The organism is Cupriavidus sp. DB3 (genome assembly GCF_020418465.1).
GTDB classification, from domain to species: domain Bacteria; phylum Pseudomonadota; class Gammaproteobacteria; order Burkholderiales; family Burkholderiaceae; genus Cupriavidus; species Cupriavidus cauae.
Genome location: NZ_JAIZPL010000002.1, coordinates 56,505 through 171,847, shown reverse-complemented (window position 1 = coordinate 171,847; position 115,343 = coordinate 56,505). Strand labels below are relative to the sequence as shown.

The window sequence follows — 115,343 nt, the reverse complement described above, 5'->3', positions numbered from 1 at the left end:
GCGCCGGCATTGCCGGTGTGTCCGCAAGCGGTGCCGACCGGCAGCAGGTCCGCGCTGACGTCGAGCTCACTGAAGCGTTCGGAGAACACGCGTGCCAGTTCGACGGTGCGGACCGGATGCGGGCTGATGTCGGCGGTGACCACGACGGGCTGCGGCGCGGGCGCCGGCTCGGCGGCGGACGCTTCGGGCTTGTCGTCCTTGTCGTTGGCCTGGGCCTTGGAGCCGTCGGCAGGTTCGGCCAGCAGGCCCAGCGTCTGCGCGATCGCTTGATCCAGCGCCGCGGTACGCGGCTGGCCCTTGTCGGGAGTCGGCGCGTCCAGCCGCGTGAGCGTGGCGCGGACGATCGATGCCGGCGGCGCGTCCTGCGCGAGCATCGCGGCCAGCGGTCCCTGCGGCGGATACAGCAGGATGCCCGCCGCCGCCTCGGAGGGCGCGACGCCGTGCTCGCATTGGGCGCTGAACAGCCGGTTGGTCGCGCGCAGCCGGTCGATCGCTTCGGCGCCGATATGCGAATCGGCGGCGATCACGCCGCGCAATTCGTGGGTCGGTTCGCGATGCAGCGCGAGGATCGCGCGATCGACCTGCACCATCGCATCGCCGTCGCCCTTGGCGGTCAACGTCTCCATCGAGATCCGCTCGATCGGCCACAGCCCGGTCAGGCGGCCGCGCACGTATTGGCCCGCGGCCGCCGCCATTGGCGCCAGCCAGCGCTCCGGCAGCAGCAGCGTCAGCACCAGCCGCGGCGGCTCCTCGGCCTGCGCCGCCGTGGGTGTCTCGTCGGTGGCAGGGAAGTACAGGCCGGGATATTGCTCCAGGACCTGGGACACCAGCCGCTCGGCCACGTCGCTGGCCAGCGCGACGGTCCGCACGGCCTCGTCATTCCACGGCAGATCGGCGAAGGCCTGCTCCAGCGCGTCGCGCGTGCCATCGACATCGATGTCCTCGGCGGGCGCGGCGAAGATCGGCATGCCATCGCGCAGCACGTCGACCACGTCGGGGCGCTGCTGCTCGGCGGTGGCCGCGGCGGTGGCGGCCGTGTCGCCGCCCTTGGCGGTATGCAGGGCGGCGCCCAACACCAGCGCGCGCCAGCGGCGGCTGGGGTCGTCGTCGGGCACGGCGCCGTCCGACGGGGCCACGCCGTCCTGCGCGGCGGCCGGCGTGCTGACCGCGGCCGCGACATTGCGGCGGATACCGTCCAGCGCGCGGCGAATGACCAGATAGCCCGCGATCATGCCGGCCGGCAGCAGGAACAGATGCGTGACGATATCGGTCGTGGTCGGCATCCGATGGATCGATTGCCACCACAGGATCGTCGCGGTCCAGACCAGCGCGAAGACGGCGAACAGGATCAGGCCGGAACGGAACAGGCGTGCAAGCATGGTGTCGGGGAGGGTCGGCACAGGGGGCGCAGCAGCGCGGCAGCGGAACGGCGCCCGCTTACGCGCTGCCGGTGACTCCCTGGCTGGACAGCAGCGTCGCGCCGCAGGCGGTCTTGTCGCCGTGGCGGGCCGCGGCGCGGCCGTCGATGATCACGGTCGGGTCGCCGGTGACGATGGTGGTTTCGCCATGGCCGGACTTCGGGCAGGTCACGCGATCGCCGACGCAGGCAATGCCCTTGCCGTTGGTCGACGTGGTGCCCGACGCGCTGATCACGACGCCGCCGTGGTCGGTCTTGTCACCCAATACGATAAATGGCCGTGTCATTGTTGTTCTCTCGACTGAGAAGGGCGATCCCGCCACCAGCTACCGATTCGCGCCCTGCTTTCGCCGGCCGCCGTTGCCTGCGCCGTGCCCCCGCACATCACACGCTAGCCGGGCTTCTTGCCGAGCACGCCGGGCCGGCGCAACTCGACGTGCCCAAGATCCATCATCTTCCAGCGCCCGCCCCAGGTCAGCCCTGCGGACTCGGCGATCTGCCCGTACAACTCGTATCCGCGCATCGCCCACGGGTCCTTCTCGCTGATCACCAGCTTGCCGTCGCGATAGAAGGCGCTGTCGGCGGCGAGGCCGAACTGATGGTAGCTGTGATAGGCGCCCGCCTTTGTGACATGCGTGCCCATCGCCGCAAGCCTGGCCTGGCGCTCGGGACTGCGGTAGCCCTCCAGCAGCGCCATTTCATAACCATGCTCGTCGCGCATGATCTTGTAGACCAGCAGCAGGCGCTGACGAAAATCGGCGTCGAGCAGATCCCAATTGCGGCTCGCTTCGCGAATGGTCGGGCGAATCCGTTCGACTTCCTGCGTGGTGAATACCTCGGGCGGCAATGGCGCCGGAGGAATCAGGCGTTCGCCATTCAATAAGGCGGAAATCTTCTGGTCCGGTTCGCGCAGCGCGTCATCGTACTCGAACAGCAGTTTCGGTCGCAAGGCGAGGGCGACGATCGGCGGGGTTGCGACGACGCCCGCCGCGCACAGCAGAAAGACCTTTCGGCGCGCAACGAAGGCGCGCAATGCTTCCATCGAATCGGCCGCATGGGAAGCCGACGTTCGTAGGGTTCCGGCCGAGCGCTGGCTCGCGGCGCTCGCATTGATACTGAGCCGCTGCCATTGCGCACGCGCGGCCAGCAGCACGCGCTCGCGCACGTCCGGCAGCAGCAGAATGGCCGCAAGCGCGACCATCAGCGCGAAATAGAAGAACAGCGTAATAAAGATCATCCGCTCAGTCCGCGTACCACGCGACGCCCAAACCGCGCATGACAGCCGCTTCAATAGTTACATTTTGTGACATTTATTTGGCTCGATTCCGGGATGTCATTCGGCTGCAAAAAATCGCCGTCTGCGAGTTGTCACGGCGTCGTTCACATATTTGCATTTTTGTTGCAGCCAGCTATAAAATCTGCGCGCTTCGTCCGCATCGGCAGCTGGCGCCACCTCGTCGAATTTCTGCTCGGGCCCTGTCTTCGAGTTATGTTGCCGATCGCTTGACTCAATTCCATCCCTGCGCTGCCCGACGCGCATTTTATTGCAATTCGAGAGCCAAAAGATGAGCCACAGCGACGACTTGAAAGGAAATGGACCGCCGTCGCTGTTCGGCTCGGGCAATGCCGACAGCCAGGGACCGGATACGCGCATTCTGGCCAGCCTCGAAGGGCGGGTCGCCAGTCACGCGCCCGTCAAGAAGACCCCCGACATCAAGCGCCACGGCGTGTTCGCCACGCTGGCGTTGCTGCTGGTCGGCGCGGGCGCCGTGGCCTTCTGGCTGGGCAAGGGCAGCGATGGCGACGCGCCGACCGTGGCCGCGGTCGTGCCGGCGGAGAGCGCCAATTCTGCCTCCAATCCCGCCACGGCGGCCGCTTCCAGCGTGATCCAGTCCCCTGAAATGCAGGCCGCCGCGGCCAGCGCAGCACTCGTCGAAGCTCCCATCGATGCGCCGGCCGGTTCGGCCACCATTGTCGATGTCAGCCCCCCGCGCGATGCCGACGACGATGCGCTCGACAGCCTCGGCAAGATGCCGGCGGGCGATCTTGCCGCGGCCGGGCTCGGTGCCGCGGCACTGGCGGGCGGCACCGCGGTGGCCGCCAACGCGGCGCAGAGTCCCGAAAAAACACCCGCGGCCAACAGGGCCAAAACCGCGACACTGGCTGCCAACGAGCCGAATAAAAAAATCCGAAATCAAGAAGTAAATAAGACGAAGATCACTGCGTCGAATCAGGCCGCTGCAAAACGGCAACATTCCAATACCGAGACCAAGGTCGCGTCGCGTTCGAATACCGGCCCTACGACCGTAGGGAAGACGAAAACCGAGCGCTCGCGTATTGCCTCCAACAATACGCGCCGAGTTTCAAAAAAGACGGGCGCCAATATGGGCAATGATCGCGACGCCGAATTGCTCGCGGCATTGCTGGCACCCACGCCCGACGAGAAAACCACGACTGCTTCGCGGACGCGCAAGAGCGGCACCGCCCAGCGTTCGCAGTAATGACGGCCGAGGGGCAAGGATGCTGACAGAGGGTATGGCCGCGGCGTCGACGCGGCCATTGACGTTGTCGGGCAGCTGATCGGCGTGTCTGTCCTTCGCTGTGACACCTTGCTGCGACACCCGCTGTAACACCGAACCGCCATGGACCACACCACCCTGATTCAGACCCTGTTTACCCCGGCGCGGCGGCTGTTCCAGCTCGAAGGCGAGGGGGCCATCGGCGAACTGGCTGTCGAGGCCTGGCTCGGCCGCGAGGCGCTGTCTGAACTGAGCGAATGGCGCATCGTCGCGGTCAGCGCCAATGCGCGATTGCCGCTCAAGGCGCTGCTCGGCGCGAAGGTGACGCTGTGGACCACGCTGGCCGATGGCGGACGCATTCGCCGCAGCGGCCTGGTGCGCAAGGCCGAGAAGCTTGGCGCCGATGGCAGCCTGGCGCGCTACCGGCTGACGGTGGTGCCGTGGCTGTGGCTGGCCACGCAGCAGCGGCACAGCCAGGTATTCCAGAATCGTACGCTGGCCGATATCGCCGAACAGATCCTGACGCCGTACGCACCCCATGCGGTGTGGCGCTACACCGCGGGCGCGCAGCAGCGCATCGATGCGCTCGGGCCGCGCGAGCACGTCAGCCAATACCGCGAGACCGATTACGCGTTCCTGTCGCGGCTGCTGGCCGAGGCGGGGTTGGGTTTTGCCTTCGTCGAGGACGAGCAGGCGCCGTCGGGCCATGCACTGACGATCTTCGCCGACAGTCCGCAATTGCCGGAAGGTCAGGTTTCAAGCGTTCGCTATCACCGCGCCCACAGCCAGGAAGAAGCCGATGCCGTGCAGCAGCTCGCTTGCCATAGCCGCGTGACGGTGCCCGGTGTCGCGGTGGTCGCGTGGGATGGCAATGGCAAGCGTACGCTGCGCGGCCATGCCCCGGCCAAGCTCGGCGGCGGCGCGCAATGTCCCGAGCCCTATCTGTCGGTCAGCCAGTCGGTGGTCGGCGATGCCGCCGGCGCGCAGCGGCTGGCCGAGCAATTGATGGAGAGCATCGAGGCACGCGCGCAGCTGTTCGCCGGGCAGGGTACGGTGCGCACCTTCGCCAGCGGCACGCGCGTGGCCGTTTCCGATTGCCCGCATCTGCCGAGGGAGGAAGACGCCGAGGCCGCGTATCCGTTGCTGCTCGATATCGTCGAGCATTGCGGCCTGAACAATCTGGCAGCGGAGACGCGTGCGGCGCTGGGTCAGCGGCTCGGGCCGCTCGATGCCGCACTGTGCTTCGATACGCCGCCCAGCGCGCCGGAGAATGGGCCGATGACGATGGGCTTCCTGGCGCAGGGTCATACGGTGGAACGCAGCGTGCCGACGGCCTCGCTGCGCCAGGCCGCCGAGCAATACGGCTACGCCAACCTGTTCCGTGCCTGCGACGCGCGGCGCCCGTGGCGCCCGCGCGTGGTCGATGCCGATGGTGCACGGTTGTTCTCCGCTCCTACCGCGCTCGGCGTGCAGACCGCCACCGTGGTCGGCCCGCAAGGCGAGACGCAGCCGAGCGGCGATGCCGAACACCATGTCAGCCCGCGCGGCGAGATCCGGGTCCGCTTCCCGTGGCAGAAGGGCGAGCGCGAGGACGACCGCAGCACGCGCTGGATCCGGGTGGCGCAGCGCCAGGCTGGTGCCGGCATGGGCTGGCAATGGCTGCCGCGGATCGGCCAGGAGGTGCTGGTCAAGTTCGCCGACGACGATATCGACCAGCCGATCGTGATCGGCGCGCTGTACAACGGGCAGGGCGAGGGCGGTATTGCACCGACGCCGGGCGGCAAGCAGGCCGCTGCTGCCGACGGCTCCGTCTATCAGCAAGGCAGCGACACCGTGCCCAGCGCGCAGGCCAATGTGGCCGGCGGCCATGCTCCCGCCTGGCACGGCATGAGCGCCGATAAGGAAGGCCATCGCAACGCCGCCGCCCTGAGCGGCTTCAAGAGCCGCGAACATGGCGGCGAGGGAGCGAACCAGCTGGTGTTCGACGACAGCGACGGTCAACTGCGCACGCAGTTCGCTACGACGGTCCAGCACACCCAGCTCAATCTCGGTCACCTGATCCACCAGCAGGACAACTACCGCGGCAGCTTCCGCGGCGAAGGCTTCGAACTGCGCACCGACGGCTACGGCGCGATTCGCGGCAAGGCCGGCGTGCTGATCAGCACCTATCGCGATGCGCAGAGCCAGCGGCCGGTGCCGACCGGCGACAACGCGGCGGGCATCGCGCTGATCCGCCAAGCGAAGTCGCTGACGCAAGCGCTGGGCGAGGGCGCGGTCAAGCACCAGACCGCTGCGCTGCTGACCGCCAAGGACGACGAGTCCCCGCTGGCCAAGCTGGAAACTGCCGCGTCCGGCATGGTCGACGGCAAGGACCTGGACGCGGCGATGCAGGACGTGGCCAGCGGCAATCAGCAGACGCAAGGCAAGGTGCCGCATCCGAGCGAAGCGATCGTCCAACTGGCCGGCCGCGCGGGCCTTGCCATGGTCGCCGGGCAGGAACTGCAGCTGGTCAACGGCAAATCGCTGGGCCTGGTGTCGGGGCAGGACACCAACCTGGCGATCGGCAAGCAGGGGCGCTTGCACAGTGGACAGGCCATCGGCATCGCCACGGCGCTGGAGAAAGCGGGCGAGGGCGACACCGGCCTGAAGCTGATCGCCGGCAGTGAGGACATCGACGTGCAGGCGCAGCACGATGCGATGAAGCTGCAGGCCAAGGACGAGCTGAAGGTCGTGTCGGCGAATATGCAGGTGGACTTTGCTGCGGCCAAGCGGATTCGGGTGGCGACGGCTGGTGGGGCGTCGATCACGATCGAGGGTGGGAATATTACGGTGGAGTGTCCGGGGGCGATTACTTACAAGAGTGCGCAGAGGAAGTTTGAGGGGCCGGTCCGTACGGATCGTGATCTGCCGCTATTCCCGCAGAACAGCATTTCCCTCGATAACGACTACCCGTTCTCTATCTGAACCTGAGTTCTCAGGCTAAGTCCCATGCTGATCAGTCCTCCCTTTCTCCCACCGCGCGGCGCCAACCAAACCGAAAGCGAGTGGATCGACGCCGCAATGCCTGGCGGTGAGCCGGGCGACGGGTCGTATCCGGTCAGTTACAACCTCGGTTGGCACGGAGGCCTGCACTTGACCGCGCCTGCGCGTGGTACCAATGGCACCGAGCCGGTGCGAGCCATTGCCGACGGCACTGTGGTTTATCGACGCGGGTCACACGAGCCGCCGCCTCCGCCTGCTGCTGACAGCCCGTTGAGTTTCGGTGGTAGGACTAGCGATGGCGTGGTCGTTATTCGGCATGAGACGGAGATTGGCGCCGCTCGTCAGGGCAATGCACCAACCCGTGTAGTGTTCTTCTCGATCTACATGCACTTGCATACGGTCCGGAACACGGTTCAGGTCGGCAGTCGAGTCAATCGAAAGGCGGAACTTGGACAGGCAGGATACGTGCGCGGGCAGGCGAATCGGATTCACTTCGAAATCATCTGTGACGACGACAACCTGCGCCAACTGATCGGCAGGACGAGCGGCGATGTCCCGCTAACCCAGAATGGCCGTGACGACGCGGTGTTCGGCGAGCTCTATTTCAGGCTGCCAGCCAACACACCGGTATACGCACAACGTCCGCCACTGAACCAACCCGCGCCCGCAGGCGGCACGCCACTCGGTGAAGAGGTCTTTGTTGGCCTACGCTATGCCGAAGGAGACGGCGCGCAAGACGCGCGCGGCAATGCGTACGTGACAACCTATCGTCCGGTCGGAACGGCATTGGGTGACCCGCTCACTGAACGCGACGCTGAATACAATCTGTATCGCGATGCCAATGCCATCAGCGAGGCCTATCCGGCCAACGCTCGCCCGGCACCGAGCGCGGTATATGAGCTGCTTCGCTTCGGGCGTGTTATAGGACCTGACGCCTTGGCGCCTGAGGACGTACCGCACTGGCGCCAAATTCGTACGCCTGCTGGTACGGGTTGGGTGAACCTCAACGCCGCCGGCGTAACGAAGTACAGCGATGCAGATTTTCCGCACTGGCGCGGTTGGTTTCTGATTGAAGACACTCAGGACGGCAACAGCCTTTGCAATGCACCAACCATCCTGCGCGCAGTCGATATGAATCGCGACGGCAGTGTCTCAGCAGACGAAGCGCATGAGCGCCTACGGTCGCCGCAGATTCAGGCGTTCTTGAAGCGGCTGATCTGCAAGTTTCCGACGGAGTGGGATGCCAGTACAGTGGAAGCGCGATGGGGATGGCTGAAGGTGCGGAGCCCGAACAACCCGACGCCGATGACGGAAGAGCAGTTTGGGCGGTTTCGGGCGCATGTTGAAGCGTTGGCGTTTTGGGGGCAGGCTGCGTTGCAGAGCCCACGTTACGATGACCAAGGACAGGAAAACGGCCAAACACCTCTACCTGGATCGCATTGGCATTTCCATCCTCGTGAGTTTGTCCTTCTTTTTAGAGCGTGTGGCTGGCTTGATCGAAACGAGTTTGCGCAAGTATATAAGAACGATTACCAGAGAAAAACGAGGAATTCACTTGAAACCGCCAGGAACGCCCTGAGTGATGCGGTTCGAGAGAGATACAGGGTCACAATTAATAGAGTCGCCCGCAAGTATCATGTAAATTCCTCCGGGTATCGCTTGGCCCACTTCTTCGGGCAAGGTGCTGAGGAGTCGAGGACGCTGACTCAGATGATCGAACGTAGGAGTGAGGCGAGTTGTAATCAACTGTACGGTGGCCGCATGGGCAATGATCTGCCGGGTGATGGATACCGCTACCGCGGTCGAGGCATGAAGCAACTCACCGGGAAATACAATTACACTGAATATTGGGTATATCGCGGATGGGTAAGCCGAGATTCTTTCGAGAGAAGCTGGTGGACTCCGCGTGGAAATGTGCGCCGTCCGCTCATTAATAATCCCGACATTCTCGATACGGATGAATACGCAATTATTGACGCCGGTGGATGGTATTGGGCTGCATCGCCACATCGTGGTGAGCCGCATGCCTTAAGTACGATAAACAGGACCATACCGAGTGTAGCCCCGACGCGAACAAATGTTCAAACGGTTACGCGGGCCATCAACGGCGGTGACAATGGGATAGACAATCGCGAGTACCACACTGTGCGTATATATTCTGCTGTGAGCGACGAGGTCCGTCCATGAAAGCTGCCATTTTAATGCTGCTTCTGTCATCGATATCGACTGGCTGTCTGGCAGGAGGTGATAAATTCCTTCGGTCCTTTGCGGGACAGTCGGTATCGATCGAGTACGATGTTCGAAATTATAAAAAAATAACTGAAACTGTATCTGCGGAGGGATCGGACGCAGCTAAGTCCGGCATCGTTTACGATCTTGCGATGGAAAGGCGTCGTCCTATGGGCGGCAGCTATTCAGACTCTGGAACGATCTGCTTCGGAGACTTGACAACGTGCACTGCGCAGGGCGGTATGCCGGTCCCGTATTGGGGCGACGGGCAAGGCCAATTGAGGATCGCGGATCCCACAGAGCCCGTACAAAAAGCAAAAGTTGGTGAGCGGGATGTCTTCGAGGCATTTCCGCTTTGTGGCTGGGAACAAAATGGTGCGTCCGCGCCAAGAGGGGGGCAATGCTACGCCGTTGTTCTCCCGCTCGTCGACAAGGTAGTCAGCTTTAATTTCTTGCTAGGGAAAAATACAGGTTGTCGTCAGTATGAAAAATGCTGGTCCGAGCAATTGAGGAAGGTACGAGACGTCGTTTCTAGTGCCCGTTAGGGGGCGTCGTTGTACTTCCGACGACCGTAGCGGCTCGGCAAAGTGCTCAACCAGCTTACCTATCAGGGCTGCGTGTCGCCGTTGACCATGTCTCGTGCTCCGCGCTTCAGTCAAGGGAGTCATGGATTAACACCGGTTTGAGTAGGCGCTCGCAGGTGGCAGCAGATGATCGCTCGGGCCAGTTTCTTCCGGCACACCCATACACGCACTTGCCCTCGAAATCCGAGAGCGGTCGCACGGGATCGCGGAAATACTGAACGGCCCATAGCAACTCCGGCGGCTCGCCGCTATTCACGTCCGCGGGGTAGGCCCACAGAGGCGTGCCCGATCGCCTCCATTGAACGGCCTGATCGCATTCTCCACTGTATATGGGCAACGGGATCTCCCAGCGAAGCCTATACGCTTCCGCGATAGGTTGGGCTGGGCATATCCTTCCGCGTTTTGTCAGGACGAATGTCCGTGCGCTGTCGACCTTGTCGTCGACGACTGTGTTGCCGCTGACCAGGTGAAACACATTGCCGTTCGACCAGGTCGGTTTGTTGCCTTGCTGCTCCTGCTTTATCGACACGGGCGTAGACGGTTGCTGTCGCATCCATGCGAATGACGTTGCCTTGCTTGTTGAATTCGTAGAGTCCGTGGCCAGAGATGAACAGCACACGCACAGGCCATGATTTTGGCGACACCCACTGAATTCCGTCTTGGGACGCTTTATCGTTTCGGCGCAGCGCATTGGGCGGAGGCGGCGACACGTCGACCCAGCTGCTGTCCTCTCCATCGAAGGCAAAGACCTTATCGATCGGACGTGCTTGCGCATAGCGTCGTTGTTGAACCAGGCTGATGTCTGTGTCGGTCAACTGTACGACCACGTGCTTGCGCTTGCCTTCCCGGATTTCGGTTTGCCAAGTCAGCGTGCGGGCGGCGGCCTTCCCGGGCGGCGGTGGTGCGGTCAGTTCTACCGTGAGAGTGAGCGAGGAGGGTAGCAGGTCGATCGTCTCGCCCGGTTGGATCGGGGTGACGAACGATCCGTCCACGGAGACATCGATGGGCGCTTTCGTCTCTCCCGGTTTGTAGAAGAGTGTCAAGCCGGAGTCAGCGTTTCCCTGTGTCGATCCTTGCGACACTGCGGAGGTTCCGGATGAAGAGGCGGCCACTATCCCGCTCGAGCAAAGAGTCAGGGCAAAAGCAATAGCGGAAACGGCAAGGGTTTTCATGTCTAGGGCCTGTCGTGCCCACAATGGCCTACGCTGCGCCTACGGGGACACGTCCCCAATGTCCCCTGACCGCCCGAGTTCGCCAGCTAGCCGGCGTTGCCTATGAGGGAACTTCAGGGCCGTATTGGCTTGCGCATCTGTTACTCGTGGACCTAGTATCGGCACGTGGGCACGGGCGGGCGGGGGTTCCACTGCATTGGCCGCTGCCGAGGAGTCAGATTGCTGCGGAGGGGTATGGGTTTTTTTCTTGCCAGCACAGGATATAACTACTCTTCTGCAAGGACCCAGCGAACCTTCTTTCCGTTGTGTAGCGGAAGGATGTCACCAGCCTGGATTGTCAAGCTCGAAAACAGATCGCCCTCTACTAACCAACGGCCCGCGTAAGTAGCGCGCTGCCCGCTTGCAAGCGAGATAAGTTTCGCGTTTTCCGCAGCAGGACTGCTTTGAGCTGGGCTGTTCTCTGCCTTTGGTGTCATGAATTCGTACTGCTGCTCTTCCTCGGGGATGGAGCCGTCTTGATAGCGCTCATCGCGCCATAGCAGGCGCCATACCACATCCATCTCAAAGCCATCATCTTCTGTTTCTTGGTATGCCTTCGGCGCCGCTGAGCCGCCATGGAGGTAATTCATGCAACCTACGACGGTGAAGGGGCCTTTCGGTGAGTCTTGCCTAAATAGACTGAATAGTGGTGGCTTGCGAGCGTCAATGGGCTCCCAAATTCCAGAGCATGGGATCGCTCTTCCGCTCGACACCAGGATGTTGTCCTGCGGGTCCGGCACCTCAGGGAGATCGCGGGGGAAGCGTATTTGGGACAGGCGTTCACGCAGCGCTTGGCCGTAACTCAATGGGGCTGGCTCATCGAGTCGACGGGCTTCAAGGATAAGACAGCATTCGCCCCAAGCGCTGGCTACAGCTTGAAATGCACTGAAATATTCGGTCCACCCTGGAGTATTGTTTTCGTCAAGGGGGGGATGCTCATGCCATTCGAACATCCGCAATATGTAAGTATCCCAGTGTCCTAACGGACGATCCGCCATGGCAAATTCGCCATTAGCATCGAATTTGAAGACTCGCTTATCGCCATTCCGGAGGCGCCGAAGTCCTTCTTCAAAATGCGCGAAGCCTTGTATCGCTCCGACGTAGTGGCTTTCTTTGATGCCGGCCAATTCGTCGATTCCTCGTTCGCTCGCGATCGCGACACATCGCCTTGTTGCCTCCACCCATTCCTGATAGAAAATGGAGATGCGATGCCAAGCGGTGTAGGAGCTGATCCGTTTTAGGTAAAAGAAGATCTGCTTCCGTTCCTGAGGAGTAGGCAGCAAGATCTCGGTTGGATTGAAGTAAGCGGAGTTCATGGTGCAATGGTGACTTCGCGGTTGTCCTTAGTCGCTTGCTCACGCGCTCCCAACCGGGCTGTCTGAACAGTACCTGCGTTTGGGGGCGTAAGGTAGCCCCATACGCCGTTGGTGTCCACCCAGCCAGTAGGTCGCACTTCAAAGGTGATGCCGCTGATGGGGTCTTCCCATGGTTTGCTAGGTTTGCCGGACGAAATGACTTCCTGGCCCATCTCCTTCAGCCGGTTTCCGGTTGAACTGTCCAAGAAGAATACCGCTTGCGTAGCGCCGCCAGGTAAGTATTGCCCGGGCAGTCGCTCGCCAGCTTGTTCTGCCACGGTTCCGACCACGGACTTTGGACCGGCTGTGTTCGTAACACGGCCAACTACCATATAGCCGTCTCGATTAAATTCATCGAGGACGGCAGCTAGCTCGCGCCACTCTTTCGCGTTATTTGGCGGTTTCCCGATACCCCACCAGATGCCGCCAGGAGCCGATTCGGCAATGTTCACTTTATGAGTTACTCCTGCCGGGCCGAACAACCGGAACACCTCTTCGCCTTCTTTTAACTGCCGGTTTACCATCCGCCCACTAAATGCTGCAATAGCAGTATGGATCCCCTCACGGTTCGGGCGCATGGTCAAGTTTGGGTAGCCATCTTCAGGTTGATAGTATTTCTTCCACTTCTTAGGAGTGCTTGCGGTTGCCGGGTTGGGCTTCCAACCTCGAGCAGAGCGCGCTGGCAATGTCCCGCCTTCTACGAGTCGCGTTTCGTCAGCACGCGTAACCCCGCGTTCTCCTGCCGCGACCTCATATAGGCTCTTGCGACTCGTCGTTTCACCGCCCGATCGGACAAATGCCTGCATCTCACGAAGCTGTTGGTCGAGTTCCTTAATTGCCTTCGGTATCATCTGATTGCCAAGGTCCGCAAGCTCTTTGATACCGTGGCGAATCCCCTCTACCCGTTGCAGGAGGGATGCCGGAGCGATTGCACCCGCTTGCTTCTTCATATCTCCAAGCACGGTGTGCATGCGGTTCATGAGGGCAGAAAATCGTTCGAGTATTTCCGCCTGATATTTCTTGAAACTGAGTTGGCCGAGCCACTGTTCAGCATTCTTCGTGCCAATCCGATTCAAAAATGCGATGGTGTCAGCGGCGGCTTCTGCGACGTGTCGCGATCGCGCGGCTCCCTCAAGCGCGCGACCTTCTTTCGCCAACTTGACGACGAGCCGTCCGACACCTTTGACTACGCCCCCGACTACGGGGATCAGTGCCACGATGAGGACGACAAGAAGCACCCACTCCCAGACATCCTCGCGTTTCTTGGGGTCGTCGACAAGGCCGATGGTGACAGCGATGATATCGCGGGCTGCAGTAACATCGCCGAGGAGCGGAATCATGCCGATTACCGCATCAACAATGATTTGAGAGAACGTGGCCTTTTCGTTGAAGGCGCCTTTGACGGTTCCCCAGGTCCAGGACCCAACGTCCGCGCAGATCGCTTGAAAGCGCCCCCAGGTTAGACCACCTGGCGCCGATTTATTTGCTGTATTCGACATTTCTCTACATCAGGAGCGGTTCATCGTATGGTCATGGCTGCTGAGGTACTTACTCACCAGTTCTGAGAGCTTGGTATCGGCCGGATTGGGGTCGTGGTCCGGATTTGGCGCCTTGTCTTTACGTTCGAACGTGCCGGGCATAGGGCCGAAGCTTACTGTCGCGGCTCCGTAGGGTACGTCCTCTAGTAGGGCTTTGCCTTGGCTATCAAGTACGCCACGACGCTCCGTGCCGTCAGAGAACTTAACAATGTATTCCGCTCCGGCAAGCCCTTCGTCATCGTGATAACGGTGATCGAGCAACAGCGTCCCAGGCGGTAGTGCGTCAATTGGCAAAGCGGGCAAAACCGCTGGTTTCCCAGCCCCACCACTAAACGGATGCCCAGCCCCCTTGACCTCAAACATCCCCGGCGTCTCGAAGGTAATCGCATTCCCTTCCAGCCGTATCGCCGAATCCGCCCCATGCAGCACGACGGTGTTCTTCGCCAGAATCTCGACCGCCTCGTTTGACGAAGTCACCACCACTTCCTTGTCCGCCAGAATCGACATCGCGCCGTCATGCGCCTGCACCGACAGCGGTCCGTTGGCGGCAACGGCCTTCAAGCCATTACGCTGCACGAACAGCGACACGCCTTGCGCTGCCGCCATCGCGATGGTCTTGCCGGCGGTCAGCTGCCAGTCCGATTGCACGGTCCCATGCAGATGCCGACCTGAATAGACGGCGGTGGTCTCTTGGCTCGACACCGCGATGGAAGTGGGGGCCTCCGCCACCAGCAGCGGCTCGGCAAAGCGCTCAACCGGCTTGCCGTCCGGCTGCTTGGCGTCCTGGCCGTTGACCGTGTCCGCGTAGTGCCCGTCCTGCTCGGGCTCGACTAGCGTCAGCAGCGGCTCGAAGACGGCGTTGGCGGCCAGGGGCAGGGCGGTCTGCGTCTGCGCCGCGGTCGACAAGCGGTCGGCGGTCCGTTGCGCGCCCTTGAGCAGCGCGATCGCCTCGGCCATGTTCATCACGGTGCCGGTGGCGCGAGGCCGGGCGGTGGTCGACAGCAGCAGGCCCTGGCCGGCGCGCACCGTCGCCCACGCGTCGCTGCGCAGTTCGGCACCCGTGCCGCGCCATGGGCCGCGCTGCGCGTCCTGCGGGCCTTGGGCGACCAGATAGCCAAGGTTCAGTTGGGTCTGTGCCGCGGAGCTGGCCAGGCGCATGCGCAGCCCGCCCTTGACGTCGTCGACGACCCACTGGTTGTAGCCGTCGCCGCCGAGGCCACGGGTATGCCAGCCGGACAGCATGGAAGCGAGCGGCTTGTCGTCGTTGGCCCAGGGCGGGGTGTCCTGCTCGTTGTGCAGCTGCATCGCGGCCAGCGGCCGGTCGATGTCGCCGTCGAGGAAGGTCAGCAGCAGTTCGGTGCCCACCCGCGGCAGGTGGTGGGTGCCCCAGTTGGGACCGGCCATGGCGCCGGCGACGCGGACCCAGGCGGTGACCTGCGTCAGATCGTCGGAGCCGGGATCGGTGAAGGCCGCGGCCCGGCCCCCGTGGCCACTCTGGTCTGCCGGTGCAGGCGCGCGCAGCCACGGAAAGCGAACGCGCACGCGATGATCGCGATCGGTGTGCAAGGGCGTCTCGCCCTCGGCGATCACGATGGCGGTCTGGCCTTCGGGCGCGGTCGGCTTGGCGCGGAAGCGCGGCACGATCGGGGCGTCGGCCCGCACCGCTTCGAGCGTATTGCGGTAGCCGCCGGCCTCGACCTCGGTGGTGCCGAGCAGCCTGGCGACATCGGTGCCGAGATTGTTGGCCGCTTCGTGACGCACCGACAGCGCGACGAATTCGTCGCCGTCAGCGGCAAAGTGTTCGGTCAGGGCAAAGCGCTGACCGGCGCCCAGCTGACGGACGGTACCGGCGCCATCGAAGCGCACGAACGAACCTTCTTCGGCTTGCATGCGCAGTTGCGCCGCGCGGTCGGCGGTCGCCGCATCGGGATAGCGATAGGGGCCCTGGGCATCGAACGATTCGAGGGTCGGCCATTCGCCCGGCACCGAAGTGGCATTGGCCTGCGCCGAGGCGGCGGTCAGCGTCTTGTAGTCCCAGGACGAGACGGTGACCGCGTTGGATCCGACACTGTGCCGCGTCGACCAGACCGTCATCGTGTCCGACTCCTCGGTCATGTCGGCCCGATGGAAGCGGATGTTGGCCTGAGGGCAGGGCGGCCGTTCGGCATCGTTGTCGAACACCACCAGACGATGTCGGGCCTGGCTGCCTTCTGGCTTGTCGTCCTCGCCCTGCAGGTGTTCGAAGCGATACGACAAGCCTTCCTCGGCCAGCAGCCGCTGCACGAAGTCGAAATCGCTCTCGCGATACTGGGCGCAGATCGAGCGGCGGCGCAGCGGTTGGGAGACGGTGAACTGGAAGTTGGCGGCCGGATAATCGCGGAAGACTTCCTCGACGATCTCCTGCGCGGTCTTGTCCTGGTAGACGTAGCAGTCGACGCGGCCGCGCAGGCGTTCAAGCCACGGCGCGACGGTGAGCCGGTAACGCGCCAGGCCGCCGTCTCCGCCCATTGCCGCGCAATCGACCACGAAGCCATGCCAGGCGCGGTAGCGGCCGTCGGCCAGCATCAGCCGCAGCGTGATCTCCTGCCGCGCCAGTTCGACCGTATCGAGATGCGCGGACGGCGACAGGCAGTCGATCTCGATGGCGAAGGGCCGCGAGACCGCTTCGATCGCGGTAAAGCGCTCGACGATCAGATTCGCATCGCGAAGCGGTGTGTCGAGCGCGATCTGCCTTGTGCCCTGGCCGAGCAGCGTGGCAAGTACGGCCGACGGCAGCGACGTGGTGGGCATCATGGCTACCTTGGCGAGTGGTGGTTGGCTTCCGGCGTCCGGCGTTGGGCTGGGTCAGCGCAGCGCTATCCGGCGATCGATGGACGTTGGCCTTACGGCAGGGAAATCGTCAGATGCGAGAAGCGCGGCCCAAGCTTGATCACCTGCGAGTACTCCTGCATCGCATCGTTGGTCTGCTTGTTCAGCACCGACGACAGGCCGAGGTATCCCAGCAGCGCGATCAGCGCGAACACGGCGCCGAAGATCCACAGCGGCGTCTCGCGCTTGAGCGTGTGCGCGATCTTGTCCGGCAGCGGCCAGTGCGGGGCGAACGGCGCGCGCTTGCCCTTGATCGCCGCGATCTCGTCGCCGAGCCGCGCGGTCAGGTAGGAGAGCTTCTCCGGCCCTTCGAGGATGTACTTGCCGCGGAATCCCAGCAGCAGGCACATGTGGAAGACTTCCAGCGCCTGTAGCCGCGGGGCGCCCTGCGCGCGCAGTGCCTCGAGCTTGGTGAAGAAGGTCTCGCCGGCAAGCTGCTCGCCGAACAGCACCAGTTGCAGCGGGCGGCGTTCCCAATCGGCGCGGATCGCGAAGTCCGATGCGAGGATGGTCTCGTCGATCGCCGCGCAGAACGCGTACTTGGCATCGAAGACATCGTCCGCCGACACGTGCAGGCGTTTGGCGCCGCGGTCGAATTCGTCGAGAAAGCCGCGCACCTTGGCGAGGAAATTCTCGGCGCTGTCCGGCGGCTGGCCATTGCGCAGCAGGAACAGCATGAAGAAGCCGTCGTACAGCAGGTCGAGCAGCGTGCGCGCGTGGCGCGAGGCGTCGCCGGCGTCGGCGAAGGTGCTGGCCGCGCCGGCCGGGGCATCGCCAAACAGCGAGGGCATCGAAGTGGAGCTCATGAGGTCACCGCGATCAGTTCAAGTTGAAGTTCCCGGATACCGGCCGGCGTATAGATGGTGATCGTGCCCGCCTGCAGCATGCGTTCGTACAGCGGCCCGCGCGCCTCGACGGCGAAGTAGCAAGCCCCCGGACGCACCGGAATGGCCGGCGGCACCTGCGGCGTATAGGTCAGCGGCACGCCCGGCATCGACGACAGCACCAGCTTGTCGACGTCGTCGGGCGCCCCGACCTTGAAGCGCGCGGGAATCGCGTCGACCAGTTCGACGGTCGGCATATCCGCCGAGACGGACAGGTAGAAGCGCGTCTTGTCGTCGATCTTGCCGGAGTCGAGCCGGCCCAGATGGAAGGATGGCCGCGATTCGTCGAGCGCGATGGCGAAATAGCGCGTGGAAATGACGGTATCGAGCAACTCGCGCACCATCGTGTCGAGTTGCGCGAAGACCTTGCCCGGATTGCCGTGGTCGTAGACCGGCAGGTCGGCCAGCGAGTACGACTTGGAGAAGGTCATCAACGCGCCGGCGAGCCGGAGCAATTCCTGGAACAGCCGTTCGGGATGGACCTCGGGATGGTGATACAGGTGCGACAGCGCGGCGAACGAGGCATTGGCCGTATGCAGCAGCCAGAACGACGCAATATCGCCGGAGCGGAATTCGATGATGTTCTTGGTCGGCTCGCGATGAAAGCCGTACAGCGCATTGACCTTGGCCTGCAGGGCATCGAGCAGCCGGCGCAGCCGCTGGTACAGCACCGCCGAGGCATTGATCGCCAGGCTTGGCGCCACGAAGTTCTCGTCGAGTTCGAAGCCGCCGGTGGCGGTGCGGCGCACGCGGACGATCGGCAGCGAAATATATTGGTCGCGCGGCTCGGAATCGGCGATCAGCTTGACCGCCTTTTTCAGATAGGTAATGGACGCCGGCTCGGCCTCGGTAAAGAGGTCGGCGGTATCGCGCTGCTGGCCGACGAAGCGGGAAGAGGGCGAGCCTTCGCTGGCCTCGCGGTAATTGCCGCCGAAATCGCGCAACGGATAGAGCGCGAGATGGAAGGTCGATTCGGAAACGCCGGCCGGCAGATTGGCCAGGGCTAGCGGGGCCGGCAATTCGTCCGATTGCGGCGCGCAATACCATTCGCCATCGGGAAAGAACAGCGACAGTTCGCTGATGCGCAGCATGCCGCTGGCGAGCGCGTCGGTATCGAAGCGGGCATGGCGCACCCCCCAGGCGTAGGGTTGGATCGCCTGCGCGGTGGCGTGCAGGCGCGCCTCGTGATAGGCGTCCTGCTGCTGGAAATGCTGCGGGCGAAGGAATAGCCCTTCGCCCCAGAGGATCTTGGCGGAATCACTCACAATAAGCCTTGTTGTCTTTCTTTTTCCGATCGGCCCGGCGGCCGGCAATGGGTCGCCATCATCGCTGCAATCTCACGCCCGGCAACTGGTCGGCGACAGCAGGTTCAACGAGGACCGCGGCACGCCATCGGTGGGCGTCAGCGGTTCGCCCGCCGTCAGCGTCATGGCGCAGGCATGCAGGCCGATCGTGATACCGGACTTCTCTCCCTTTGCTGCATCGAAAGCGAATTTCCAGCGCTGCGGCGCCGGGCTGCGGAACAAGGCGACCACCCCGATCGCACCCGCTTCGCGCGAGACTTTCTCCATCACGTCATAACGCTGTCCCGGAATGAGCGTGATTTCGCGAACATTGACCAATTCGGAGCCGAGCACCTGTTTTTCCCGCGCCGGATCGACAAAGGCGTCGAAGGGCGCCTGCATAAAGGCGGTCGATTCCTTTAAGGTGTAAACCCGCACTACCAATGCCGCCGCACGATTGTCATTGGCCGCATTCAGGTTATTGCCGGCATAAAGCCGCAATGGTACCTGCCGCGGCGGCTTTTGCGCATCCGGTACGTTGGTAGGCTTGATTCCCAGCGCCTCCAGCGCTCCACCGGCCGCGCCGGCCAGCACCTGGGTACCAACGGAGCATGACGCCAGCGTGACGACCGCCAGCCCGGCCAGCACTGTCCGTGGATTTATAAAGAATTGTAAAAAAGTCATACAAATCGGATTCTTCTTATTGGCCTGTGCTATGGGGCGCGCGACCCTGATGCCTGGCTGCGGCGTTATGAAATGGCTTGCACAACGGTGCATTGCCGCATGAAAACCAGGGTTCAGTTTCATTTAATTTACGGTTTGGAACCTACCCTCGGTATGGTTGTCAGCGGCGACGCGCAGAGTGTACTATTGCGCGCCGATTGGGCCAATATCGCTTACCAATCTATTACTCCGCTTTGTTTTATTCATTGCGGACGGCATCGAACAATACGTCAACAACAAAGCCACGCGACGGTCAGAGCCATGATCCCTTTTCGCTTTTCACGATCTTTTGCAATTGCCATTGGTGCCGCCGCATTGTTTTCCGGTTGCGCCTCCACGGGAAGCACCACGGGTCCGCAATCGGAGGAGGCATTCGCGCAAAGCATGGCGCAGGCCGAGGCGGCATTGAAGGGCGGCCAGCGTGAGCAGGCGGTGAGCCTGTACGAAGAGATCGCGAAGACGAATCCCGCGCGTCAGGAGCCGTGGTCCCAGATCGCGCAGATCCAGTACGCCGACGAGAAGTATCCGCAGGCGATCCTGGCCGCCGAAGAGGCGCTGCAGCGCGACGGCAACGATCGCAAGGCCAAGAGCATTCTCGCCGTCAGCGGCCTGCGCGTGGCGCGCCGCTCGGTGATGGAATTGCGCGACGACAGCGCGCTCGCCGGCGACGTTCGCACCGACGCGCAGGTCCTGGCCAAGATGCTGCGCGAAACGCTGGGCGAGCAGGTGCTGTTCCCCGAGGAAAAGGCGAAGCCGCCGGTGCGCAAGCGTCCGGTCGCCCGTCCGGCGCCGCGCGCCAAGGCAGCACCGGCCGAGCAGGCTGCTCCGGCCGCGCCGGCTGCCGCGCCGGCCGCCGCCAATGCCGGCGGCGGTTCCGCCGATCCGTTCGGCGCGCTGCGCTGAGCGACAGCTGAGCGACAGTCGGGCGACCCCGTCCCAAACGTCCCGACTTCCCGACAAACACACGACCGGAACAACCGGAGAATCCGCATGGCCAAGAAGGAAAGCGTGCAAAAGCGTCTGCAGAAGGTGCGTCCGCCCCGGGTGCAGCTCACCTATGACGTCGAGAAGGGCGACGCCATCGAGCAGAAGGAATTGCCCTTCGTCGTCGGCGTGGTGGCGGACCTGTCCGGCCAGTCCGAAGTCGCGCTGCCGAAGTTGCGCGACCGCAAGTTCGTCAATATCGATCGGGACAATTTCGACGACGTGATGTCGGCGGTTGAGCCGCGCGCGGCCTTCCAGGTGCCCAACAAGCTGTCCGAGGACGGCGGCAAGTTCGGCGTCGACCTGAAGTTCCGCTCGCTCGACGACTTCAGCCCGGAAGCGGTGGTCGACCAGATCGAGCCGCTGCGCAAGCTGCTCGAGGCCCGTTCGAAGCTGGCCGACCTGCGCAACAAGCTTGCCGGCAACGACAAGCTCGAAGATCTGCTTAGCGAAGTGCTGACCAATACCGAGAAGCTGCAGCAGCTCGGCCATGGCGGCAATGAACCGAAGGGTGGTCAGGATGCCTGAGACGCAAGCCGCAGTCGCCGCGCACGCGGCGCCCGTTGCCAATGCCAGCCTGCTCGACGAGATCGTCGAGCAGAGCCGTGTCGCCAAGTCGGACGCCGAACACGCGCGTGCCAAGGACATCATCGGCGAGCTGGTCAAGGAAGTGCTGGACGGCACCGTGGTGGTGTCGGACAACCTGTCGGCCACGCTCGATGCCCGCGTGGCGGAGCTGGACCGGCTGATCTCTGCGCAGTTGAGCGCCGTGATGCACGCCCCGGAATTCCAGAAGCTGGAAAGCACCTGGCGCGGCCTGTCGTACCTGGTCAAGGAAACGCAGACCGGCACGATGATCAAGATCAAGGCGCTGAACGCGACCAAGCGCGACCTGGTGCGCGACTTCAAGACCGCGATCGATTTCGACCAGAGCGCGCTGTTCAAGAAAGTCTACGAGGAAGAGTTCGGCACCTTCGGCGGCGCACCGTTCGGCGCGCTGATCGGCGACTATGAAATCACGCGCCAGCCGGAAGACATCTACTTCATCGAGCAGATGTCGCACGTCGCCTCGGCCGCGCACGCGCCGTTCATCGCCTCGGCGTCGCCCGAGCTGTTCGGCCTGGAGTCGTTCGCCGACCTGGGCAAGCCCCGCGACCTCGCCAAGGTGTTCGACACGGTCGAATACGCCAAGTGGAAGTCGTTCCGCGAATCCGAGGATTCGCGTTATGTCGGCCTGACGATGCCGCGCTTCCTGGGCCGCCTGCCGTACAACCCGAAGGACGGCACCACGGTCGAGGGCTTCAACTTCGTCGAGGACGTCGACGGCACCGACCACAGCAAGTACCTGTGGTGCAACGCCGCCTGGGCCTTCGGCGCGCGCCTGACCGCCGCGTTCGAGGACTTCGGCTGGTGCGCGGCGATCCGCGGCGTCGAGGGTGGCGGCCTGGTGGAAGACCTGCCGACCCACACCTTCAAGACCGACGACGGCGAGATCGCGCTCAAGTGCCCGACCGAGATCGCGATTACCGACCGCCGCGAGAAGGAGCTCAGCGACCTGGGCTTCATCCCGCTGGTCCATTGCAAGAATTCCGACTATGCGGCCTTCTTCGCCGCGCAATCGGTGCAGAAGCCGAAGAAGTACAACACCGACAGCGCCAATGCCAACGCTGTGCTGTCGGCGCAGCTGCAGTACATCTTCTCGGTCTCGCGCGTCGCCCATTACCTGAAGGCGATGATGCGCGACAAGATCGGCAGCTTCGCTTCGGCCCAGAACGTCGAAAGTTTCCTGAACCGCTGGATCTCGCAATACGTTCTGCTGGACGACAACGCCAGCCAGGAACAGAAGGCGCAGTTCCCGCTGCGCGAAGCGTCGATCCAGGTTTCCGAAATTCCGGGCAAGCCCGGCGCTTACCGTTCGGTAGCCTTCCTGCGCCCGCATTTCCAACTCGACGAGCTGTCGATTTCGCTGCGCCTGGTCGCCGACCTGCCGCAGGCCGCCAACTCGTAACCGGTTGCCGTCGGGCGCCGGCGTTCGTGCCGGCGTCCGGCGGTCGAGGCAGCAGTACTTACCAGGCGAAAACAAAGCCACTATCTCAACGAGGGTCTCATGAAGGATATCTACGTCAAGTTCGGTAATCCCGCCATCAAGGGTGAATCCCAGGACAAGGACCACAAGGACTGGATCGAAGTCCTCAGCTGGGAGCACAACATCAAGCAGCCGCGTTCGGCGACCGCTTCGACCGCGGGCGGTCACACGGCCGAGCGCTGCGAGCACGGCGAAATGATCTTTACCAAGGACATGGACGTGGTGAGCCCGCTGCTGTATCAGCACGCGTCTGGCGGCACGACCTTCGACGAGGTCACGATCGACTTCATGCGCGCCGACGGCGAAGGCAAGCGCGTCAAGTATCTGGAAATCAAGCTGAAGAACGCGATCCTGGGCGCGGTGGATGCGAAGGTCGCGGCCGAAGGGCTGCCGACCGACAAGTTCTCGCTGAAGTACGCCGCGGTGCAGTGGAAGTACACCCAGCAGAAGATCGGCGGCAATCAGGGCGGCAACTCGCAGGGCGCCTGGAGCCTGACCAAGAACGACAAGACCTACTCGGTCTGATGCCGTTCCTGGTCAGCCGATGATCGGTTGATGCGGATGCCGGCATCCTGGCGATTCGGCGCGACAACGCGCCCGTTGCCGGGGTGCCGGCGCTTGCCATGAAAGGTTTCGAACCGAGTCTGCTCGACAAGCTGTTCGACGACGAGCCCCACGCGCCGCTGCCCACCGCGATGCGGCAGCTGACGCTGGAGGAGCTGAAGTCGACGGTCGCGCGCGACATCGAGGCGCTGCTCAATACGCGCATCGTGATCGACGAAGCGCAGTTGGGCGGCCTGCCGGAGTGCAAGCGTTCGCTGCTGACGTACGGGCTCAACGATTTCGCCGGGCTCAGTCTGGCCAGCTACTACGACCGCAATTACATCTGCCAGTCGCTGACCAAGGCAATCGAGCGCCACGAACCGCGGCTGCGCAATGTCACCGTGTCGCTGGATGTCAGCGAGCGCAACACCAATGCGTTGTGCTTCGGCATTACCGCCATGCTGCTGGTGGGGCCGGCGCGGGAGCCGGTCAGCTTCGATGCGTTGCTGCAGCCGTCGACGCTGCAGTACTCGGTGACGCGCGGACGAACCTGACAGGGCGGGCATGCGCATGGCCGATGACCCAATGACAGGGTCCATGCCCGAGCCGATCCCATCCGCCACCGCCACGCACCGACCGCCGAGCAGCCATGGAAGAGCTACTGCCTTACTACGAGCGTGAACTGGCGTATCTGCGCCGGTATTCGCGCGACTTCGCCGAGCGATATCCCAAGATCGCCGGGCGGCTCGCCATGTCGGCCGACGGTTGCGACGATCCGCACGTCGAGCGGATGGTCGAGTCCTTCGCCTTCCTGACGGCGCGCATCAGCAAGAAGCTCGACGACGACTACCCGGAACTGACCGAAGCGCTGCTGGAGGTCATGTATCCGCATTACCTGCGGCCGTTTCCGTCCTGCTCGATCGCGCATTTCGATGTCCGTGGCGCGGCCGCGCAATTGTCCGCGCCGATGACGGTGCCGCGCGGCACGATGCTGAACACCCGCCCGGTCAACCGGGTCGAATGCCGCTTCCGTACCGCCTACGACGTGACGTTTGCCCCGGTCCGCATCGCCGAGGCCAGCTATCGGGGCGCGGCGGTGGCGCCGGCCGCCACCGTGCTGCCCAAGGGCGCGACCGGTGCGCTGACGATCTCGCTCGAATACCAGGGCGAGCGGGGCGGTTTCGACACGCTGGCGCTCGATACGCTGCGCGTCTATCTGGACGGCGAGCCGTCCTTCGTCGCCGCGCTCGGCGACGCGCTGTTTCTGCATACGGCGGCGGCGTATCTGGAGGGCGCGCGGCCCGGCGTCTGGCAGCGGCTGTCCGGCGTGCCGCTGCGCGAGGTGGGCTTTGCCGCCAACGAAGCGTTGATCGACACGCCGGCGCGCTCGCATCCGGCCTATCGCCTGCTCAGCGAGCATTTCGCCTTCGCCGAGAAATTCAATTTCGTCGACATCGACCTGGCGGCGCTGCGCCGTGCGCTGGGGGCGGCGGGCGGCAACACCCGACGCCTGCAGCTGCATCTGGTGATGACGGACATCCGCAGCGACTCGCACACCGCGCGCCTGCTGGAGAGCCTGCAGGCCGAGCATCTGCGGCTGCATTGCACGCCGGTGGTCAACCTGTTCGCGCAGAAGGCCGATCCGATCCGCATCGAACATACGGCCAGCGCCTATCCGGTGGTGGCCGACGGCCGCCGTGCGCACGGCTACGACATCTATTCGATCGACCGCGTCCATCTGGTGCGCGAGACCGCCAACGGCAACGACGTGATCGAGTTCCGGCCGTTCTATTCGCTGCATCACGCCGACGATCCGAACCGCGCGGGCCACTTCTGGCTGGCGCGCCGCGACGAGCTGGTGGCACGCCGCAGCCCGGGCTACGAGACCGAGATCTCGATCGTCGACCTGGATTTCGATCCGGCGCAGCCGCAGACCGATACGCTGAGCATCGACGTCACCTGCACCAATCGCGATCTGCCGGCCAGCCTGTCGTTCGGCCATGCCGACGGTGACCTGACCATGGAAGGCACGTCGATCGCGCGCCAGATCACGTTCCTGCGCAAGCCGACACCGTCGCTGCGGCTGCCCGGCGGCCGCGCGGCGCAATGGCGCCTGATCTCGCTGCTGGCGCTGAACCACCTGTCGCTGGTGCAGGACGGCCTGCCGGCGCTCAAGGAGATGCTGCGGCTGCACGACCTGGCCCGCAGCGGCATCTCGGCGCGCCAGATCGAGGGCATCGTCGGCCTGGACTATCAGCCCAGCACGCAATGGCTGGCGGGCAAGCCGTTTGCAACGTTCGTGCGCGGCCTGCAGGTCCGCCTGACGTTGGACGAGGAAGCTTTCGTCGGCACCGGCCTGCACCGCTTCATCCGCGTGATGGACCATTTCTTCGGCCTTTACGTCCATCTGAACAGCTTTGTGCAGCTCGTCGCCGTCTCGCGCCGCACCGGCAAGGAATTGATCCAATGCGCTCCCCGAAGCGGCGAATCGATCCTGGTGTGATACGCCGGCTGCTGCGGCAGCCGTATCGCTTCCAGTTCTTCCAGGCAGTGCGGCTGCTGCAGATCCAGTTCGCGCGTCAGGGCAGGGCGCAGGGCGGTGCCAATGGCGGCATGCATGGCGTGGCGACCGGCACAGCGAACGGCTCGGCGAACGGCTCGGCGAACGGCGTGGCGAATCGCGCAAACGGCGCGGCGTACGGCGCCGCGAACGGCAATGCCGTCGCCCGTGTCGCCGACACCCCCGAACACCAGCTCGCCACGCGCGTGCGCTTTCCGAATGCGCTGTCGCTGTCGTTTCCCGCCAGCGAGATCGTGCAGATCGAGGCCGGCGGCATCGCGCAGCAGGCGCTCGACAGCGACGCGGCCTTCGCCGAGGCGATCGCCGAGCGTCCGCTCGACGATGTCGCCGTGACGCCGGCCTTCTTCGGCATGCTGGGCGGGCAGGGCGCGCTGCCGCTGCATTACACCGAAGTGGTGGCCGAGCGCGAAACCCTGCGCCGCGACGGCGCCGCGCGCGCCTTCTTCGATATCTTCTCGAACCGCGCCGCCGCCCTGTTCTATCTGGCGTGGAAGAAGTACCGGCTGCCGTTCCAGCACGAGGTCGACCGCACGCGCCACTACCTGCCGCTGCTGCTGTCGCTGGCCGGCGTCGCCGATGGGGGCGTCCGCCGCGGCCTGCGCGAGACGCCGGGGACCATCCACGACGAGGCGGTCGCCGGCTATGCGACCGCGGTGCGCCATCGGCCGATGTCGGCGTCGTATCTGCAGCAGGTGCTGTCCGATTATTTCCGCGTGCCCGTCCGCGTCGAGCAGTTCGTCGGCGGTTGGTATCGGGTGCCGCCATCGCAGTGGTCGCGCCTGGGCGGCGTCAACAACGTGCTCGGCGCCACCGCGCTGGCCGGCCAGCGCGTCTGGCAGCGCGACCTGCGGGTGCGCGTGTGGATCGGTCCGCTGGCGCGCGAGCAGTACCGCGCCTTCCTGCCCGGCGCCGAGGGCGCGCTGGCGCTGCGCAAGATGCTGACCGTGCTGGGCGGCGCCACGCTCGAATATGAAGTCAAGCCGATCCTGCGCCGGCAGGACGTGACCGGGTCCCGGCTCGGCGCCGCGGGCAGCGGCCACGTCGGCTGGGACACCTTCCTCGTTTCGCGACCCGCCACGCAGGATCGCAGCGACGCGCATTACACGCTGTCGCCCATTCATTGATAGACCGGAGCCGAGCCATCATGGCCACCCCCTTGAAGACGCTGATCGCCAAGCTCAATGCCACCAGCCGGCAGGCCGCCGAACGGGCCGCCTCGCTGTGCATGGCGCGCGGCCACTATGAGGTCGACCTGGAGCATCTGTTCCTGGCGCTGCTGGAGAATCCGCGCAGCGACGTGTCCGTCGCGGCGCGGGCCAGCGGCATCGATCCGGCCGCGTTGCAGAGCGACCTCGACAGGGAGCTCGGCCGCTTCCAGACCGGCAATGGCCGCACGCCGGCGTTCTCGCCATGGCTGCCCAAGCTGTTCGAGCATGCCTGGCTCATCGCCTCGCTCGATTCGCAGACCACGCGCATCCGCTCGGGCCATCTGCTGCTGGCGCTGCTGACCGAGCCGAGCCTGGCGCCGCTGGCCGAGCGCGGCTCCCGGCGCTTTGGCCAATTCCCGGTCGAACGCCTCAAGCATGAACTGGCCGCATTGACCAAGGGCTCGGAAGAGGCCGAGCAGGCGGTGGCCTTCGCGGACGCGGGCGCCGCGCCGGCCGAGGAGCCTTCCGGGCAGGGCGCGCTGTCGAAGACCCCGGCGCTCGACCAGTACACCGTCGACCTGACCGCGGCGGCGCGCGACGGCCGCATCGATCCGGTGATCGGCCGCGACGCCGAGATCCGCCAGATGATCGACATCCTGATGCGCCGCCGCCAGAACAACCCGATCCTGACCGGCGAGGCGGGGGTCGGCAAGACCGCGGTGGTCGAAGGGCTGGCATTGCGCATTGCCGCCGACGACGTGCCGCCGCCGCTGCGCGGCGTCGCGCTGCGCACGCTGGACATGGGCCTGCTGCAGGCCGGCGCCAGCGTCAAGGGCGAGTTCGAGAACCGGCTGCGCAACGTGATCGACGAGGTCAAGCGCAGCCCGCAGCCGATCATCCTGTTCATCGACGAGGCCCACACGATCATCGGCGCGGGCGGGCAGGCCGGCCAGAACGACGCGGCCAATCTGCTGAAGCCGGCGCTGGCGCGCGGCGAACTGCGCACGATCGCGGCGACGACCTGGGCCGAATACAAGAAGTACTTCGAGAAGGATGCCGCGCTGGCGCGGCGCTTCCAGGTCGTCAAGGTCGAGGAACCGGACGAGGCGCTGGCCTCGGCCATGCTGCGCGGCATGGTCGGCCTGATGGAGCGGCACTTCGACGTGCGTGTGCTGGACGAAGCGATCACCGAGGCGGTGCGGCTGTCGCACCGCTATATCAGCGGCCGGCAGTTGCCGGACAAGGCCGTCAGCGTGCTCGACACCGCCTGCGCCAAGGTGGCGCTGGCGCAGAGCGCGACGCCCGCCGAGATCGAGCAGGACCAGAAGGCGCTGGAGCGCCTGACCGTCGAGATCGGCGCGCTGCAACGCGAGCTGTCGACCGGCGGACAGCACCAGGCGCGGCTGGCCGAGTTGCAGAAGCAGGAGCAGGCGCTGCGCGAGCGCATTGCCGCCGGCAACGAACGGCTCGCACGCGAGCGTGAGCTGGTCGAGCGGATCGTCGCACTGCTGCGTTCGCGCGACGCGCGTGCGGGCGATGCGGCCGCGGTCGGCAACACCGGCGCCGACACCGTCGACACCGCAGCCGAGGAAGCCGAACCGGTGGCCGCCAACAGCGATATCGCGCCCGCCGGCCGCCGCCGCAAGGCCGCCACGCCGGCCGCCCCGATCGCGCCCACCGACGAACTGTCGCGCCTGAAGGACGAACTGCGCCAACTGCAGGGCGAAAAGCCGCTGGTGCCGATCCAGGTCGACGGCCAGGTTGTGTCCGAGATCGTCTCGGCCTGGACCGGCATTCCGTTGGGCCGCATGGTCAAGGACGAGCTGCATACGGTGATGAACCTGAAGCCGCTGCTGGAGGAACGCGTGGTCGGCCAGCCGCACGCGCTCGAAGCGGTGGCGCAGCGCGTGCGTACCGCAGCGGCCAATCTGGAAGACCCGCACAAGCCGCGCGGGGTGTTCCTGTTCGTCGGCCCGTCCGGCGTGGGCAAGACCGAGACCGCGCTGGCGCTGGCCGACATCCTGTACGGCGGCGAGCGCAAGCTGATCACCATCAATATGAGCGAGTACCAGGAGGCCCACAGCGTGTCGGGGCTCAAGGGCTCGCCGCCCGGCTATGTCGGCTATGGCGAGGGCGGCGTGCTGACCGAGGCGGTACGTCGCAACCCGTACAGCGTGGTGCTGCTCGACGAAATCGAGAAGGCGCATCCGGACGTGCTCGAGATGTTCTTCCAGGTCTTCGACAAGGGCTGGATGGAGGACGCCGAGGGCCGGACCATCGACTTCCGCAACACCATCATCATCCTGACCTCGAACGCGGGCTCGGCCTCGATCATGCAGGCGTGCCTGAACAAGTCCGCCGAGGAACTGCCGGATGCCGACGCGCTGACCGAGGCGCTGCGCCCGACGCTGTACAAGACCTTCAAGCCCGCCTTTATCGGCCGGACCAAGGTGGTGCCGTACTACCCGATCAGCGACGACACGCTGGTCGAGATCATCGAGCTGAAGCTGCGGCGCATCGGCGAGCGCGTGCAGCAGAACCACCGCGCGGCGTTCGAATGGGATGCGGCCGTGACCGAGGCCGTGCTGCAGCGCTGCACCGAAGTCGATACCGGCGCGCGCGCGGTCGACCATATCCTGAACGGCACGCTGCTGCCGGAGATCGCGCAGTCGGTGCTGGCGAAGATGGCGCAGGGCGAGGCGATCCAGAAGATCAAGGTGGGCGTCAACAAGAACGGCGGCTTCCGCTACAAGGTCAATTGAAATCCATTGAAATCAATTGACTCCGTCACTCACAGTCGAGGCAGCGATGGGCGTACTGACCGATATGGCGCATGAACTGGCGGCGCAACTGCGCGCCGCCTTCCGCCAGCACGACCGGCTGCTGCGGCTCGCCACGCCGCTGGGCGAGGACGTGCTGCTTGCCGAGCGTCTGCTCGCGCGCGAACAGCTCGATGGCGGCGGCTTCCGCATCGAGTTGTCGGCGCTGTCGGACGACGCCAGGCTGGACCCGGCCGCCTTGCTGGGGCAGCCGGTCCGCATCGATCTGCTGACGCAGCTCAGCCGCGACAAGCCGCGCGCGTTGCACGGGCATGTAACGGTGTTCGAGCGCGTCGGCGCCAATGGCGGCCTGGCGCGCTACCGGCTCGTGATCGAACCGTGGCTGGCCTTCCTGCGGCATCGGCGCGACAGCTTCCTGTTCCAGGACATGTCGGTGATCGAGGTCGTCGACAGCGTGCTCGGCGACTACCGCGGGCAGGGCAAGCTGGTGCCGGAATGGCGCTGGGCGGTGGCCGACACCGCGGTCTATCCGAAGCGCAGCGTGGTGACGCAGTACGACGAGTCGGATTTCGACTTTGTGACGCGGCTGCTGGCCGAGGAAGGGCTGTTCTACTACTTCGAGCACGAGGCGGCCGATGGCGATGCCCTCGGCGTGCATCGGATGGTGATCGCCGATCGCAACGACGTCTTCAAGGACAACGCCCAGGCCAGCATCCGCTTCGGCCGCGCCGATGCCACCGCCTCGGAGGACGTGATCACCGAATGGCAGGGTGAGCGGCAATGGCAGACCAATGCGGTCGAACTGGCGACCTGGGACTATCGCACCGCCTCGCTGCGCAGCGCGACGCTGAGCACGCACCATGACAATGGCGAACAGGCCAGCCCGCTGACCGACACCGACTACGTCGGCCAGTACGCCTTCGAGGATGCCGAGCAGGCGCAGCGCATCTCGCGCATCGCGATGGAATCGCTCGAGGTCCGCAACAAGGCCTTCCATGGCGGCGGCACGGTCCGCACGCTGGCGCCTGCCACCACGTTCTCGCTGCTGGACCACTACGAGCACGATGGCGACGAGGAAGACGGCCGCCGCTTCGTGGTGCTGTCGGTCACGCACGAGGCGCGCAACAACTTCAACGAGGGTTTCGGCCAGGCCCTGCTGGCGCTGACGGGCCTCGCCCCCGCCGGGAACAATGAGACCCTGCCGCTGTACCGCAACCGCTTCACCGCCGTGCGCGCCAGCGTGCCTTACCGGCCCGCGCTGCGCGGCGACGACGGCCGCCTGCTGCATCCGCGGCCGACCGTGCGCGGCAGCCAGACCGCGCTGGTCGTGGGCGACGGCGGGCCGATCCATACCGACCGCGATCACCGCATCAAGGTCCAGTTCCATTGGCAGCGCGGCGGGCGTTCGTCCAGCCGGCAATCCCACCCGGCCGGCGACGACAACGCCCGCGCCGAGTCGGCGCTGGGTTGCTGGCTGCGCGTCGCCACGCCGGTGGCCGGCGACAACTGGGGCGGTGTCGCGCTGCCGCGCGTCGGCCAGGAAGTGGTGGTGGAGTTCGTCAATGGCGATATCGACCGCCCGGTGGTCGTCGGCGCGGCCTACAACGGCGCCGGCGAGACCGACGCGCAGATCAACAAGCAACAGGCCGGCGCCGCCAACGCGACCGGTAACGCGCCGGCGTGGTTTGCCGGCGAGGGCAAGAACGACAAGGCGCACGCGCACAACGCCGTGCTGTCCGGTATCAAGACACAGGCGCTGTCCGCCAGCCAGACCGGCAACGGCGGCTACAACCAGTTGGTGTTCGACGACACCGAGGGCCAGAGCCGCACGCTGCTGTCGACCACGCAGGCCGCGACGTCGCTGACGCTCGGCCACCACCTGTTCCAGCGCGACAACGCCCGCGAGGCCGATCTGGGCCACGGCGCGGCGCTTGCCACCGACGCCTCCGGCAGCGTCCGCGCCGGTTCCGGCCTGCTGATCGCCGCCGAGGACGGCAGCGTCACGCAACCGCTGCTGCAGAGCGAGCAGGCCGCGACGCAGGTGGAAGAGAGCCTGGAGCTCGCCCGCACGCTGGCACAGCAGGCGGCCAAGCAGAAGGCCGCGCTGCCAGGCGAGCCGGCCACCGATACGCTGCCGGCGCTCGAATCGCTGAAGCACAGCGCTGAAGTGTTGCGGACCGAGGCGAAGGCAGAGGATGGCGGTTCGGCGATCGCCTATAGCGAGCCGCATCTGGTTGTGTCGGGCCCGAAGGGCGTGGCGCTGTCGACGCCGGCCGATGCGGTACTGGTTGCTGGCACCAATGCGACGCTGGTGGCGGGGGAGCATGTCAATCTGGCGGCCGGAGGCAACCTGGCCGTCGCGGTGGCCGATGGCTTGAGCCTGTTTACCGACGGGCAGGGCGGATCGGCGGGATCTGGTTCCGGGGCGGGCGCCGGATCGGGCTCGGTATTGGGCTCCGGATCGGGCTCCGCATCGAGTGGCCAGCGAACGCAGGCCGCGCAGAAGGGCGGCGACGCCAACGGCATGGCCCTGCACGCCGCCACCGGCAAGGTCGAAGTCGCCAGCCTGACCGGCGCCAGCCGCTACGCCGCCGAGCGCACCGTGACGATCGCCTCGACGCAGGCCAATGTCACGGTCGAGGGCAAGCAGCATGTGCTGCTGAACGCCGCCGGGGCGCAGATTCGCGTGCTGGGCGGGAAGATTGAGTTGCATGCGCCGGGCAAGGTGGAGTTCAAGGGGGCGGGGCATCGGTTTGTGGGGCCGGGGGGCGGCGAGGCGAGCAATTCGCTGGCCAAGGGCGACCTGGGGCTGTGCGAGTTCAAGACGCGCGGCGCGGAAGCCGCCGGCGATGCGCTGGTGCCGTTGGGCTGATGGCGATGTTCGATCTGCATCATCGCTTTCTGGACGATTTCACGCACGTCGTGCTGAGCCCGCTGCAGCTGGGACGGCAGGCCGTGGCGGCGTATCCGGTGACGCCGCTGCTTCCTCGCGGCGTCGACGTGCAGCCGCACCTGATGCCGGCACTGCTGGCGCTGGCGGAGCTGGATCGGCAGGCAAGAATCGGCCTGATCGATGCCGCGTTGCGCTGGCAAGAGGACTACCGGCGCCCGTATTTCAGCGCCTGCCTGGTCAGCGAGCATTCGACCGAACGGCTTGCCCATCACCTCGGTACGGCGCAGCTGCTGAGCGTGCCGGACGGCGGCCGCTTTCTGCTGCGCTTCACCGATCCGCGCGTGATGACGCAATTGCTCGGCATCCTCGACGACGCGCAACTCGAGGCCCTGATGGGGCCGGTGGCGCAGTGGCATTGGGTCGATCCGACGGGACAGCGGCGCCAGCGCCTGTCGAGCCACGATCCCCATCTGCCGCTGCGGGTCCGGGCCAGCCAGATCGGGCCGCTGCGCCGCGTGGGCCTGGTCAACGGCTGCCTGCAAACGCTGGTCAGAAGCGGTTGGCCGTGCACGGACGCCGTTTTGCTGGGCCGCCAGCTGGATGACGCGCTGGTCGAGGCCACGCAAGGGCACGGCTTGCGCGATGAAACGGACCGCCGGCTTTACGCGGTCCAGTGCGTGGCGATGCAAGGCCGCCCGGAGGCGCATCCCGCCCTGAGGGCAGCACTGTCGAGGGCAAAAGCCGGCGAACTGAGCTACGTCGGTGCCTGTGCAGAACTGACCGACGACCCGCTGGGCGTTCCGCCTGCGACCGGGACGCACGACAACGATCGACTATGGGAAAAAGCGACATGAACGCAGCCGCCATCGAGGAAGCGTCCAAATGCCCGTTCTGCGACAAGGAAGGGCTGCCGATCCTGCCCGTCCGGTACGCGATCGGCCGCACCGGCAAGAGCAAGAGCGGCCGGCCGCTGGGGCCGGTGCCGCCGGTGCTGGATCCGCAGTTCGGGGACAAGGTGACGGCCATCCCGTTGCCCGAGGACGTGGCGCGCTACACGCTGCGGCTGCTCCGCGCGGGCTACCTCTACGTCTTCAACGAGAAGCGCGGCCTGTGGTCCGCCTACGTGGTGACGGAGGCCGGCTACCTGTATGAATTCGACTTCAACGACCCGGCGCCGCCGCTGCCCGAGGACATCGAGTTCACCTGCAGCAACAAGCAGGATGCGGTGATCGCGCGTTGCATCACGGTCAAGGACGCCCATGTCGCCGGACCGGTCTGGATGGGCTTCTCGGACGTGATGTGGACCGACGAGGTCAAGAAACGGCACAAGCGCCAGGCCTGGCGCGAAAAGCATATGCGCCGGGTCGATATCGACAAATGGCGCGGCGGCGGCGCGGCCTTGCCGCACGTGGCCCCGCTGACGGACGCCAGCAAGCTGGTGGCCGAGTTCCGTGCGGAGGGCGCGACGGTCGAGGAAACGCCCGCGGCCCCCATGTCGGAAAGTCACCCGGACGCGATCACGCTGCCGACCATCGTGGTCAAGGCCTATCCTGCCTTCAGCTTCTCGCCGCACGACTTCAACGCCTGCAAGGAGCAGGAAGCCGATTTGCTCAAATGGGCCGAGGCGGCTGCCAAGCCCTATCGGCCGGCCCTGGCGGCATTGTGGGACCCGGTCGGCATCGCCTCCGAACTCGACCCGCTGATGCACCAGTGCTACGAGGACTTCCTGTACGAGGACCCCGACCGCGCGCGCAAGCTGGCCGTGTCGCAGGCGATCATGTCGATACGCGAGTCGATCGGCAATCATGCCGAACTCGAGGTCATGCGTACAGCCGAGGAGAGCGCCCAGAACGTCGAGATCTACGGAACCGCGGATCCGCACGCGATGCCGATTCCGGGCGGTGCAGGTCCGGAGACCATGGCGGCCGGCAAGATGCTGGCCGAATGGCTGCTCGGGGAACCCGAGAAGGCGCGCAATCGCAGTATCGCTGAGGCCTACCGCGACGTGCCCAAGGCACGCCTGCACCAGGCGCGCAGCAACTCGTGGACCAAGTACGAGACGCGCATGGTGACCGGCGCGAAGCGCTATGACGAGAAGGCGCGCGACGATTTCCAGAAGGCATTCGACCGGGCACTGGACGGGTTCAACAAGAAGACGATCGATCCGCTCGCCAGGGCGCACCGTGCCTGGCTGGAGAGCGAGTCCATGGCCAACGTGTTCGCCTGCAACTACGACGAGACGAATATGCGTAGCGGCGAGGCCTATACCGGCGCGGTCATGCTTTGCATCGGGAACACGCAGGACAAGCCGGTCTGCTTCGAGCTGTACAAGAAATGGCTCGAGGGCAGTCCCGACGACCAGAAGAACCTGCTGCTGCGCGCGCTTGGCTTCAATCAGCAGGACGTGCTCGCGGCGGCCGCCAAGGCGTCGTCGAGCGGCGTGGATCCGTGGAACCTGTCCTGGCCTTCGCTGATCAAGGTCTACGACTTTGCCTTCCAGCGCGTATCGAATCCGGGCACGGCTTCGTGCCTGATCGCCAATTTCATCCTTGGCATCAACGGCCCGTTGGCGTGGGCGCTGAGCAAGGCGACCGCCGATGGTCCCATCAAGGGCATCGCCGTTCTGTTCGGCATGCTGTCCAGGAAGGCGATGGTGCCGCTGCAGGTCCAGGGCGACTACCGGACGTTCCGCCGCGAGCTGATCCGCAAGATCCGCAACCTGAGCGCCGAGGCGGGGCACGATGTGCCGTCGCGCCGGGCCTTGTACGACCCGGTCGAGCTGGAACTGCGGCGCCTCGAGGTGCACGGGCTGCCGATGGAGGGCACGACAAGCAAATCGTTCCTGGTGCTGGTCGATCCCGGTCATCTGAAGAGCATGCCTTCCGGTCTGACCAAGGCGCAGCGTACGGCATGGCTGGCGCGCTCGTTGCGGCTGCCGAACCAGTATGCGCTGATGCGCCTGCCCGGCGCCTGGAAGGGCGTCATCAATACCGATGTGCGCGTCGGCGCGGCCTCATCCGTTCTCGATATCGTCCTGCTGATCAAGCTGTGGAGCGACAGCGACGATTCGATGAACCACAAGGTCGCCGATACCTGGGGGCGCATCCTCGGCGGGGTCGTCGGCGTGGCGGGCGGCATCATCGAGTTGGTGTCGAAGGTCGCCAAGGCGCGCGTCACATTCGGCCTGCAGTTCGGCCGCGCACTGGACGCGTCGCTGGCCAAGATGCTCGAGAGCCTGGGGCGCAGGGCGACCGCGGTCGGGGGTGTCATCATCGCCGTGCTGGACTTGAACCAGGCGCGGCTTGAATTCTCGGAGGGCAATGTCGTCGTCGGCGGTCTCTACGTACTGTCGGCGGCGGTGGGCTTGCTGATGGTCTGGGCCGTTTATGTCGGCATGACCGGCTGGGGCATCGTGATTGCCATTGTGATGTTCGTGATCGCGGGGCTGATCGCCTGGCTTGCCGACGACAAGATCCAGGACTGGCTGGAACGCTGCTACTGGGGCAGCCTCAGCGACGAGCGCTACGGGGACGTCGAAGAGGAGATGGAAGAGCTGAAGCTGGCCACGAAGGACTGATATGGATTTCACGGGACTGGTGCGCAAGTATCGCGTCAACCGGCCAATCGACGACGACGAGCGCGCTCACCGCCTGCGCCAGGGGCAGCGTCTGCAGGTCGAGCCGCACGATCAGCTCTGCGTGATCAAGATCAATTCGAGCTATCTGGATTCGGTCGACCGCTACTACGACTCCCGGGGCGCGCTGACACTGATGGCGCTGGTCGTGATCTTCGTCTGCGTCGGCGGTTTCGTCGCGATGAGCCTGGCCGCGCAGCGGCCGCTGGCGCTGGGCCTGTACACTCCGGGTACCGTCGCCGCCTTCCTCGGGTTCGTGGCCTTCGTGATGGCACCGATCGTGGCGCTGTCGGTATGGATGGCGCGCCGGGAAATCGGGCGCTACACGCACTATCCGATCCGGCTGGATCGGCGCAACCGGATGCTGCATGTGTTCCGGCTGGATGGCAGCATCCTGAGCGTGCGCTGGGACGATGTGTTCTTCACGCTGGGGCGCTGTTCCGGCTCGGTTCAGCCGGTGCGCGATATCCGCGGCCTGGTGCTGGATCGCGACGGCGTCACGGTGCGCGAGCAGTTCGCATTCTCGTTGTGGGAAGTCGATCCGCAGCGCTTGAAGGCGCACTGGGAATTCCTGCGGCGGTATATGGAAGAGGGGCCGAAGGACCTGATCGAGCGCATCCGGTACTGTGTGCCGATCGACGGGCGGCGCGAGCGCTTTCGCGTCGGACTGGAACGTGTCTTCGCCAACGACGCCGGTTCCGCGCCGATCTATTGGCTGATGTGGCCGTTCAATCTTCTGCTGGCGTGCAGCCGCGCGCTGGTGATGGCAACTTGCCGCGTGCCGGTCTGGCCCCAGAACATCGAGGAGGCCGCGCCGGTCTCGAAGGACGATCCCTATGTCAAGGATGCAAGCATCAATCCGCGCCAACTGCGCTGATCGCCGGGTCGCGGGCGATTTCGGGGCGTCGCGGCGCGCCGGATGGAAGGCCTCGCTGACGGCTGCGGTGGCCCTGATGGTCGTTGCACGTGTGGCGAGCGCGGCGGACGCCGCGGGTGCCGCGGGTACCGATAGCGCGGCGCTGGAACTGGCCGCCAAGCGCGTCTCCGAAGCCGTCGCCACCGGCGAAGTGATCCCCGCCGCCAAAGGCACGCTGAAGCAGCAAGGCGACAAGGTCCCGCCGCAACGCGCCGCCTGCCTGTCGGCGATGGAGCCGCGCACGGTCGCCAACCGGATCGGCTATCCGCTGGCGGAGGATTTCTCCAAGGAGGAATTCCTGGCCCTGACCCGTTTCCTCGATACCCCGGAAGGCAAGCGCATCCAGCAGGCGCGTGCCGAGCGGCTGGCATCGGGCAATCTCGTGTTCCGGCTGACGCCGGAGGAGTCCGCGGCGGTCGGCAAGGCCTTGCCGGCGCCGCTGGCGGCGAAGTGGTCCGCCGGCGCCGCCACGCAACCGAAGACGCTGCAGGCGGTGCGCAAGGTGTTCGAGGAACAGCAGGCGATCTGCCGCAACGAGGAAACCTCGCCACGGCTGCCCGGATCCGCGCCGGTCAGCTATCGGGAAGGGCTGCCCCCCAATGTTGGCTGCTCCCAGCCGCGCCTGAGCCTGGTCAGCGAGCTGCCCGACAAACCGGTCTCGGTGACCGTGCGCGTCTGGATCGGCGAGGATGGCTCGGTCGCCCGCACCTCGGTGGAAAAGCCGTCGGGCTTTCGGCCGGTCGACAACGCGGCGCGCCGGGCGATGAACGGCATGCGTTGTTCGGCTCGGGGTAGCGGGACCTTGGTGCCGTTTACGACGACGCAGTCGTTTGTGGTTCGTGCCGGCGGCTAACGTCGGGTAGGCCGGGCATGGCAGGCAGCGCGGGTCAGGGGTAGCGCGGATACGGTGGGCAGCACCGATCAGGGGTAGCGCGGATACGGTGGGCAGCGCGGATCAGGAGTAGCGCCAATACGGCGCGCAAGCGCGCGTCGCACTACCAATGACGGCGCCGACTACAACGTTGTCCTCTTCCCCTCCCGATCCACCTCGAACACCTTGTGCTCGCCAAGCCGGCGCTTCAGCCACAGCCCGGCCTTGCCCAGTACGTGCGCCTTGGCCCAGATCAGATCCACGCCGACCAGCCAGTCGGTGTACGGATAGGCGGTCAGCGGCAGTTCCACCAACTCACCTGAAGCCAGCTCCGAGAGGATCAGCTGCCGCGGCAGCGTGGTCCAGCCGAGGCCCGTGCGCGCCAGTTCGAGCAGCGCCGCGTAGCTTTCCGCCTGCCAGCAGCGCGTCGCGTCGAGGTATTCGCTGCTGGGCAGCTTGTGGTTGTGGCCGCTGAACACCAGGCGCCGGTGCGCGCGCAGGTCGGCGAAGTCGACGCGCTTCAGCTTCGAAAGCGGATGGTCGCGGTGCGCGACGTGCGACAGGATCAGCTTGCCCATCTGCGCGAAGCCCAGATCGCGCGGGTACGCCGGCTGCGAGAACGCGATGCCAAGGTCCGCTTCGCCCCTCGCGAGCAGTTCGGCCACGTCGCCATGCAGCGGATGGCGAATCTGCAGGTCGACGTGCGGAAAGCGTTCGGCGAAGTCCCGTAGCGGCGGCATCAAGGTCGAGTAGGGGACCTCGATCGCCAGCGTCAGCGCCGGTTCGACGCGTTCGCCCAGCTCGTTGGCATGCGCCTCCAGCTGCAGGCAGCGCTCCAGCACCAGTTCGGCTTCGTTGCGCAGCTTCTCTCCGGCCGGTGTCAGTGTCGATGCCTTGCCGCCGCGTTCGAACAGTACCAGGCCGAGGTCGGCCTCCAGATTGGCGATCGCGGTGCTGACCGCGGACTGCGTCTTGCGCAACTGCCGGGCCGCGGCCGAGAACGAGCCGGTGCTGGCCACCAGGGTGAACATTTCCAACTGATCTAGCGAATAGCGCATCGCGGGCCTGGCTCCTGCCTGTCAAAAAACTGCCTATCAAAAAAATCGATGGCTGCCGATTTGGCCCGCCGCGCAAACCCGCCGGATTATGGCGCACCGATCCGGCCGGCGCAAAAAGCGCGGGACCACAGACCAGACGGAGGAGACCACGATGAATTCGCAGCAGCAGGCGCACCCCGACCCGATGCAGCAGAACCCCGCCGCGCACCCGGCCAAGGAGCCGGCCGTCCACCCGGTCGATCAACGATTGCCCTTGCGGCAGCTGGCCAGCTTCGGCCTGCAGCATGTGCTGGTGATGTACGCGGGCGCCGTCGCGGTGCCGTTGATCCTCGGCAGCGCGCTCGGCCTGACCCAGCAGCAGATGGTCACGTTGATCAACGCCAATCTGCTGACCTCGGGCATCGCGACACTGATCCAGACGCTGGGCTTCTGGCGCTTTGGCGCGCGCCTGCCGCTGATCCAGGGTTGTTCCTTTATCGCGATCGCGCCGATGATGCTGATCGGCCAGCAATATGGGCTCAGCCACGTGTTCGGCGCGGTGATCGCGGCCGGCGCGCTGACCATCGCGATTGCGCCGCTGTTCAGCCGGCTGCTGCGCTGGTTTCGGTCGGTGGTAATCGGCAGCCTGATCGTGATCATCGGTGTCACGCTGATGCCTGCGGCGGCGATCTGGCTGGGAGGCGGCAATCCCGATGCGCCCGACTTCGGGGCGACGCCGAATCTGTTGCTGGGCCTGGCGACGATCGCCATCACGCTGTTCGTCTACGCGCGCTTCTCCGGCTTTATCGGCAATCTGTCGGTGCTGATCGGCCTGCTGGGGGGCACCGCGATCGCGATGGCCTGCGGCATGACGAGCTTCGACGCGGTCGGGCGCGCCGCCTGGTTCGAAATCAGTCCGCCGTTCGCGTTCGGCGCCCCGTCGTTCGCCCCGATGCCGACGCTGGTGATGCTGCTGGCGATGCTGGTGATCATGGCCGAGACCACCGGCAATGTGCTGGCGATCGGCACCATCGTCGGCCGGCCCTCGACCCAGCGCACACTCGGCGATGCCTTCCGCGCCGATGGGCTGTCGACCATGCTCGGCGGCGTCTTCAACAGCTTTCCCTATAACGCCTTCACGCAGAACACGGGGCTGATCGCGCTTTCCAACGTCAAGAGCCGTTATGTGGTGGCATCGGCGGGCGCCATCATGGTGCTGATGGGCCTGTTCCCGAAGCTTGGCGCGCTGATTGCTTCGGTACCGCGGCCGGTGCTGGGCGGCTGCGCGATCGTGATGTTCGGCATGACGACGGTGGCCGGCATCCAGGAGCTGTCGCGCGTGAGGTTCGACGGCACGCGCAACGCGATCATCGTCGCGGTATCCGTCAGCGTGGGCGTGCTGCCGATGTCGCTGCCGGCGCTGTTCGAGCGCGTCGAAGGGCCGCTGAAGTTGGTGCTCGACAGTGGCATCTTCCTCGGGGCGATCACGGCCGTGCTGCTGAATCTGCTGCTCAACCGCGGGACGGCGCAAGTGGCGGCGCTCGACGGCGGGCATGCCGACGCCGTCGCCACCACCCAGCCTTGATCCCAACGCGGCCATGCCGGCCGCCATCGCATCGCGCCACCAGGGCGCCCACTTCGCAGGAGAATCGTCCGATGCCAGCCATCGACACCCAGACCCACACCCATGGCCACATCACCACGGACAAGCTGACCGAGCTCGATCTTCGGCTGCTGCGCCAGTCGATCGCGCTGGCCGAGGAATCGAAGCAGAACGGCCGCCATCCCTTCGCGGCCATCGTGGCGGACGAGCACGGCAATATCGTCGCCTCGGCGGGCAACAACTCGATGCCGCCGCAGGGCGACCCGACCCAGCATGCGGAGCTGGCCGCGGCGGCGCTGGCCGCCAGGCGCCTGAGCCCCGAGCAACTGGCCCGCTGCACGCTGTACACCAGCGCCGAACCCTGCTGCATGTGCGCCGGCGCGATCTACTGGTGCAATATCGGCCGCGTCGTCTATGCGCTGTCGGAGCACACGCTGTTGGGGCTGACCGGCGACCACCCTGAGAATCCGACCTTCTCGCTGCCGTGCCGCGAGGTATTCGTGCGGGGGCAGCGCCATATCGAGGTGCACGGCCCGATGCTGGAAGACGAAGCCGCGCGCTCCCATACTGGGTTCTGGAAGTAAGGCGGGGCAGGGGCCTCGCGCTTGCTGCCTGTTTGTCACTCGTAGCCAGCGGGAGGCACCATGCCGGAACAACTGACCAAGCATCCCGACGTCACCTTGCAGGTGTTGCGCAGCGCCGGCGCGCGCTGCGGCACGGGAGAGACTCCACAGATACTGAAAAGCTGTCCGGCCGAGCGCTTCTGCCAGCTGCCCGGCGGCGAGATCTGCGTGTTCGGGCTGCCCGATGCGGCCCGCATGACGCAGATAACGAAGGCCGACTGGCAGGCGCTGACCGCGACGATGGCCGGCGTGACGCCCACCGCCGCCCCGGGCGCCCCCGGTGCGCCTGGGACACCGGCCACCGTGCCGCCGACAGCGGCGTCATGGCTATGGATCGTGATCGCCCTCCTCATCGGCGTGGTGCTCGGCGCCGTGCTGTCGCGCCGGCGCCGGCCGCCGCCGTAAGCCGGCGCCGGTCACCGCGCTGAGCCGTGCCGCCCCCCGCCCTGAGCCGGCGCTGGGGACGGCGCTGGGACGGCGCTGGGACGGCGTCTTGGGTGCCAGTTGGGACGGCGTTCAAGCGCCGTTCAGACATCGTTCAGAGGTCATGCAGGCGTCGTTCAGACGGCGACGGAGACGGCGCAGGGCACGAATCAGCCCCCCGGCCTGTTGCGAAACACCAGCGCCAGCCCGAGCAGGATCGTGACCATGCCGCCCAGCGCCAGCGGCGCCAGCCGGTTGCCCAGGATCAGATAGTCGAGCACCGCGGTGCCGGCCGGCACCAGGTAGAACAGGCTGGTCACATTGACCAGATTGCCGCCCTGGATCATCCGGTACAGCAGCAGCGTCGCGCCGATCGAGATCACCAGCGCCATCCAGCCGAGCGGCAGCAGCAGCGCGGGCGTCAGCGAGACGTGGATCGGCTCGAACGGCAGCAGCGCCAGGCACATCAGCAGCGCGATGCCGTATTGCAACGGCATCACGTCGATCGGCGCCTGCCGGATGCCTTTCTGCACGATGGTGCCGGCCGTCATCGTGGCCAGCGCGGTCAGCGCATAGAGCATGCCGGCCACGGGCGTGCCGGCGATGCCGATGCCCTGGTAGACCACCATCACCAGCCCCGCCAGCGCCAGCATCAGCCCGACCAGCCGCAGCGGCGAGAAGCGGCGCTCTGTCAGCAGCAGCGTCAGGATGGGTTGGGCGCCGAGCAGCGTGGCGAGCATGCCGGGCGTGACGTCGCGGTCCAGCGCCAGCAGATAGCAGATCGAATAGCAGCCGGTCAGCAGCAGCCCGACCATCGCGACCCGCGCGCGCTGCCCGGGCTCCGGCAGCCAGCGGCGCCGCCATGCGGCGATCGCCAGCAGCACGCCGAAGGCCAGCACGAAGCGCAGCGTCAGGAAGGCAAAGGCCGAGGCATAGGCCAGGCCCCATTTGGCGACGATCGCGCCGCTGCTCCACAGCAGCACGAATAGCGCGGTGGAGCCGTGGGCGGCCCAGGCATCCGGCAGCCTGACGCGCGAGCGCAGCGACGGTCGGGAGGAGGAGGATCGGGACGAGGTCAGCCGCGACGAGCTCGATCGGGACGAGCTCAGTCGGGACGAGAGCGCCGACGACAGCGCCGACAAGGACAGCAGGGACAAGGTCGATCGCGCCGCATGCGCGAATCTTTGGAAGTTCATCGGTTTCACCTGTCATTGGGTGTGACGGGCTTCGGTCGACCGTGGGCGAACGCCGGTGGCGAATGCGAGCCGGGCATCGTCGAGATGCGCGGCATCGAGCAGGCAGCAAAGGCGTTCGCGCGCGCCGGGCGCGCACGGTCAGACGGAAGACTGGGGGTCGGCTGAGATCAGCCGAGGACGGCCGCGGGCGGCGGGGCTACCGCTGCGACGACGGCGCGCGGCGGCGGTGCAACACCGGCCACGACAGCGCGCGGCGGTGCTACGCCAGCCACGACCGCAGCGGGCGGCGACCCGACAGCGGCCGGCGGCGACCAGACAGGAGAAACAGGGGGAGGTGCCGACGCGCGCGTGCCACCGGCCAGAAAGACCGGATCGGCAATCGAGGAAGCGCGGCGTACAGGCGTCATGGAACCCAAATGGAACCGAAGGGGGTGGAAAACCGTCACACGACCGTCATGGGACGGCCGGTGCGCCGGCGGCGGGTAGGATTGACTATCAATCGACTATCAATCGACGAACCGTCGATGAACATCGAATGCCGTCCGCGGCACGACTCGCGCTAGCGTACACGCTCTATGATGTGCTGACAACCCGCCCGCGCTTGCGCCCGGACCGGTGCGCCGGTCCGGTACAATGCGCGCCCCGCGGGCACATGCCTGCGCGCATGTCTGACATCTGGCATTGGAGGACCTCATGGAATCGCGAATCACCGAGCTGGAGGTCAAGCTGGCCTTCCAGGAAGACCTGCTGGAAACGCTGAACCTGACCGTCGCCAGGCAGCAGCGGCAGATCGAATTGCTGCAGGAGCAGATGCAGGCGCTCTACCAGCAGTTGCCCGCGGCCACCGGCACCGCCGCCGACGGATCGGTGCAGGAAATCCCGCCGCATTACTGAGCGCCCACGGCGCTGATTTGCCGATGGTGGAACGCCGGGACGCCGCCCGGGTCTGACCGAGGTGACCACTCCAGCATCGCGCATGTCTTCGATCTCTTCGCATGGCCGCCGCCGGGGCATCCGGCGACCCCTGGCGGCCACGGCCGCCGCCGCGGCACTGGGCCTTGGCGTCCTGTCCGGCGCGGCCCTTGCCGGCTACAACATCTGGACGGGCGAATACACCTTCACCAGGCAGGAGCTGCAGCGCGCCGTCGAAGGCCGCTTTCCGGCGACGCTGCGCTATGCCCAGGTGCTCGACGTCCGGCTGACCCGGCCGCGGCTGACGCTCGATGCGGTGGGCAACCGGATCACCACGCAGGTCGACGCGCAACTGACCAACAGCCTGCTGCCGGCGCCGCCGGTCAATGGCACGCTGGCCCTGAACAGCGGCTTGCGCTACGACCCCGTCAAGCGTGCCGTGCTGCTCGACAACCCGACCGTCGAGCAGGTCCAGGTCGACGGCGTGCCGGGCCAATACAGCGCGCAGCTCAATGCGGTGGGCAATCTGGTGGCGCAGGAACTGCTGAAGGACTATCCGCTGCACACCTTCAAGCCCGAGGAACTGCAGGTCAACGGCAAGCAGGTCGAGCCCGGCGCGATCACCGTGACGGAGGACGGCATCGCGGTGAAGATCGAGACGAAGTAGGGGGCGGAGATCGCGCGGGGCGAATGCCCGCATTGGGCGGCAAGGGCCCGAGGCCCCAAGGCCCAAGACCCAAGGCCAAAGGCCAAAGGCCCCAAAGAAAAACCGGCGCATGAAGCGCCGGTTTTCTCGTCGACGCCCGGCCTTGACCGGGGCGCCAGGGCAGGCAGCCTTACTGGATCTTGGCCTTGTCCCGCAGCGACTTCATCATCGACTGGAACTGCTCGCGCTGCCAGTTCTGGTCGCTCATCAGCATCTGCTGCAGCTGCGGCTTGGCTTCCTCGAAGGTCGGGATCTTGGTCTCGCGCTCGTCCTCGAGCAGGATCACGTGCCAGCCGAACTGCGTCTTGACCGGGGTCTCGGTCATCTGGCCCTTCTTCAAGCCGGCCATCGCGGCCGAGAACTCGGGCACATAGCTGTTGCTGCTGGCCCAGTCCAGATCGCCACCGTTGGCGGCCGAGCCGGGGTCCTTCGACGAGGCCTTGGCCACGTCGGCGAACTTGGCGCCGCCCTTGATCTTGGCGATGATGGCCTGCGCTTCCGACTCCTTCTCGACCAGGATATGGCGGGCGCGGTATTCCTTGCCGTTGCCGAACTGAGCCTTGATCTTGTCGTACTGCTTGCGCAGCTCGGCATCGCTGGTGCCGTGGGTGCGAACATAGTCCTCGAACACCGCGCCGGCCAGCACGTTCAGGCGGGCCTGTTCCAGCTGCTCCTGCACGTCCGGGTTTTGCGTCACGCCACGCTTGGTCGCTTCCTGCACCAGCAGTTCGCGATCGATCAGCATGTTGCGTGCGCGATCCCGCAGCTCCGGGGAATCCGGCTGGCCGGTGCCGGCGATCAGCTTGTCGAGCTTGGCCGACGGAATGCCCTTGCCATTGACGACGGCGGCATTCTGGGCGAGTGCGGGCAAGCTGCCAGCGGCAAGCACAGCCGCCAGGCTGAACGAGAGGACAGTGGTCTTCATGGAATCAGTGTTGGGAAGTCTGGGGAAGGCTGGACGATTATGCAGAGGCTTGTGCAGACACCGCGCGGATGATGGTCATTGCGCGGAATACTCTTGCTCGGTGAATGCGGACACTGCCAGGGCATGGATCCGCATGGGGAAGAGACTGCGCAGCGCATCATACACCATGCGATGCCGGGCAACCCGGCTCGCGCCGGCGAAGCGTTCGCTGACGATGGTGACATGATAGTGGCCGCCGCCCGAGGCGGCGCCCGGATGGCCGGCGTGCAGCGCGCTGTCGTCGCGCACAGTCAGTTGCGAGGGGGCGAGTTCGGCGCGCAGCAGGGCATCGATCTGCGCGGCGGTGTCGCCGGCGGCGCTGTGGGGGGTACCTTCGGCAGGCAACGAAGAAGAGACGTCGTTCATGGTTCGATGGCCCCGCTCAATCGCGGGCGCTTTCCTGCGCTTTTTCCGGCGCGTTTTCGTGCATATGGCGCGACAGCCAGAGGCTTTGCGCGACGATGAAGACCAGCATCAGGCCCATGCTGCCGAACAGCTTGAAATTGACCCAGATGTCGGTCGAGAACTGGTAGGCCACCCACAGGTTCAGCACGCCCATCACGGCGAAGAAGCCGGCCCAGGCGGTATTGAGGCGGCCCCAGACCGGATCGGGCAGCTTGACGGACTTTTCCATCATGGCGCGGATCAGGTTCTTGCGCCAGATCGCGGCGGACGCCAGCAGCGCGACCGCGAACAGCCAGTACAGCACGGTCGGCTTCCACTTGATGAAGGTCTCGTTGTGCAGCAGCAGCGTGGCGCCGCCGAACACCACGATGATCAGCAGGCTGATCCACTGCATCGGTTCGACCTTGCGGTGGCGCAGCCAGACCCAGCCGATCTGCACGATGGTCGCCGCGATGGCGACCGCCGTGGCGGCGAAGATGCCCGCCAGCTTGAAGGTGACGAAAAACAGGATGACCGGGAACAGGTCGAACAGAAATTTCATGCGGGTCCGTCAGGGGAAGGCGATGCCGGCGGGCGGCATCGCGGAATCGTTATCGTGGGGCCTGGCCGCAGGGTCGGCGCCGCGGGTCAGCCAGGGTTGCCGGATTTGCCGGCGTCGTCGGCGTCGCCCGGTTCGGGCTCGCGGTCGTCGAATTTTAGCGCAGCCGAATTGATGCAATAGCGCAGGCCGGTCGGCGCGGGGCCATCCTCGAAGACATGGCCCAGATGGCTGCCGCATTCCTTGCAGCGCACCTCGATGCGGACCATGCCGTGGCTGCGGTCGACCTGCTCGTCGATCACCTCACCGTTGATGGGCCGGAAATAGCTGGGCCAGCCGCAGCCGGCGTCGAACTTGGTGGTGGACTCGAACAGCGGCGTGCCGCAGCCCACGCAGCGGTAGATGCCGGGCTCCCAGTGGTCCCAGTAGCGGCCGGTGAAGGCGCGTTCGGTGGCGGCCTCGCGCGTGACCCGGTATTCGATGTCGGACAGTTGCGCGCGCCATTCGGCTTCGGTCTTGTTGACGGGCATGATGCGGATCCTCGTTGGGGGACGATCGGACGGTCGGTGTTTGGGGGCGATTTCGGTCTATATCGGCCAATATCGGGCGATGCCAGGACGATCGGGGCGATCAGGTCGATCAGGTCGATCAGGACGAACAGCTTACCTCGATACCGGACGCCCAGTCGGGCGGCAGCGCGGCATACGACTCGGCATCGGGTTGCTCGTCGAACGGCCGCGACAGTACCGCCAGCAGCCGCTGCACCTCGCTGAAGTCCTTCTCCTTGGCGCGCTGGATCGCCACCTCGGCCAGATGGTTGCGCAGCACGTACTTCGGATTGACGGCCAGCATCGACACCGCGCGGGCCGCGTCGTCCGAGTTCTCGGCGCGCAGGCGGGCACGGTAGCGCTCGGCCCAGGCGTCCCAGCCGGCGCCGTCCATGAACAGGTCGCGCACGGGCGCGTCGCAGCTGCCGTCCGCCGAGGAGATGCGGGCGAGGTTGCGCCAGAACAAGGTGTAGTCCACCCGCTGGGTATGCAGCAGGCGGAACAGGTCGGTCAGCAGCGCCTCGTCCGCGCTGTCGTCGATGCCGGTGCTGGCCAGGCCCAGCTTGGCGCGATAGAGCTGGAAGAAGCGCAGCGCATAGCGGTCGCGGAAGGGATCGAGCCCGGCATGCGCAGCCTCGATCGCGGCCTCTTTGGCGGCCTCGGTGGGCGCCTGCCCGTCCTCGCGCTCGAGCCACAGCGGCAGCAGCGCCTGCGCCAGGCAATGCAGGTTCCAGAAGCCGACCTGCGGCTGCTGGCTGTAGGCATAGCGGCCCTGGTTGTCCGAGTGGTTGCAGATATGGTTGGCGTCGAAGGCGTCGAGAAAGCCGAACGGGCCGTAGTCGATGGTCAGGCCGAGGATCGACATATTGTCGGTGTTCATCACGCCGTGACAGAAGCCCACGGCCTGCCACTGGGCCATCAGGTCGGCGGTGCGCAGCGACACCTCGCGCAGCAGCGCCTGGTAGGGGCTGACGGTCTCGCCGCCGACGCGGTCGCGGCATTCCGGCATGAAACGGTCGATGACGAAGTCGGCCAGCTGGCGCAGCGCGGCCACGTCGTCGTGCGCGGCGAAATGCTCGAAGTGGCCGAAGCGGATGAAGGTCGGCGCCAGGCGCGTGACCACGGCGGCGGTCTCGATGGTCTCGCGGCGCACCGGCGCGTCGGAGCCGACGATGCACAGTGCGCGCGTGGTCGGAATGCCCAGCGCGGCCATCGCCTCGGAGCACAGGTATTCGCGGATCGACGAGCGCAGCACCGCGCGGCCATCGCCCATGCGCGAATACGGCGTCTTTCCCGAGCCCTTCAGCTGGATCTCCCACGGACCGTTCGCGGTCTGCGCCTCGGCCAGCCGGATCGCGCGCCCGTCGCCGAGCTGGCCCGCCCAGACGCCGAACTGATGGCCCGAGTAGACCGTCGCCAGCGGATCGGCCCAGCCGGGCACGCGGTTGCCGATGAAGATCTCGGCGAAGTCCTGCAGCGGTGGCGCCTGGTCGGGACTGGTCGCGTCGCCCGCTTGCCAGCCGAGCAGTTCCGCCGCGGCCGGGGCCACTGCGACCAGGTAGGGCGAGGGCAGCGGGGTCGGCTGCAGGCGCGTGAAGAAACGCTCGCCGAGCGCGGCAAAACCGGGCGCCACGGAGAAGGGAGGTTCGCTCGGGGCGGGATTCGCGCTCGTCCCGGCCGAAGCGTCGAGTCCGGTGAAAACGAGGGAATCGTCGGACGCCGGAGTGGACCCCGACGGAGGCAAAGCGGAAGACGGACGAGAGGACATGAGATCAATGCCTTGGCATCACGCGCCGGTCGGGCAGGGGCTGGGACCGGCGCGGTGCAACAGCCTGCAATCGGTGGCCTGCCCGGAAGTGCGCTTGCAGGCTAGGGAAAACGACATGTTGAGGTGCAACATGGCTGGCAGTATTGTACTTGCACGCCGCATTTTCCCTGGTCTGACCGCGGCGCCGCGGCCGGTGTTCCCGCTTGTACCCGCTTATTCCCGCTGGTTCCCATCGCGGCGCGGCCATCACCGGCAGTCTTCCCGTCATGTCGCCCGCTGGCACGCCCGCAGTGCACCGGGGTAGTGCATGAACGGGCAGCGCGAGCGTGATTGTCGACGCCTTCCGCTGGAAGGTTTTTGTCGGCCTAAAAAAAGAACGATTGTTCGCTTCTCGGCCTCGCCGCGGCGGACATGGCAACCGATACAGGAGACCATTCCCATGGCATTGATGGGACAAATGATGGGCGCGCCGCTGCTCATTTCCTCCATCATCACCCACGCCGCCCGCCATTACGGCAGCACCGAAATCGTTTCGCGGCGCACCGAAGGGGACCTCCACCGCTATACCTACCGCGATTGCGAGCTGCGCGCGCGCAAGCTGGCGCAAGCGCTGGGCAAGCTGGGCGTGCAGCCCGGCGAGCGGGTCGGCACGCTGGCGTGGAACGGCTACCGCCATCTCGAGATCTATTACGCCGTGTCGGGGATGGGGGCGGTCTGCCACACGATCAACCCGCGGCTGTTCCCCGAGCAGCTGGCCTATATCGTCAATCACGCCGAGGACCGCTACGTCTTCTTCGACCTGACCTTCCTGCCGCTGGTCGAAGGCCTCGCGCCGCATTGCCCGCAGGTCAAGGGCTGGGTGCTGATGAGCGACCGGGCGCATCTGCCGGCCGAATCGAAGCTGCCGCTGCTGTGCTACGAGGATCTGCTCGAGAGCCAGGACGGCGACTACAGCTGGCCGAGCTTCGACGAGAACACCGCGTCCAGCCTTTGCTACACATCCGGCACCACCGGCAATCCGAAGGGCGCGCTCTATTCGCATCGCTCCACGGTGCTGCATTCGTATGCGTCGGCGCTGCCGGACGCGCTCGGCTGCTCGGCCAAGGACGTGATCCTGCCGGTCGTGCCGATGTTCCACGTCAATGCCTGGGGCCTGCCGTACTCGGTGCCGCTGGTCGGCGCCAAGCTGGTGTTCCCCGGCGCCAAGCTCGACGGCGCCTCGCTGTACGAGCTGTTCGAGCAGGAGCAGGTCACCTTCTCGGCCGGCGTGCCGACGGTCTGGCTCGGCCTGCTGCAGCACGTGCAGGCCAACAAGCTGCGCTTCTCCAGCTTCAAGCGCACGGTGATCGGCGGCTCGGCCGCGCCGCCGGCGATGATCAAGGCGCTGAACGCGCTCGACGTCGAGGTGATCCATGCCTGGGGCATGACCGAGATGTCGCCGCTGGGCACCACGTGCAAGCTGCTGAACAAGCATCTGGCGCTGCCGCCCGAGCAGCAGCAGGCCATCCTGGAGAAGCAGGGTCGCGTCATCTACGGCGTCGACATGAAGATCGTCGACGGCGAGGGCCGCGAGCTGCCGTGGGACGGCAAGGCCTTCGGCGACCTGATGGTGCGCGGTCCGTGGATCATCGACCGCTATTACCGCAGCGACAGCTCGCCGCTGGTCGACGGCTGGTTCCCGACCGGCGACGTCGCCACCATCGATGCCGACGGCTACATGCAGATCACCGATCGCAGCAAGGACGTGATCAAGTCCGGCGGCGAATGGATTTCGTCGATCGACGTGGAGAACGTGGCCGCGGCGCATCCGGCGGTGCATATGGCCGCCTGCATCTCGGTCCACCATCCCAAGTGGGACGAGCGGCCGCTGCTGGTGGTGATGAAGAAGCCCGGCACCGAGCTGACGCGCGAGGAGCTGCTGGCCTTCTTCGAGGGCAAGGTCGCCAAATGGTGGATCCCGGACGATGTGGCCTTCGTCGACGAGATCCCGCTGACGGCCACCGGCAAGATGCAGAAGCTCAAGCTGCGCGAGCAGTTCAAGGACTATCGGCTGCCGACGGCCTGAGGCAGGGCCGTCGCAGAGCACGTGCAGCAGCGGCGGCGCCCTCGGTGGCGCCACCGTAGAAGCAAACGGGCCCATGGGAAAAGCCGCGCGACAAGCGGCAGCCCCGGTCGCCCGCTCATCACGATAGCCAACGAGAGAAAGAGAGAAGGAGACAAACCATGATCAGATTGCGTCCGCTCGTCGCCGGTGTGGCATTGCTCGCTGCGCTGGGCCCGGGGGCCGCCGCGGCGGATACGGTGAAGATCGCGTTCATCGATCCGCTGTCGGGCCTGATGGCGCCGGTCGGCCAGAACCAGCTCAAGAGCTGGCAGTACGTCGCCGAGCTGGCCAATCAGAAGAACTGGGCCGGCGGGCACAAGTTCGAGGTCGTGGGATTCGACAACAAGCTGTCGCCGCAGGAGAGCCTGACGATCCTGAAGCAGGCGGTCGACCAGGGGATCCGCTACGTGGTGCAGGGCAACGGCTCGTCGGTCGGCCTGGCGCTGCAGGACGCGGTGGCCAAGCATAACGAGCGCAATCCCGGCAAGGAAATCATCTACCTGAACTATGCCGCGGTCGATCCGGATATGACCAACTCGAAATGCAACTACTGGCATTTCCGTCTGGACGCCAACTCCGACATGAAGATGGAGGCGCTGACCACCTACCTGGCGCAGGACCAGAACGTCAAGAAGGTCTACCTGATCAACCAGAACTACTCGTTCGGCCACCAGGTCGCGCGCGCCGCCAAGGAATATCTGAAGCGCAAGCGTCCCGACATCCAGGTCGTCGGCGAGGACCTGCACCCGCTGGCGCAGGTCAAGGACTTCTCGCCCTACGTGGCGAAGATCAAGGCGGCCGGCGCCGATACCGTGATCACCGGCAACTGGGGCAGCGACCTCGCGCTGCTGATCAAGGCCGCCAAGGACGCCGGGCTGAACGCCAACTTCTACACCTACTACGCGGCCACCACCGGCGTGCCGACCGCGATGGGCGCGGCCGGCGCCGAGCGCGTGCGCTATGTCGGCTACTACAACCCGAACAACAAGGGCTTCCGCGGCTCGGAGGTCATCGAGGGCTACGAGAAGAAGTACAACGACGACTTCTACGTGATGGCCTCGTACACCGGCATCGCGATGCTCAGCAAGGCGTTCCAGACCGCCAAGTCGACCGACCCGGTCAAGGTCGCCAAGGCGCTCGAGGGCATCAAGGTCGAGAGCATGAACGGCACCGTCGAGATGCGCGCGACCGACCACCAGGCCCAGCAGCCGCTGACCATCGCCACCTGGACCAAGGTCGACGGCAAGGAAGTCAAGTACGACCAGGAAAACACCGGCTACGGCTGGAAGACCAACGCGGTGCTGGACGCGCATGTCGCCGCCCAACCCACCTCCTGCCAGATGAAGCGTCCAGGCTGATTTCCGGACGCGCCACGCGCGGCGCGCCCGTGGAGTCGATGCCCGCCAGTGCCGGTGGTATGCTGCCGGCCCCTGGGGGCACAGATACGGCCGCCGCGCCCGCCCTCGCTTCGCCTTCGCCGGCCGGCGGCGCATGCCGCCAGCCCGGCGCCAGATGGAAGGACTGGCTGTGGAATTCTTCATCATCTCGCTGTTGAACGGCATCAGCTACGGGCTGCTGCTGTTCATGCTGTCGTCGGGCCTGACGCTGATCTTCAGCATGATGGGCGTGCTGAACTTCGCGCATGCGAGCTTCTACATGCTCGGCGCCTATTTCGCCTATTCGATCTCGACCACGATCGGCTTCTGGCCGGCGCTGATCGTCGCGCCGCTGCTGGTGGCGGTGGCGGGCGCGCTGGTCGAGCGCTTCGGCTTGCGGGCGGTGCACAAGTACGGCCACGTCGCCGAGCTGCTGTTCACCTTCGGCCTGGCCTACCTGATCGAGGAGGGCGTCAAGCTGGTGTGGGGTTTGGCGGCGGTGCCGTACCGGATCCCGGCCGAGCTCGACGGCCCGCTGTTCACGGTCTTCACCTCGGCCTTCCCCAAGTACCGCGCCTTCATGATGCTGGTGTCGCTGGCGATGCTGGTGGCGATCTACCTGGTGCTGACGCGCACGCGCATCGGGCTGGTGATCCAGGCCGCGCTGACGCATCCCGAGATGGTCGAGGCGCTGGGCCACAACGTGCCGCGCGTCTTCATGCTGGTGTTCGGCGGCGGCGCCGCGCTGGCGGGCCTCGCCGGCGTGATCGGCGGCAATGCCTTCGTCACCGAGCCGTCGATGGCGGCGGCGGTCGGCTCGATCGTGTTCGTGGTGGCGGTGGTCGGCGGCATGGGCTCGCTGGTCGGGGCGTTCATCGCGTCGATCCTGATCGGGCTGCTGCAGACGTTCGCGGTCACCATCGACGCGTCGCTGGCCGGCATGTTCAATTCGCTGGGGCTGAACGTGACCAGCGAAACGCCGTTCTATTCGCTGTGGCGGCTGACGGTGGCGCAGGTCGCGCCGGTGCTGCCGTATCTGCTGCTGGTCGTGATGCTGATCTTCCGCCCGCGCGGCCTGATGGGAACCCGGGAGAGCTGAGGCGATGGAATCGACGATGCAACGCACGCAAGACACCGCGCTGAGCGGCGGCACGATGCGCTACCGGCCGCTGAACCTGGGCCGCTGGGTGCTGTGGGGCACCACGGCGCTGCTGATGCTGGTGCTGCCGCTGATCTTCACCGGCGGGTTTGCCATCACGCTGATGTCGCAGATGGGCATCATGATCGTGTTCGCGCTGTCGTACAACATGCTGCTCGGCCAGACCGGCATGCTGTCGTTCGGGCACGCGGTCTACTCGGGGCTGGGCGCGTTCATCGCGGTCCATGTGCTGAACATGGCCGGCGCCGGCACGGTGTGGATGCCGGTGTCGCTGCTGCCGCTGGTCGGTGGCCTGGCGGGCGCCTTCTTCGGCGTCATCTTCGGCTACGTGACGACCAAGAAGTCCGGCACGACCTTCGCGATGATCACGCTGGGCATCGGCGAGATGGTGTTCGCCAGCTCGCTGATGTTCCCGGAGTTCTTCGGCGGCGAGGGCGGCATCTCGACCAACCGCGTGGTCGGCGAGCCGTTCCTGGGCATCACCTTCGGGCCGGGCCGGCAGGTCTATTACCTGATCGCGATCTGGTGCCTGCTGTCGATGGCGGCGATGTACGCATGGACGCAGACGCCGCTGGGCCGCATCGCCAACGCGGTGCGCGACAACCCCGAGCGCGCCGAATTCATCGGCTACAACACGCAGCGCGTGCGCTACCTGGTGCTGATCCTGTCGGCGTTCTTCGCCGGCATCTCGGGCGCGCTGGCGGCCATCAACTTCGAGATCGTGTCGGCGGAGAACGTCAGCGCCGTGCGCTCCGGCGGCGTGCTGCTGGCCGCCTTCATCGGCGGCGCCGGCTTCTTCTTCGGGCCCATCATCGGCGCGGTAGTGTTCGTGCTGTTCGCGGTCGCGCTGTCGGACCTGACCAAGGCCTGGCTGCTCTACCTGGGCCTGTTCTTCGTGCTGATGGTGATGTTCGTGCCGGGCGGGCTCGCCAGCCTGCTGATGATGCAGCTGCCGCTGGTGGCGCGCGGCAAGTTCCGCCAGATGCTGCCGTCCTACGGGCTGTGCGCGCTGGCCGGGGTGGTGCTGCTGGCGGCGATCATCCTGACGGTCGAGCTGGTCTACAAGGTGCAGGTCGACAGCGCCAACGGCACCGCGATGTCGCTGTTCGGCATTGCGTTCGACGCCGGCACGCTGGCGCCGTGGGGCGTGGCGGCCGCGCTGTGGCTGGTGGGGCTGGCCGCATGGCGCTTCACGGTGGGGCAGGCGCGCCTGCGTTGGGACAAGGTGCAGGCGGAAATCGCGGGAGGAGCGGCATGAGGCGGGATACCACGGCGGCGCTGGAACTGACCGATGTGCGCAAGCGCTTTGGCCAGACCGAGATCATCCGCGGCGTGACGCTGAACATCGCGCGCGGCGAGCGCCATGCGCTGATCGGTCCCAACGGCGCGGGCAAGTCGACCACCTTCAATCTGATCTCGGGCCGCTTCGCGCCGACCTCGGGCTCGGTGCGGCTCAATGGCGAGGAGATCGGCGGCCTGCAGCCCTTCGTGATCAATCGCAAGGGGCTGTCGCGCAGCTTCCAGATCACCAACATCTTCCATCGGCTGACCGTGTTCGAGAACCTGCGCTGCGCGGTGCTGTGGGCGCTGGGCTACAAGTACTCGTTCTGGCACCGGCTGTCCGAGCTGCGCGACGCGCGCGAACGGGCCGAGGAGGTGCTGGAGCTGATTGGCCTGCAGCACCGGCGTCATACGCAGTCGGGCCTGCTGACCTACGCGGAGCAGCGCGCGCTGGAGATCGGCATCACCATCGCCGGCGGCGCCGACGTGATCCTGCTGGACGAGCCGACCGCCGGCATGAGCCGCTCGGAGTCGGACCATGCGGTCGAGCTGATCCGGAAGGTCACCGTGGGCAAGACGCTGGTGATGGTCGAGCACGACATGAGCGTGGTGTTCGGACTGGCGGACCGCATCTCCGTGCTGGTCTACGGCGAGGTGATCGCCACCGGCACGCCCGAGGCCATCCGCAACGATCGCCGCGTCAAGGAGGCCTACCTGGGCACGACGCTGGACGAGGGCGAAGGCGGGGGCGAAGGCGCGGGCGCGGTGGGCGCAAGCGCAAGCGAGGGGGCGCACTGATGGGCAAGCGCATGCTGGAAGTGCAGGGGCTGCACGCCTACTACGGCAAGAGCCATATCCTGCATGGCGTCGATCTGCATATCGACGAGGGCGAGATCGTCGCGCTGCTGGGGCGCAACGGGGTCGGGCGCTCGACCATGGCCAAGGCCATCCTCGGCATGGTCAAGTCCGAGGGCTCGGTGCGCTTTCGCGGTGACGAGATCCTCGGGCGGCGCACCTTCGAGATCGCGCATCTGGGGGTGGGCTACGTGCCCGAGAACCGCGACATCTTCCCCACGCTGACGGTGCGCCAGAACCTGCTGCTGGGCGAGAAGCCGAATCCGCGCCAGAGCCGGCCGCGCTGGAGCACCGACGACATGTTCGCGCTGTTCCCGCGCCTGAAGGAGCGCGAGAACACGCCGGCCGGCGTGCTGTCCGGCGGCGAGCAGCAGATGCTGACGCTGTGCCGCACGCTGATGGGCGACCCCGACCTGGTGCTGATCGACGAGCCCACCGAAGGGCTGGCGCCGATGATCGTCGCCCAGGTCGCCGACTACCTGAAGGTGCTGAAGGAGCGCGGCGTCTCGGTGCTGCTGATCGAGCAGAAACTGGCGATCGCGCTCGACATCTCGCAGCGCGTCTACGTGATGGGCCACGGCCATATCGTCTTCGAGGGAACGCCGGCCGAACTCAAGGGCAATGCGCAGGTGCGCAAGGAGTGGTTGGAGGTTTGAGGGCCCCAGAACAGGCTGTTGAAGAGGCCGCTAAAGAGGCTGTGAAGCGGCTGTTATCGACCGCTTCCGTTTCGACCATGCATGCCATGAAGGCGCGCCATGCAGCCCCCGCATGGCGCGCTTTTTTTGTGCCTGCAGCGGCGAATTTCTCCTCCAAAATAGAAATTGAACGACCGTTCTATTTTGTGTATGCTTGTTTCGCTGCGCCTCCCGGGCCGGCCGCTCGCGCGTACCATTCCAGGGGTGCCCATGGCGCAGCCGAAGTAAAAACAATATTCGAGAATTCGAATCCCGAGACAACCAAGACACCAAAGGAACCAGCATGACAGCGCAGTATCAGGTTCAGGACGGCATCGCCGTCATCACGCTCGACAATCCCCCTGTCAACGGCCTGGGTCACAGCACCCGGCTTGGCATCGTCGAAGGCATGACCCGTGCGCTGGACGATGCCGCGGTCAAGGCGGTCGTCATCACCGGCGCTGGCAAGGCGTTCTCGGGCGGCGCCGATATCCGCGAGTTCAACACGCCGAAGGCGACGCAGGAGCCGACGCTGCATTCGGTGATCAAGGTGATCGAGAATTCGACCAAGCCGGTCGTCGCCGCGGTGCATTCGGTGGCGATGGGCGGCGGTCTGGAACTGGCGCTGGGCTGCAACTACCGCGTCGCCGCCAAGGGTGCACAGATCGCGCTGCCCGAAGTCAAGCTGGGCATCCTGCCGGGCGCCGGCGGCACGCAGCGCCTGCCGCGCGTGATCGGCCTGGAGGCCGCGCTCAACATGATCGTGACCGGCAATCCGGTACCGTCGGAGAAGTTCGCCGGCACCAAGCTGTTCGACGAGATCGTGGAAGGCGACGTGCTGCCCGCCGCGATCGCCTTTGCGCGCAAGGCGGCGTCCGCGCCCGGCCCGCACCCGAAGGTGCGCGACCTGAAGGTGCGCCATGAAAACGCCGAGGGCTTCCTCGCCTTCGCCAGGAACACCGTTGCCGCCGTGGCGAAGAACTTCCCGGCGCCGGGCAAGTGCGTCGAGGCCGTGGCCGCTTCGCTCAAGCCCTTCGACGAGGGCCTGCGACTGGAGCGCGAAGGCTTCATGTTCCTGGTCAATACGCCGGAATCGCGCGCGCTGCGCCATGCCTTCTTCGGCGAGCGCGCCGCCAGCAAGATCCCCGACGTGCCGTCGGACACGCCGACCCGCAAGATCGAGAAGGTCGCCGTGATCGGTGCCGGCACCATGGGCGGCGGCATCTCGATGAACTTCCTGAACGCGGGCATCCCGGTCACGGTGCTGGAAACCAAGCAGGAAGCGCTGGACCGCGGCGTGGCGACGATCCGCCGCAACTACGAGAACAGCGCCAAGAAGGGCAAGCTGACGCAGGAGAAGGTCGAGCAGCGCATGGGTCTGCTGTCGACCACGCTGTCCTATGACGACATCAAGGACGCCGACCTGATCATCGAGGCGGTGTTCGAGGAAATGGGCGTCAAGGAAACCGTGTTCAAGAAGCTGGACGAAGTCGCCAAGCCCGGCGCGATCCTGGCCTCGAACACCTCGACGCTCGACGTCAACAAGATCGCCTCGTTCACCAAGCGTCCGCAGGACGTGGTCGGCATGCACTTCTTCAGCCCGGCCAACGTGATGAAGCTGCTGGAAGTGGTGCGCGGCGACAAGACCGGCAAGGACGTGCTGGCCACGGTCATGCAGGTCGCCAAGAAGATCAAGAAGACCGCGGTGGTGTCGGGCGTCTGCGACGGCTTCATCGGCAACCGCATGATCGAGCAGTACAGCCGCCAGGCCGGCTATCTGCTGGACGAGGGCGCGCTGCCCGAGCAGGTCGACAAGGCGATCGAGAAGTTCGGCTTCGCGATGGGTCCGTTCCGCATGGGCGACCTGGCCGGCAACGACATCGGCTGGGCGATCCGCAAGCGCCGCGCGGTGGAAAAGCCGGACATCCAGTATTCGAAGACCGCCGATCTGCTGTGCGAGATGGGCCGTTTCGGCCAGAAGACCGGCGCGGGCTGGTACGACTACAAGCCGGGCGACCGCAAGCCGTATCCGAACCAGCAGGTCAACGAGATGATCGTCCAGCATTCCAAGGATCTCGGCATCACGCGCCGCAAGATCTCGGACGAGGAGATCGTCGAGCGCCTGGTGTACGCGCTGGTCAATGAAGGCGCGAAGATTCTCGAGGAAGGCATTGCCTCGAAGGCCTCGGACATCGACATGGTCTACCTGACCGGCTACGGCTTCCCGCTGCATCGCGGCGGCCCGATGCTGTACGCGGACCAGGTCGGCCTGTACAACGTGCTGCTGTCGATGCAGCGCTATGCCAAGGGCTACCACGGCGAAGCGTGGGAGCCGGCGCCGCTGCTCAAGAAGCTGGCGGCCGAGGGCAAGGGCTTCAACGGCTGAGCGGCGACGGCGGCCACGGCGACAACGGCGACGACAACGGCGACGCAATGGACAAGACCCTGCGCAGACGCTTCGGCAACAGCGATTGCCTGCTGGTGATCGATGTGCAGAACGACTTCATGCCCGGCGGCGCGCTCGCCGTGCCCGAAGGCGACCAGGTCGTGCCGGTGATCAACCGGCTGGCCGAGGCGTTCACGCATGTGGTGCTGACGCAGGACTGGCATCCGGCCGACCACGTGTCGTTCGCGGTCAACCATGCCGGCGCGGCGCCGTTCCAGACCACCACGCTGCCGTATGGCGAGCAGGTGCTGTGGCCCGCGCACTGCGTGCAGGGGCAAGCGGGCGCCGAGCTGCATCGGCAACTGGCGGTGCCGCACGCGCGGCTGGTGATCCGCAAGGGCCATCAGCGCGAGGTCGACAGCTATTCCGCCTTTGTGGAGGCGGATCGCACGACCCCGACCGGGCTGGCCGGCTACCTGCGCGAGCATGGCGTGCGCCGGGTGGTCTGCGTCGGGCTGGCGACCGACTACTGCGTGGCCTGGAGCGCGCTGGACGCGCGCGCGGCGGGCTTCGACGCGGTGGTGGTCGAGGACGCCTGCCGCGCGATCGACCTGAACGGATCGCTGGACGCCGCCTGGGCGAGCCTCGCCGAGGCGGGCGTTGGCCGGGTACGCGCCGCCGAGCTGCTGAGCTGAGATGGCCCGCGCGAGGGCGCGGGCACCGAGACATCGAGACATCGAGACATCGAGACACACCAGACACCGAGAATACTGAGGAGCAACAAATGAACGAGGCAGTGATCGTATCGACCGCACGGACCGGTCTGGCCAAGAGCTGGAAGGGCGGCTTCAACATGACGCACGGCGCCACCCTCGGCGGCCATGTGGTCCAGCACGCGATCGCGCGCGCCAACATCGAGCCGGGCGAGGTCGAGGACGTGCTGATGGGCTGCGCCAATCCCGAAGGCGCGACCGGCGCCAATATCGCGCGCCAGATCGCGCTGCGCGCCGGCTGCCCGGTGACGGTGCCGGGCGCCACGGTGAACCGCTTCTGCTCGTCGGGCCTGCAGACCATCGCGATGGCCGCGCAGCGCGTGATCGCCGACGAGGGCGACATCTTCGTGGCCGGCGGGGTGGAGAGCATCTCCTGCGTGCAGCAGGAAATGAATCGCCACATGATCCAGGAAGGCTGGCTGGTCAAGAACAAGCCGGAGATCTACTGGAGCATGCTGCAGACCGCGGAGAACGTCGCCAAGCGCTACAACATCCCGCGCGAGCGCCAGGACGAGTACGGCGTGCAAAGCCAGCTGCGCGCGGCGGCGGCGCAGGAGGCGGGCAAGTTCAACGACGAGATCGTGCCGCTGACGGTGCTGGCCGGCGTCGCCGACAAGGCCACCGGGCAGCTGGTGACGCGCGAGGTCACGGTCTCGGCCGACGAAGGCATCCGCCCGGACACCACCTACGAAGGCGTGTCGAAGATCCGCACCGCGATGCCCGGCGGCGTGATCGCGGCCGGCAATGCGTCGCAGTTCTCCGACGGCGCTTCGGCCGCGGTGGTGATGAACGCGAAGCTGGCGGAGCAGCGCGGCCTGAAGCCGCTCGGCGCCTTCCGCGGCTTCGCGGTGGCCGGCTGCGAGCCCGATGAAATGGGCATCGGCCCGGTGTTCGCGGTGCCCAAGCTGCTGAAGAAGGCCGGCCTGAAGGTCGAGGACATCGGCCTGTGGGAGCTGAACGAGGCGTTTGCCGTGCAGGTGCTGTACTGCGCCGACAAGCTGGGCATCCCGATGGACCGCCTGAACGTCAACGGCGGCGCGATCGCGGTGGGCCACCCCTACGGCGTCTCGGGCGCGCGCCTGGTCGGCCATGCGCTGATCGAAGGCAAGCGCCGCGGCGTCAAGTACGTGGTCGTCACCATGTGTATCGGTGGCGGCCAGGGCGCGGCCGGGCTGTTCGAGGTGCTGTAAGCCGAGGCCGCCGGTGTCCGCACCGTCCGCCACACCGTCCGCCGGCTCGGCCGGGTCCACAGGGCCTGCAGGGTCCACCGGTCCGGCGGGCTCCGCCAACGAGCCCGGCGAGCGCGGCAAGCCGCGCGACCTGGGCGCGTCGGGCGACCTGCTGGCCCACGGCCGCGCGGTCCTCGCCGAGCAGCCGTTTTCGGTGCTGCTCGGCGCGGAGCTGACAGCGCTGACGCCGCAGCGGGCCGAGCTGCAATTGCCGCTGCGCCAGCCTTTGCGGCAGCAGCATGGCTTTGCCCACGGCGGCGTGGTCAGCTATCTGGCCGACAACGCGCTGACCTATGCCGGCGGCGCCGCGATGGCGGCGCCGGTGGTGACCTCGGAATACAAGATCAATTACGTACGCCCCGCGCTGGGCGAGCGCTTGATCGCGCGTGCCGAGTGCGTCAGCCGCGGGCGGCAGCAGGCCGTGGTCCGTTGCGATGTCTTTGCCGTCCAGGACGGCGAGGAAAAGCTGTGCGCGGTCGCGCAGGGCACCATCGCGCGGATGGGCGAGGCGGGCTGAGCGGTCCTTCCGGCGGCGATGCGGACGGCGACGTCGGCATTCTCCCCATTCATTCCCATCCCAAGGAGCGGCCATCGCCATGTCGTTGATCCTTTCCCGCCGCGACCTCGATTTTCTGCTCTACGAGTGGCTCGATGTCGAAACGCTGACGCGCATCCCGCGCTATGCCGACCACTCGCGCGAGACCTTCGACGCCGCGCTCGATACCTGCGAGAAGATCGCCACCGATCTGTTCGCGCCGCACAACAAGAAGAACGACCAGCAGGAACCGCATTTCGACGGCGAGACCGTCACCATCATCCCCGAAGTCAGGACCGCGCTGAAGGCGTTCTGCGAGGCCGGCCTGATGGCGGCCGGGCAGGACTACGAGCTGGGCGGCATGCAGCTGCCGGTGGTGGTCGAGAAGGCAGGCTTCGCGTATTTCAAGGGCGCCAACGTCGGCACCAGCTCCTATCCCTTCCTGACCATCGGCAACGCCAACCTGCTGCTGACGCACGGCACGCCGGCGCAGATCGACACCTTCGTCAAGCCGGAGCTGGAAGGGCGCTTCTTTGGCACCATGTGCCTGTCCGAGCCGCAGGCCGGCTCGTCGCTGTCGGACATCACCACGCGCGCCGAGTACGAGGGCGAATCGCCGCTGGGCGCGCAATACCGCCTGCGCGGCAACAAGATGTGGATCTCGGCGGGCGAGCACGAGCTGTCCGACAACATCGTGCATCTGGTGCTGGCCAAGATCCCGGGCCCGGACGGCAAGCTGATTCCCGGCGTCAAGGGCATCTCGCTGTTCATCGTGCCGAAGTTCCTGGTCAATGCCGACGGCTCGCTGGGCGAGCGCAACGATGTCGTGCTGGCCGGCCTGAACCACAAGATGGGCTATCGCGGCACCACCAACTGCCTGCTGAATTTCGGCGAGGGCACGCGCTACCGGCCCGGCGGCAAGGCGGGGGCGATCGGCTATCTGGTCGGGCAGCCGCACCAGGGCCTGGCCTGCATGTTCCACATGATGAACGAGGCCCGCATCGGCGTGGGCCTGGGCGCGGTGATGCTCGGCTATACCGGCTATCTGCACGCGCTGGACTACGCGCGCAACCGGCCGCAGGGCCGGCCGGTCGGCCCCGGCGGCAAGGACCCGTCGAGCCCGCAGGTCAAGCTGGTCGAGCATGCCGACGTGCGCCGCATGCTGCTGGCGCAGAAGAGCTACGTCGAGGGCGGGCTCGCGCTGAACCTGTACTGCGCGCGGCTGGTCGACGAAGAGCGCGCCGCGGCCACCGCAGGGGATACGGCCGAGCATCAGCGCCTCGCCTTGCTGCTCGACATCCTGACCCCGATCGCCAAGAGCTGGCCGTCGCAATGGTGCCTGGAGGCCAACAGCCTGGCGATCCAGGTGCATGGCGGCTACGGCTATACGCGCGAGTACAACGTCGAGCAGTTCTATCGCGACAACCGCCTGAATCCGATCCACGAAGGCACGCACGGCATCCAGGGGCTGGACCTGCTCGGGCGCAAGGTCGTGATGAAGGACGGCGCCGCCTTCAAGGCGCTGGGGCAGGTGGTGCAGGCGACCATCGAGCGCGCGATCGCGAGCGGCGACGAGGCCCTGGGCACGCATGCACGGGCGCTGGCGGCGCGCGTCGCGCGGCTGTCCGACGTCACGGCCCAGCTGTGGGCGGCCGGCGATCCGGCGGTGACGCTGGCCAATGCCTCGGTCTATCTGGAGGCGTTCGGCCACGTGGTGGTCGCCTGGATCTGGCTGGAGCAGGCGATGCTGGCACAACGCGCGCTGGCGGCGCTGCCGTCGGGCCATGCGGACGCGGACTTCTATCGCGGCAAGCTCGCGGCGGCGGACTACTTCTTCCGCTGGGAACTGCCGAAGGTCGGCCCGCAGCTCGATCTGCTGGCGTCGCTGGACCGCACCACGCTTGACATGCAGGACGCCTGGTTCTAGGACCGGCGCATTCACCAGCATCCACGAGACATCGGACACGCAGGACAAGGAGGGGACACCATGAAGACGATCGCACAGCTGTTCGATCTGAAGGGGCGCACCGCGCTGATCACCGGCGGCTCGCGCGGGCTCGGGCTGCAGATCGCCGAGGCGCTGGGCGAGCAGGGCGCGCGGCTGGTGCTGTCGGCGCGCAAGGCCGACGAGCTGAAAGCCGCGCAGGAACATCTGAAGGCGCGCGGCATCGAGGCCGACTGGATCGCCGCGGACGGCTCGCGCGACGACGAGATCGCGCGCCTGGCCGACGAGTCGCTGGCGCGCCTGGGCCACGTCGACATCCTGGTCAACAACGCCGGCGCGACCTGGGGCGCGCCCGCCGAGGACCACCCCGTCGAGGCCTGGGACAAGGTGATGAACCTGAACGTGCGCGGGCTGTTCCTGCTGACGCAGCGCATCGGCAAGCAGTCGATGATTCCGCGCCGCTATGGCCGCATCATCAACGTGGCTTCGATCGCGGGCCTGGCCGGCAATCCGCCGGGCACGATGGAGACGATTGCCTACAACACGTCCAAGGGCGCGGTGGTCAATTTCACGCGCACGCTGGCGGCCGAATGGGGCGAGCACAACATCACCGTCAACGCGCTGGCGCCGGGCTTCTTCCCGTCGAAGATGACGCAGGGCTCGCTGGCGCGCCTGGGCGTCGACAAGATGTGCGAGGGCGTGCCGCTGCATCGGCTGGGCGACGACGAGGACCTGAAGGGCGCCGCACTGCTGTTCGCGACCGAGGCCGGCAAGCACATCACCGGCCAGATCCTGGCGGTCGATGGGGGCGTCAGCGCGATTTGAACCAAAGGACCACCACACCATGACCGAGCCCCGCAAAGGCTTCCCGATTCCGATTCCCTTCGTCGACGACCTCGGCCTGCGCTGCACGCACATGGGCGGCGGCGTCAGCGAGCTCGAGCTGGAGATCGAGCCGCGCCATCACAACGGCTGGGAGATGGCGCACGGCGGCGTGCTGATGACGCTGCTGGACGTCGCGATGGCGGTGGCGTGCCGCTCGGCCGATACCGAGGACGGCCGCGGCGTGGTCACCATCGAGATGAAGACCAGCTTCATGGCGCCGGGGCGCGGCACGCTGATCGCCCGCGGCGACTGCGTGCATCGCACCACCTCGATGGCGTTCTGCGAGGCGGAGATCGTCGACGCCGACGGCAAGCTGGTGGCGCGCAGCTCGGGCACCTTCAAGTACGTGCGACGCTCGCCGCCGCAGCGCGCCGAGACCGCGCCGGATGCGGGCGCCGACGGCTGACCGCAGACCGCAGATCGCTGCGCGGCCCGCGCAGCGCGGCACCCACCGAATCCAAAGAGAAAAAAACAAATGGAGACACCATGCAGGCCAATCGACGCGGGCGTACGCGCCTTCGCCAGATCGTTCGTCGAATCGCTCGGCGCATCGTTTGTCGTAGTGTCCGCCGTTTCGTCCCCTCGCCGCTGCCCATCGCGGCCGTGCTGCTGACTGCCATGGCGATCCCCACGCAAGCACAGACGCCGCCGGCGCGCACCTATGCCGACGCGGCGGCCACCGATCCCGTCACGCTCGGATGGATGCAGGGTTTTCCGCCGGCGCCGGACAAGGTCATCAGCTTCAGCGGCAAGAGCAACGGCTTCCCGCGCCACCGCTGGACCTTCTCGCACGTGCGCGAGCTGGTGCCGACCGTCTCGGTGTGGCGCGGCCCGGGCCCCGTGTCCGCGCTGCCGCGCGCCGAGCGCGACATCGGCGGCGTGCCCTTCGTCGATGCCGACGGCACGCGCCGCACCTTCGCCGACATGCTGGCGCTGACCTATACCGACGGCATCCTGGTGATGCACAAGGGCAAGGTCGTCTACGAGAAGTACTTCGGCGCGCTGCAGCCGCAGCTGCCGCACGCGGCGTTCTCGATCACCAAGAGCTTCGTCGGCACGCTGGCCGCGATGCTGGCCAACGAGGGCAAGCTCGATCCGGCCGCGCCGGTCACGCGCTACGTGCCGGAGCTTGCGGACACCGCCTATGGCGACGCCACCGTGCGCCAGGTGATGGACATGACGATCGGCGTCAAATTCTCCGAGGACTACGCCGATCCGAAGGCCGAGGTCAACGACTATGCCCGCGCCGGCGGCATGATTCCGCGCGCGCCGGACTATGCCGGCCCGCGCTCCTTCTACGAATTCCTGACCACGCTGCGCAAGGAGGGCGAGCACGACCAGGCCTTCGCCTACAAGACCGTCAACGCCGAGGTGCTGGCGTGGATCGTGCAGCGCGCCTCGGGCGTGCCGCTGCCGAAGCTGATGTCCGACAAGCTGTGGCAGCCGCTCGGCGCCGAGGAGGACGCCTACTTCACCGTCGACAGCATCGGCACGCCGGGCGGCGGCGGCGCGATCAGCACCACGCTGCGCGACCTGGCCCGCTTCGGCGAGGCGATGCGCAACGACGGCCGCTTCAACGGCCGCCAGGTGATCCCCGCCGCGGTGGTTGCCGAGGTGCGCGGCGGCGGCGACCGCGCGAAGTTCGCCAAATCGGTCTATGCTCATCTGCCTGGCTGGAGCTACCGCGACATGTGGTGGGTCTCGCACGACGACCACGGCGCCTTCGAGGCCCGCGGCATCTTCGGCCAGCGCATCCATATCGATCCGAAGGCCGAGATGACCATCGTGCGCTACGCCTCGCATCCGATCGCCGGCAATGCCGCCAACGACCCGATCACGCTGCGCGCCTATCGCGCTTTGGCGCTTGCGCTGATGCGGCGATGATGCAGCGTTGATGCAGCGTTGATGCAGCGCGGATCCCGAAGCCAACACCCAGCCCAACAACGTCCCACGACCCCCTGACAAAGGAACGTCCCATGTCCGATACCTACAAGCGCATCGTCCTCGCCTCCCGTCCCAGCGGCGCCGTCTCGCCGGACAACTTCCGCCTCGAGCAGGTGCCGGTGCCGGAGCTGGCCGACGGCCAGGTGCTGGTCCGCAACCACTATCTGTCGCTCGACCCGTACATGCGCGGCCGCATGAACGAAGGCAAGTCCTACGCGACGCCGCAGCCGCTGAACGAGGTGATGATCGGCGGCACCGTCGGCGAGGTGGTGGCCTCGCGCAATCCGAAGTACGCGGTCGGCGACAAGGTGCTGGGCATGTTCGGCTGGCAGGAGATGGGCGTCAGCGACGGCAGCGGCATGCAGAAGGTCGACACCAGCCGGATCCCGCTGTCGGCCTACCTGGGCGCGGTGGGCATGCCCGGCGTCACCGCCTGGTACGGCCTGAACCGCATCATCGCGCCGAAGGCCGGCGAGACCGTGGTGGTCAGCGCGGCCTCGGGCGCCGTCGGCAGCGTGGTCGGGCAGCTGGCGAAGATGGCGGGCTGCCGCGCGGTCGGCATCGCCGGCGGCAAGGAGAAGTGCGACTACGTGGTCAACGAGCTGGGCTTCGATGCCTGCGTCGACTACAAGGCGGCATCCGATCCCAAGGCGCTGTACACGATGCTGAAGGAAGCCACGCCGCAGGGCGTCGACGGCTACTTCGAGAACGTCGGCGGCGAGATCCTCGACGCCGTGCTGTCGCGCATGAATCCGTTCGGCCGCATCGCGGTCTGCGGCATGATCGCCGGCTATGACGGCGAGCCGCTGCCCCTGAAGAATCCGCAGCTGATCCTGGTGTCGCGCCTGAAGATCGAGGGCTTCATCGTCTCCGAGCACATGGAGGTGTGGCCGCAGGCGCTGTCCGAGCTCGGCGGCGCGGTGGCGCAGGGCAAGCTCAAGTTCCGCGAGAGCGTGGCGCAGGGGCTGGAGAGCGCGCCCGAGGCCTTCATGGGCCTGCTCAAGGGCAAGAACTTCGGCAAGCAGCTGGTCAAGCTGATCTGACCGGCCGGCCCCGGTTATCGGCTGCCCGATATCCGCTATCCGCTATCCGCTATCCGCTATCCGCTATCCGCAGGAGACCGCGATGAACGCTCCCATCCCGGCACCGCAACGTGCCAGCCGCGCCGACGAGATCGGCGCCGATCTGCCGGAAGAAATCAAGGCGAAGTACCGCGTGCTGCCGCGCCCGCCGCGCTTCGAGACCCATGCCGAGGAGCGCCTGCATCGCAAGCAGCGGCTCGCGGCGGCCTTCCGGCTGTTCTCGAAGTTCGGTTTCGACGAGGGCGTGGCCGGCCATATCACCGCGCGCGACCCCGAGTTCACCGATACGTTCTGGGTCAATCCGTTCGGCGTGCATTTCAGCCAGGTCAAGGTATCGAACCTGATCCGCTGCGATCACCACGGCAACGTGGTGGAGGGCGATCATCCGGTCAACGCCGCCGCCTTCGCGATCCATTCGCGCGTGCACCAGACGCGCGAGGACGCGGTCGCCGCCGCGCATTCGCACAGCACCTATGGGCGCGCCTGGTCGACCCTGGGCCGGCCGCTCGATCCGCTGACGCAGGACGTCTGCGCCTTCTACCAGGACCATGCCGTCTATGACGACTTCGGCGGCGTGGTGGTGGAGCTTGACGAAGGCCAGCGCATCGCCAATGCGCTGGGGCCCAACAAGGCCGTGATCCTGCAGAACCACGGGCTGCTGACGGTGGGCCGCACGGTCGACGAGGCGGCCTGGTGGTTCATCACGATGGAGCGCTCGTGCCAGGTGCAGCTGCTGGCCGAGGCCGCCGCCGCGCGCACCGGCGGCGCGCCGAAGACGATCTCGGACGCCGCCGCGCGCCAGGCCTATTCGATCGTCGGCACCGCGCAGGCTGGCTGGTTCCAGTTCCAGCCGCTGTACGCGCGCATCGTCAAGGAGCAGCCCGACCTGCTCGATTGAGGCAGGAAGGGCCGGAGAGACCGGCGCGCAGAAGCCCGCCAGCAGAGCGGGCCAGCGGGAAACCGCACCGAAACGGGAGCGCGCCGGCATCGAGAAGGAGACCACGATGAAGCAGTTCCAGGAAAGAGTGGCCGTGATCACCGGCGGCGCGTCGGGATTCGGCAAGGAATTCGCGCGCCTCGGCGCGGCGCTGGGCATGCGGCTGGTGCTGGCCGACGTCCAGCAGGACGCGCTCGACGCCACCGTGGCGGAGCTGCGCACGCAGGGCGCCCGCGTGATCGGCCTGCGCGTCGACGTATCGAAGGCCGAGCAGGTGCAGGCGCTGGCCGATGCCGCGATCGAGGCCTTCGGCGAGGTCAACCTGCTGTTCAACAACGCCGGCGTCGGTGCCGGCGGCCTGGTCTGGGAGAACTCGCAGAAGGACTGGGACTGGGTGCTGGGCGTGAACCTGCACGGCGTGATCCACGGCGTGCGCATCTTCACGCCGCTGATGCTCGAGGCCGCCGCGCGCGACGCCTCGTACGAGGGCCATATCGTCAATACCGCGTCGATGGCCGGCCTGCTGAATCCGCCGGCGATGGGCATCTACAACGTCTCCAAGCATGCGGTGGTGTCGCTGTCCGAGTCGCTGTACCAGGACCTGGCGCTGGTGACCGAACAGGTGCATTGCTCGCTGCTGTGCCCGTATTTCGTGCCGACCGGCATTCACCAGTCGCACCGCAATCGCCCGGCCGACCTCAGCAACGAGGCCCCGCCGACGCGCTCGCAGCTGGTCGCGCAGGCGCTGTCGGACAAGGCGGTCACCTCGGGCAAGGTCAGCGCGGAGGACGTGGCGCGGATGACCTTCGATGCGATCCGCGAGCAGCGCTTCTACATCTATTCGCATCCGCACGCGCTGGCGCCGGTGCAGCAGCGCTTCGAGGACATCGTCGGCCAGCGCAATCCCGGCGATCCGTTCGCCGGCAAGCCGCAGGTACGGGACGAGCTGGTGGCCGCGCTGCGCGGCTGAGGCGGGCGATTCGCGCGCAGGCACGGAGCGTGCATCGGCACGGCCGGCGCCGCGCCCGCATGGGGCGGGCGGGACGACAACGGCAAATCACAGAGAGGAGACCATGAGCACATCGGCCGTGATCCATCATCTGCAGTACGCCTCGCTGCCGAACGGCACGCGGCTGCACTATGCCAGCGCGGGGCAGCGCGGCAAGCCGCTGATGCTGTTCGTCCATGGCTTCCCCGAGTTCTGGTATGCGTGGGAGGCGCAGCTCGCCGAATTCGGCCAGACCCATTTCGCGGTCGCGCCGGATCTGCGCGGCTTCAATCTGTCGAGCAAGCCCGCCGCGGTCGAGGCCTACAAGCCGCGCCATCTGGTCGAGGACCTGGTGCAGTTCATCGCCGCGCTGGGCTACGACCGCTGCGTGGTGGTGGCGCACGACTGGGGCGGGGCGGTGTGCTGGAATCTGGCGATCCAGTATCCGGCGCTGGTGCAGCAGCTGGTCATCGTCAACGCGCCGCATCCGTATCTGTTCGCCCGCGCGCTGGCGGAGGACCCGCAACAGCAGGCGGCGTCGGCCTATATGAACTGGCTGCGCAAGCCGGGCTGCGAAGAGGTGCTGGCGGCCGACCACTACGCCAAACTCGCGGCGCTGCTGTCCGGGGGCGACGCGCCGCCCGAGTGGTTCACCGGCGAAACCCGCGACAAGTATCTCGCCGCGTGGTCGCAACCGGGCGAGGGCGGTTCGCATCCGCTGACCGGCAGCGTCAACTACTATCGCGCCTCGCCGCTGCATCCGCCGGCGCCGGGCGAGCCGCCGCCCGATCTGTCGCGGCTCGATCCCGAGGCCTTCGTCGTGCGCGTGCCGACGCTGGTGATCTGGGGCGAGAACGATCGGGCGTTGCCGAAGTCGCTGGTGGATGGGCTCGATCGCTTCGTGCCGCAGCTGCGGCTGGAGCGGATTCCGGAGGGCACGCACTGGGTCGTGCATGAGCAGCCGGAGCGGATCAATCGCTTGATCCGCAGCGCGTTGGGGTAATGGGGGGCGGAGGGGATAGCAAGCGCTGTTGCCCTTTCCCCCAAGCCCCTCTCCCGCTTGCGGGAGAGGGGGCGGGGGAGCGGGCAAGCGCGCGCCTTTTCGCCCGTCGAATCAAAGCCCCCCGAACGCTCCCAGCCGCTCCCGATACAGCCGGTAGTTCTCGTCGTCGAAGCAGACGAAGGTCACCTGTTCGATGGTGTCGGCCTCGGCCAGCGCCTGGCGCACCGCGGCGATCGCGATATCGGCCGCGCGTTCGCGCGGAAAGCCGTAGACGCCGGTGCTGATGTTCGGGAAGGCCAGCGTGCGCAGCCGATGCTCTGCGGCGAGCCTGATGCTGTTGCGATAGGCGCTGGCCAGCAGCGCGTCCTCGTTCTCGCCGCCGCCGCGCCAGACCGGGCCGACCGCGTGGATCACGTAGGGTGCCGGCAGCAGGCCGCCGGTCGTGATCACCGCCTCGCCGGTCGGGCAGCCGCCCTGGCGCTCGCGGATCTCGCGGCAGGCCGCCATGATGGCCGGACCGCCCGCCCCGTGGATCGCGCCATCGACGCCGCCCCCGCCCAGCAGGCCGCTGTTGGCCGCGTTGACGATGGCATCGACCTCCATCCGCGTGATATCGCCGTGCACCACCTGCAAGTGTTCGCCAGCCATGCCTGCCTCCTTGCGTCCGATGCGCGTGGCATCGGTTGAGCCTTACACGATCGAGCCTTACACCGACTGCGTCTTACATCGACTGCGCCCTGCACCGTCGAGCCTTACATCGATTCCGCCAGCATACGCCGATAGTCCTCGGCGCCGGCTTCCTTCGGATTGGTCTTGTGGCAATGGTCGGCCAGCGCGCCGGCCACGACCTTGTCGAACATCGCCTCGGTGACGCCCATCGCGGCCAGCCCCGTCGGCAGGCCCAGACGCGCGGTCATGTCGTACACCGCCTGCGCGACATCGGCGTCGGCCGGCAGATGCATGGCGCGGCGCAGGCGGCCATAGCGGTCCTCGCGCACGATGCTCGGCGCGTCGGCGTTGAAGCGCAGCACCGCGGGCATCACCACCGCGTTCAGCGTGCCGTGGTGCAGGCCGGTGCGGCCGTCGATCTTCAGGCCGCCGAGCGGGTGCGACAGCGAGTGGACGCAGCCGAGGCCCTTCTGGAACGCCATCGCGCCCTGCATCGACGCGCTCATCATGTTCAGGCGCGCCTCGCGGTCGCTGCCGTCGCGCGTGGCGCGCTCGATATGGGCCCAGGCGCGCTCCAGCCCGTCGAGCGCGATGCCGTCGGCCGGCGGGTTGAAGGCGGGGGCGAGGAAGGTCTCGATGCAATGCGCGATCGCGTCCATGCCGGTCGCCGCCGTCAGCCCTGGCGGCAGGCCCAGCGTCAGCTCGGGATCGCAGATCGCGGACTTGGGCAGCAGATGCCAGGAGTGGAAGCCGAGCTTGCGGCCGTCGTCGAGGATGATGATGGCGCCGCGGGCGACCTCGCTGCCGGTGCCCGAGGTCGTCGGCACTGCGATCAGCGGCGCGGCGCGCTCGGTGATCCTGCCGCTGCCGCCCTCGATGGTGGCGTAGGTGGTCAGCTCGCCCTCGTGCGTGGCCAGGATCGCGATGCCCTTGGCCAGATCGATCGAGGAACCGCCGCCGACCGCGATCAGGCCGTCGCATCCCTCGCTGCGGTATTGCGCCGCGGCCTGGCGCACCATCGCCTCGGTTGGATTGGAGGGGGTGTCGTCGAACACGGCAACCGGCAGACCCTCCAGCGCGTCGATGGCGCGCTGCGCGATGCCGGCGGCGACCACGCCCTTGTCGGTCACCAGCAGCGGCCGGCGGATGCCGATGCGCTCGCACTCCGATTTCAGCAGCTTGACCGCGCCGAAATCGAGATGGATATGGGTCAGGTAATAGATAAAGGCCATCGTGCTTGTCTCCGTGATTGTTATGTCGGCGAGGGCGGGCGGGTGGCGGCATCGTGCTGCGCTGCCATGCCCGCGGTGCGTTGCAAATCCAGGCCCGGAAGATTGTCGCAGCGTTTTCCGTCGGGCGGGGAGGGGGCAAACGCGGTGTCGCATTGCCACATTTTCCATGCCGGTATGCCCACAAAGCGGTGGCATCATACTAAAATCGAACGCTCGTTCACAATTCGAACTTCACCGCAGCAATTGGACCGGGCGTTCCGGCCGTTCGCCACCGCAAAGCCACACCGCACCGTCGCCTCGCCTTCATGTCAGCCGTCCCGTCCGCGTTCCCCGCGTCCCCCGCCTCATCGGTCCCGCCCGGCATGCCGGCGCAGCCGCTTGATCCGCAGATCGCGCAGCTGCTGGACATGGTGGCGCGCGCCAAGCGGCCGCCGCTGCATCATCTGGACCCGGCCGATGCCAAGATCGCCTACGAGAAAAGCGCGCTGATCCTGGACGTGGCCCCCGCACCGGTGCACAGCGTCGAGGACATGGCGGTGCCGGCGCGCGACGGCCATGCGATTCCGGTGCGGCTCTATGCGCCGCGCGAGGCGAGCTGGGCCGAGCCGTTGCCGCTGCTGCTGTACTTCCACGGCGGCGGCTTCACGGTCGGCAGCATCGCCACGCACGAGCCACTGTGCCGGCTGCTGTGCGCGCGCGCCGATGCGATGGTGCTGTCAGTCGACTACCGGCTCGGGCCGCAATGGAAATTTCCAACGGCGGTCGACGATGCCTTCGACGTGCTGCACTGGGTCTTCGAGCAGGCGCCGCGGCTGGGCGCCGATGCGAGCCGCATCGCGCTCGGCGGCGACAGCGCCGGCGGCACGCTGGCGGCGGCCTGCGCAGTCGAGGCGCGCAACCGTGGCCTGGCGCCGGTGCTGCAGATGCTGCTGTATCCGGGCACCAGTGCGCGCCAGGACACGCCGTCGCAGCGGGCGCTGGCCGACGGCTACCTGCTGACCGCGTCGATGATCCAGTGGTTCTTCGCGCAGTATCTGGACCGCGAGCAGAGCCGCGACGACTGGCGCTTTGCGCCGCTCGATGGCGGCGGCAGCGGCGCGGACGTGGCCGGATGCTGTCCGGCCTGGATCGCGGTGGCCGGCTACGACCCGCTGCACGACGAAGGCGTCGCGTATGCGCGGAAGCTGCGGGCGGCCGGCGTGCCGGCAGAAGTGGCGGACTACCCCGGCATGATCCATGATTTCTTCAAGCTGGGACGCTTTGTCCCGGCAGTGGCGCGCGCGCACGACGATGCCGTGCGTGCGTTGCGAACGGCCTTCGGCACCGCGCCGCCCGTTTAGGGCCGCGCTCGATGCCAAGCCAAGGCGGTCGCAGAAACCCCGGTTTTTCAGGCAGTTATCGAGTACCCGAGCAGTACCTTGTAGCAACAGGAGACGACTACAGATGCAACGCCGCCACTTCCTCGCCCGTGCGGGCGCCATCGCCGCCGCCGCGGTCACCGGCCTGGCCGCCACCCCCGCGGCCCACGCCCAGGCGGACAATTTCCCGCAGAAGCCGATCCGCCTCATCATCGGCTATACCGCGGGCGGTTCCACCGATATCCCGTTCCGCGTGCTCGCGGAGAATGCCTCGAAGATCCTGGGCCAGCCGGTGATCGTCGAGAACAAGCCCGGTGCCGGCGGCGTGCTGCCGGCGCAGATGATGCAGGCCACGCCGCCCGACGGCTACACGCTGGCGCAGATCCCGCTGCCGGTGTTCCGCCTGCCGTACACCACCAAGATCAACTGGGACCCGGTCAAGGACCTGACCTATGTGATCAACCTGGCCGGCTATGCCTTCGGCCTGGTCGTGCCGGCCGATTCGCCGATCAAGACCATGCAGGAGTACATCGCCTACGCCAAGGCCAATCCGGGCAAGCTGACCTACGGCACGCCCGGCTCGATGACGACGCTGCATCTGACGATGGAAGAGCTGGCGATGAAGCAGAACGTCCAGTTCTCGCACATCCCGTTCAAGGGCAATTCCGAGTCGATGCAGGCGCTGCTGGGTGGCCACGTGATGTCGGTGGCCGACACGCCGGCGTGGGCGCCGTACGTCGAACAGGGCCGCCTGCGCCTGCTGTCGGTGTGGGGCGACAAGCGCTCGCCGCGCTTCCCCAACGTGCCGACGCTGAAGGAGCTCGGCCTGGGCATCGTGCAGACCTCGCCGTTCGGCCTGGCCGCGCCCAAGGGCACCGATCCGAAGATCGTCAAGAAGCTGCATGACGCCTTCAAGCAGGCGATGGAAATGCCGAACTACCGCGAGTCGCTGGCCAAGTTCGACATGGAGCCGTTCTACATGAACAGCGAGCAGTACGCGAAGTTCGCCGCCGATACGGTCAAGAAGGAAAAGGCCATCATCGAGAAGCTGGGCCTGGCACGGCCGCAGTAACGGGCTGCGGCTAGGGGCCTGCAAGGGCCCGAAGTAAATGCCGATGCAAAAGCCGATGCAAAGGCCGATGCAAAGGCCGATGCAAGGGCCGATGCAAGGGCCGGCGCAAGGCGCTGCCGCAAGAGCCCGCCGCTGTCGTCCTTGCCGTCGTCCCCGCCGCAGCGGGGACGACGGCCTCCTTCACGACTCACTCCGAGGAATCCGCATGGCCAAGGAAGAGTTTCGCCACAGCATGCCGTTGCGCGTGCGCTGGGCCGAGGTCGATCCGCAGTCGATCGTCTTCAACGCGCATTACCTGACCTATTGCGACATCTGCGTGACCGAGTACTGGCGCGCGGTCGGCATCCGCTATCCCGAGGACGTGCTGCACGCGCATGGCGTCGACATGTACGTCGTCAAATCGACGCTGGAATACCACGGCTCCGCCCGCTTCGACGACATGCTCGACATTCGCGGCCGCATCGCGCGCATCGGCCGCTCCAGCATGCTGTTCCGCGTCGAGATGTACCGCGGCGACGAGCACCTGATCACCGGCGAGATCGTCTACGTCTGCGCCGATCCGGCGACGCAGCGTTCGGCGCCGGTGCCGGCCGCGGTGCGCGAGGCGATCGTGACCTACGAGACGGTGGCGCCGGAGCAGTAAGCCTGCCTTCGGGGGTGGTCGAGAGGCGGTCGCGCGCCTGCCGCGCGCGACCGCCATCTCGCCATCTCGCCATCTCGCCATCTCGCCATCTCGCCATCTCGCCATCTCGTGATCTCGCCATCCCGCCGGCGCCGACCAGGTCCGCTGAAAGATCGGCCCGACGCGAGTATCATGCCGATCCTCGCAACCGTCGCGTCATCCCTCCCATCATGACTCTCACCGTTCGCCTGCTGCCCTGGTCCGAAGCGCGCGAGACCGCGCGCGCGATCCGCTATGCCGTGTTCGTCGAAGAGCAGGGCGTGCCGGTCGAACTCGAATGGGACGAGTGGGACGAGCCCAGCTGGCATGCGATCGCCTATGACGCGCAGGGCGTCCCGGTGGCGACCGGCCGGCTGCTGCCGGACGGCCACATCGGCCGCATGGCGGTGTTGGCCAGCGCGCGCGGCACCGGCATCGGCGCGCGGGTGCTCGATGCGCTGATGGCCAAGGCCGAGGAACTCGGCTATCCCGAACTGGTGCTCAACGCGCAGTCGCATGCGGCGCCGTTCTACGCCCGCGTCGGCTTCCAGCAGGTCGGCGAGCCGTTCGAGGAAGCGGGCATTCCCCATATCGAGATGCGCAAGCGGCTGGCCGGCGGGACGCAAGGCTAGCCCCGGGCGGGCTCGGGTCCTCGGGCGGCCGGCGCGTCAGCCATCGGCCGACGGCCGCGGCGGCGGAGGTATGAGACCATGCAGGGTCCCTCGGCGCACTCTTGGGCATGCCTTGAGATTGCCTTGAGATTGCCTCGAGATTGCTTTGCACTTGGCGCGGCTGTCCTCGTTTGGCGCCGTGCCAAGCCACATCGAGCCGCAAGCCGCACCAAGGCGCAAGCCGCACCAAGCCGCGCCGAGCCGTACCAACCGTCTCGCATGAACGACCTTTCGACCGATCTGCCGCGGCAGTCCGCCGCGCCCGTATCGCCATCTCCCGCACCCGCCGATCCGCCCCCGCCGCCGCGCACCGCGCCGGCCACCTGGGCCACGATGGCGCTGTTCTTCGTCAATGGCGCGACCTTCGCCACCTGGGGCGTTCATATCCCGACCATCAAGACGCGCTTCGGCCTGTCCGACGCCGTGCTGTCGATGGCCATGCTGGCGGTGGCCTTCGGCGCCATCATCGCGATGGGGCCGGTGGGACGGTGGATCTCCAGGGTCGGCAGCACGCGCGCCTGCATGTCGGGCGGCGTCGCCTATGGCCTGGCCACCATCGCGATCCTGGCGATGCCGCATTTCTACGCGCTGGTGCCCGCGCTGATCGCCTTCGGCATGGCCAGCGCCGTGTTCGACGTCGCGATGAACGCGCAGGCTGCCACGGTCGAATCGCAGCGCCACAAACCCATCATGTCCGCGCTGCACGGCATGTTCAGCCTCGGCGGCATGGTAGGCGCGGCAGTGGGCGGGCTGTTGCTGTCGCTGCAGGTCGCGCCGCTGGCGCACGCGATCGGCATGGCGCTGCTGACCGCCGGCGTCGGGCTGGCCTCCAAACGCTGGCTGCTGCCGGACCACCCGACCGCGCCGCACGCCGACAAGGGCCACGACCATGCCGGCCGCGCGCTGTGGCTGCTGGGCCTGATGGCGTTTCTCGGGCTGGTGGGCGAGGGCGCGATGTACGACTGGACCAGCGTCTATATGCGCGAGATCGCGCAGGCGCCGATCGGCTGGATCAGCTTCGGCTATGCCGCCTTCTCCGGCGGCATGGCGGTCGGCCGCTTCACCGGCGATCTGGCGCGGGCGCGCTGGACCGATGGCGGCACGTTGACGGCGAGCGCCTGGCTGGCCTTCGTCGGCATCAGCCTGGCGCTGCTGTGGCCCGCACCGTGGGCGAGCCTGCTGGGCTTTGCGATGATGGGCCTGGGCGCGGCCAATATGGTCCCGATCTTCTTCGTGGCGGCGTCGAAGCTGCCGGGGGTCCCGCCGGCCGAGGGGATTTCGCGGGTGGCGCGCTTCGGCTATATCGGACTGATGCTGGGCCCGGTGATGATCGGCGGCGTCGCGCATGCCAGCGACCTGCGCTATGGACTCGGCCTGGTGGCGCTGACGATGGGATGGATCGCGCTGGCCGGCGCGCGGACGGTGCGGCGCTATCTGTCGAGTTGAGTGCCAAGGCTGCCGGCCGCACGCATGCGGGGCCCGGCGTTCTTGTCGATCTACCGGTCTACGCGCGTCAACGCCACCGGGTTCCCGCCCTGCGCGGGAAGGACGCAAGGCGTCAGCGTGGCGCCGGAATCGTGCCGGCGCGGCTGGCGACGTTCATCTGGCCCCGGTACGACACCTCGCCGGTCGGCCCCGCCGCATCGAAGCTGCGCTCGCTCAGGTCGAAGCGGCCATCGTGGCGCACCCGCAGCACGGTGCTGGCGCGCGTGCCGTACGAGGGCGAGCGGATAAAGGCCGACGACAGCAGCTTTTCCCATTCGGGCGCGACGCCCGTCTGCGGCAATTCGAAATCGCAGGCCTGGCGGGTATCGGCCAAGAGCGCCAGATAGGGCTCGACGCTGGCATTGGGCGCGCCGGTATCGGCGGCCAGCGTCTCGGCCAGCGCGCCGACGCGGCTGCGGACCTTGGGCCAGGGCGTGTCGAGCAGCGCGTTGGACAGGCCGTACAGGCCGGGCTTGAGCCGCTGCGGCGCGCCGTCGGGCGAGCGGTTGCTGTACCACCACAGCGCATCCAGATCGCCCGCCAGCAGATTGAAGCCGTTGTAGGCGCCGGGGCCGCGGATGCCGGCACCGCGGGCGAGATCCCCGACATATTGCTCCGGCGAAGCCTCGCCGCGCAGGAAGCCCGCCACCAGTTCGCCGCGCGAGCGCGCATCGGTGCGCTTCTCGGAGGGCGCGCGGTAATTGGTCAGCGCCGCAAAGCGCCCGCCGGCGGTCACGCCCATCCAGGTGCCGGGTTCGCCGATCACGTCCGCCTGGTCGCGGCCGGCCAGCACCTCGGGCGCATCGTCCCACCAGTGCGCCGGCGCCGCCGGGCGGACATAGAATTCATCGCGATTGGCCGCGACCACCAACGCATAGTCGGGGTGGGCCTGCCAGGCGACGAGGATCAAACACATAAGCCATTCCTTGTTGCGGGCCGCTGCATCGGTGCAGTGCATCGATGCAGGCGGCGCCGCGCTACAACAGGTCCAGGTCGACGAACTTTTCGACCTGGCGCTCGCCTTCCAGCCAGTGCTGCAAACCGCTTTGCCGCCACAGTCCGTCGAGCGTCGCATCGAAGGCCGGCGGCACGTCGGCGTAGGCCTCCATCCAGGTCTGCAGGCCGGCGCGGGTTTCGGGCCTGCGCATCAGCGTACCACCGATCCCGGTGGCTTCGGCCACCGTGGCCATCCAGCGGTGCCAGTGCGGCAGCGCCTCGGCGGCCTCGTGCTCGCGCACGCGGAAGTAGACGAACAGGTGGTCGCTCATCGCGGCGTCTCCTTGCGGACCCGATGGACGTGATGGACCTGATGCACCTGATGCACCTGATGCACCTGATGCACCTGATGGACCTGATGCACCTGATGCACCTGATGCACCTGATGGGCCTGATGGGCCTGATGGGCCTGATGGAGCTGATTGACCATTGATGGACCTGTTGGACGCTGCGGCCTGCCCGGCCTCACGCGGCGTCAGGCGGCCGGATCGGTGGCCAGCAGCGGCACCGGGTAGGGCAGCTCGCCCACGGTGACCGCCAGCCCCTCGGCGTGGCCCAAATGCAGGCTGGCGCCGGCCGCATCGATCTTCAGTTCGGCCAGCGCGTCCCAGCCGGCGCCATCGGGCTTGGGCGCGGCGTTGACGATCATGCCGCTCGGCTGGCCGGGATCGTCGGCGCGATAGATTTCGGCGCCTGCGTCCGGGGTCTCGCCTTCGCCGCTGACCAGCCACATGCGGCGCTTGAGTGTGCCGCGATACTGGCTGCGCGCGACGACTTCCTGGCCCGGATAGCAGCCCTTGCGGAAATTGACGCCGCCGATCAGCTCGAAATTGATCATCTGCGGCACGAACTGTTCCTGCGTCGCGACCACGATGCGCGGGATGCCGGCGCGGATCTCCAGCCAGTCCCACAGCTCGGCATCGGCCGGCAGCAGCGTGGTGCCAAGCGTTTGCTGCACGGCATCGGCCTGCGCGGCCGGCGCCACGACCTGCCAGCGCGGCACGCCGTCGGCATCGGGCAGGCGGATCACGGTCGCCTCGCCGGCGCTGGCGGTGGTCCAGGGCTCGGCCGGCGCGGGCAGGCCGGCGGCGGACAGCGCGCTGGCGCCCTTGGCGCCAGCGACCCCGACGATGCCCGATTCGGCGCCCAGGTCCGACAGCCTGGCCTTGGCGCGCAGCACGAACATCGACAGCCGCTTCTGGATCGCCGGCTGCAGGTCGGCCGACAGCTGCATGGCGATGCCCTGGGCATCGCGCCAGATCAGCAGCGTCGCCAGCAGGCGGCCCTTGGGCGAGCAGTAGCCGGCCAGCCGGGCCTGTCCGGCGGGCAGGTCCTCGACGGCATTGGTCAGCTGGGTATGCAGGAAGGTGGCGGCGTCATCGCCGGCCACGCGGATCAGGCCCAGCTCGGCGGGGCGGCAAACGACGCCGTCCTGGCGCAGGGCGGCGAACTGGGCGGCGCGGGCGGGATTCGGGGCGTGCATGGATGGAATTCGATTCGAAGCCGGCTCAGGCCGGCACGGTTGGCGGATGGCTTGTGCGGGGCCTGTCACAACTTGTGACGCGGTGAGCGGCGGCCCCGGACAAGGCTCCCGGTATTATATGGGTCTGCCGTCATTGCGGCCGGCGGCCGTCTTCTCGGTCACCTGTTGAGCCTGCCACTCCTGCCGTTTGCCCGTTTTCGCGCTGCCCGGCAGGCCGGCGGCCCCGATTCACGAGAGATTCGCGCTTATCTTCGCGTTTATCCCCGCAGTTAGGCCCTCATTCAGACCCGCACTTACCCAAGCTTGTCGATGAAACGTTTTCTTTCCCGGCTGGTTCTGGCCGCCGTGGCATTCGCGCTGGCCGCCGCCGGCGCCTTCGCCTGGTGGGCCAACCAGCCGCTGACGCTGCGCAGCTCGCCGCTCGAGGTCATCATCAAACCCAATTCCAGCGTGCCGAGCGTCGCCCGCCAGGTGGCCAGGGGCGGCGTGCCGATCGATGCCCGGCTGTTCGTGCTGCTGGCCCGGCTGACCGGCAACCACGCCAGCCTGAAGGCCGGTGGCTACCAGTTCGAGAGCGGCGTCACGCCGCTGCAGGTAATCGGCCGCATCGCCCGCGGCGAGGTCAACCACCATGTGCTGACGGTGATCGAGGGCTGGGAATTCCGCCGGATGCGCGCCGCCGTGGACGCCCATCCCGCGCTGCGGCACGACACCAAAGGCATGAGCGAGGCCGAGCTGCTGAAGGCGATCGGCGCCACCGAGCCCTCGGCCGAGGGGCTGTTCTTTCCGGATACCTATCTGTTTGCGCGCGGCAGCAGCGACGTCGAGCTGTACAAGCATGCGTACCGGGCGATGCAGCGGCGGCTGAACGAGGCCTGGAACGCGCGCTCGCCGGACCTGCCGTACAAGACGCCGTACGAGGCGCTGATCATGGCGTCGATCGTCGAGAAGGAGACCGGTCAGGCGGCCGAGCGGCCGATGATCGCGGCGGTCTTCATCAACCGGCTGCGCAAGAACATGATGCTGCAGACCGATCCGACCGTGATCTACGGCATCGGCGAGATGTTCGACGGCAACCTGCGCAAGCGCGATCTGCAGGCCGACACTCCGTACAATACGTACACCCGCACCGGCCTGCCGCCCACGCCGATCGCCTTGCCGGGCGTGGCGTCGCTGGCGGCGGCGACCACGCCGGCGCCGACCGACGCGCTGTATTTCGTCGCCCGCGGCGATGGCACCAGCCACTTCTCCAACTCGCTTCCCGAACACAATCGCGCGGTCGATCAATACCAGCGCGGCAAATAATCACGAACAGCATCGCCATGCGCGGAACATTCATTACCTTCGAAGGCATCGACGGGGCGGGCAAGAGTACCCACCTGGCCTGGTTCGCCGGGCAGCTGCAGCAACGGCTGGGGCAGGGCAGGCGCGTGGTGACCACGCGCGAGCCGGGCGGCACCGCGCTCGGCGAGGACCTGCGCCAGCTGCTGCTGCACCGGCCGATGCATCTGGAAACCGAGGCGCTGCTGATGTTCGCCGCCCGCCGGGAGCATCTGGCCGAGGTCATCGAACCGGCGTTGGCACGTGGCGATTGGGTCATCTCCGATCGTTTTACCGATGCGACCTTCGCTTACCAGGGCGGCGGCCGCGGCTTGGCCCGCGAGCGGCTGGAAACGCTGGAGCGCTGGGTGCAAGGCGATCTGCAGCCGGATCTGACGCTGCTGTTCGACGTGCCACTGGAGGTGGCCAGCGCCCGTCTGGCCGGGGCGCGCGAACCGGACAAGTTCGAGGCCGAGTCGGCCGCCTTTTTCGCGCGGACACGGGCCGAATACCTGCGGCGGGCCGAGGAGGCGCCGGCGCGCTTCCGGCTGATCGACAGCACGCGGCCGATCGCGGAGATTCAGAAAACGCTTGAGCAGATTCTTGCAAGTCTTTGAATTGAAGAAAGTATCAAGTCTCGATGATATGAGGGGTCGCGCCGTCGTTGCAGAATCCGCAACAACGCGGCAACAACGTCGCATCCTCTCAAACAACATCAATTGCTGTCGATAACCCGTTGATTTCCATGCTCTATCCCTGGCAAACCGAAGACTGGCGGCAACTGATGGCGCTGCGCGACCGGCTGCCGCACGCGCTGCTGCTGCACGGCCAGCAGGGCATCGGCAAGCGCGACCTGGCGCTGCACTTTGCTCAGGCGCTGCTGTGCGACACGCCGCTCGCCGACGGCCAGCCCTGCGGCACCTGTGCCGCCTGCCACTGGTTCGGCCAGGGCAATCACCCGGACTTCACCGTGGTGCGGCCCGAGGCGATGGAGGGCGGCGATGCGGATACCGACGCCAAGGCGGACGACGGCGGCGGCAAGAAGAAGGCGCCGAGCAAGATCATCCGGATGGAACAGGTGCGGGCGCTGATCGAGGCGGTCGGCATCGGCACGCACCGCTCGGGCCTGCGTCCCGTGGTGGTGTATCCGCTCGATGCGCTGCAGCACGAGGGCGCCAACGCGCTGCTGAAGACGCTGGAAGAGCCGCCGCCCGCGACGGTGTTCCTGTTGGTCACCGACCGCATCGACCGGATCCTGCCGACCATCCTGTCGCGCTGCCGCCAGGTCGCGCTGCGCCGGCCGAGCGAGCAGGCCGCGCTGGAATGGCTGAAAGCCCAGGGCGTCGCCGATGCGCCGGCGCAGCTGGCCCAGGCCGGCGGCGCGCCGCTGACCGCGCTGCATGCGGCCGAGGCGGAGGAGCTGCCGCTGCAGCGCTGGCTGGTCGGCCAGCTCGCCACCGGCCCGTCGCTCGACGCGCTGGCCGCCGCCGAGCAGTTGCAGAAGCTGCCGGTGCCCTCGGTACTCGGTATCCTGCAACGCTGGACCTACGATCTGCTGGCGTTGTGCCTGGGCGGCGAGGCCGGCGCGCGCTACTTCCCCGGCGAGATGGCGGCGCTGCGGCGCTGCGCCGGTGCCACCGACGCGCATCGGCTGCAGGCGTTTGCGGCACGGCTGGTCCAGCACCGGCGCCACGAGCAGCATCCGCTGGCGGCGCGGCTGGTGATGGAGGCGGTGCTGATGGACTACCGGCACCTGTTCCAGCGGCAGCCGGCCTGAGCGTGGCCGGCGCCCGGCGCCCGGCCCCACGGCAACCTTATGCAAGACTTGAAGTGCCTACGATAACAACTTGATTTTAAAGAAGAGAAACATGGAAGCAAGCGGTTTCACCGTGCGTGACGCACAGCGCCAGGACCTGCCGGGTATCGTCGCGATCTACAACGGCACGGTTGCCTCGCGCATGGTCACCGCCGACACGGAGCCGGTCAGCGTCGCCTCGCGCCAGCCCTGGTTCGATGCCCACGGCCCCGAGCGGCGGCCGTTGTGGGTGGTCGAGGATGCCGGTGGCCAACTGGCCGGCTGGCTCAGCTATTCGGATTTCTATGGCCGGCCGGCTTACGGCGCCACCAGCGAGGTGTCGATCTATCTCGACGATCGCTACCGCGGCAAGGGCCTGGGCCGGCTGTTGCTGGAACGGGCGATGGCCCACGCGCCCGCCATCGGCGTCAACACCTTGCTCGGCTTCATCTTCGGCCACAACGCGCCCAGCCTGGCGCTGTTCGAGCGGCTGGGCTTTGCCCGCTGGGGCGAACTGCCGCGCGTCGCGGTGCTCGATGGCATCGAGCGCGACCTGATCATCATGGGGCGGCGCGTCGATCAGGGCGCCTGATCTTTCCGATACGCCGAAAGTCGCCCCCAAACCCGCCCGCTCCGCCCGATTTCCCCAACTGCCATGTTCGTCGACTCCCACTGCCACCTCGATTTCCCCGACCTGTCCGCGCGGCTGCCCGAACTGCTGGCGCATATGCAGGAGAACCAGGTCACCCATGCGCTGTGCATCTCGGTGACGCTGGAGGACTTCCCGCGCGTACTGGCGCTGGCCGAGCAGCATGCGAACCTGTACGCCTCGGTGGGCGTGCATCCGGACTACGAGGAGGGCGCCGAGGAGCCGACGGTCGAGCGGCTGGTCACGCTGTCGAACCATCCGAGGGTGGTCGGCACCGGCGAGACGGGGCTGGACTATTACCGGCTCAACGGCCGCAGCATCGACGAAATGGAGTGGCAGCGGGAGCGTTTCCGCACCCATATCCGCGCCGCCCGGCAGACCGGCAAGCCGTTGATCATCCATACCCGCTCGTCGGCCGAGGACACGCTGCGGCTGATGCGCGAAGAGGATGCCGGCGCGGTCGGCGGCGTGCTGCACTGCTTCACCGAGACCTGGGACGTCGCCAAGCAGGCGCTGGACATGGGCTTCCATATCTCGTTCTCGGGCATCGTCACTTTCAAGAACGCGGTCGACCTGCAGGAGACCGCGCGCAAGGTGCCATTGGACCGGATGCTGATCGAGACCGATTCGCCGTACCTGGCGCCGGTGCCGTACCGCGGCAAGACCAACGAGCCGGCCTGGGTGCGGCATGTCGGCGAGTTCATCGCCACACTGCGGGGGCTGCCCGTGGAGCAGGTCGCGCGGCAAACCACGGACAACTTCTTCAATCTGTTCAAGCACATGGAGAGGACTGCTAATGCTTGATATCAAGTCGTTGCGCCGCCCCTTGCTGGCCACCGTTCTGGCCGCGGCGCTGACCGGCGGCGCGCTGCCGGTGCTGGCGGCGCCGGCCGACGACCTGCGGCTGGCGGTCGAGCTCGACAATGGCTATGAAGTCCGCAAGCTGCTTTCGCGCGGCGTCGATCCGAACCTGACCGACCGCCGCGGCGATCCGCTGCTGGTGGCGGCGCTGCGCGAAAAGTCGCTGAAGGCGGCCGAGGCGCTGATCGAGGCCAAGAACCTGGACTTCGACAAGACCAACGCCGCCGGCGAGACCGCGCTGATGATGGCATGCCTGCAGGGCCAGCTCGACATGGTCAAGCGGATGGTCGGGCAGCGCCAGGTCGAGATCAACAAGACCGGCTGGACGCCGCTGCACTACGCGGCCACCAACGGCCATCTGGAGATCGTCCGCTACCTGCTGGAAGAGTCCGCCTATGTCGACGCGGAGAGCCCGAACGGCACCACGCCGCTGATGATGGCCACGCGCGGCGGCCATATCGAGACGGTCAAGCTGCTGCTGGACGAGGGCGCCGACATCCGGATCCGCAACCAGCAGGGCATGACGGCGATCGATTTCGCCGAGCGCTACAACCAGCCCGAGATCGCCCAGGGGCTGCGCTCGCGCTGGCAGAAGCAGTTTCCCGATACGCCGATGGACGGCGGCAAGGGGAAGGGCAAGGCCGGTTGGTAGGATCGTCAGGGCCGGCGCCGCACGTTCCCCTCGGCCCGCTCAGGCATCGTCCGCCAGCCGCACGCCGGTGAACTGCCAGCGCTGGTGGGGATAGAAGAAATTGCGGTAGGTGGCGCGGATATGGGATTCGGGTGTCACGCACGATCCGCCGCGCAGCACCATCTGGTTGCTCATGAACTTGCCGTTGTACTCGCCGACCGCGCCGGGGCTGGGGCGGAAGCCCGGATAGGGCAGGAAGGCGCTGGCGGTCCATTCCCAGACATCGCCGTACATCTGGCGCAGCACGCCCGCGGTGTTCTGCCGGTCGGGCAGCGGCCGCAGTGCGCGGCCCTCGAGGAAATTGCCGGTGGCCGGCAGGTTGCGGGCCGCGTGTTCCCATTCGGCCTCGGTCGGCAGGCGGCGCTCCGCCCAGCGCGCGAAGGCGTCCGCCTCGTAGTAGCTGATATGGGTGACCGGGCTCTCCGGGTCGACCGGATGCATGCCGCGCAGCGTCATCTGCCACCAGGTGCTGTCGCGCTCCTCCCAGTACAGCGGTGCCTCGATGCCTTGCTCGCCGACCCAGCGCCAGCCGTCCGACAGCCACAGGCCGGCGCTGCGATAGCCGCCATCCTCGATGAATTCGAACCACTGCCGGTTGGTCACCGGATGCGAGCACAGCTGATAGGGGCGCAGCAGCACCTGGTGCCGCGGACCCTCGCAATCGAAGGCGAAGCCCGCGCGGTCCGGGCCCATCTCATGGCCGATCGCCACCACGCCGCCGGAAAACGTCAACCATTCCGGCACCGGCCGCGGGTCTGCGATCACCGGCGCCACCAGCTCGGGCGCGAAGGCGGGCTTGAGCGGATTCTGCGCGAACAGATGCAGGATGTCGGTCAGCAGCAGCTCCTGATGCTGCTGCTCGTGATTGAGTCCCAGCTCGATCAGCGCGGCTTCCTCGTCGGTCTGCGCGCGCATCAGCAGATCGAACATCGCCTCGTCGACCGCTTCCCGGTAGGCCAGCACCTCGTCCAGCGTCGGCCGGCTCAGCAGGCCGCGGCGCGGGCGTGGATGGCGCGCGCCGACCGCCTCGTAATACGAATTGAACAGATAGCGGTAGCGCGCATCGACCGGCTCGTAGCCGGGGATGCGCGCGGTCAGCACGAATTCCTCGAAGAACCAGGTGGTATGGGCCAGATGCCATTTGGCCGGGCTGGCATCGTCCATCGATTGCACCGTCGCGTCGGCGTCGCTGATATCGGCCACCATCGCTTCGGTGGCGGCCCGGATATGGCGGTACCGGGACAGCAGCGCCGGTTCCTGGGGAGGGTGGACGACGCTGGCGGGCAACAGGGAAGAGGGCATGCGGGCTCCGGTGTCGATGGCGAGGCGATGCCTGCCTGGCACCGTCGCCGTGGCCGGTTCCGGCCAGCCCGCGCATCGCGCGGCAGCGCCTGCTCCCCCGAGTGGGCGTACGCCGAAACCGCAGGTACGAACCGCTCCATCATAGACGCGATCCCTCCCTGCGGGGAGTCGGTCAACCGCTGACGGCGCGGGACGCCAGCGGCATGTGCAAGCACTGCGCCGAGCACCGCGCCGAAGCGCCGCGATCAGGCGGCCAGGCGGCCGTCCTCGTCGTTGAGCGCGGCCAGTTCGCGCTTGGCGGCATCGAGGCCGGCAGCCCGGTATTCCGGACCCATCGCCAGGCCATGGGCGCGGACATAGGTGATGTCCGTGATGCCGAGGAAGCGCAGCACCGTGTCGATCGTGACCTCATGCAGGTCCAGCCCGTTCGGATCCTGGCGCACGCCGCCGCGCGAGGACACCACGATCGTCTTCTTGCCGCCGGCCAGGCCCACCGGACCGTTCTCGGTATAGCGGAAGGTGCGGCCCGCTTGCGCAATCCGGTCGATCCAGCCCTTGAGCTGGCTCGGAATGCCGAAGTTGTACTGCGGCACGCCCAGCACCAGCACGTCGGCCTCCAGGAATTCCTTCAGCCAGGCCTCGGTGCGCTCCAGCTCGGCCTGCTGCACCGGGTCCAGCCCTTCCTTCGGGCCGCCCAGCACCGGCAGCAGATGGCCGGACAGGTGGGGCGCAGCCTCCTTGTCCAGGTCGCGCACGGTCAGGGTCGCTTCCGGATGGCGGGCGCGCAGATCCGCCACCACTTGCGCCGTCAGGTTGCGGGACACCGAGTTGTCGCCCAGCACGCTCGAATCGATTTGCAGAATCTTCATCACGCTCTCCACATCGGAATTGGTTTGGATGTGAGGAAAGATAAAGGCTGGCGATTGATGTCGGTAGTGACCCATAATGGAAATTATTGTTCTATTCGTAGAACGCATTGCGCCGGCCCGAGCGGCCGCCCAGCCCTTACGATGGCGACCATGCAAGACCTCAACGATCTCTATCTCTATGCCCAGGTGGTCCAGCACGGCAGCTTCTCCGCCGCCAGCCGCGCCACCGGTGTGCCCAAGTCGCGCCTGAGCCGGCGCATCGCCCAGCTGGAAAAGGAGCTTGGCGTGCAGCTGCTGCGCCGGACCACGCGGCAGGTCCGCGTCACGCCGCTGGGCGAGGCCTTCTACGAGCGCTGCAAGGCCATGCTGTCCGAGGCGCAGGCCGCGCGCGACGTCGTCGAGCAGGCCCGCGCCCAGCCCGGCGGCCATCTGCGCGTGGCCTGCGCGGTCGGCATCGCGCAGAACCTGCTGGCGCCGTCGATCGGACGCTTCATGCGCGAGAACCCGGGCGTGCAGGTCGAGATCGACGCCACCAACCGGCGCGTCGACGTGATCGGGGAGGGCTACGACCTGGCGCTGCGCGTGCGCGAGGTGCTGGACGATTCGTCGCTGGCGATCCGCACCTTCGGCTCGAGCCCGTTGACGCTGGTGGCCAGCCCCGGTCTGCTGGACGTGATCGGCCGTCCGCGCACGCCCAAGGCGCTGGCAGGCGTCCCCGGCGTCGGGCAGAAGCCGCACGACGGACGCCATGTGTGGAACCTGTCCATCGGCGACGAGCCGCCCACGCAGATTCCCTACGATCCCCGCCTGGTCTGCGACGAATTCGCCGTGCTGCTGTCGGCGGCGGTCGAAGGCATCGGCGTCGCGATGCTGCCGCGCATGTATTGCCGCGAGGCGATCGAGCGCGGCGACCTGGAGGTGCTGCTGCCGCAGTGGCGCATGCCGGTCGGCACGCTGCACGCGGTATTCCCGTCGCGGCACGGCATGCCGCCGGCGGTGCGGCGCTTCCTGGATTTCCTGACCGAGATCCTGCCGGAGAACGTGCGCCAGGCCGGCATGCAGCCGATCATGCCGCCGGGCATGCACCAGCCCTTGCCGCCGACCGCGCCGGGCTGATCCGCTCGCCGTTCACGGGCTTCCCAGGCCGGCGGCCGCCGCCCTTGGCCGCGCTGCGAGGGGCGCAACCCGTCGCCGTTGAGCGCGCGGCGGGAAGCGCGGTCCGCCGCGGTGTTGCCGTCCGCGCCACAACCCGCGCCCAGCAAGGGTTCCGCGCGCATTTGCGGCTTTACCTTCACGCGAACCGGCGCTAAGGTACAGGGGCGCCTGCGCGTGCAGCGCAAGGCGCCTACAACCTCTGCGCACGGATCGAACCGGGGACCCGTTTGCGTCAATCACCAAAGGAGCGACATCGATGGCTGCTACTCATGGTTCTCAGGATCTGGGCAAGGCGGTGCTGCGTATCGTGCTGGGGATACTGATCCTGTTGCACGGCATCGCGAAGGTCATCAACGGCCCCGGAGGCATCGTGCAGATGGTCGACCAGGCGGGCCTGCCTTCCTTCATCGCCTATGGCGTCTACATCGGCGAAGTGCTGGCGCCCGTGCTGCTGATCATCGGCCTGTGGACGCGCGCGGCCGCACTGGTGATCGTCATCAACATGCTGTTCGCGGTCGGCCTGGTCCATATGCATCAGCTCGGCATGCTGAACAAGAGCGGTGGCTGGGAGCTGGAGCTGCAGGGCATGTTCCTCGGCGCCGCGGTGGCGGTGATGCTGCTCGGCGCAGGCCGCTTCAGCGTCGGCGGAGCGGGCGGGCCGCTGAATTGATGCGCCGCGCGCGGCGTTTTTTGCTTGTGGCAGGGCCGGCACCGGCGGCATAACCGCTACAATCGCTGCCCGTGGTTTTTTCGATGGCGTAGCGATATGGGTTTGGGCTGGTTCGGATTGTCGACCTTCTGGCTATTGCCGCTGGCATGGCGCATGGTGGCGCGCATGCTGGCGGGACAGCCGGTGTTTTCCGGGCCCGGCACGCTGCGCGTCTGGCTCGGCAGTGCGCTGACGCTGTGCGCGAGCGCGGCGCTCGAAGCGCTGACGGCCAGTGCGTCGGCCTCGTCCGACGTGGAGCCCACCGCGTCCTCCGGCGCTTCCTCCGGCGGCGCCGCCGGGGCAGGGGTGGCCGGCATCGCGGCCGACCTGTTCGGATGGACCGGTGCGCTGCTGCTGATGCTTGGCGTGCTGGCGCTGGCCGCGCCGATGGTGTTCGGCGAGACGTGGCACAGCCTGTTCGCGCGCAAGCCGCGGCGCCATGCCGCTGCCGCCGACGCGACCGATGACGCGATGCCGGCCGCCTCGCGGCCGGTGCGCGAAGCCTCCATGCCTGCCCCCGTGGCGACGCGCTGGACGCCGGTCGACGACAGCGCCCGGCGGCCCACGGCCCGCCACAAGGGCATCGAAGCGGTATCGGCACGGCGCGCGCCGGCGTGGCAACCGCCGCCGCGCACGCGCGTATCGCCGCCGCAGCCCGGCGAAATCTGGCTGCAGCCGGCGCAGGCGACCCGGACCGCTCAACCGGCTCGACCGGCTCGACCCGCGCCTTCCGCGCCGGCATCGCAAGTGCAAAGCGCCGCGCCGGGCAGGACCGCGGGTCCGGGCCGTTCTACCCCTGCGGCCCCTTCGGCGCCATCGCGGTCGGCAGGCGCCGCGCCGATGGCCGCGACCGCTTCGACGGCCTCCGCCTCGTGGTCCTCGTCCGCTTCGTCGACATCTTCCGCCTCGGGATTCTCCGCTGCCTCTGCACCATCGCGCGGGCCATTGCGTGCCACCGTCGTCGCCAGCCCCTTCCATCAGCCGCAACTGGGTTTGCGCAGCGCGATCACGACGCTGCCCGAAGCGCAGCCGCAGGCGAGGGCTACGGGCGCCGCGCCCACGAATGGCGCCAGCGTAGCGACACCTTCCGCGGCCGCGCCGGCCGCGGAGCAGGGCGCCAACGCGCCAAGCGGTGCCGCAGCGGCAGCCCCGGCCGTAGCCGAACAGACGGCCACGTCAGCCGAATCTCTCCCGACCGAATCCGAGCTCGCCGACACTCACTCGACCGAATCCGGGCCCGCCGAAACTCACCCGACCGAGTCCGAGCTCGCCGACGCGCAACAGACCGCGGCCTACGCGGCGATCCGCGCCGAGGCGCAGGCCTTGCTGGCGGAATTGCGTGCGCTGGCCGGCGCGGAGCAGGGACAGCCGGAGAGCGGGCCAGCGGCTGACGCCGTAGCCATATACGAGCCCGAGCCCGAGCCCGGGCCGGAGCCGGAGCCAGAGGCGGCGACCGTGGCGACACCCACGGCAGCGTGGGAGCCGCCATGGGAGGAATCGGCCGCGGATGCCACCGCAGCAGCCGAACCCACGGCAACAACCGACGCAACCGACACAACCGACACAACCGACGGAGCCGGAGCAACCGACGGAACCGGAGCAACGGAAGCAACGACAACGATCGAAGCAGCCGAAACGACGGATTCGGCCGAAACGACCGCCCCCACGCCACCCCCGGCCCAAAAGCCCCGCATCGTGCTGCCGGCCGTGGTCGGCCGCGCGGTGCCGCTCGACGCGGCATCGCAGCCGCCCGGCGCCATTGCCGTGGCGAAGCCCGCCGCGGCCGCCGCGCCCATCGCCCCGGCTGCGCCGATCGCCCCGCCACCGCCGCCCCGCATCGTCGACTACCGCCTGCCCGGCATCGATCTGCTCGAACCGGCGGTCGAACATGCCGAGCAGGTTTCCGAGCAGCATCTGGCCGAAACCGGCGAGCTGATCGCACAGCGCCTGGCCGAGTTCAAGGTGCCGGTGTCCGTGGTCGGCGCCTCGGCCGGTCCGGTCATCACGCGCTTCGAGGTCGAGCCCGCGATGGGCGTGCGTGGCGCGCAGGTGGTCGGGCTGATGAAGGATCTGGCGCGCGCGTTCGGCGTCAGTTCGATCCGCGTGGTCGAGACCATTCCCGGCAAGACCTGCATGGGATTGGAATTGCCCAACGCCCGCCGCGAAATGATCCGCCTGTCCGAGATCGTCGAAGCGTCATCCTTCCAGTCCCATGCGTCGCGGCTGGTGCTGGCGATGGGCAAGGACATCACCGGCAATCCGGTGGTCACCGACCTGGCGCGCGCGCCGCACCTGCTGGTGGCCGGCACCACCGGCTCGGGCAAGTCGGTCGCGATCAACGCGATGATCCTGTCGATGCTGTACAAGGCGACGCCGGACGACGTGCGGATGATCATGATCGATCCGAAGATGCTGGAGCTGTCCGTCTACGAGGGCATTCCGCATCTGCTTGCGCCGGTGGTCACCGACATGAAGCAGGCCGCGCACGCGCTGAACTGGTGTGTCGGCGAGATGGAGAAGCGCTACCGGCTGATGTCGGCGCTGGGCGTGCGCAATCTGGCCGGCTACAACCAGAAGATCCGCGCCGCCGAGGCCGCGGGCGACAAGGTCCGCAATCCGTTTTCGCTGACCCCGGACGCGCCCGAGCCGCTGTCGACGCTGCCGCTGATCGTGGTGGTGATCGACGAGCTGGCCGACCTGATGATGGTGGCCGGCAAGAAGATCGAGGAACTGATCGCGCGGCTGGCACAGAAGGCGCGCGCGGCCGGCATCCATCTGATCCTGGCCACGCAGCGTCCGTCGGTCGACGTGATCACCGGCCTGATCAAGGCCAACATCCCGACGCGCGTGGCCTTCCAGGTCTCGTCGAAGATCGACTCGCGCACGATCCTGGACCAGATGGGCGCGGAAAGCCTGCTGGGGCAGGGCGACATGCTGTTCCTGCCGCCGGGCACCGGCTATCCGCAACGCGTGCACGGGGCCTTCGCCGGCGACGACGAAGTCCATCGCGTGGTCGAGCACTGGAAGCAGTTCGGCGAGCCGGACTACGACGACGCGATCCTGGCGCCCGACCCGGCCGAGGCCGCCGGCGGCGACCTGTTCGGCGACGGGCCCGGCGGCGATGCCGAGGCCGATCCGCTGTACGACGAGGCCGCGGCCTTCGTGCTCACATCGCGCCGCGCGTCGATCTCGGCGGTGCAGCGCCATCTGCGCATCGGCTACAACCGCGCGGCGCGGCTGATCGAACAGATGGAAGTGGCGGGACTGGTTTCGCCGATGGGGCGCAATGGCGCGCGGGACGTGCTGGCGCCCGGGGGGCAGGAGTAGGGGTTTGGATTGATGTTGCCGGGGTCAGGCGATCGCGGTCATGCGAGCGCTGTGTGCCCTCTCCCCGGCCCTCTGCCGCAAGCGGGAGAGGGAGGACACCACCAGCCTTTGCTCACGCGATTGGTTGCTCGCCGCTTCCGCTTGGGGCGAGGGAGAATACGCCGCCCCTTGCTTGCGCGCGCTGTTGCTCCCCTCTCCCGCTTGCGGGAGAGGGACTGGGGCAGAGGGCAACCCCGCCCCAATCCGCGCTTACGCCTGTGCCACCACCGGCTCGCCCAGATTGAGCATCAACCGGTTCGCCCACGCGAAGATCGCGATGGCGTGAATGCCGTCGAGGATCTCGGCGTCGTTCAGTCCCGCCTCGCGCAGCGCTGCCAGCGAGGCGGCGCCAATGCGGTCCGGGTGCTCGGTCAGCGCCACCGAGAAGCGTGCGATGGCCTGTTCGCGTGCAGTGGTGCCCGCCGTGCGCGGATTGTCGAAGACCTGCGCGATCGCGTCGTTGCGCTTGGCCAGTTGTTCGAAGCGTTGCGCATGCACCGACGCGCAGTAAACGCAGCCATTGATGCACGACACCACGGTGCTAGCCAGTTCCCGCTCGGCGCGCGCCATGCCGCCGGGCGCGTACATGATCGCGTTGAAGGCCGCCGAACGCTGGCGCAGGATTTCCGGCTGGTGCACCAGGAACAGGTAGTAGTCCGACACCTTGGCCTCCGGGTGGCTTTCCTCCAGCACCGCGATCTGCTCCGGCGTCGCGCGATCGACCGGCACCACGTCGAGCCACGCCTTCCAGTCCAGCACTTCGTTGGTGAAGCCGTTGATGCGAATCGTGTCGCCGGGCCTGGTGGTGGCCGCCGCGGGCGGCGCCACATCGCTCGGCAGCGCCTCGCCCTGGGCCGCGCCGCTCAATGCGCGCAGGCCCGCCACCAGCCGCGCCTGGTACGACAGGAAGGCGATCAGCTGCGCCAGTGTCACGACTTCGGGCGTCGACAGGCCGGCCGCCGGCAGGCTCAGCAGCGCGGCGCGGTCGCCTTCGACGGGCTTTTCGATCAGCTTGCGCGTGAACGTCAGCATCGCGCGCAGCCGCGCATCGGCGACGGCCTCGAGGCGGGTGCCATCGACCGCCGCCACGGTCTCCGCATCGGCGCCGGCCGCCTGCAGGCGATCGAGATAATGCGCGGCCAGTTCGGCCGACGGCGTCAGCCGCGACGCGTACAGCGCGACCGCGAGGCGTTCGGTCAGCGTCAGGCCGGGCAGGGCCGGATCGAACATCGTGCGATAGCTGCCTTCGGTGGCGACGGCGACCTTGTCGCGCTGATGGCGCAGTACATGCGTGGCGCTGCCGGCGGCAAGACCGGCGAGGCGGTCGATCAGGTCGAGTTCGGCGGTGGCGTTGGCTTGGGTGGACGAAGCAGTCATGGTGTCGGGGTGGAAAAGTCAGCGGTCAGGTAACTGGTCAGATGAGCGATCAGATGCGCGATCAGATGCGCGATCAGATGGGCGATCAGCGGAGCAGGGCGGCACGCACAGGCTCATTGGCCGATTCATCGGTCCATGCATCGGGCCTTTCAGTGGCCCATTCATCGGCCCATTCATCGGCCGGGCTGCGAAGGCGGCGGCGCCGGCGTCCATTCGTCGCCATACAGCTCCGGTTCGGCATAGGCCTGCAGCGCGGCGAAATGCGTCTCGACGTCTTCCTGGTACAGCAGCGCGGCGATGCCCTGGCCCAGCCGGCGCGCGCCGTCGCTGATCGCCGGGATATCGCCGGAGATCGTGCCGTGCGACAGCGCGGCCGGATAGCAGAAGCAATGCACGCGCGACAGGCCGGGGCAGGCACCGGGTGTCTTCTCCTGGAATTCGAACACCGGGCCGAGGTCGGGCGAATCGCTCAGCTCCTGATCGTCCTGGCCGGCGGGCGGCTGGAAGCGGTCGCGCCACAGGCGTATCTGCGGCGCGATGACGGAGAACTCGGGGCGCGCACCGAAATCCACGCGGAACCCCGTCGACAGCAGCAGGAAGTCGAGCTCGAACAGGCCCTTGGCGGTGTGCACGTGCAGCGTGTCGCCGCTGACGTCGCTGCGGACGTCGCTGTGGACCTCAATTCGCTCGATCGGGCAGCCGACATGGAAGCGCGCGTTGTCATGGCGCGAAACGCGCAGCGTGCTGCCGCGCGGCGGCGGCACCTGTTCGCTGTTGATGTAATGGCGCAGCCGCCATTTCCACTGGTCGGGCAGCCCGTAGTGGCCGTGCGTCAGGCCGGGATTGCCCGAGCCCTTGCTCTTGTTGATGCGCGGAATCTCGGCGCGGCGGATCAGCAGGTCGACGCTGGCCGCGCCGGCCTCCAGCGCGGTGGCGGCGCTGTCCATCGCCGATGCGCCGGCGCCGACCACCCCGACGCGCTTGCCGCGCAGCACGCGGTAATCCATCGGATCGGACGAGTGCGCCCACAGATGGCGCGGCAGGTCCTGCGCGAAGGCCGGCAGCAGTGCGCCGCCCAGGCCATCGCGGCCGGTGGCCAGCACCACGCGCCGCGCCATCACGCGCAGCGGACCGGCGGGCGTCGTCATGCGCAGCTCGACCAGGCCGTCGGCGCGCGGCACCACGGTATCGACGGTGTGCTCGTTGGCGACGTCCAGATCGAGCACCTGCCGGTACCAGCGCAGATAGTCCATCCATTGCAGGCGCGGAATCTTGTCGAGCGCGTCCCAGGCCGCCGTGCCGAACTGTGCCTCGTACCAGGCGCGGAAGGTCAGGGCCGGCAGGCCCAGCGCCGGGCCGGTCAGCTGCTTGGGCGAACGCAGGGTCTCCATGCGCGCGGTGGTCGCCCACGGCCCTTCGAAACCGGCCGGCGCGCGGTCGAAGATGCGGGCCTGGATGCCCAGATGCTTCAGCGTCGCGCTGGCCGCGAGGCCGGCCATGCCGCCGCCGATGATGGCGACGTCGAGCACCGGCGCGCCGTCGAACTGGCGCGGCGGTACCCAGGGCTTGGCGGGCAGGTCGAGCCAGGCGAGGTCCTGGCGCAGGCGGGCTTCCAGCGCGGGCAGGCCGCTGGGAGCGGGGGAGAGGGTGGATTCGGTGGTGGACATCTGGGACATCTCAGGCGGACATCAATCGTTCTGTCGGGATGGAGCGCGCTGGGCCAACTGGTCTGCCTGGGCCGCCTGGGCAGATCGGGTGGGTTCGGCTGCGTGGGCGGATGGGGCCGGCTGGGTTGGCTGCTGGTGTCTACGCGCGCCGGTGCGGGCGGACTCGCGCGCGGTGGCGTCGGCAGTGCGGTCACCGGAGCCGCCGCTGTCGTTGCTGCCCGCGTCGCGGCCGGGGTTGCTTCCCGTTTCGTACTGCGCCACCAGGCCGTCGCCCTCGCGGGCGTCGCGCCGGACGAAGCCCGGCAGCAGCCGCGCCGCGGCCAGCGCCAGTTGTTCGGTCAGGCTCTGCACCGCCGGCGTCGGCGGCCGTCCCTGCGGCGTAATCACGCAGAAATGGAAGGGGATCGGCACGTCGATCGGCCGCACGGCCACGCCGTCGACCGGCATGCCATACGCCGTGACGGGCTCGAGCACGGCAAGCCCGAGGCCGGCGCGCACCAGGGCCAGCGCGTTCAGCGAGGTATTGGTATCGATCCGGCGCGGCACCGCAATGCCGGCGTCCTGCAGCGCCCGGTCCACCAGCTGGCGCAGGCGGTAGGGGTTCTGCATCGTCACCAGCGCGCGTTCGGCGCAGGCGGCCAGCGGCACGGTATCGGCCGCCGCGAGCGGATCGTCGGCGGCCAATGCCGCCACGCATTGCACCTCGCCGATCCAGTGCACCGCCACGCCGCGATGCTCGAGCGGCAGGCTGGTGACGCCGACTTCGGCGGCACCCGTCAGCACCGCGTGGACGACCTTCTCGGGCGAGGCGCTGTGCAGATGGATCTGCGCGGGCAGCGCCGGATCGGCGGCAAGCGCGGCGGGCACCAGGCCCGCGGCCAGCGCCGGGGTCGCCACTACATTGAGCGAACGGCTGCCCTCGCGGCCGATTACCGCGGCGCTGGCGCGGATCTGCTGCATGCCCAGCAGCACCGGCTCGACTTCCTCGTACAGCAGGAAGCCGCGCTCGGTCGGGCTGACGCGCGGGCCGCTGCGAGCGAACAGCGCGAAGCCCAGTTCGCTCTCCAGCTCCTGGATCGAGCGCGTGATCGCCGGCTGCGAGCGGCCCAGCAGGCGCCCGGCGGCGGTCACGCTGCCGGTCGACATCACTGCGGCGAAGGCTTCGAGCTGGCGGATTTCCATGGTTCCGGGCGGCAATCTGGCTGACGCGGCACGCATGGCCCTGACTCAAGGCACGCGGCGAACTATGCGTATATCGCATTCTTGCGCGCTTATGATACCGAATGCAAATACTATTTCGGCATACGCTTCTGCCGCCCGGCGCCGATGCCGGGCTGGCCGGCGGGTGCGTCCCGACGGCGGGTCGCTATCATGGGCCGGTCGTGTGCCTGGAGAGACGGGATGAGGCAATCATGCGGCCGGGCTTCCGGCACGCTGCGGAGACCGCTGTTGGGGCGGCTGTTGAAGCCGCCGCGAGGATCGCTCTTGCGGCCGCTGCGGGGACCACTTTTGAAGCCGCTGTGGCGGCCGCTGTCGGGCCTGCTGGTCGTGTTGGCCCTGTTCTGCGACATGCCGCCCGCCGGCTGGGCGCAGGGCGATTCGTCCGCCGTTCCCGCCGCTCCCGCCGCCAATGCCCCGCTCAAGATCGGCTCGAAGCGCTTCACCGAGTCCTATGTCCTCGGCGAAATCCTGACCCAGACCGCGGCGACCGCCGGTCCCGCCCGCCATCTGGCCGGGCTCGGCAATACCGCGATCGTGTTCGCCGCGCTGCGCGCCGGCAGCATCGACCTGTACCCTGACTACACCGGCACCGTCGCGGCCGAGCTGCTGAAGCTGCCGGCCACCGCGACGCTGGCGCAGATCAACGCGGCCCTCGCGCCGCTGGGGCTGGGCGCGGCGGTGCCGTTCGGCTTCCAGAACACCTATGCGATCGCGGTGCGCGGCGAGGGCGCCACGGGCGGCATGGGAGGCGCGGGCGACAAGAGCGCCCACGCCGCTGCGGCGGGCGGTGAGGCCGGCTCCGGTCGCATGGGCGGCAAAAGCGACCAGGCCGCCGCCGCGCCCGCCAGCCTGCGCACGCTGTCCGACCTGGCCCAGGCACCGGCACTGCGGCTCGGCCTGTCGCACGAATTCCTGGGCCGCGCCGACGGCTGGCCCATGCTGGCCAGTCGCTACGGCCTGCCGCAGCAGCCGGTCGGGCTGGACCACGGCATCGCCTACGAAGCGTTGGCGGCCGGACAGGTCGATGCGATCGACATCTATTCCACCGACGCCAAGATCCGCGCCTATCGCCTGCGCGTGCTCGACGACGACCGTCGTGTGTTTCCGCGCTACGACGCCATCGTGCTGTACCGCCTTGATGTGCCGCGGCGCCATCCCGCCGCATGGCGTGCGATCGCCGGGCTGGAAGGCCGCATCGACGGCGAGCGGATGATCGCGATGAACGCGCAGGCCGAACTCGACGGCGCCAGCTTCGCCTCGGTGGCGCGGGGTTTTCTGCAGGGCGATGGCACGGCGGCGGACAAGCGGGCAGGGCTGCTCGGCGCCTTGCTGGGGCCGGACACCTGGCGGCTGACCCGCCAGCATCTGGCGCTGGTGGCCGGCGCGGTCGGAGCCGCGGTGGTGGTCGGTGTGCCGCTGGGCGTGGTTGCCGCGCGCCGCCGGCGGCTGGGGCAGGTGGTGCTGGCCATCGCCGGCATGCTGCAGACGGTGCCGTCGCTCGCGCTGCTGGCGGGGCTGATTCCGCTGCTCGGCCGCATCGGGCTGTGGCCCGCGATGGTCGCGCTGTTTCTCTACGCCTTGCTGCCGATCGTGCGCAATACCTGCACGGGGCTGCAGCAGGTGCCGGCCGGGCTGTCGGACGCGGGCCGCGCGCTGGGGCTGACCGCGCGCCAGCGCCTGCGCCATGTGGAACTGCCGCTGGCGCTGCCGGTGATTCTGGCGGGCATCAAGACCGCGGTCGTGATCAGCGTCGGCACGGCGACCGTGGCGGCCTTCGTCGGCGCCGGCGGCTATGGCGAGCGCATCGCCACGGGCCTTGCGCTCAACGACGACACGCTGCTGCTGGCCGGAGCGATTCCCTCGGCGCTGCTCGCGCTGCTGGCGCAGGGCATCTTCGAGGGCATCGAGCGCTGGCTGCTGTTCCGCGGCCAGCGCAACGCTCAGAAGTGATGACGCATGCCGACCATCACGCCGACGCGCGTGGTGCTGTCGACATCGAGCGCGGGCGTGCCGGCCCAGTACTCGGTCTCGCGCCCGACCGCGCCACCGCGCGCTCGCGCGGCATCGGCCTCGACATAGACGTGGGTGCGCCTGGACAGCGCGTAGTCGGCCACCACCGCGACACTGTCGGCATTGCCGCTGCCCAGCGGCACCGGCACGTCCTGGAACTGCGTGGCCACGTTGCCGTTCTGCCAGTAGCGGTAGTAGGCGCCCGACAGATGCAGCGCCGGCGTCAGCTGATAGCCGAGCCCCGCGAAGGCAATGGCGTAGCGCGCATCGCTGGCCGATTCCCGCCGGCCCATATGGCCGACGAAGGCCTTGGCCTTGCCGAACGCATACGAGCCGCCGACCGTGTAGTTGCGCACCGTGCCGCTGCCATCGTCGTTCTTGCGCTGGTCGTAGGCGACGCCGAACGCGACCGCTCCCTGCTGGTACAGCGCGCCGCCGCCCAGCGTGGTGCCGCGGACCATGCTGCCGGGCTGCTCGCCGGCGCCGTAGTCCAGTTGCACGGTCAGCGGGCCCATCGTGCGCTGGTACACCACGCTGTTGTTGATGCGGTAGTCCTGGATGAAGATGTCGCCGCCCAGGTACAGCGGGTCCGACCAGAAGTTGCCCCAGCCCTGGTCGAGCGGATTGAAGGCCCAGCCGATATTGTTCAGCGCGTTGTACTGGCGCCCGAAGGTCAGGCTGCCCCAGTCGCCCTTCAGGCCGACATAGGCCTGCCGGCCGAACAGCGCGTTGTAGCCCAGGCGGCCGTCGTCGCTGCCGACGCCCGCTTCGAGCTGGAAGATCGCGTGATTGCCGCCGCCGAGGTCTTCGTCGCCCTTGATGCCGAAGCGGCTGCCGACCATGCCGCCGGAAACCAGCGCGAGCTGGTCGTTGCGATGGCCGTCGAGGTTCGAGGTGTAGCGCACCGCCGAACTGACGATGCCGTACAGCGTGACGCCGGGCTCCGCATGCGCGGTGCCGGGCAGGGCGGCGACGGGCAACAGCCCGGCCGCCAGCAGCCAGGGGCTGGCTGTCTTCTTCATGGATTGTCCTCCGAGGTCGGACCCGTCCGACGCGCACGGCGCCGGCGGACCCGTCAGGCCGATGGCCTGCGGTACCAGTCCCGCGCGGGCACGCGGGTCGTCATCGGGACGTGCGCGGTGGCGCGTGTCCCGGGCGAAGGTCGAGATGGGCGACGTTGCCTTGCTGGCGGCGAATGCCGGCAGTGGAGCCGGGCAAGCCTGTGCGATGCCGGACGGTCCGGCGCCGCGGGAGTGGGCCCGAGGGCCTTGTGGCTGGGTTCGCCGGCGCCCACCTCGCGCGTCGTTCCGGCTCGTGCAGGGCGGACGGTGAAGGCGTGTTCCGGGTCGTCCCCGGTACGGCGAACGGGCGGTAGTTTACCTGCTTTGCCGAGCCGGCCCGAAAAACGCGGTCCTGGGGACCGCGTGACGGGCGCCATTGGCCGGCGAAAACTGTCCTGGCGAACGCCCTCGCGGCACCGCTGAAATGTGATGTTTAAATAATTTTTGTGAAAGTGGGCTAAATTTAATCGGTAAACAGCTTCGATTAAACGCCGAGGAGCGCGAGTGACAGCCCGATCGCAGCTCTCCGCGCCGTTCTGCGATGTGCCTCCACCCGGCCGAAGGCAGCAGGCCACCGGCCATTCCCGGTACCGTCATGCGAAGAAAACTCAGTTTCCGCCATATCGAAACGGTCCACGCGATCATCCTGACCGGTTCGGTGACGGGCGCGGCCACCCGCCTGCATGTGACGCAGCCCGCGATCAGCAACGTGTTGCGCGACGCCGAGGAGCGCCTTGGCTTCCTGCTGTTCGATCGCCGCGGCGGGCGGCTGGTGCCGACGCCCGGTGCGGACATGCTGTTCGAGGAAATCGAGAAGTCCTTCATCGGTCTCGATGCCATCAACGCCTTCTGCCAGCGCATCGAGCAAGACCAGCGCCAGCGGATTTCGATCGCGTGCACGCCGGCCTTTGGCGCGACCGTGCTGCCTCGGCTCGCCGCCACCTATGCGCGGCAGTATCCCGATATCTTTTTCTCCGTGCATTCCCGCGTCGCGCACCATGTGGCCGCCTTGATCGGCTCGCGCAAGGCGGACATCGGCTTCGCGCTGGAGGTGCCGGATATTCCGGGCGTCGACAGCGAACTGCTGGCCGAGCTGCCGATGCTCTGCTACCTGCCGCCTGGCCATCGTCTCGCGCGCCAGGCGGTGGTGGAGCCGAGCCAGTTGCTCGATGAGCCGATGATCTCGCTGTCCCGGATCGAGGGCATCGAGGACGTGGTGGAGCGGCTGTTCGAACCCTGCGGCGCCATGCCGGTACCGGTTGCCGAATGTCCCGCGGCCATCTCGGCGTGCGGCATGGTGGCCGAGGGCCTGGGCTTCATGCTGTTCGATGGCCTGCCGGCGCAGCTGTTCGGGGCATCCCGCCTGAGCGTGCTGCCGCTGTCGTCGTCGCGCCGGCTGTCGTACCGCGCCTACTGGCTGAAATCGCGGACGCAGGAGCTGCAGCCGCGCGCGCTGATCGAACTGGCCCGCGACATCCTGCTGCGGATGGGAACTCAGGAAAAGCGCGAGAGCCGGTAGGGCGACGGGTCGAGCGCGCACGGCACGCCGGCCACGCGCGCGGCCATCAGCCGGCCGGTCATCGGCGCGCCCGTCAAGCCGGTGTGGCCGTGGCCGCAGGCGAGATACAGGCCCGGATGCGCCGGCAGCTCGTCGATGATGGGCACGCTGTCCGGCGTGGAAGGGCGCAGGCCAAGCCAGACGCTCGCGCCCCGCGTATCGATGCCCGGGAACAAGCGGCGCGCGGCGGCCAGGATCGCCTCGGTGCGGCGCTCGTCCGGCGGATGGCGCAGCCCGGCGATCTCGACGGTGCCGGCGAAGCGCAGGCCGCCTTCCATCGGCGTGACGGCGACCGCCTGATCCTTGTAGATGAAGGGCACCGGCACTGCCACGCCGGGGTTCGGCAATTGCACGTGATAGCCCCGTTCGGCCTCCAGCGGCAGGCGCACGCCCAGCGGATCGAGCAATTCCCCGGAGAAGGCGCCGGCCGCCACCACCACACGGTCGGCACGGTCGTCTCCCTGATGGGTCCACAAGCGGAAGCCGCCGTCGTGGCAAGGCTGCAGCCGCTGCACGCGGCGCAGGCGGATCTTGCCGCCTTCGCGCTCGAACTGGCTTGCCAGCGCCTGCGTCAGCCGCTGCGGATCGATCGCGTGCGCATGCCGCGGAAAGCGGATGCCGCCTCGGACGTGATCGGCCAGGTCCGGCATCAGGGCCTTCAGCTGGGCCGGCGTCAACGGCTCCGTGGCGACGTCCTGTTCCTGCCGCAAGCGCGCGACGAGCCGATCGGCGCGCGATGGCGGGCGCTGGGCCGACCACAGGTGCAAGTGCCCTCGAGCCTGGATCACCGCGCTGGCCGCGGCGTCGCCCAGCAGTTCGCGGTAGCCGTCCAGCGCGGGCGCATGCAATGCGCGCAGTGCGCGCGCGGCGCGCTCGACCTGCTGCGGACGGCTGGCACGCACCCATGCGCGCAACCATGGCGCGGCGGCCAGCAGCCGCGGCGGATGGATCGCCAGCGGCCCATGCCGGTCGAGCAGCCACTTCGGCAGCTGCCATACCATGCCGGGCAGCGCGATCGGAATGCAGCTGTCCACGCTGATCAGGCCCGCATTGCCGAACGACGCGCCGCCGCCGGGAGGCAAGGCGTCGTAGAGGACCACATCGCGGCCCAGGCGCCGCAACGACAGCGCGATGCACAGCCCGACGATGCCGGCGCCGACGACGGCGATCCTGGCCGAAGCGGCCGGGCGGCTGGGCGCGGATTGCGGCCGAGGCGGAACAGCGGTGGTCGAGATGGTGCAGGGCGATGACAGGGACATGGGTCGGAACGATGAGTCGGCGGAAATACGCCTCGCCATCATGCGGCACCGCCTCGCCGTCCCGCCATTTCGGATTCGTGATGGCGCATTCATAACCGTGATTCGACATTCCCGCCGGGCTTGACCATGATGACCTGGCGTCGCCGCAGGGCACGAGCACACCAGCACGCGAGAACACGACACACGACACACGAGCACACGAGACACGACAGGGGAGACCAGGCATGTCGAGCAATGCAACACGAGCGGGGCGCCGTCGCGCCATTGGCACCATTTCCGCGCTGGCCGCGGGCTGCATCCTGGGTTTGGGTTCGCCGGGACAGGCCCGTGCCGAGGCGCCGGCCCGCTTTATCGTTCCGTTTCCCGCCGGTGGCGCGGCCGACGCGATGGCGCGCGTGCTGGTCGACCGGCTGAAGGACCAGCTGAAGCAGCCGGTGATCGTGGAAAACCGCCCCGGCGCCAGCACCCGGGTAGCCGCCGAAACGTTGAAGCAGGCGGCGCCCGATGGCAATACGGTGCTGATGACGCTGTTCGACACGATGGTCATCGCACCGCTGGTCTACCGCAATCTGCGGTACGACCCCGACAAGGACTTCGCGCCGATCACCGAGGTGGCTGCGCTCGACTATGGCATCGCGGTCAGCGGAAGTTCGCCTTACCGGACGCTGGCAGACTACGTCAAGGCGGCCCACGCGAATCCCGCCGCCGCCACGCTGGGCGTATCGGGACTCGGATCGGTGTTGCACTTCCTCGCCTTCGATTTCACCCGCCAGACCCGTGTCGACATGTCGATCGTGCCGTTCCAGGGCGGGCCCGCCATGGTCACCAATCTGGTGGGCAACCAGATCGGCTCGGCGATCGACGGGCTCGGCGTCTTCGTCGAGCAGCACCGCGCCGGCAAGGTGCGCGTGCTGGCCGTATCGGGCAAGCAGCGCAGCAGCCAGCTTCCCGATGTGCCGACCTTTGGCGAACAGGGTTACCCGTCGCTGCTGGCCAGTTCCGGTTATGCGCTGTACGCGCCGGCCGGTACGCCGCCCGCGCAGATCGCGCGCTGGAACACGGCCATGCGGGCCGTGCTCGCCCAGCCCGACGTGCAGGCACGCATTCGTGCGATCGGATACGAGCCGCAGCCAGGCTCGACGCCGGCACAGGTGGTCGAACGCAGGAAGCGCCTGAGCGAACATTGGACGCCCATCGTCCGGACCTCGGGGTACAAGGGGGATTGAGCGCGATTGCGGGCGACCAAGAGCGACCAAGAGCGACCAAGAGCGAGCGACGGCGGGCGGCTACGCGGCCGTCCTGCAGTTCATCGGCCCATCGCCGCCAGCCCCTGCTCGAGATCCGCGATCAGATCGCGCGGATCCTCGAGCCCGACATGCAGCCGGACGATCGGCCCGCGGCCCGACCAGTCGCCGACGCTGCGGGCGCGCTTGACGTCCGACAGCGTCGCCAGGCTTTCGTAGCCGCCCCAGGAAGCGCCGATGCCGAACAGCGTCAGGGCGTCGATGAAGCGTTCCGCGGCGGCAAGGTCGTGACTGCGCAGTTCGAACGACAGCAGGCCGTTGGTGCCGGTGCAATCGCGCTGCCACAGCGCGTGGCCCGGATCGGCGGGCAGCGCGGGGCAGAACACCGTGGCGACCTCGGGGCGCTGCGTCAGCCAGTCGGCCACCGCCAGCGCGTTGGCCTCGTGCATCGCCAGCCGCGGCGCCAAGCTGCGGATGCCGCGCAGCACCAGATAGGCATCGTCGGGGCTCACCGCGATGCCGAAGCTGTCGGCCAGCGTGGACAGCGGTTGCCAGGCGTCCTCGGTGGTCGTCACCGTACCCATCATCACGTCGGAATGCCCGGACAGGTATTTGGTCGCGGCCATGATTGAGACATCGGCGCCGAGCGCCAGCGGCCGGTATTGCAGGCCGGAGCCCCACGTGTTGTCGGCCACCAGCAGCAGCCCGTACCGCCGCGCCAGCGCCGACAGCCGGCGCAGGTCGCACATCTCGTAGACCAGCGAGCCCGGGCATTCGGCGTACAACATGCGCGTGGCGGGCTCGATGCGGGCCTCGAGGTCGCTGCCGTCGGCGGCGTAGAAATCGACGCGGATGCCGTGATCGCGCAGGAAGGTGTCGGCCAGATGGCGCACCGGCTCGTAGACGCAGTCGGCCATCAACACATGGTCGCCGGGGCGCAGATAGGCCAGCAGCGTCATGCCGATCGCGGCGAGCCCGGTCGGATACAGCCGCGTCCGGTAGCCGCCTTCGAGCGCGCAGACCGCGTCCTCGAGCGCGAAGCTGGTCGGCGTGCCGCGCGCGCCGTAGGTGAACAGGCGTTCCTCGCCGCGCCGTGCGCGTGCCTCGCGCTGCTGCGCCACCGTGTCGAACAGCACCGTACTGCTGCGCACGACCGGCGGATTGACGGGGCGGCCGCCCGGATAGTCGAGCGCCTTGCCGGCGTGGATCAGCGTGGTCAGCGGCGAATGTTGGATGGGATCGGGCATGGCGTCAAAGCGGCATCGGCAATCAGTCGATCTTCGCGCCCGACAGCTTGACGATGCGCGACCACTTCGCGATATCGCTGTTGAGCTGCGCGGCAAAGGCCTCGGGCGTGCTGGCGACGACCTCGCTGCCGCCGTCGTGGATCAGCTTGACGACCTCGGGCGACTGCAGCACCCGCACGATCGAGGCGCGCAGGTAGGCGACGCGCTCCGGCGAGGTGCCGGCCGGCGCGAAGATCCCGTACCAGTCCTCGAAGCTGGTGTTCTTGTAGCCGAGCTCGTCGAGCGTCGGCACCTTGGCGAACACGCCCAGGCGCTTGGGGCTGGTCACCGCCAGCACGCGCATCTTGCCGCTCTGCACCAAGCCCGCCACCGACGACGTCGAGGTGATCAGCGTCGCCACCTGGCCGCCGAGCAGATCGGTGATGGCCGGACCCGCACCCTTGTACGGCACGTGCGTCAGCGCGATCTTGTGGTCCTTGTCGAGCACCACGCCGACCAGATGCGACAGCGTGCCGTTGCCCGGCGTCGCGTAGGTCAGCTTGCCCGGCTCGGCCCTGGCCTGCGTGACCAGGTCGGCGAAGGTCTTCAGCGGCGAATCGGCGGCGACGACGATGGCCAGCGGCGCGGCGTTCAACTGCGTGATGGGCGTGAAGCTCTTGATCGGATCGAAGCCCGCCGACGAGTACAGCGTCGGATTGACCGCCATCAGCGACACCTGCGAGGTCAGCAGCGTATAGCCGTCCGGCTTGGTCTCGGCCACCAGCTTCGCGCCGATATTGCCGCCCGCGCCGCCGCGGTTGTCGACCACCGCGGGCTGGCCCGTGATGGCGGCCAGCTTGTTGGTGACGATGCGCGTGATCGCATCGTTGCCGCCGCCGGCGGGGAAGGGCGAGACGAAGCGGATCGGCTGGCTCGGATAGCCGCCGACCGGCGTCAGCGGCTGCGCGCTGGCGGTGGCGAGGGGGACCGCGGTCAGGTGCGCCGCGGCCAGCAGGCCGAGCATCGACAGGGATATGGTTCTTTTCATGGGGACTCCTCCAGGCGTGGTGGTACTACGGCAGGCGGTAGCTGCCCAGCTCGGCGTCATCGAGCTGGGAGATCAGGTTGGTTTCCCACGCCAGGTACTGGCGCGCGGCGGCCTTGTTGCCGTCGTGGCGGTCGTGCACGAAGAACAGGTAGTCGATGCAGTCGCGGTCGGCGGGCTCGTTCGGCGAGGCCGACAGCGGCAGGCCGGCGGCGGTCCAGGCGGACATGCCGCCGTCGAGCACGCGCGCCAGGCCGCGTTGCTGCGCGGGCAGCGACAGCGCGGCGGCCGCGGCGATCTGCGGCTGATCGGCGATCAGCACCAGCGGGCGGGTCTCGCCGACCACCGCCTGCGCCAGGCGCGGGCGGATCGACCAGCGCGCACCAGGAACATGCGCCTTGCGGTAATCCATGCTGGCGCGCAGATCGATCGCGACGACCTCGCCGCTGTCGACCGCGCGAGCCAGGCGCGCCGCATCGAGGGTCGGCAGCGCGGGCAGCGCGGCGGGGGCCGCCAGCCCGGTCAACGCCAGGCCGCTGCGCAAGCCGTCCGCCAGCACATGGGCGTCGTGCCCCAGCTGCCGCAGCCAGCTCGCCACCACCGGCGCACGCACGCCGTCGTCATCGAACAGCACCAGCCGCGCGCCGCGCACGCCGACGTATTGATCGGTGGCCTGGATCAGCTGGCCGCCGGGCGTGTGTTGCGCGCCGGGCAGCGTGCCGCGCGCGAATTCCTCCGGCGTGCGCACGTCGCACAGGAACAGCGTGCGCGTGGCGTCGCGGGCCCAGCCCTGCACGGTCGCGGCGTCGACGGTGGCCACGCCGTGGCGCTCGGCCAGCCGCGCCGCCGCCGCGCGCATCGGTTCGAGCGTGCTGGTGTCCGTCTTCTCGGGATAGTGCCGGTCGTTGCCGTGCTCGAGCTGGTAATCGGCCAGATACCAGCCCTGCGTGCCGTTCTCCAGCGCGTAGACCGGATTGGGGATGCCCAGGTTGATCAGCGTCTGCGCGCCGATGATGCTGCGCGTGCGTCCCGCGCAATTGATCACGATCGGCGTGTCGTGGTCGGGCACCAGGTCGCGCAGCCGGTAGGCCAGCTCGCCGTTCGGGCAGCAGATCGCGCCGGGGATATTCATCTTGCGGTATTCGGACAGCGGCCGGCCGTCGAGCACCACCAGCTTGTCGCCGCGGGCCTGCATCGCATGCAGCTGCTCGGCGCCGATGCGGGGCGTATGCAGCTTGTGCTCGACCAGCTCGCCGAAGGTCTTCGATGGCACGTTGACGCCGGCAAACAGCGCATAGCCTGCCGCGGCCCAGGCCGCGGTGCCGCCGCGCAGCACGTGCACGTTGGTGTAGCCCGCGGCGCGCAGCGCGGCGGCGGCCGGCACGGCGACGCTCTCGTCATGGTCGTAGACCACCACGCGCACATCGCGGCGCGGCACCAGGCGGCCGATCTCGAGCTCGAGGCGGCTGTAGGGCAGCGGCACGGCGAGGAACAGATGCGATTCGCCGTACTGGCCGTGCTCGCGCACATCCAGCAGGGCGATCTCGGCGCCGTCGTGCAGCCAGGCCTTCAAGGTCCGGGCATCGACGTAATCGGCCGCGCGATCGGTGGCGCGATCAGTGGCGCGAGCGGTGACGGCATGGGTCGCGGAAGCTGGAATGGAATCGGGCTTGGAAGCGGGATTGAAATCGGTCACGGAATCGGGCGCAGCCCCTTCCTGATGGAATCGCTGCGCCGGGGCGAGATCGACCTGACGCTGTCGACGCGCAGCGATCCGGCGCTGGAAGGCGTGGTGCTGCGGACCTCGCCGACCGTATGGATCTGCGCGGCCGACTACGTGCACGACATCTCGCGGCCGGTGCCGCTGATCCTGGCCGACGAGCCCAGCCTGTTCCGCCGGCTGGCGCTGGAGGCGCTGGAACTGGCGCAGGTGCCGTGGCGGCCGGGCTATCTGGCGCCGAACCTGATCGGCATCAAGGCCGCGATCCGGGCCGGCCTGGGCGTGACCGCGCGCAGCATCGAGCTGCTCGGGCCCGATATGCGCGTGCTCGGCGAGAACGACGGCATGCCCCGCCTGCCCGATGTCGCGTACTACCTGTGGATGCGTCCGGACGTGATCAATCCGGCCACGCGGCAGGTCTACGAGATGCTCAAGTCCACGCTGGGACTGAATGCCACGCTGGGACTGAATGCGAGCGCGGCCGGACCTTCGCCGGCCTGATTCTGTCGCGCATTCCCGTCACGACCTTCGCCGGCCCGCAGCGCAGGGCAACACAGCCGATACCGCTGGTTTCGAACGCCCGCTTGCATGGCCGCGGGCCTTCGCATAGACTAACCAAAACGTTTTGGTTACGCGGTTTTTTATCATTCAGCGGCGAAATACGCACAGACGGGCGCATAGACGCATAGAGGCATGAAGGCAGCGGCGCGGCTCACCGATCGCGCCACTCGCCAACACACGCCGCTGCCATCCAAGGAGGAGATCCCCATGACCCAACCCGCTCCCGCGGCCGTCGACGAGGTATTGCCATGGCGGCGGCTGTTCGCCTTCGGCATGCAGCATGTGCTGGTAATGGCCGCATCGCCGATTGCGTCCGTGTTCCTGATGAGCAAGGCGCTCAATTTTCCGGCCGCGCTGGCGATGCAGCTGCTCAGCGCGACCTTCGTGATCTGCGGCCTGGGCACCTTGCTGCAATCGTTCGGGCCCAAGGGCATCGGCGCCCGGCTGCCGTTCATCATGCTGCCCGGCGGCGCGCCGATCGTGCTGTTCATCCTGATCGCGCAGCAGACCGATGTGCAGACGGCGGCCGGCGCGGTGATCCTGACCGGCGTCTTCTATTTCCTCGTGCTGCCGGTGTTTCGGCGCTGCCTGCGCTATTTCCCCGCGGCGGTGGTCGGCACCATGCTGCTGCTGGTGGCGATCAATCTGGCGCAGGTCTCGGGCAAGCTGATCGCCGGGCAGCCCGGTACGCCGGGCTTCGGCGCGCCGATGAACCTGCTGCTGGCGTTCGCGACGATCGCCTTCACCGTGCTGTTCTCGCGCGTGCTGACCGGCATGCTGGGGCAGCTGGCCATCCTGCTCGGGCTGCTGGGCGGGGCGCTGGTGGCGGTGGGCATCGGCGCCTTCCACAGCGAGCATCTGTCGCTGTGGCCGGTGCTGGCGCTGCCGTCCGCGTTGCCGTTCGGCATGCCGAAGTTCGACCTGATCGCGGCGATTCCGCTGATGGTGTTCTCGATCGTGTCGATGGTGGAGGCGACCGGCCAGACCATCGCGATCGGCGATGCGGTCGGCAAGCCGATCGACGAGCAGCGCGACGTGCCGCGCACGATTCGCGGCGACGCCTTGACGTCGCTGCTCGGCGGGCTGTTCGGCACCTCGCTGATCATCACCAGCGGCGAGAACATCGGCATCGTGCGGGCGACCGGCGTGCGCTCGCGCTTCGTCACCGCGGTATCGGGCGGCATCCTGGTGGTGTTCGGGCTGCTGGCGCCGGTGTCGTCGCTGATCGCCGCGATTCCGGAGGCCGTGGTCGGCGGCACCGGGCTGATCGTGTTCTGCATCGTCGGCACCATGGGCATCGACATGCTGCGCAAGGTGGACCTGCGCGACCACGCCAACATGTACATCGTCGCGGTGGCGGTGGCGGTCGGGCTGCTGCCGATCCTGGTGCCGGGCATCTATGCCAGCGTGCCGGCCAACATCCGCATCCTGGTCGGCAACGGCGTGGCGATGGGCGCGATCACGGCGGCGCTGATGAACTTCCTGTTCTTCCATACCGGGCTGCGGCGCGGCATGGAGAAGGTGCCGGTCGCGCATTGAGTCGCTCATTGAGTCGCGCCTTGTAGTCCGCAGGTTTTTTACCCCTCTCCCGCAAGCGGGAGAGGGAGCAGTCATCCGCTTATCTGGCCATGCCGCCGCCTGCATGCGCCGCAACTCGTAGAACGTATGTCGCTTTCTTCCTCCGCTTTCCCCGCTCCCTTCACTGATCGCTTCACCGATCCGTCCGCCGATCCAGACCGCGCCGCGCTGCGCCCCGCGTCCTTCGACCGCCCGCAGGTGCTGCTGCCCGAATGGACGCTGCTGCGCGACGGCATCGTGCGCGACCACGCGATCGTGGTGCAGGACGGCCGCTTCGCCGCAGTCGGCCCGGCCGCGCAGATCGCCGCGCAATTCCCGCATCTGCCCACGCTGTCGTTGCCGCGCATGCTGCTGATGCCGGGCATGATCGATACCCATCATCATCTGACGCAATCGTTCGGCAAGTCGCTGGTGTTCGGCGAGCCCTCGGAGATTTTCCGGCGCGTGTGGGTGCCGCTGGAGGGCAGCCTGACCGAGACGCATCTGTACCTGTCGTCGAAGCTCGCCGCGCTCGAGGCGCTGCGCGGCGGCTTCACGACGGTGTGCGATGCCGGCACGCGTGCCGATGCGGGGCTGGAGGCGATCGCGCAGGCGGTCGGCGAGGCCGGCGTGCGCTGCGTGCTGGGCCTGATCTGCAACGATCGCCCCGGCGGCCAGACCCTCGACGCCGCGCCGATCCTGCGCCGTGCCGAGCGCCATCTGGCGATGTACGACGATCATCCGCTGGTGGTGCCGTCGCTGGCGATCTCGATTCCCGAGGTGGCCAGCGACACGATGCTGCGCGACGTCTATCGGCTGTGCGAGGAAGCGGGCCGCGTCTTCCAGACGCACGCCAACGAACATCTGGTCGCCGTGGAGCGTTCGCTCAATGCGCGCCGCCAGCGGCCGATCGAACATCTGGAGGCGGTCGGCGCGCTGGGCCCGGCCGCGCTGCTGGCGCACGCGACGCTGGTGACGCCGCACGAGATCCGCCTGCTGGCCGAGCGCGGCGCGGCGGTGGCCTACAACCCCGTCGCCAGCGCCTGGAAGGGCAATGCGGTGGCGCCGGCCGAGACCATGGCGACCTTTGGCGTGCGCCTGGGGCTGGGCACCGACGGCACCCGCAGCGACGGCTTCCGCCTGCTCGACTATGCCGAGGCGGCGCAGCGCTTCGCCTTCGGCATCGGCGTCGGCGACTCGTCCTGCGGCGCCGGCTGGCGCTGGCTCGACATGGCGACGTACGACGGCGCCGATGCTGCCGGCCTGGGCAACGTCACCGGCGAGATCGCGGCCGGCAAGCAGGCCGACTTCCTGCTGGTCGATTGCGATGTACCGGAGATGACGCCGTCGTGGGACCTGAGCTGGGAGCTGGTGCGGCTGGCCAATCGCGACCAGATCCGCGGCGTCTTCGTCGACGGCCGGCTGCGCCTGTGGGACGGCTGGCCGCTGGACTGGGATGCGCGCGCGCTGATGCGCGAGATCCGCCAGATGGCCGAGCAGACCATCGCCAACGCGCCGATCACCAAACTGCACGATCCGGCCGACGTTCACCGCGCCGCCAATCGTGCGTCGCGTCCCAAGGCGGCGAAGGGCGGGGCGCAGGCATGATGTTCGATACGACGATGCTGAGCGTCTGGCTCGCCGTGTTCGCCGGCGCGCTGGTCCAGGGCACCACCGGCATGGGCTTCGCGCTGATCGTGGTGCCGGTGCTCGCGCTGGCCGCGCCGGCGATGCTGCCCGGTTCGCTGCTGATCGCGATGCTGCCGCTGAACGCCTATGTGGCCTGGCGCGAGCGGCATGCGATCGATCTGCGCGGCGCCGGCTGGATCAGCGCCGGACGGCTGGCCGGTACCTTCGGCGGCCTGTGGGTGCTGGTGGCGGTGCCGATGGCCTGGCTCAATGCGCTGGTCGGCGGCAGCACGATCCTGGCGGCCGTGGTGTCGCTGATTGCGCCGGCATTCACGCCCGGCAAGATGACCTTCGCCTCGACCGGCCTGATCACCGGCGTGACCGAGACCGCCACCGGCGTCGGCGGCCCGCCGCTCGCGCTGGCCTACCAGCATGCGCCGGTGGCCACGCTGCGCGCGACCGTGGCGCTGTGCTTCCTGGTGGGCGAGATCATCTCGCTGATCGTGCTGGCGGTGGGCGAGCGGCTGGACGCGCCGCAGTGGCACTACGCGCTCGGCATGCTGCCGGTGCTGGGCGCCGGCATGCTGGCCAGCCATCTGGTGCACCGGCGCATCAACCAGCGCATGCTGCGGATCGGCGTGCTGGTGTTCGCGCTGGTATCGGGACTGGTGGTGCTAGTTCGGGGCTGACGTCGCGGGCCTGGCGGACGTCACCGAGCCCGCGGAGGTCGCCGACATAGCTGACGTAGCCGACGATTCGCGCGGCACCAACTCGGGCAGCGGCGCCGCCACGGACGCACGTTCGCGCCCGCCCGAGATATGCTCGAACAGCAGTTCGACGGCCAGCGACGCGACCCGTTCGAGATGCAGATTGACCGCGGTGATCGGCGGCTGGTGGCTGCGCGCGCGAATGCCATCGTAGCGGGTCACCACCATCAGGTCCTGCGGCACCCGCTTGCCGAGCGATTGCGCATGCGCGATCGCGCCGACCGCGAAGGCATCGACCGGCGCGCATAGCGCATCGATGTCCGGCTGCTCGCGCAGCAGTGCCGCGCAGGCGGCGGCGCCACCCGCTTCGCCTTCGCTCTCCTGCGCGGTGACGATATGGCAGGGCAGGCCCGCCGCGGCCACGAAGGCGCGATAGGCGCGCTCGGTCTCCACATAGGACTGGCGCGGCGTCGCGCCGATCAGCAGGCCGATGCGGCGCCGGCCCTGCGCATGCAGATGCTCGAGCAGCAGCCGCGCGGTGTATTCGGATTGCAGATCGACGAAGGGCACCGGGTCTTCGGTTCCCGGCTCGCGGCCGATCGACACGATGCTGACGCCGCGCTGGCGCAGCAGCGCGATATGCGCGTCGTTGGCGACCGGCTCGATGACGATCGCGCCATCGATGTCCAGGCTGTCCAGCAGCCCGCCCGCGCCCTCCAGCGGCGGCACCAGCACGACGCCAAGGCCGCGGCCCAGCGCCGCTTCGGCGGCGATTGCCGCCACTTCCATCATGAAGCCCAGCCGCGAGGTGCCGCCCGCCACCGCGAACGGCATCGACGACACCAGCGCGATGCTGTTGGCGCGGCCCGAGCGCAGCCGCTGCGCGCGCACGCTGGGCCGATAGCCAAGCTGCTGGGCGATCTGCTTGACCCGAGCGCGCGTGGCCGGATCGACCACGCCGCGATCGTTCAGCGCATGCGATACCGTCGTCAGCGAGACGCCGGCCTCGCGGGCCACGTCATGGATGGTGATGCGTCGGTGCGGGGCGGATGCGCTCGGCCTCGGGTCTTTCATGCGTTGTCGGTGACGGAGCAGGGTAGCGGTGAAATGCCGCGCGGGAAGCGACGTCGCGGCGATCGCCTCGACGATGCGCGCGTTCGCGCCGCCTTCGATCGGCGCGGTGGCAAGCATACACCAGCGATCGCGCCGCGCCGCCGCCATGCCGCCATCATGCAGCCCGCGCCGTCATGCAGCCCGCGCCATCATGCAGAGCGCGCCATCATGCGGTCACCGCGATCACATGCGCCGATATCCGGCCCTCGATCGGTCCTTCGCCGAACTGGCTGCGCAGCGCGGCCTCGCAATAGTCGGTGGCGCGTTGCATCGCATCGCCGCCGCGCGCTTCGAACTCGGCGCGCATCGGCGTCGCCTGGCAGAAGCCGACCGCCGGCACGCGGGCCGACTGGGCCTGGCTGCGCTTGCCTACCGTGTCGAAGCTGGGTGCCGAGGCAAAGCCACCCGCGCGCAGGTCGCGTTCGATGGCGTCGCGCTGGTGGTAGCCATGCGGGGTCCGGGCCATGAAGTCCGGCGGCGAGTCGGGAAAGCACTCGGCCAGCGCGCGTGACACCGCGTTGGCGAAGTCGTTCTCCTCGATGCGGTCCCAGACATTGAACAGGAACGCACCGCCGGGCCGCAGTACGCGGCGCGTTTCGGCGAAGGCCCTGGCCTTGTCCGGGAAGAACATCACGCCGAACTGGCACACCACCAGATCGAAGCTGCCATCGTCGAACGGCAATTGCATCGCATCGGCCTGGCGCCATTCGGCCACGCGGCCGCCGAGGCCGGCCGCCTCGGCACGCGCCAGCATCGGCGCGTTCAGGTCGCTGACGACGAGTTCGGCCTCGTCGGGCAGCACCCTGGCCATCGCGCGCGTGACCACGCCGGTGCCGGCGGCGATCTCGAGCACGCGGGAAGGGCGCCGCTCGCCCACGCGGCGGGCCAGGTCGTCGGCATAGGGCTGGAAGATCATCGGCACGAGATATTGCTCGTACAGCTCGGGAATCGGGCCGGTGAACAGCTTGTCGGCATTCGGTGTGGTCATGGCGGTCTCCTGGCAGGCTGCGGGGGCAGGGCGCCCGCCGCTTCAGTTGGCCTGCCAGTCCATGCTAGACGGCGATCACGGCCGGGGCGGCTCGCCCGCGGGACCTTCCGGCGAAATGCGCAGGCGGCGCGGCTTCCCCGAGGCGGGCGCGCGGCACGCGACCCAGATCTGTGCTTTTGTGCTCGCTTTGTTCGTTCTCGGGCGCGAGGCAACGCGCGGGACTTTGGCTGCCTGACCCGGCTGCATACGATCCGGCGCATCGCCATGCCGAGTGGCTGAGCGATCGGCGCACAGCGTCGTTCCAACCATCGTTCCACCAATCCATTTGCTCAGGAGCCTGATCTTGCAGACCAACCGTACTCCGCTGCTTCCGCCTCACCTTGCCGTCAACCTTGCCACGCTTGACCTTGAGGACGATCACCATGATGGCTACGGCTTGTTTCGCGAAACGCGCATCGCCATCGACACCGATGCAGGGCGGGATGGCGCCCGCCTCCATTGGTGCCTCGCCCATCCCAAACTGGCCGGCGGGCTGGTCGGTACCGTCGCCTTCGGCCTGGTAGCCGGCGCGAGCGGCATCACCTTCGCCGCCACGCATGACTGGCTCGCCGCGGCCGCCGTATTTGGGCTCGGCAACACCCTGATGGGCTGCGCGGGGAGTTGCATCCTGAACTACATATCGCGGTCGAACGGATGAGCGGACGCCGCCCGCCAACGCGGCGCCCTGACGGCTACCCGGCCTTTGGGTGATACCCCGGCTCCGCCATCTCGAACGCCGTTCCCCGGTGCGCCAGCGGCGGATAAATCCACTGCCGATTGATCTGCCGCTTCAGCGCCTTGGCTTCCGCACCGGCGAGCTGGACGTCGCGCTGCCACCCTTGGGTCAGTACCGCACCCCACGGACCGAGGTCCAGGCAGGTGACATAGCGCGGCTGGGCATACGGCGTCGCCGGGACGCCCAGCAGATCCGTCATCGCGTTGTTGCCGGCGACCCGGCCAAGCGGCATCGCATGCTGGCAGGACATCAGCGTGCGGTGGCCCGCTTCATCGGTCAGGGCGCTCGCGGCATCGCCGGCGACGAACACGCTCGGGACGCCCGGCACGCGCAGGTCGCGATCGACCAGCAGCCGTCCGGCGCGGTCGCGCTC

At 67.5% G+C, this 115,343-nt stretch carries 96 protein-coding genes and 2 pseudogenes (2 of these 98 cut by a window edge); 63 read left to right on the top strand and 35 right to left on the bottom strand.

Features of this window, described 5'->3' with window-relative positions; all coding sequences use genetic code 11:
• From K7G19_RS06475 to K7G19_RS06465, 3 genes are all read right to left on the bottom strand, one after another.
• Positions 1-1,379, bottom strand: the 5' portion of a protein-coding gene (locus K7G19_RS06475; RefSeq protein ID WP_226106487.1) for a hypothetical protein. Its footprint begins 124 nt before the window's first position; the window shows 1,379 of its 1,503 coding nt (coding positions 1-1,379); the start codon lies at positions 1,377-1,379; the stop codon falls past the left edge of the window.
• A 58-nt stretch (positions 1,380-1,437) separates the two neighbouring features.
• Positions 1,438-1,704: a PAAR domain-containing protein gene (locus K7G19_RS06470; RefSeq protein WP_149318842.1), complete on the bottom strand. Its 267-nt coding sequence runs from the start codon at positions 1,702-1,704 to the stop codon at positions 1,438-1,440.
• A 104-nt stretch (positions 1,705-1,808) separates the two neighbouring features.
• Complete coding sequence (locus K7G19_RS06465) at positions 1,809-2,654, bottom strand: M15 family metallopeptidase (RefSeq protein WP_226106485.1); 846 nt, start codon at positions 2,652-2,654, stop codon at positions 1,809-1,811.
• Between the two features lie 328 nt (positions 2,655-2,982).
• On the opposite strand from K7G19_RS06465, the gene K7G19_RS06460 reads away from it, so the two are divergent.
• From K7G19_RS06460 to K7G19_RS06445, 4 genes are all read left to right on the top strand, one after another.
• Positions 2,983-3,918 carry a hypothetical protein gene (locus tag K7G19_RS06460; protein ID WP_226106484.1) on the top strand — a complete coding sequence of 312 codons (936 nt, stop codon included), beginning with the start codon at positions 2,983-2,985 and terminating at the stop codon, positions 3,916-3,918.
• Positions 3,919-4,059: 141 nt separating this feature from the next.
• Positions 4,060-6,900, top strand: coding sequence for a type VI secretion system Vgr family protein (locus tag K7G19_RS06455; protein WP_226106483.1), 2,841 nt, complete (start codon positions 4,060-4,062; stop codon positions 6,898-6,900).
• Between the two features lie 24 nt (positions 6,901-6,924).
• Entirely contained in the window at positions 6,925-9,105 is a 2,181-nt protein-coding gene (locus K7G19_RS06450; protein WP_226106482.1) for a M23 family metallopeptidase, read from the top strand.
• Positions 9,102-9,692: a hypothetical protein gene (locus tag K7G19_RS06445; protein ID WP_226106481.1), complete on the top strand. Its 591-nt coding sequence runs from the start codon at positions 9,102-9,104 to the stop codon at positions 9,690-9,692. The genes K7G19_RS06450 and K7G19_RS06445 overlap by 4 nt, the downstream gene beginning before the upstream one ends.
• Before the next feature lie 395 nt (positions 9,693-10,087).
• On the opposite strand, the gene K7G19_RS06440 is transcribed toward K7G19_RS06445, so the two are convergent.
• From K7G19_RS06440 to tssJ, 7 genes are all read right to left on the bottom strand, one after another.
• A complete protein-coding gene (locus K7G19_RS06440) occupies positions 10,088-10,903 on the bottom strand; it encodes a hypothetical protein (RefSeq protein WP_226106480.1) in 816 nt (271 codons plus the stop codon).
• A 266-nt stretch (positions 10,904-11,169) separates the two neighbouring features.
• Entirely contained in the window at positions 11,170-12,258 is a 1,089-nt protein-coding gene (locus K7G19_RS06435; RefSeq protein ID WP_226106479.1) for an Imm71 family immunity protein, read from the bottom strand.
• Positions 12,255-13,796 carry a hypothetical protein gene (locus K7G19_RS06430; RefSeq protein WP_226106478.1) on the bottom strand — a complete coding sequence of 514 codons (1,542 nt, stop codon included), beginning with the start codon at positions 13,794-13,796 and terminating at the stop codon, positions 12,255-12,257. Before K7G19_RS06430 ends, K7G19_RS06435 begins: the two co-directional genes overlap by 4 nt.
• A 9-nt stretch (positions 13,797-13,805) precedes the next feature.
• Positions 13,806-16,628 carry a type VI secretion system Vgr family protein gene (locus K7G19_RS06425; RefSeq protein WP_226106476.1) on the bottom strand — a complete coding sequence of 941 codons (2,823 nt, stop codon included), beginning with the start codon at positions 16,626-16,628 and terminating at the stop codon, positions 13,806-13,808.
• 89 nt (positions 16,629-16,717) lie between these two features.
• Positions 16,718-17,509 carry a type IVB secretion system protein IcmH/DotU gene (gene icmH, locus K7G19_RS06420; RefSeq protein WP_150083005.1) on the bottom strand — a complete coding sequence of 264 codons (792 nt, stop codon included), beginning with the start codon at positions 17,507-17,509 and terminating at the stop codon, positions 16,718-16,720.
• Positions 17,506-18,852 carry a type VI secretion system baseplate subunit TssK gene (gene tssK / locus K7G19_RS06415; RefSeq protein WP_149318827.1) on the bottom strand — a complete coding sequence of 449 codons (1,347 nt, stop codon included), beginning with the start codon at positions 18,850-18,852 and terminating at the stop codon, positions 17,506-17,508. Before tssK ends, icmH begins: the two co-directional genes overlap by 4 nt.
• Positions 18,853-18,924: 72 nt before the next feature.
• The gene (tssJ, locus tag K7G19_RS06410) at positions 18,925-19,554 is read right to left on the bottom strand and encodes a type VI secretion system lipoprotein TssJ (protein ID WP_149318942.1); all 630 of its coding nucleotides are present in this window, start codon (positions 19,552-19,554) and stop codon (positions 18,925-18,927) included.
• Positions 19,555-19,854: 300 nt separating this feature from the next.
• On the opposite strand from tssJ, the gene K7G19_RS06405 reads away from it, so the two are divergent.
• The 13 genes from K7G19_RS06405 (at position 19,855) to K7G19_RS06345 (ending at position 38,011) form a co-directional block, all read left to right on the top strand.
• Entirely contained in the window at positions 19,855-20,496 is a 642-nt protein-coding gene (locus K7G19_RS06405; RefSeq protein ID WP_149318941.1) for a hypothetical protein, read from the top strand.
• Positions 20,497-20,583: 87 nt separating this feature from the next.
• A complete protein-coding gene (tssB, locus tag K7G19_RS06400) occupies positions 20,584-21,105 on the top strand; it encodes a type VI secretion system contractile sheath small subunit (protein WP_149318826.1) in 522 nt (173 codons plus the stop codon).
• Positions 21,098-22,585, top strand: coding sequence for a type VI secretion system contractile sheath large subunit (tssC, locus tag K7G19_RS06395; RefSeq protein ID WP_226106475.1), 1,488 nt, complete (start codon positions 21,098-21,100; stop codon positions 22,583-22,585). The genes tssB and tssC overlap by 8 nt, the downstream gene beginning before the upstream one ends.
• Before the next feature lie 99 nt (positions 22,586-22,684).
• Entirely contained in the window at positions 22,685-23,188 is a 504-nt protein-coding gene (locus tag K7G19_RS06390; RefSeq protein ID WP_006577978.1) for an Hcp family type VI secretion system effector, read from the top strand.
• Positions 23,189-23,286: 98 nt separating this feature from the next.
• A complete protein-coding gene (gene tssE, locus K7G19_RS06385; RefSeq protein WP_149318824.1) occupies positions 23,287-23,760 on the top strand; it encodes a type VI secretion system baseplate subunit TssE in 474 nt (157 codons plus the stop codon).
• Positions 23,761-23,855: 95 nt separating this feature from the next.
• A complete protein-coding gene (tssF, locus tag K7G19_RS06380) occupies positions 23,856-25,709 on the top strand; it encodes a type VI secretion system baseplate subunit TssF (protein WP_226106474.1) in 1,854 nt (617 codons plus the stop codon).
• A complete protein-coding gene (gene tssG, locus K7G19_RS06375; protein WP_226106473.1) occupies positions 25,673-26,911 on the top strand; it encodes a type VI secretion system baseplate subunit TssG in 1,239 nt (412 codons plus the stop codon). Before tssF ends, tssG begins: the two co-directional genes overlap by 37 nt.
• A 20-nt stretch (positions 26,912-26,931) precedes the next feature.
• Positions 26,932-29,697 carry a type VI secretion system ATPase TssH gene (gene tssH / locus K7G19_RS06370; RefSeq protein ID WP_226106472.1) on the top strand — a complete coding sequence of 922 codons (2,766 nt, stop codon included), beginning with the start codon at positions 26,932-26,934 and terminating at the stop codon, positions 29,695-29,697.
• Between the two features lie 46 nt (positions 29,698-29,743).
• Positions 29,744-32,587: a type VI secretion system Vgr family protein gene (locus K7G19_RS06365; RefSeq protein WP_226106471.1), complete on the top strand. Its 2,844-nt coding sequence runs from the start codon at positions 29,744-29,746 to the stop codon at positions 32,585-32,587.
• On the top strand, positions 32,587-33,462 hold the full coding sequence (locus K7G19_RS06360; RefSeq protein WP_226106470.1) for a DUF4123 domain-containing protein: 876 nt from the start codon (positions 32,587-32,589) through the stop codon (positions 33,460-33,462). The genes K7G19_RS06365 and K7G19_RS06360 overlap by 1 nt, the downstream gene beginning before the upstream one ends.
• Positions 33,459-36,185, top strand: coding sequence for a T6SS effector BTH_I2691 family protein (locus tag K7G19_RS06355; protein ID WP_226106468.1), 2,727 nt, complete (start codon positions 33,459-33,461; stop codon positions 36,183-36,185). Before K7G19_RS06360 ends, K7G19_RS06355 begins: the two co-directional genes overlap by 4 nt.
• Before the next feature lies 1 nt (position 36,186).
• Positions 36,187-37,119, top strand: a complete 933-nt coding sequence (locus K7G19_RS06350; RefSeq protein WP_226106466.1) for a DUF6708 domain-containing protein — start codon at positions 36,187-36,189, stop codon at positions 37,117-37,119.
• A gap of 76 nt (positions 37,120-37,195) precedes the next feature.
• The gene (locus K7G19_RS06345) at positions 37,196-38,011 is read left to right on the top strand and encodes an energy transducer TonB (RefSeq protein WP_226106464.1); all 816 of its coding nucleotides are present in this window, start codon (positions 37,196-37,198) and stop codon (positions 38,009-38,011) included.
• Positions 38,012-38,172: 161 nt separating this feature from the next.
• Here the strand turns inward: K7G19_RS06345 and K7G19_RS06340 are convergent, their stop codons facing one another.
• The gene (locus K7G19_RS06340) at positions 38,173-39,087 is read right to left on the bottom strand and encodes a LysR family transcriptional regulator (RefSeq protein WP_149318814.1); all 915 of its coding nucleotides are present in this window, start codon (positions 39,085-39,087) and stop codon (positions 38,173-38,175) included.
• 151 nt (positions 39,088-39,238) lie between these two features.
• Between K7G19_RS06340 and K7G19_RS06335 the strand changes: the two genes are divergently transcribed.
• The 3 genes from K7G19_RS06335 (at position 39,239) to K7G19_RS06325 (ending at position 41,697) form a co-directional block, all read left to right on the top strand.
• Complete coding sequence (locus K7G19_RS06335) at positions 39,239-40,651, top strand: nucleobase:cation symporter-2 family protein (RefSeq protein WP_226106462.1); 1,413 nt, start codon at positions 39,239-39,241, stop codon at positions 40,649-40,651.
• 71 nt (positions 40,652-40,722) lie between these two features.
• Entirely contained in the window at positions 40,723-41,253 is a 531-nt protein-coding gene (locus K7G19_RS06330; protein WP_226106460.1) for a nucleoside deaminase, read from the top strand.
• Between the two features lie 60 nt (positions 41,254-41,313).
• Positions 41,314-41,697 (top strand): hypothetical protein, encoded by a 384-nt coding sequence (locus tag K7G19_RS06325; protein ID WP_149318812.1) that lies wholly within the window; start codon positions 41,314-41,316, stop codon positions 41,695-41,697.
• Positions 41,698-41,885: 188 nt separating this feature from the next.
• Here the strand turns inward: K7G19_RS06325 and K7G19_RS06320 are convergent, their stop codons facing one another.
• Positions 41,886-42,911, bottom strand: coding sequence for a DMT family transporter (locus tag K7G19_RS06320; protein ID WP_149318811.1), 1,026 nt, complete (start codon positions 42,909-42,911; stop codon positions 41,886-41,888).
• Between the two features lie 693 nt (positions 42,912-43,604).
• Here K7G19_RS06320 and K7G19_RS06315 point away from each other — a divergent pair.
• Together K7G19_RS06315 and K7G19_RS06310 are read left to right on the top strand one after the other, a co-directional pair.
• Entirely contained in the window at positions 43,605-43,805 is a 201-nt protein-coding gene (locus K7G19_RS06315) for a SlyX family protein (RefSeq protein WP_149318810.1), read from the top strand.
• 82 nt (positions 43,806-43,887) lie between these two features.
• On the top strand, positions 43,888-44,490 hold the full coding sequence (locus K7G19_RS06310; RefSeq protein WP_149318809.1) for a DUF1439 domain-containing protein: 603 nt from the start codon (positions 43,888-43,890) through the stop codon (positions 44,488-44,490).
• Between the two features lie 169 nt (positions 44,491-44,659).
• Here K7G19_RS06310 and K7G19_RS06305 read toward each other — a convergent pair whose 3' ends face one another.
• The 5 genes from K7G19_RS06305 to K7G19_RS06285 form a co-directional block, all read right to left on the bottom strand.
• Complete coding sequence (locus tag K7G19_RS06305; protein WP_149318808.1) at positions 44,660-45,454, bottom strand: peptidylprolyl isomerase; 795 nt, start codon at positions 45,452-45,454, stop codon at positions 44,660-44,662.
• Between the two features lie 75 nt (positions 45,455-45,529).
• Positions 45,530-45,859, bottom strand: coding sequence for a BolA family transcriptional regulator (locus K7G19_RS06300; RefSeq protein ID WP_223819562.1), 330 nt, complete (start codon positions 45,857-45,859; stop codon positions 45,530-45,532).
• A 16-nt stretch (positions 45,860-45,875) separates the two neighbouring features.
• Positions 45,876-46,439, bottom strand: a complete 564-nt coding sequence (locus tag K7G19_RS06295; protein WP_149318807.1) for a septation protein A — start codon at positions 46,437-46,439, stop codon at positions 45,876-45,878.
• Positions 46,440-46,525: 86 nt separating this feature from the next.
• On the bottom strand, positions 46,526-46,966 hold the full coding sequence (msrB, locus tag K7G19_RS06290) for a peptide-methionine (R)-S-oxide reductase MsrB (protein WP_149318806.1): 441 nt from the start codon (positions 46,964-46,966) through the stop codon (positions 46,526-46,528).
• A 118-nt stretch (positions 46,967-47,084) separates the two neighbouring features.
• Complete coding sequence (locus K7G19_RS06285; RefSeq protein WP_370639502.1) at positions 47,085-48,752, bottom strand: YdiU family protein; 1,668 nt, start codon at positions 48,750-48,752, stop codon at positions 47,085-47,087.
• Between the two features lie 439 nt (positions 48,753-49,191).
• On the opposite strand from K7G19_RS06285, the gene K7G19_RS06280 reads away from it, so the two are divergent.
• From K7G19_RS06280 to K7G19_RS06195, 18 genes are all read left to right on the top strand, one after another.
• A complete protein-coding gene (locus tag K7G19_RS06280; protein WP_226106456.1) occupies positions 49,192-50,817 on the top strand; it encodes a 3-(methylthio)propionyl-CoA ligase in 1,626 nt (541 codons plus the stop codon).
• A 158-nt stretch (positions 50,818-50,975) separates the two neighbouring features.
• On the top strand, positions 50,976-52,214 hold the full coding sequence (locus K7G19_RS06275) for a branched-chain amino acid ABC transporter substrate-binding protein (RefSeq protein WP_149318803.1): 1,239 nt from the start codon (positions 50,976-50,978) through the stop codon (positions 52,212-52,214).
• A 169-nt stretch (positions 52,215-52,383) separates the two neighbouring features.
• Positions 52,384-53,331: a branched-chain amino acid ABC transporter permease gene (locus K7G19_RS06270; RefSeq protein WP_150082973.1), complete on the top strand. Its 948-nt coding sequence runs from the start codon at positions 52,384-52,386 to the stop codon at positions 53,329-53,331.
• 4 nt (positions 53,332-53,335) lie between these two features.
• The gene (locus K7G19_RS06265; protein ID WP_149318802.1) at positions 53,336-54,649 is read left to right on the top strand and encodes a branched-chain amino acid ABC transporter permease; all 1,314 of its coding nucleotides are present in this window, start codon (positions 53,336-53,338) and stop codon (positions 54,647-54,649) included.
• On the top strand, positions 54,646-55,470 hold the full coding sequence (locus tag K7G19_RS06260) for an ABC transporter ATP-binding protein (protein ID WP_149318801.1): 825 nt from the start codon (positions 54,646-54,648) through the stop codon (positions 55,468-55,470). The genes K7G19_RS06265 and K7G19_RS06260 overlap by 4 nt, the downstream gene beginning before the upstream one ends.
• Positions 55,470-56,183, top strand: a complete 714-nt coding sequence (locus tag K7G19_RS06255; protein WP_149318800.1) for an ABC transporter ATP-binding protein — start codon at positions 55,470-55,472, stop codon at positions 56,181-56,183. The genes K7G19_RS06260 and K7G19_RS06255 overlap by 1 nt, the downstream gene beginning before the upstream one ends.
• A 322-nt stretch (positions 56,184-56,505) precedes the next feature.
• A complete protein-coding gene (locus tag K7G19_RS06250; protein ID WP_149318799.1) occupies positions 56,506-58,587 on the top strand; it encodes a 3-hydroxyacyl-CoA dehydrogenase NAD-binding domain-containing protein in 2,082 nt (693 codons plus the stop codon).
• Positions 58,588-58,634: 47 nt separating this feature from the next.
• Complete coding sequence (pncA, locus tag K7G19_RS06245; RefSeq protein ID WP_226106454.1) at positions 58,635-59,282, top strand: bifunctional nicotinamidase/pyrazinamidase; 648 nt, start codon at positions 58,635-58,637, stop codon at positions 59,280-59,282.
• Between the two features lie 89 nt (positions 59,283-59,371).
• Positions 59,372-60,550, top strand: a complete 1,179-nt coding sequence (locus tag K7G19_RS06240; RefSeq protein WP_149318797.1) for an acetyl-CoA C-acyltransferase — start codon at positions 59,372-59,374, stop codon at positions 60,548-60,550.
• 130 nt (positions 60,551-60,680) lie between these two features.
• Positions 60,681-61,106, top strand: a complete 426-nt coding sequence (locus K7G19_RS06235; protein WP_370639519.1) for a PaaI family thioesterase — start codon at positions 60,681-60,683, stop codon at positions 61,104-61,106.
• Between the two features lie 79 nt (positions 61,107-61,185).
• Positions 61,186-63,051: an acyl-CoA dehydrogenase gene (locus K7G19_RS06230; RefSeq protein ID WP_226106452.1), complete on the top strand. Its 1,866-nt coding sequence runs from the start codon at positions 61,186-61,188 to the stop codon at positions 63,049-63,051.
• Between the two features lie 60 nt (positions 63,052-63,111).
• A complete protein-coding gene (locus K7G19_RS06225; RefSeq protein WP_226106450.1) occupies positions 63,112-63,894 on the top strand; it encodes an SDR family oxidoreductase in 783 nt (260 codons plus the stop codon).
• Positions 63,895-63,913: 19 nt separating this feature from the next.
• Positions 63,914-64,360, top strand: a complete 447-nt coding sequence (locus tag K7G19_RS06220; RefSeq protein WP_149318794.1) for a PaaI family thioesterase — start codon at positions 63,914-63,916, stop codon at positions 64,358-64,360.
• 212 nt (positions 64,361-64,572) lie between these two features.
• Positions 64,573-65,838: a serine hydrolase gene (locus K7G19_RS06215; RefSeq protein ID WP_226106448.1), complete on the top strand. Its 1,266-nt coding sequence runs from the start codon at positions 64,573-64,575 to the stop codon at positions 65,836-65,838.
• A gap of 92 nt (positions 65,839-65,930) precedes the next feature.
• Positions 65,931-66,941, top strand: a complete 1,011-nt coding sequence (locus K7G19_RS06210) for an NADP-dependent oxidoreductase (RefSeq protein ID WP_150082967.1) — start codon at positions 65,931-65,933, stop codon at positions 66,939-66,941.
• An 82-nt stretch (positions 66,942-67,023) separates the two neighbouring features.
• Complete coding sequence (locus tag K7G19_RS06205) at positions 67,024-67,878, top strand: class II aldolase/adducin family protein (RefSeq protein ID WP_149318792.1); 855 nt, start codon at positions 67,024-67,026, stop codon at positions 67,876-67,878.
• Positions 67,879-67,984: 106 nt separating this feature from the next.
• Positions 67,985-68,887: an SDR family oxidoreductase gene (locus K7G19_RS06200; protein WP_150082965.1), complete on the top strand. Its 903-nt coding sequence runs from the start codon at positions 67,985-67,987 to the stop codon at positions 68,885-68,887.
• A gap of 103 nt (positions 68,888-68,990) precedes the next feature.
• On the top strand, positions 68,991-69,908 hold the full coding sequence (locus K7G19_RS06195; protein WP_226106446.1) for an alpha/beta fold hydrolase: 918 nt from the start codon (positions 68,991-68,993) through the stop codon (positions 69,906-69,908).
• A 111-nt stretch (positions 69,909-70,019) separates the two neighbouring features.
• Here K7G19_RS06195 and K7G19_RS06190 read toward each other — a convergent pair whose 3' ends face one another.
• Together K7G19_RS06190 and K7G19_RS06185 are read right to left on the bottom strand one after the other, a co-directional pair.
• Positions 70,020-70,556, bottom strand: coding sequence for an O-acetyl-ADP-ribose deacetylase (locus K7G19_RS06190; protein ID WP_149318789.1), 537 nt, complete (start codon positions 70,554-70,556; stop codon positions 70,020-70,022).
• A gap of 104 nt (positions 70,557-70,660) precedes the next feature.
• Positions 70,661-71,809 carry an iron-containing alcohol dehydrogenase gene (locus K7G19_RS06185; RefSeq protein ID WP_149318788.1) on the bottom strand — a complete coding sequence of 383 codons (1,149 nt, stop codon included), beginning with the start codon at positions 71,807-71,809 and terminating at the stop codon, positions 70,661-70,663.
• Between the two features lie 305 nt (positions 71,810-72,114).
• Here K7G19_RS06185 and K7G19_RS06180 point away from each other — a divergent pair, with 305 nt between their 5' ends.
• From K7G19_RS06180 to K7G19_RS06160, 5 genes are all read left to right on the top strand, one after another.
• Positions 72,115-73,149, top strand: coding sequence for an alpha/beta hydrolase (locus K7G19_RS06180; RefSeq protein ID WP_226106444.1), 1,035 nt, complete (start codon positions 72,115-72,117; stop codon positions 73,147-73,149).
• Positions 73,150-73,252: 103 nt separating this feature from the next.
• The gene (locus K7G19_RS06175; RefSeq protein ID WP_064573510.1) at positions 73,253-74,239 is read left to right on the top strand and encodes a tripartite tricarboxylate transporter substrate binding protein; all 987 of its coding nucleotides are present in this window, start codon (positions 73,253-73,255) and stop codon (positions 74,237-74,239) included.
• Positions 74,240-74,444: 205 nt separating this feature from the next.
• Positions 74,445-74,882, top strand: a complete 438-nt coding sequence (locus tag K7G19_RS06170) for a YbgC/FadM family acyl-CoA thioesterase (RefSeq protein WP_023264187.1) — start codon at positions 74,445-74,447, stop codon at positions 74,880-74,882.
• Between the two features lie 209 nt (positions 74,883-75,091).
• Positions 75,092-75,532: a GNAT family N-acetyltransferase gene (locus K7G19_RS06165; RefSeq protein ID WP_226106442.1), complete on the top strand. Its 441-nt coding sequence runs from the start codon at positions 75,092-75,094 to the stop codon at positions 75,530-75,532.
• Positions 75,533-75,904: 372 nt separating this feature from the next.
• Positions 75,905-77,017: an MFS transporter gene (locus tag K7G19_RS06160; RefSeq protein WP_226107034.1), complete on the top strand. Its 1,113-nt coding sequence runs from the start codon at positions 75,905-75,907 to the stop codon at positions 77,015-77,017.
• Between the two features lie 112 nt (positions 77,018-77,129).
• Here K7G19_RS06160 and K7G19_RS06155 read toward each other — a convergent pair whose 3' ends face one another.
• Positions 77,130-77,972, bottom strand: coding sequence for an NRDE family protein (locus K7G19_RS06155; protein ID WP_226106440.1), 843 nt, complete (start codon positions 77,970-77,972; stop codon positions 77,130-77,132).
• A 61-nt stretch (positions 77,973-78,033) separates the two neighbouring features.
• Positions 78,034-78,324 (bottom strand): DUF4936 family protein, encoded by a 291-nt coding sequence (locus K7G19_RS06150; protein WP_149318783.1) that lies wholly within the window; start codon positions 78,322-78,324, stop codon positions 78,034-78,036.
• Between the two features lie 32 nt (positions 78,325-78,356).
• Between K7G19_RS06150 and K7G19_RS24900 the strand changes: the two genes are divergently transcribed.
• On the top strand, positions 78,357-78,485 hold the full coding sequence (locus K7G19_RS24900; RefSeq protein WP_255650715.1) for a hypothetical protein: 129 nt from the start codon (positions 78,357-78,359) through the stop codon (positions 78,483-78,485).
• Between the two features lie 42 nt (positions 78,486-78,527).
• Here K7G19_RS24900 and K7G19_RS06145 read toward each other — a convergent pair whose 3' ends face one another.
• Complete coding sequence (locus tag K7G19_RS06145) at positions 78,528-79,535, bottom strand: folate-binding protein YgfZ (RefSeq protein WP_150082960.1); 1,008 nt, start codon at positions 79,533-79,535, stop codon at positions 78,528-78,530.
• A gap of 309 nt (positions 79,536-79,844) precedes the next feature.
• Between K7G19_RS06145 and mltG the strand changes: the two genes are divergently transcribed.
• The 6 genes from mltG (at position 79,845) to K7G19_RS06115 (ending at position 84,812) form a co-directional block, all read left to right on the top strand.
• Entirely contained in the window at positions 79,845-80,840 is a 996-nt protein-coding gene (mltG, locus tag K7G19_RS06140; protein ID WP_149318781.1) for an endolytic transglycosylase MltG, read from the top strand.
• 17 nt (positions 80,841-80,857) lie between these two features.
• Complete coding sequence (gene tmk, locus K7G19_RS06135; protein WP_149318780.1) at positions 80,858-81,472, top strand: dTMP kinase; 615 nt, start codon at positions 80,858-80,860, stop codon at positions 81,470-81,472.
• Positions 81,473-81,600: 128 nt separating this feature from the next.
• Positions 81,601-82,632, top strand: a complete 1,032-nt coding sequence (locus K7G19_RS06130; protein ID WP_149318935.1) for a DNA polymerase III subunit delta' — start codon at positions 81,601-81,603, stop codon at positions 82,630-82,632.
• Between the two features lie 91 nt (positions 82,633-82,723).
• Complete coding sequence (locus K7G19_RS06125) at positions 82,724-83,242, top strand: GNAT family N-acetyltransferase (RefSeq protein ID WP_149318779.1); 519 nt, start codon at positions 82,724-82,726, stop codon at positions 83,240-83,242.
• A 63-nt stretch (positions 83,243-83,305) separates the two neighbouring features.
• The gene (locus K7G19_RS06120) at positions 83,306-84,103 is read left to right on the top strand and encodes a TatD family hydrolase (protein WP_226106438.1); all 798 of its coding nucleotides are present in this window, start codon (positions 83,306-83,308) and stop codon (positions 84,101-84,103) included.
• The gene (locus tag K7G19_RS06115; protein WP_149318777.1) at positions 84,096-84,812 is read left to right on the top strand and encodes an ankyrin repeat domain-containing protein; all 717 of its coding nucleotides are present in this window, start codon (positions 84,096-84,098) and stop codon (positions 84,810-84,812) included. Before K7G19_RS06120 ends, K7G19_RS06115 begins: the two co-directional genes overlap by 8 nt.
• A 39-nt stretch (positions 84,813-84,851) precedes the next feature.
• Here K7G19_RS06115 and egtB read toward each other — a convergent pair whose 3' ends face one another.
• Together egtB and K7G19_RS06105 are read right to left on the bottom strand one after the other, a co-directional pair.
• Positions 84,852-86,153 (bottom strand): ergothioneine biosynthesis protein EgtB, encoded by a 1,302-nt coding sequence (gene egtB / locus K7G19_RS06110; RefSeq protein WP_226106436.1) that lies wholly within the window; start codon positions 86,151-86,153, stop codon positions 84,852-84,854.
• Between the two features lie 245 nt (positions 86,154-86,398).
• Positions 86,399-87,022 carry an FMN-dependent NADH-azoreductase gene (locus tag K7G19_RS06105; protein ID WP_149318775.1) on the bottom strand — a complete coding sequence of 208 codons (624 nt, stop codon included), beginning with the start codon at positions 87,020-87,022 and terminating at the stop codon, positions 86,399-86,401.
• A 150-nt stretch (positions 87,023-87,172) separates the two neighbouring features.
• Here K7G19_RS06105 and K7G19_RS06100 point away from each other — a divergent pair, with 150 nt between their 5' ends.
• The 3 genes from K7G19_RS06100 (at position 87,173) to K7G19_RS06090 (ending at position 92,213) form a co-directional block, all read left to right on the top strand.
• Positions 87,173-88,138, top strand: a complete 966-nt coding sequence (locus K7G19_RS06100; protein WP_226106433.1) for a LysR substrate-binding domain-containing protein — start codon at positions 87,173-87,175, stop codon at positions 88,136-88,138.
• 295 nt (positions 88,139-88,433) lie between these two features.
• Positions 88,434-88,847, top strand: coding sequence for a DoxX family protein (locus K7G19_RS06095; RefSeq protein ID WP_149318773.1), 414 nt, complete (start codon positions 88,434-88,436; stop codon positions 88,845-88,847).
• Positions 88,848-88,943: 96 nt separating this feature from the next.
• Positions 88,944-92,213, top strand: coding sequence for a DNA translocase FtsK (locus K7G19_RS06090; RefSeq protein WP_226106431.1), 3,270 nt, complete (start codon positions 88,944-88,946; stop codon positions 92,211-92,213).
• A gap of 249 nt (positions 92,214-92,462) precedes the next feature.
• Here the strand turns inward: K7G19_RS06090 and K7G19_RS06085 are convergent, their stop codons facing one another.
• From K7G19_RS06085 to K7G19_RS06075, 3 genes and pseudogenes are all read right to left on the bottom strand, one after another.
• On the bottom strand, positions 92,463-93,629 hold the full coding sequence (locus tag K7G19_RS06085) for a peroxidase-related enzyme (protein WP_226106429.1): 1,167 nt from the start codon (positions 93,627-93,629) through the stop codon (positions 92,463-92,465).
• 173 nt (positions 93,630-93,802) lie between these two features.
• The gene (locus K7G19_RS06080) at positions 93,803-95,296 is read right to left on the bottom strand and encodes a SidA/IucD/PvdA family monooxygenase (RefSeq protein WP_226106427.1); all 1,494 of its coding nucleotides are present in this window, start codon (positions 95,294-95,296) and stop codon (positions 93,803-93,805) included.
• A gap of 300 nt (positions 95,297-95,596) precedes the next feature.
• Positions 95,597-96,478, bottom strand: a pseudogene (locus K7G19_RS06075) (LysR family transcriptional regulator); the annotation flags it as partial.
• 387 nt (positions 96,479-96,865) lie between these two features.
• On the opposite strand from K7G19_RS06075, the gene K7G19_RS06070 reads away from it, so the two are divergent.
• Complete coding sequence (locus K7G19_RS06070; RefSeq protein WP_226107033.1) at positions 96,866-98,467, top strand: glycine betaine ABC transporter substrate-binding protein; 1,602 nt, start codon at positions 96,866-96,868, stop codon at positions 98,465-98,467.
• Here the strand turns inward: K7G19_RS06070 and K7G19_RS06065 are convergent.
• Entirely contained in the window at positions 98,458-99,549 is a 1,092-nt protein-coding gene (locus tag K7G19_RS06065; protein ID WP_149318768.1) for a porin, read from the bottom strand. The genes K7G19_RS06070 and K7G19_RS06065 overlap by 10 nt on opposite strands.
• Before the next feature lie 634 nt (positions 99,550-100,183).
• On the opposite strand from K7G19_RS06065, the gene K7G19_RS06060 reads away from it, so the two are divergent.
• Positions 100,184-101,107, top strand: a complete 924-nt coding sequence (locus K7G19_RS06060; RefSeq protein ID WP_190286336.1) for a LysR substrate-binding domain-containing protein — start codon at positions 100,184-100,186, stop codon at positions 101,105-101,107.
• Here K7G19_RS06060 and K7G19_RS06055 read toward each other — a convergent pair.
• Positions 101,083-102,405 (bottom strand): FAD-binding oxidoreductase, encoded by a 1,323-nt coding sequence (locus tag K7G19_RS06055; RefSeq protein ID WP_187829235.1) that lies wholly within the window; start codon positions 102,403-102,405, stop codon positions 101,083-101,085. The two genes, K7G19_RS06060 and K7G19_RS06055, sit on opposite strands and share 25 nt — an antisense overlap.
• A gap of 224 nt (positions 102,406-102,629) precedes the next feature.
• Between K7G19_RS06055 and K7G19_RS06050 the strand changes: the two genes are divergently transcribed.
• Complete coding sequence (locus K7G19_RS06050; RefSeq protein WP_187829234.1) at positions 102,630-103,631, top strand: tripartite tricarboxylate transporter substrate-binding protein; 1,002 nt, start codon at positions 102,630-102,632, stop codon at positions 103,629-103,631.
• Positions 103,632-103,711: 80 nt separating this feature from the next.
• On the opposite strand, the gene metC is transcribed toward K7G19_RS06050, so the two are convergent.
• Genes metC through K7G19_RS06035 form a run of 3 tightly spaced genes read right to left on the bottom strand, consistent with a single transcriptional unit; the run spans position 103,712 to position 107,493 of the window.
• Positions 103,712-104,896: a cystathionine beta-lyase gene (metC, locus tag K7G19_RS06045; RefSeq protein WP_226106425.1), complete on the bottom strand. Its 1,185-nt coding sequence runs from the start codon at positions 104,894-104,896 to the stop codon at positions 103,712-103,714.
• A gap of 22 nt (positions 104,897-104,918) precedes the next feature.
• Entirely contained in the window at positions 104,919-105,899 is a 981-nt protein-coding gene (locus tag K7G19_RS06040) for a Bug family tripartite tricarboxylate transporter substrate binding protein (RefSeq protein ID WP_370639518.1), read from the bottom strand.
• A 49-nt stretch (positions 105,900-105,948) separates the two neighbouring features.
• Entirely contained in the window at positions 105,949-107,493 is a 1,545-nt protein-coding gene (locus K7G19_RS06035) for a rhodanese-like domain-containing protein (protein WP_226106423.1), read from the bottom strand.
• Between the two features lie 126 nt (positions 107,494-107,619).
• Here K7G19_RS06035 and K7G19_RS06030 point away from each other — a divergent pair.
• The 4 genes and pseudogenes from K7G19_RS06030 to K7G19_RS06015 all read left to right on the top strand — a co-directional run.
• Positions 107,620-108,141, top strand: a pseudogene (locus K7G19_RS06030) (LysR substrate-binding domain-containing protein); the annotation flags it as partial.
• Positions 108,142-108,408: 267 nt separating this feature from the next.
• The gene (locus tag K7G19_RS06025) at positions 108,409-109,740 is read left to right on the top strand and encodes a uracil-xanthine permease family protein (RefSeq protein WP_226106422.1); all 1,332 of its coding nucleotides are present in this window, start codon (positions 108,409-108,411) and stop codon (positions 109,738-109,740) included.
• A 126-nt stretch (positions 109,741-109,866) separates the two neighbouring features.
• A complete protein-coding gene (locus tag K7G19_RS06020) occupies positions 109,867-111,366 on the top strand; it encodes an amidohydrolase family protein (protein ID WP_226106421.1) in 1,500 nt (499 codons plus the stop codon).
• Positions 111,366-112,076: a sulfite exporter TauE/SafE family protein gene (locus tag K7G19_RS06015; protein ID WP_370639517.1), complete on the top strand. Its 711-nt coding sequence runs from the start codon at positions 111,366-111,368 to the stop codon at positions 112,074-112,076. Before K7G19_RS06020 ends, K7G19_RS06015 begins: the two co-directional genes overlap by 1 nt.
• Here K7G19_RS06015 and K7G19_RS06010 read toward each other — a convergent pair.
• Together K7G19_RS06010 and K7G19_RS06005 are read right to left on the bottom strand one after the other, a co-directional pair.
• Positions 112,062-113,168, bottom strand: a complete 1,107-nt coding sequence (locus K7G19_RS06010) for a LacI family DNA-binding transcriptional regulator (protein WP_226106420.1) — start codon at positions 113,166-113,168, stop codon at positions 112,062-112,064. The genes K7G19_RS06015 and K7G19_RS06010 overlap by 15 nt on opposite strands.
• A gap of 205 nt (positions 113,169-113,373) precedes the next feature.
• On the bottom strand, positions 113,374-114,195 hold the full coding sequence (locus K7G19_RS06005; RefSeq protein WP_226106419.1) for a methyltransferase domain-containing protein: 822 nt from the start codon (positions 114,193-114,195) through the stop codon (positions 113,374-113,376).
• A gap of 343 nt (positions 114,196-114,538) precedes the next feature.
• On the opposite strand from K7G19_RS06005, the gene K7G19_RS06000 reads away from it, so the two are divergent.
• On the top strand, positions 114,539-114,892 hold the full coding sequence (locus tag K7G19_RS06000) for a hypothetical protein (RefSeq protein ID WP_149318755.1): 354 nt from the start codon (positions 114,539-114,541) through the stop codon (positions 114,890-114,892).
• Between the two features lie 34 nt (positions 114,893-114,926).
• Here the strand turns inward: K7G19_RS06000 and K7G19_RS05995 are convergent, their stop codons facing one another.
• Positions 114,927-115,343: the end of an NAD(P)/FAD-dependent oxidoreductase gene (locus tag K7G19_RS05995; RefSeq protein ID WP_226107032.1), read on the bottom strand. The gene runs 798 nt beyond the window's last position; only the last 417 of its 1,215 coding nucleotides appear in the window; the start codon falls outside the window, past its right edge — the gene reads right to left on this strand; its stop codon occupies positions 114,927-114,929.

Excerpts from the sequence above, each read along its gene's own strand:
- K7G19_RS06310 (WP_149318809.1), top strand. The coding sequence starts at position 43,888 with ATGTCTTCGATCTCTTCGCATGGCCGCCGCCGGGGCATCCGGCGACCC.
- tmk (WP_149318780.1), top strand. The coding sequence starts at position 80,858 with ATGCGCGGAACATTCATTACCTTCGAAGGCATCGACGGGGCGGGCAAG.
- K7G19_RS06185 (WP_149318788.1), bottom strand. The coding sequence starts at position 71,809 with ATGGCCTTTATCTATTACCTGACCCATATCCATCTCGATTTCGGCGCG.
- K7G19_RS06365 (WP_226106471.1), top strand. The coding sequence starts at position 29,744 with ATGGGCGTACTGACCGATATGGCGCATGAACTGGCGGCGCAACTGCGC.
- K7G19_RS06435 (WP_226106479.1), bottom strand. The coding sequence starts at position 12,258 with ATGAACTCCGCTTACTTCAATCCAACCGAGATCTTGCTGCCTACTCCT.
- pncA (WP_226106454.1), top strand. The coding sequence starts at position 58,635 with ATGGACAAGACCCTGCGCAGACGCTTCGGCAACAGCGATTGCCTGCTG.
- K7G19_RS06200 (WP_150082965.1), top strand. The coding sequence starts at position 67,985 with ATGAAGCAGTTCCAGGAAAGAGTGGCCGTGATCACCGGCGGCGCGTCG.
- K7G19_RS06355 (WP_226106468.1), top strand. The coding sequence starts at position 33,459 with ATGAACGCAGCCGCCATCGAGGAAGCGTCCAAATGCCCGTTCTGCGAC.
- K7G19_RS06330 (WP_226106460.1), top strand. The coding sequence starts at position 40,723 with ATGCCAGCCATCGACACCCAGACCCACACCCATGGCCACATCACCACG.
- tssB (WP_149318826.1), top strand. The coding sequence starts at position 20,584 with ATGGCCAAGAAGGAAAGCGTGCAAAAGCGTCTGCAGAAGGTGCGTCCG.
- K7G19_RS06145 (WP_150082960.1), bottom strand. The coding sequence starts at position 79,535 with ATGCACGCCCCGAATCCCGCCCGCGCCGCCCAGTTCGCCGCCCTGCGC.
- K7G19_RS06405 (WP_149318941.1), top strand. The coding sequence starts at position 19,855 with ATGATCCCTTTTCGCTTTTCACGATCTTTTGCAATTGCCATTGGTGCC.
- K7G19_RS06250 (WP_149318799.1), top strand. The coding sequence starts at position 56,506 with ATGACAGCGCAGTATCAGGTTCAGGACGGCATCGCCGTCATCACGCTC.
- K7G19_RS06350 (WP_226106466.1), top strand. The coding sequence starts at position 36,187 with ATGGATTTCACGGGACTGGTGCGCAAGTATCGCGTCAACCGGCCAATC.
- K7G19_RS06285 (WP_370639502.1), bottom strand. The coding sequence starts at position 48,752 with ATGTCCTCTCGTCCGTCTTCCGCTTTGCCTCCGTCGGGGTCCACTCCG.
- K7G19_RS06210 (WP_150082967.1), top strand. The coding sequence starts at position 65,931 with ATGTCCGATACCTACAAGCGCATCGTCCTCGCCTCCCGTCCCAGCGGC.
- K7G19_RS06460 (WP_226106484.1), top strand. The coding sequence starts at position 2,983 with ATGAGCCACAGCGACGACTTGAAAGGAAATGGACCGCCGTCGCTGTTC.
- K7G19_RS06215 (WP_226106448.1), top strand. The coding sequence starts at position 64,573 with ATGGCGATCCCCACGCAAGCACAGACGCCGCCGGCGCGCACCTATGCC.
- K7G19_RS06265 (WP_149318802.1), top strand. The coding sequence starts at position 53,336 with ATGGAATCGACGATGCAACGCACGCAAGACACCGCGCTGAGCGGCGGC.
- K7G19_RS06175 (WP_064573510.1), top strand. The coding sequence starts at position 73,253 with ATGCAACGCCGCCACTTCCTCGCCCGTGCGGGCGCCATCGCCGCCGCC.
- K7G19_RS06020 (WP_226106421.1), top strand. The coding sequence starts at position 109,867 with ATGTCGCTTTCTTCCTCCGCTTTCCCCGCTCCCTTCACTGATCGCTTC.
- K7G19_RS06450 (WP_226106482.1), top strand. The coding sequence starts at position 6,925 with ATGCTGATCAGTCCTCCCTTTCTCCCACCGCGCGGCGCCAACCAAACC.
- K7G19_RS06125 (WP_149318779.1), top strand. The coding sequence starts at position 82,724 with ATGGAAGCAAGCGGTTTCACCGTGCGTGACGCACAGCGCCAGGACCTG.
- K7G19_RS06390 (WP_006577978.1), top strand. The coding sequence starts at position 22,685 with ATGAAGGATATCTACGTCAAGTTCGGTAATCCCGCCATCAAGGGTGAA.
- tssJ (WP_149318942.1), bottom strand. The coding sequence starts at position 19,554 with ATGACTTTTTTACAATTCTTTATAAATCCACGGACAGTGCTGGCCGGG.
- K7G19_RS06130 (WP_149318935.1), top strand. The coding sequence starts at position 81,601 with ATGCTCTATCCCTGGCAAACCGAAGACTGGCGGCAACTGATGGCGCTG.
- K7G19_RS06085 (WP_226106429.1), bottom strand. The coding sequence starts at position 93,629 with ATGACTGCTTCGTCCACCCAAGCCAACGCCACCGCCGAACTCGACCTG.
- K7G19_RS24900 (WP_255650715.1), top strand. The coding sequence starts at position 78,357 with ATGGACCTGATGCACCTGATGCACCTGATGCACCTGATGCACCTGATG.
- K7G19_RS06295 (WP_149318807.1), bottom strand. The coding sequence starts at position 46,439 with ATGAAATTTCTGTTCGACCTGTTCCCGGTCATCCTGTTTTTCGTCACC.
- K7G19_RS06150 (WP_149318783.1), bottom strand. The coding sequence starts at position 78,324 with ATGAGCGACCACCTGTTCGTCTACTTCCGCGTGCGCGAGCACGAGGCC.
- K7G19_RS06220 (WP_149318794.1), top strand. The coding sequence starts at position 63,914 with ATGACCGAGCCCCGCAAAGGCTTCCCGATTCCGATTCCCTTCGTCGAC.
- tssF (WP_226106474.1), top strand. The coding sequence starts at position 23,856 with ATGGAAGAGCTACTGCCTTACTACGAGCGTGAACTGGCGTATCTGCGC.
- K7G19_RS06340 (WP_149318814.1), bottom strand. The coding sequence starts at position 39,087 with ATGCGCTATTCGCTAGATCAGTTGGAAATGTTCACCCTGGTGGCCAGC.
- K7G19_RS06440 (WP_226106480.1), bottom strand. The coding sequence starts at position 10,903 with ATGAAAACCCTTGCCGTTTCCGCTATTGCTTTTGCCCTGACTCTTTGC.
- K7G19_RS06430 (WP_226106478.1), bottom strand. The coding sequence starts at position 13,796 with ATGTCGAATACAGCAAATAAATCGGCGCCAGGTGGTCTAACCTGGGGG.
- K7G19_RS06205 (WP_149318792.1), top strand. The coding sequence starts at position 67,024 with ATGAACGCTCCCATCCCGGCACCGCAACGTGCCAGCCGCGCCGACGAG.
- K7G19_RS06255 (WP_149318800.1), top strand. The coding sequence starts at position 55,470 with ATGGGCAAGCGCATGCTGGAAGTGCAGGGGCTGCACGCCTACTACGGC.
- K7G19_RS06240 (WP_149318797.1), top strand. The coding sequence starts at position 59,372 with ATGAACGAGGCAGTGATCGTATCGACCGCACGGACCGGTCTGGCCAAG.
- K7G19_RS06465 (WP_226106485.1), bottom strand. The coding sequence starts at position 2,654 with ATGATCTTTATTACGCTGTTCTTCTATTTCGCGCTGATGGTCGCGCTT.
- K7G19_RS06180 (WP_226106444.1), top strand. The coding sequence starts at position 72,115 with ATGTCAGCCGTCCCGTCCGCGTTCCCCGCGTCCCCCGCCTCATCGGTC.
- tssC (WP_226106475.1), top strand. The coding sequence starts at position 21,098 with ATGCCTGAGACGCAAGCCGCAGTCGCCGCGCACGCGGCGCCCGTTGCC.
- K7G19_RS06230 (WP_226106452.1), top strand. The coding sequence starts at position 61,186 with ATGTCGTTGATCCTTTCCCGCCGCGACCTCGATTTTCTGCTCTACGAG.
- K7G19_RS06225 (WP_226106450.1), top strand. The coding sequence starts at position 63,112 with ATGAAGACGATCGCACAGCTGTTCGATCTGAAGGGGCGCACCGCGCTG.
- K7G19_RS06160 (WP_226107034.1), top strand. The coding sequence starts at position 75,905 with ATGGCGCTGTTCTTCGTCAATGGCGCGACCTTCGCCACCTGGGGCGTT.
- K7G19_RS06260 (WP_149318801.1), top strand. The coding sequence starts at position 54,646 with ATGAGGCGGGATACCACGGCGGCGCTGGAACTGACCGATGTGCGCAAG.
- K7G19_RS06300 (WP_223819562.1), bottom strand. The coding sequence starts at position 45,859 with ATGAACGACGTCTCTTCTTCGTTGCCTGCCGAAGGTACCCCCCACAGC.
- K7G19_RS06040 (WP_370639518.1), bottom strand. The coding sequence starts at position 105,899 with ATGCTCGGCCTGCTGGCCGCGGCGCACCTGACCGCGGTCCCCCTCGCC.
- K7G19_RS06080 (WP_226106427.1), bottom strand. The coding sequence starts at position 95,296 with ATGTCCACCACCGAATCCACCCTCTCCCCCGCTCCCAGCGGCCTGCCC.
- K7G19_RS06325 (WP_149318812.1), top strand. The coding sequence starts at position 41,314 with ATGCCGGAACAACTGACCAAGCATCCCGACGTCACCTTGCAGGTGTTG.
- K7G19_RS06305 (WP_149318808.1), bottom strand. The coding sequence starts at position 45,454 with ATGAAGACCACTGTCCTCTCGTTCAGCCTGGCGGCTGTGCTTGCCGCT.
- K7G19_RS06005 (WP_226106419.1), bottom strand. The coding sequence starts at position 114,195 with ATGACCACACCGAATGCCGACAAGCTGTTCACCGGCCCGATTCCCGAG.
- K7G19_RS06100 (WP_226106433.1), top strand. The coding sequence starts at position 87,173 with ATGCAAGACCTCAACGATCTCTATCTCTATGCCCAGGTGGTCCAGCAC.
- K7G19_RS06280 (WP_226106456.1), top strand. The coding sequence starts at position 49,192 with ATGGCATTGATGGGACAAATGATGGGCGCGCCGCTGCTCATTTCCTCC.
- K7G19_RS06070 (WP_226107033.1), top strand. The coding sequence starts at position 96,866 with ATGCCGCCCGCCGGCTGGGCGCAGGGCGATTCGTCCGCCGTTCCCGCC.
- K7G19_RS06025 (WP_226106422.1), top strand. The coding sequence starts at position 108,409 with ATGACCCAACCCGCTCCCGCGGCCGTCGACGAGGTATTGCCATGGCGG.
- tssH (WP_226106472.1), top strand. The coding sequence starts at position 26,932 with ATGGCCACCCCCTTGAAGACGCTGATCGCCAAGCTCAATGCCACCAGC.
- K7G19_RS06345 (WP_226106464.1), top strand. The coding sequence starts at position 37,196 with ATGGTCGTTGCACGTGTGGCGAGCGCGGCGGACGCCGCGGGTGCCGCG.
- egtB (WP_226106436.1), bottom strand. The coding sequence starts at position 86,153 with ATGCCCTCTTCCCTGTTGCCCGCCAGCGTCGTCCACCCTCCCCAGGAA.
- K7G19_RS06190 (WP_149318789.1), bottom strand. The coding sequence starts at position 70,556 with ATGGCTGGCGAACACTTGCAGGTGGTGCACGGCGATATCACGCGGATG.
- K7G19_RS06445 (WP_226106481.1), top strand. The coding sequence starts at position 9,102 with ATGAAAGCTGCCATTTTAATGCTGCTTCTGTCATCGATATCGACTGGC.
- K7G19_RS06060 (WP_190286336.1), top strand. The coding sequence starts at position 100,184 with ATGCGAAGAAAACTCAGTTTCCGCCATATCGAAACGGTCCACGCGATC.
- K7G19_RS06335 (WP_226106462.1), top strand. The coding sequence starts at position 39,239 with ATGAATTCGCAGCAGCAGGCGCACCCCGACCCGATGCAGCAGAACCCC.
- K7G19_RS06155 (WP_226106440.1), bottom strand. The coding sequence starts at position 77,972 with ATGTGTTTGATCCTCGTCGCCTGGCAGGCCCACCCCGACTATGCGTTG.
- K7G19_RS06090 (WP_226106431.1), top strand. The coding sequence starts at position 88,944 with ATGGGTTTGGGCTGGTTCGGATTGTCGACCTTCTGGCTATTGCCGCTG.
- K7G19_RS06120 (WP_226106438.1), top strand. The coding sequence starts at position 83,306 with ATGTTCGTCGACTCCCACTGCCACCTCGATTTCCCCGACCTGTCCGCG.
- K7G19_RS06095 (WP_149318773.1), top strand. The coding sequence starts at position 88,434 with ATGGCTGCTACTCATGGTTCTCAGGATCTGGGCAAGGCGGTGCTGCGT.
- tssG (WP_226106473.1), top strand. The coding sequence starts at position 25,673 with ATGCGCTCCCCGAAGCGGCGAATCGATCCTGGTGTGATACGCCGGCTG.
- K7G19_RS06105 (WP_149318775.1), bottom strand. The coding sequence starts at position 87,022 with ATGAAGATTCTGCAAATCGATTCGAGCGTGCTGGGCGACAACTCGGTG.
- K7G19_RS06170 (WP_023264187.1), top strand. The coding sequence starts at position 74,445 with ATGGCCAAGGAAGAGTTTCGCCACAGCATGCCGTTGCGCGTGCGCTGG.
- K7G19_RS06320 (WP_149318811.1), bottom strand. The coding sequence starts at position 42,911 with ATGAACTTCCAAAGATTCGCGCATGCGGCGCGATCGACCTTGTCCCTG.
- K7G19_RS06455 (WP_226106483.1), top strand. The coding sequence starts at position 4,060 with ATGGACCACACCACCCTGATTCAGACCCTGTTTACCCCGGCGCGGCGG.
- tssE (WP_149318824.1), top strand. The coding sequence starts at position 23,287 with ATGAAAGGTTTCGAACCGAGTCTGCTCGACAAGCTGTTCGACGACGAG.
- K7G19_RS06165 (WP_226106442.1), top strand. The coding sequence starts at position 75,092 with ATGACTCTCACCGTTCGCCTGCTGCCCTGGTCCGAAGCGCGCGAGACC.
- K7G19_RS06065 (WP_149318768.1), bottom strand. The coding sequence starts at position 99,549 with ATGAAGAAGACAGCCAGCCCCTGGCTGCTGGCGGCCGGGCTGTTGCCC.
- K7G19_RS06360 (WP_226106470.1), top strand. The coding sequence starts at position 32,587 with ATGGCGATGTTCGATCTGCATCATCGCTTTCTGGACGATTTCACGCAC.
- mltG (WP_149318781.1), top strand. The coding sequence starts at position 79,845 with ATGAAACGTTTTCTTTCCCGGCTGGTTCTGGCCGCCGTGGCATTCGCG.
- K7G19_RS06425 (WP_226106476.1), bottom strand. The coding sequence starts at position 16,628 with ATGATGCCCACCACGTCGCTGCCGTCGGCCGTACTTGCCACGCTGCTC.
- K7G19_RS06015 (WP_370639517.1), top strand. The coding sequence starts at position 111,366 with ATGTTCGATACGACGATGCTGAGCGTCTGGCTCGCCGTGTTCGCCGGC.
- K7G19_RS06275 (WP_149318803.1), top strand. The coding sequence starts at position 50,976 with ATGATCAGATTGCGTCCGCTCGTCGCCGGTGTGGCATTGCTCGCTGCG.
- msrB (WP_149318806.1), bottom strand. The coding sequence starts at position 46,966 with ATGCCCGTCAACAAGACCGAAGCCGAATGGCGCGCGCAACTGTCCGAC.
- K7G19_RS06470 (WP_149318842.1), bottom strand. The coding sequence starts at position 1,704 with ATGACACGGCCATTTATCGTATTGGGTGACAAGACCGACCACGGCGGC.
- K7G19_RS06315 (WP_149318810.1), top strand. The coding sequence starts at position 43,605 with ATGGAATCGCGAATCACCGAGCTGGAGGTCAAGCTGGCCTTCCAGGAA.
- K7G19_RS06050 (WP_187829234.1), top strand. The coding sequence starts at position 102,630 with ATGTCGAGCAATGCAACACGAGCGGGGCGCCGTCGCGCCATTGGCACC.
- icmH (WP_150083005.1), bottom strand. The coding sequence starts at position 17,509 with ATGAGCTCCACTTCGATGCCCTCGCTGTTTGGCGATGCCCCGGCCGGC.
- K7G19_RS06195 (WP_226106446.1), top strand. The coding sequence starts at position 68,991 with ATGAGCACATCGGCCGTGATCCATCATCTGCAGTACGCCTCGCTGCCG.
- metC (WP_226106425.1), bottom strand. The coding sequence starts at position 104,896 with ATGCCCGATCCCATCCAACATTCGCCGCTGACCACGCTGATCCACGCC.
- K7G19_RS06055 (WP_187829235.1), bottom strand. The coding sequence starts at position 102,405 with ATGTCCCTGTCATCGCCCTGCACCATCTCGACCACCGCTGTTCCGCCT.
- K7G19_RS06010 (WP_226106420.1), bottom strand. The coding sequence starts at position 113,168 with ATGAAAGACCCGAGGCCGAGCGCATCCGCCCCGCACCGACGCATCACC.
- K7G19_RS06115 (WP_149318777.1), top strand. The coding sequence starts at position 84,096 with ATGCTTGATATCAAGTCGTTGCGCCGCCCCTTGCTGGCCACCGTTCTG.